The sequence below is a fragment of the Trichocoleus sp. DQ-U1 genome (assembly GCF_039961925.1).
Classification (GTDB): domain Bacteria; phylum Cyanobacteriota; class Cyanobacteriia; order Cyanobacteriales; family FACHB-T130; genus FACHB-T130.
In genome coordinates this window covers 1-115343 of the sequence record NZ_JAMPKB010000007.1, presented here as the reverse complement: position 1 = coordinate 115343, position 115343 = coordinate 1, and the positions used below count along the sequence as shown (strand labels likewise).

Below are 115343 nucleotides of genomic sequence, written 5' to 3'. Positions count from 1 at the left end.
TGTAGTTAGCCTGAGTTTTAAGAATGTCGCCCTTTGTTGACAAAACTGCTGCAATTAATTCTTTGGTAGTGGTTTTACCTACCGAGCCGGTTATACCGATTACAGGGATATCGAACTGCAAGCGCCACCAATGAGCGATCGTTTGATATGCTTTCAAGGTGTCTTCTAGGCACAAATGTGGAAGAGATCCCGACAATGGGTGGTCAGTAATGGCTGCGATCGCTCCTTTTTCTAGAGCAGTTTCCACAAACTCATGCCCATCAAACTTGTCTCCCCGTAGTGCCACAAAAATTTCTCCCGGCTTCAGGCTACGGGTGTCAGTTGTAATTCCTGCAACATATCTTGCTAATTCGGCGTCAGATAGATTGATTGGTTTCGCCCCTATGATTTGGGCTATTTGAGAGAGGAGGACGTGACAAGGCATGAGGCTTATGTTCAAACTTCAAGAAGATTCATCCTTATCATGCACTACGCAAAGCGTTAGAACAAAAGATGCATTTTGAGCAGTGATTTCTATCACATAATCCGCTATCTTGTCCCACTACTTTAGAGGTAGATGCGCGAAGTGAATAATTGATGCTCTGCGGCATCCGTATTTCTACTTCATCGAAACTTCACAATTTTGCCGCATATTTGCGGAACCATTTGAAGAATCAACCAAGATATGCTCTATTTGGGGTAATCTTTCTCCGATTATAGGAGTATAGAAAATAGCCCCCTTATCAGGGTGATATTTAGGGTGCATCGATTCAAGCGTCTACTACACGACAGTTGCAATAGAAATAAACCGAATCAACCGAACTGATATAAACTCAGCCCTAGCGTGCGTACGTAGGGGGGCATTGAAGTGACAACCTGGACAGACTGTTATCACCGACACACTAGCACTGAAGAGCAGCAGCTTTACGATCATTTGCTTTACTGGGTTCAACATGAATCACCCAGTCGGATGATCGAGCGATTTCGCCAGCTGTTCATGGATGGCGTGGGGTATTCAGAGCCAAAAATCTGGATGGCGCTGGAGAGAATTACGACTTCCAAGCAGGCTGAGCAGGAATTCCGGTTTATTCTTAATCGGTGCTGCCATATTCTGATCAATCGCTGGCAGATGCACCCCAATCTCCAAGCGTCCATCCCGGATTTGGTGGAAATATTCCAGACGCCTCCGGTCATGGGAACGGTTCGCTCTCGCGGAGCCAGACGTTTGCGGGAGCTGGTAAGGATTTTCAACCAGACGGAGCAATATCTGACCCTGCGACGGCTAGCCCAGGTGATGAGTCAAGCCGCAGAGGCAACTGGCAATGACTCTAAGCCTTTGGGAAGCTTAATTCGCCGGTATCCCTACCTATATGAACATTGCCTATTGAGTGAAGACAGCTCTTACGAGCATCAGCAAACAGTTCGGCAAATTCAATCCCGAATTCAGCGGGGATTTGAAGTCGATTTGTCTCAGTACGTAACTTACCAAGTACGGCGTGCCCAAGTGTCGCGTCAGACTTGCCCCAGTCAACGCGAACGAATTATCCAGCCGGTGACGAATCCAACGTTATTGAGCGATCGCGAACTGGGTGTTGCTCTCAAACAATTTTACGGCAAAGTAGAAGGCTCCCACACCTACCGAGATTTATCACAGCGCTTCCTCACCCACACTAGCCAAACACCTTCCTACAGAGCTTTTAAATGGGATTTATACGAATATCTGACCGCTTCCATTGACCCAGAATTTGGTAAACGTCAGTTTAACGAGCGCTTGTATGCCCAGCTAAAAAACACTCTCCCGAATAGCGATTCCCAAAGACCTAGCGAATTCTTGATTGTCCGAACTTGTAGTCAATTGTTGAACTTTTTAGTGGTAGAAAGTCCGCAGCGACCGAATCACTATGTCTTCGTCGATCTGATTACGAATTTGGGGGCGACATTCACAACCGGCTTGCTTTTGAAAATAGTGCTGCTGTGCCGCAAGGTCAAGCCCTACTTGGAAAAGCGATTTTCAATTCTTTTTAACCACTACGAGTCTTATGCCAGAGATGGTGTGCCGTGGTTAATCAAATCTCTGGAAAATCTGAATGTAGCTTTAAGCCTACACTTTGGGGATGCTGATGTTTCCTGCTTGAGCCAAATATTATGAGCTAAATATTATCAGGAATTGCCGCTGATTGCCCCAACGAAGGCAAGAGGCATTATTTTTTACTTTTCTAGTTTTTCCAATTACCACTACATTTCATCTGTCTATTGCCCCGAATTCAGCAGGGGTTCAGGAAAGCTGATGTGTAGCCTCACAAAAGTGAAATGGTAACAGTTAGCTCAAATACAATCCCTAACCCCCTAAGCCTCCTTCCCTTAGTGGAGGAATTGAGGGGGTTCGCGGGGGCGCAAGGAGGGTACACAGACGAAGAAATCCGACTTCTGCTGCTGGTGAAAAACAGTTTTCCCCTGATTTTGTACGCCTGCTTAATGAAAAGTTAGGAACGGTTCGACTCAGAAAATAAATTTTATGCTAGAATCTTGCTCGTGAATCAGGATCGGATGTAAGCTTTGTTACTCGCGCAGCAAGTTTATCTCTACTGTGTGGGCAAATAGCTCTCCGAAACTGGAGCTTGAAAATATTGAATGGTGGAGATATTTCCGTGTCGATATATGTAGGAAACCTATCCTACGAAGTTACGCAAGACGATCTCACATCTGTCTTTACAGAGTACGGAACCGTTAAACGAGTTCAGCTGCCTACAGATCGAGAAACGGGGCGGATGCGTGGCTTTGGATTTGTGGAAATGGGAACGGATGCTGAAGAGGAAGCTGCAATTGAAGCCCTCGATGGAGCAGAGTGGATGGGTCGCACCCTGAAAGTAAATAAAGCCAAACCCCGTGAAGATAGGGGTGGGAGTCGCAGTCCAGGAAGCAGGAGCGGTCAAGGAGGAGGAGGAAATTTCTCTTCCCGGCGCTATTGAGCTAGTGGCTTAATCATGTCAACTTGAGATTGGAATAACAGCAAAGATCGATTGCCTGTAATTCTCTGCTTGATTTCGGTTAGGGGCTAGCAGTGTTAGTTGGTCAAAATTGAGTAAAAATGCGCCCAGCATCTTACGACTACACCAGACCAGGTTAGTCGTAAGATGCTGGGTGGCGCATGGTACAATCAATGCTTAGGGTAGCTTAAGTGTGCTGCTCGCCCGTCGTTTGGCTGGAGTCATCTCAGGTACTCAGAGCGACTGAATAAGGTAGGGCTGCTCCTGGAAGTTCGAGACTGAGTACGTTGGTAGGCTAATCGCACTCGTCGGGAAAAACAATAAGCAAAAAGCTTTGTACAGAAGCGATATTGGGTCTGTACAACTCCAGTACGCAAATGGTCTGGAGGTGAGTAGGGCACTAGAGACTCGGCAGCCAAGTCTTTACCCGAAACACACCGAAAACGGCAGTAGGGACATGGTCATAACCCTTGCCCCTGCTCCAATCGCAGGAGGAATGAACGAAAGCTGCGATCGCTCAAGCGAAGCCATCGATCGTGGATTAAGTTCACACCCGAAAAGCAACTTAATCACCTATACAGAGGAATCATCAAGAATGACCCAAGTGGTTTTAGGCGAAAATGAGGGAATAGAATCAGCTTTGCGCCGCTTCAAACGGCAAGTATCCAAGGCTGGAATCTTAGCAGATTTTAGATATCGGCGGCATTTTGAAACTCCCATAGAAAAGCGCAAGCGCAAGGCAACTGCTGCCCGCCGCAAAAAAAGACGTTTTGGGTAACAAAAGTGAGTTGCCCTGGCGTGCTACCACTACAGCATCAGCTAGGGCGCTTCTTTAGATTCTTTATTTGCCATAACACTACGGCTATTGTAAAGACTCATAGATTTCTCAAACCCTTGTTTGAGGCTCAACTCCACCGCCTCAACCACGAGTTGCATGACATCAGACAAAGCTTTACTTTCATCAGGGGAAAACCGACCCAAGACGTGGGAAACCGTGTCCTGTTCTACTTTGGTTTTGCCGATGCCAATCCGCAATCGAGGGAAATTTTGAGTACCGAGATGAGCGATCGCAGACTTCATCCCATTATGTCCCCCAGCCGAACCAGAAAGACGCAAGCGAATCTTTCCCAGCGGCAAATCCATATCGTCATAAATTACTAGGACAGACTCTGGCGGCAATTTATACCAATCCGTCACCGCGCGAATTGCCTGTCCGGAGAGATTCATATAGGTAAGGGGTTTGAGTAACCGCACCTTGTCTCCGTGTAATCCGCGTCCCTCCCCAAACTCCCCCTGGAACTTGCGATTTTCACTCTTGGAAATTTGCCAGGAACGCGCTAAGGCATCAATCACTTCAAACCCGATATTGTGTCGCGTCTTCTCGTACTTGGGTTCTGGATTCCCCAGACCAACGATTAGCTGGGGAATCACTAGAGTAGAGGTTGCCTTTCCGTTGTCAGTGGTCATTTTTTGATTGTCCATTATCAATTGTCGATGATTAGTAACCACTAACCTGGGTCAAGCGAATTAAGAAGCGGTCTCTAACTTCGTCAGATTACTTGTTGAGCCTCTTCTTGGGGAACAGAAGCCATGAGTTTTTCTTGATCTCGCTTGCGCTTTTTCGCATAAAGCTGAATGGTCGCTGCCATCGTCACAATCAGCCCAACAACGAGCCAAGTGGTAATGTCTGTAGGCAGGCTATTCTTAAACACAGCCAGCAAAACAATCACCACTAAAAGTAACGTCGGTGCTTCATTCAAAGCGCGTAACTGCTGACTATTCCAGGTGCATCGGTCTTCGGCTAACTGTTTGATGAGACGACCACAGTAATGATGGTAGCCAATCAAAGCAGTCACCAGACCGAGTTTGATATGCAACCAACTCTCTCGTAGCACTTCAGTCTCAGTACTTACCAGACCAATTGCCATCGCTACCGTGACAATCATGCCCGGTGTAGTGATGATGTTGTAAAGGCGTTTTTCCATAATCTGATACTGATTCTTCAGAATCGTTTGGGCAGGTTCTGGCTGTTCCGACGCCTCTACGTGATAAATAAATAAACGTACTAGGTAGAACAAGCCTGCAAACCAAACCACAAAGCCGACAATGTGAAAAGCCTTAAACCAGAAATAAGCCATCAATCGTGTCCTCTACAGTCAAACTCTGTAAAATCAACAAGTTTTTGCAAGGGTAGCAGAGCAATTTCTCAAACTGAGTGCTGGAAGAGAGTTTCCAGATAGACCCGTGCTGCTTTGCGATAACTGTGCGAAGCTTCTGGGGTGCTGCCATTACCATTTTGCAGCAAGAACAGCGACAGCGCTGCGGCAAATACCCGGTCTTGATCCCAATCGGGATGAGTTTCCAGGTAATCTTTGAGAGATTCGTGTAGGTCTTCGGGAATTTCTGCCAAGATACTGATATTTGTGTTCATAGAATTCCTTTGCGTTGTCTATGGGTAAGGGCGCAACAGCCCCATGCCCTTACAAGGGTCAGTCTTGCAGTTGCCAATCACACTGACCGTCGCATCATTGTCTGCTGAGAGGGGGTAGGGTTGTCAATGCTGCGAAATATTACAGGCCGGGGTATGTCTAAAAAATATTCACGAGTTAATCAGCTTTGTAGGCGGATTTTTGTTACTTATCTTTACAAAAACTCGGTTGCTCTCGGCTGAGTTACTGTCTTTTAGAAAAATCCCCAATCGAACAGCAAAACCCGATCCGAGTGTTCAACCCTGTGGAAAAGGTCAGAGAACCTGTGGAAAAAGTTGAACGCCTTTGTGGAAAGGCTGGGGAATGGGTGGGGAAAAGTTGGGTGAAAGATAAGAATTGCAAAGTGCTAATCGAAGGACGGCTGATACTCAGTCGAGGGTTGAAATGTTGATACTTTAAAACGTTGGTCGGTTAAAATTTAACGTTTTAATCCGATCCAACATTTCAACCTTAAATGGCTATCCTACGGAATCAGGCGGCTGAAGGAGCTGGAACTGAGAGGGAATGTCCCAAAGCAGCGAAAACTTGGCGTTGCTCAAACAGGGTAACGAGGTCGCTGTTGATTTTGTTTTGGGCGGCTTCTGCTTTGAGGATTTTCAGGGCAGTTTCTACGGGCAAGCGGCGCTTATAGGGGCGATCGCTTGCTGTAAGAGCATCATAAATATCCGCAATTGTCAATATCTGAGACTGAATTGGAATCGCTTCCTGTTTCAAGCCTTGAGGGTAGCCACTCCCGTCGAGTTTTTCGTGATGCCCTGCGGCGATCGCGGGAACATCTTTGAGGTGTTTCGTCCAGGGTATCCGGTTGAGAAACTCAAAAGTGTGCGTGACGTGCGCTTGGATGATTAAACGCTCTTCGGTTGTCAGGTTGCCTTGTGGCACCATTAGCTGAGCAATCTCTGTCGGTGAGAGGAGAGGCTTGATCTGTCCATCCACATCTTGATAAGTGTAACCAGACAGCTCTTGGAGCCGTTCTGGAAGCTCTTGGGCGAGAATGTGGGGTTCGTTCGCCTCTAGTAGGAGATGCCAATATTCATTGAGTTGCGCGATCGCATCCTCTAACTGACTATCTAATTGTTGTAGCTGTTGGCAGTGGGAACAGACAATTTCCGAATCTTTATGTTGATGGCTGGGATGCTCCAGTAAATACTTAAATTTAGTCTGGGCGCATTCCATTTCCAGCGTTCGCTGCGCCACAGCAAAGCGGTTACGAATCACCTCTATCTGGGATGGGTAAAGTTTTTTCTGCTTCCCCAGAATGGCTTCGGGTGTACTGACTTTGCCAAAGTCATGTAACAGTGCGGCGTAGCGAATTTCTTGGATTTGGCGTTCGTTAAAATAAATTGACCGCAGCGATCCCGTGGTAATTGTACTGGCTTCTTGCGAGAGACGCACCACTAAGTCGGCAACTCGTTCGGAATGCCCGGATGTTGTGGGATCTCGTGTTTCAATAATTTGGACAGAAGCTCTAACAAAGCCTTCAAATAGATTTTCAATACTTTCTTGCAGCTGATTGCGTTCGATCGAGATCGCCGCCTGAGAAGCAAGCGATCGCACAACGCGCTCTTCCCAAGCAGAATAAGGTTGGGTAACATTCAGCACATTTTCAGGCGTGACAATCGCATCACGATTAACCTTGCGATTAATTAGCTGAAGCACCCCAATAATTTCCCCTTCACCGTCTTGCATGGGTAGCACTAAGACGGAGCGAGTATGGTAAGGAATCGAGCTGTCAAAACTGCGATCCAACTGATAGGGAACTTCCAGGGGTAAATTATAAGCATCCGGCAAATTTAAGCTTTCACCTGTCAGCGCCACATACCCTGCCAGACTTTTCGGAGTCAATGGCATCAAAAACTCTTGAAAGGAATCGCTGCATTGAGAATCATTTTGCGCGACCTTAAACACTAACTTGGGAGTGTCACTACTTCGCTCTACTAAATAAACACTCCCCGCATCACTACAAGTAATTTCCCGACTCTTCGATAAAATCAGATTCAGTAATTCTTTTAAATTATGACTGCTCGAAAGCGCTGTCCCGATTGCCAAAAGTTGCTCAATGAGTTCTGCTGGCTCTTTGATTTCCGGAAGCCACACTTGGTTCTTCGCTGTGATTATCTGGCAAGGGGAGACAGTCATAAGTATGCACCGTTTGATTACACGTAAGCTTGATGGTAGCTGCTTGAATATAGGTTTCTAAAAAAGCAACTCAGGCACCGCAGAGCAGGAATACCGGGTTTATCTTTGCAGCCGGTAATGCTCCTCGCTCAACCAGGAGTATTTTAATCCTAGTTTTTGGAGCGAACCTCTCTATGACTATCATCTGCTATTTCTACGCACCTCTAAACAGAGATTTTAAAGAAAAGATAAAGTTAGCAAGATTTGCGACGAAATCAGAAGCACAGTTTGTCTTGAAAGTTACTGTTGAGTCTGTTGAAAAGGCTAAAAACCGTCTTTTTAGAGTGATTACTTATTTGCATACTTCATCTATTCTTCATAATTCTTCTTGAAAAATTTACACTGGTTGCTGAGTCCTAAATTCTAATTTCCAGGTAATTTGGCGTACTAGTCATCGGCATTTTTACTGATTCTTTTTAATGACTTTCGGGAGATGCGAGCTAAGTTAGCTAGAATCAAGCTCATCTTGCCTTAAAATAGGAGTTTGTGGCGGTGATGGGCAAGAAAGCCGCATCAGAAAAAATTGCCAAGACAAGTCTTTTTGACAGTGCGAAATTGTAATGAGTATTACAATTTCCCTAGTAGTTGCTCATCTGATTAGGCATAGCAGTTCTAAATAACTCGGAAAGGTGAGATCCCAGACTTCGGGAGAGAAGTCTGGGATCTGATGGGCTGGCTCACCGGTCAAATCGGATTGCTCTAGTTCGCTAACGGCGCGGAAAATTGGGAAGCTAGCACCTACCATCGGCAAGCTTCCCCGATTCATTCCATTTGTCTCAAGATAAAAATGCCCACCCGACTTTTGGGATGCTAAAGCTCTCGACGGGTATCTCGCTTTGCCCTGAAAGTAATTAGATAAGAATTCTAATTTTGACTGGGTGGAGGCGTCCGATTCGTCAAGCGTTGAAAGGCGATTTGGATCGCTAAGGCAACTAGACCAACAGCCACTAAGGCAAAGATAGAGGTTGCCAGCGTGCTGACGCCCACCACGAGGGTGCGAACAGCGATCGCAATATTGATGGTCGTTACATTATCCGAGTGGATGGGCTTGGCAGCAAAGCTTTGAGCAATTGAATTGGTGAGGAAATAACAACCTGTTGCCATTGCTCCTGCGATCGACGCACCACTCAAACAGCGTAGAGGACTCGTGGGCGTTTGGACTGGGGCTGGTGGGTTTTGGGTAGTGTTCGGATTATTCATAGATTAATTGAGCGATTCGCAATTAGGGGGTAGTGAATATTTAGCGCAATCAATGGGCAACAACCCGAATCCCAGCGGTGGTAAACGGTGCTACCCACAAATCTAAATTGGGTTCGGGGATTGACTTTCTTACGTGCTGCTGTACTTGTTGTGCTTTGGCTTCTGATTCTGAGAGAGCAAACACGGTTGGCCCCGATCCCGACATCATTGCCCCCAAGACCCCCGCTTCATAGAACGCTTCCCGCAGTCGCAGCACTTGGGGATACTCCGGCAATACGACTTTTTCTAAGTCATTGTGCAGTAATTGACCGATTTTCACCTGATCTTTCTTGAAGATGGCGTTAACCATCGATCCAGAATGTACCCGTTGTCTGCGAGCCTCTAAACTATCAGCGTCAGAAACGTAGGTACTGATATACTTCTGCCGGTAAGTTTGATAAGCCCAGGGTGTAGATACCGCAAGGTTGCGGTATTTGCCCAATACCACCCAGGGATGCTCCAAATTAGGGAGGGGAGAGAGTTGTTCGCCTCGCCCAGTTGCCAGCGCTGTCCCCCCCGCGATGCAAAACGGGACATCTGAGCCAATTTTTGCTGCCAGTTCTTGCAATTCCGACTGAGTGAGTCCTAGATGCCACAGCAAATCGATTCCCATTAAAACAGCAGCAGCATTGCTAGATCCCCCTGCTAACCCTGCCCCCACGGGGATTCGTTTGTTGATGTTAATCTCGACACCGCCGTACTGGGCAAAAGCTTGGGGAAATTCTGCCGCCATCAACTCTGCTGCGCGGTAGGCAAGGTTGGTTTTGTCTGACGGTACTAGGGGATGATCGCAGTGAACTTGGATGGATTCAGTGCTAAGCGATCGCAAATCAATTTGGTCGGTCAGACCAACACTTTGCAGCACCATCGCCAGTTCGTGATAACCATCCGGGCGATCGCTGATAATTTCCAGATACAGATTAATTTTGGCTGGGGAAATCAGGGTATAGGAACGCAGTAGGGTTTTGTAGATATATGCCCACAGGCTCTCATACTGGGGCTACATAAACCAAGTTTGACGAGAGCAGGCTTAGTCAAACAAGCGATCTTTTCAGTCCGCGCACCATCCTGACAAGAGTTTGTGTAGCCGCAACTTTAGTCGTTAGGCTTGAGCAAATTACTCAAAGCAACCCACTGGGTAAGGCCCAAGTCTTCGGCGCGGGCTTGAGGGTTTACTTCTAATTGTTCCAGTATTTGGGTGAGGCGATCGCGCTCAACCACACTTTTCAAATTATTTCGCAACATTTTGCGCTTTTCGGCGAAGCCGAGTTTAACTAAATTCTCTAGGTGCTTAGGGTTCTGGGCGGGCGGTTCTATCAATCGCGGACGCAGCCGCACTACCGCTGAATCTACTTTGGGCGGCGGATAAAATGCTCCCGCTGGCACAATACAGATTAACTCGCACTCTGCTAAATACTGCACCCGCACGGTTAATGCCCCAAAATGTTTCGTGCCTGGTTTGGCATAAAGCCTTTGTGCGACTTCTTTTTGTACCAGCAGCACGATGGAATCAAACGGCTTAGCGGCTGGCTGGGCAATGGTACCTAACAACTTTTCCAGAATTGGGCCGGTAATGTTGTAAGGAATATTGGCAACAACTTTATTGGGATGTTGGAACGCTGGAAAAGGAGCAAGTTGAGCGTCTAAGTCGAATGAAAGGAAATCGCCTTGCAAAAGTAAAAAATGATTGACTTTACCTAATTGTTTAGCCAGCAGTTGACATAAATCGCGGTCAATTTCAACCGCAACAACAGATTGAGCTAAAGGTAATAAGCGACGAGTCAGGATGCCGGTGCCGGGGCCAATTTCTAAGACCCGTGAAGCGGAGCGATCGCCCTCAGGCGACTCGCTGCTGGATAACTCCGCTGCGGCGACAATTTGATTGAGCGCCTTGTCACTCCGCAGCCAGTGTTGAGCAAATTGTTTTCGAGGTTGAGGCGATCGCATGGAGGAAAGGATGCTGTTACAGTCTTCCTTCCAACCTACCACGCGGTCAAGTTGCTGCTTCCCCAAAGCTAAATAATGCCCTAAATCCAGAGCCAAGCCGCCTCAGTCGCCCCGGATCGACTTATTGCTTTTTCTTAAAAAAATCTGGATACCGGAAAAACTTCTGCCAGACTTGTATAGGTTTGCATCCTCCACAAGCAGGAGATTTGTCGGTGAAGTACGAAATTCGCTATAAACCAGCCTTTGCCTCTATTTTTGTCATCCTGAATCCAGGTGATAGCCTCACTGCTGAGGCGGGAGCTATGACCAGTATGGATGCCAAATTGTCGATAAAGACGGAATTTTCAGGGGGTTTAATCTCTGGATTGCTAAAGAAATTCTTTGGTGGGGAATCCCTTTTTGTGAATGTTTTTACCAACAATACACAGCAACCTCTGAATTTAATCTTGACTCAATCCACCATTGGCGATATAGCTTGTATTGACTTGCGGGGCGGACGAGAAATTTGCTTTCAACCAGGTGCTTATATTGCCCATAGTCCAGGCGTGAAAATGGGAGTTCAGTGGGCAGGTTTTAAGAGCTGGATCTCAGGAGAAGGGCTGTTTAAGCTGAAGTTAAGCGGTCAAGGTCAGGTATTTTTCGGTGCTTATGGCGGCATCATTCAAAAACGGATAACCGGGGAATTTGTGGTTGATAGCGGTCACTTAGTTGCCTACGAACCTGGCATCAAAATGAGTGTTGGACTTGCAGGTGGCTTGCTCGGTTCTGTCACGTCGGGGGAAGGTTTAGTCAACCGGCTGACGGGGCAAGGTGAAATTTATTTACAATCTCGCAGTGTTGGTGGTTTGGTTGGGTATTTACGTCCTAAATTCCGTTAATAAAGCTACTCAATAATCGTTTTTTCGCCTAATTACTGATTACATAAATCAAGAGGATTTGAAGCGATGGATGTGGAAGTTTTACATCAACCGGATAGCGCGATCGCTCGCGTTACTCTCGGTGCCGGTGAAGAATTAGTCGCAGAAGCTGGCAGGATGATTGCCATGAGCGGTTATATCAATGCTAGTACGACTTTACGGCAAGGAAAAGGCGGCGGAATTTTAGGCGGACTGAAACGTATGGTTGCCGGGGAGTCGTTGTTCTTGAGCGTTTTTCGCTCTCCCACTGCCGGAGGCGAAGTATTTTTAGCTCCCAAATTGATGGGTGATATTTTGCTTTATGAAATGACTGGATCTGGGTTAGTCGTGCAATCGGCTTCTTACCTTGCTAGCGAGTCAGATGTTGATATTGAATTAGGATTTCAAGGCTTGAAATCTTTGTTTTCTGGGGAATCAATTTTTTGGTTAAATGTCAGCGGTCATGGCTCTGTTCTGCTTTCTTCTTTTGGGGCGATTTATGAAATTCCTGTGAATGGCGAATATATCGTTGACACGGGACATATTGTGGCGTTTGAGAAAAGCCTGAAGTTTGAAATTAGAAAAGCAACTTCCAGTTTAATTGGTTCGTTTTTGGGCGGAGAAGGATTTATTTGTCGGTTTCAAGGACAAGGTCGAGTATTTTGCCAAACTCACAATCCGGGTGCCTTCGGGGTGCTAGTCGGTTCTCAGCTGCCGCCGCGATAAAGAGTGGTAATTTGTCATTAATAAATGGATTTTGAACGATTACCAATCCTTCAATTAGTAATTAGCAAAGGATAATTATGAATGAGATTGCCTACGAAATTGAGCATTCCCCAGCCTATGCTTCCCTACGCCTCGACTTACAAGCAAATCAAACTGTCTTGGTAGAATCGGGCGCAATGGCAGCAATGGATACTTGCATTAAAATGAAGTCCAAAGTCAAAGGTGGCTTAATGCAAGGTATCGGTCGGATGCTGGGCGGTGAATCTTTATTTTTGAGTGAATTTACCGCTGAAGGAAGGGCAGGACAACTCTATGTTTCGCCTGGAGTCCCTGGAGACATTCAGCATTACTACCTGAGTGGTAATGGATTGATGGTGCAATCTTCGGGTTTTGTTGCAGCTAACCCTAGTGTGGAAATTGATACTAAGTTTCAAGGTTTTAAGGGCTTCTTTAGTGGGGAGGCGTTATTTTTACTGAGAGCAACAGGTCAAGGAGATATCTGGTTTAGTTCTTATGGGGCAATTGTAGAAATTCCAGTTGCCGGTGATTATGTAGTAGATACTGGCTATATTGTGGCGTTTGAAGACTCGTTACAATACAATGTCGAAATGTTGGGAGGCTTGTCATTTAAAGGGCTGAGAACTGGAATTTTGGGCGGGGAAGGATTAGTTTGCCGCTTCCGGGGTAAGGGGCGTTTATGGATTCAGTCGCGTGAGCTTTATGCACTGGTAAATTTCTTGAATCCGTTCCGTCCCGTGAAGAGTAGTAACTAAGCTGAATCTTGCTGTAACTGCACGAAATAGAACTTTTAGACGGTCGCGTTATGTCGGTTCTTACTTAAGGGCAATATAGAAAGGAACCTCACCCCCAACCCCTCTCCGTTCGCGGAGAGGGGAGAATCTTGAACCCCTGTGGGTAAATGGGGTGGGGGTGAACTGTAAGGCATCTAAATAGAGAATTGCGATCGCGTGCAGGTAACTCACGATGCAATAGAAAGAAGGTCAATGCATTGCTATACCGGATGCAACTAGGCAATGCAGTAACAATAGCGTTTTTGGAGCAAGCCTGAAGTGTCTGGAACTGCAACATCGAGCGATCGCAACCCACCTCCCAATAACCGCCAGTTACTGATTGTCTTAGGGCTATTTATTGGATTTATCGTCGGCGTTATTTGGCTGCTGGGGTTGTTCATTAATAGCTTGGTGTGGGTAATTCCTCCCAGCGTGGAGCGACAGTTGGGTGCCGTCATTGTCCCGGCTTATGAGCGCTTGGCGAAGCCCTCACCGGCTCAAGATACGCTCAATCAGCTGCTCGATAGGCTGGAGGCAAAGTTGCCTTCCGAGCAACGCCAAGAGCGAGATTATCGGGTGCTATATGTTCCCGATAATACGGTGAATGCGCTGGCGCTACCGGGCGATCGCATTATCATCTACGCCGGTTTGCTGAAACAGACGGAATCGGAAAATGAGCTGATGATGGTGTTGGGGCATGAATTGGGGCATTTTGCCCACCGCGATCATTTACGGGCATTGGTGCGACAACTACTGTTACCCATTGCGATCGCTACTGTCTTTGGGGATGCTGCTGGGTTATCATCGGCAGCGGCGACGGGTGTTCAAGCTGTTAGCAGTTCCCGATTCTCTCAATCTCAGGAATCTGAGGCGGATGAGTTTGGCTTAACATTGTTGCAACAAACTTACGGTCATGTTGCGGGTGCAACCGACTTTTTTGCTCGAATGAGTCGCAAAAGTGGTGCAGGCTTTGATTTCTTGACCTCCCATCCTGCCCCTGGTAGGCGCGTTAAAGAATTGCAGCGCTTAATTGAGCAGGGGAATTATCCTGTAAAAGAGCGATTGGCTTTACCGGAAACACTGGCGAACCTGGAAAAATAGCCAGCGCTCCCAAACCTAACCCTCCGCCCCTTTTTTCTACCAGGAAAGGGGCGCAAGCTATCTTCAAAGCCCCTCTCCGATCCGGAGAGGGGTTTGGGGAGAGGTTTTTCCCGTTCACACGACTTGATTCGTAATCATCCACACAGTGCTATCCGAGCGGACGTAGGGAACCGAAATTTTGCTGAATCCAGTAATGAAAGGTCTGTTGTACAACTGCCAATAACTGGGACTAATCTCATCAGCGATCGCCTTGAGCGCTTGCACTTCCTGCTTCAGTTCCTCCGCCAGTTCGTTAATTCGTTCAGCGCGATCCTGAGCGCGTTGTTTTCCTTCCTCTACCTGCTCTGCGAGAGGATGTTGTGTCCGCTCATGCAATAACTGTTGCGCCAATCCTTGCGATCGCCCGATCTCCTTCAATTTAGCTTCCAAGGCAGCGATCGCATCATCGATTCCCTTGACTTCAGCAGAGATTTGTGCTGTTTCTCTAGCATGACGACGATAAGCCTCAACGATTGCTTCTGGCGTGTTATAGCTTGGCAATACTGGATCGACTTTCAGGATGGCGCGTTCTTCTTTGAGCGCCTCAATCTGAGTGCGAATCGCTTCAATTTCTACTTGAATTGGCTCCATAATTACTTTCCTAACTTAGGTGAATAGTTCCGTAAAACTTCTTGCATTTTGTAAATCAATTTACAGGGTTACGATTACTCGACATTAATTCACCCGTTTGTTGACCTAACTTATGTTGAACCGAATTAGTCTTAAAAAGACAGCAAATTCGTTTTTAGTCATTGCCACAATTTTAAGTATGAAAACGGGATTGCTAAATGAGTCAATGCCTGCTTTAGCGGATATGACTACAAGTAACTGGAGCGAATGGATTGAAATCAATGAAACCAACAGTGTCAGCCGAGTGACGAATCGGAGAGACGATACCAGCCAGAACAACTGTCTGGATAATGCGCTTGAATTCCTGAAAAGTAGTAATGCCCAAGAGACAGGAGTTATCACAGAAGCAGCTTACGGACGATTTGGGAATCTGTCAGCTTATTTAATTTGTGCGCCTGAAGGGGATAAAGTTCTCGTTTTTGTTTCAGGACCTAGAAATCAATCTCGACAAATTCAGCAGTTACGCAAAAATCTGAGTGACCAATTTAGGAAATATTAGAGGTTTTCGCCCCGTGGGTGTCAATCGAGAGCGATCGTACTTGTGCCATAATTCCCTCATCCTTCCAAGCCGCCGCCATTGCCTCCACAACTGTCGGTGCCAACGCCGCCTCTGCTAAAGCTAATAAAGTTGGTCCCGCACCACTAATTACCATCCCAAAAGCACCAGAAGCCATTGCTGCCGAGCGTACAGCATCATATCCTCGAATCAACGCTGTCCGATAAGGCTGATGGATTCGGTCTTGCATCGCAACTCGCAACCAGTCACCCCTGCCGGTTTCCAGCCCTCGCAATAATAAACCCAGATGAGCTGTATTAAAAATTGCATCGGCACGGCTGTATTGAGTTGGTAAAACTCGCCGCGCTTCTTCAGTTGAAAGTTCAAAATCCGGAATCGCGACTACTGGCACAATCTCAGAATGCCAAGGAATCTCACAAATTTCCCATTCTTCTTTGCTTTCTCCGTGTCTGTGCGGTTCGTCACTCAAACCCGTCGCTGCTAGACGACACCCCCCCATCAGTGCTGGAACCACATTATCAGGATGTCCTTCCAGAGCGATCGCAATTCTTCTCACCTCATTTTCATCTAGAGGTGCCCCAGCCAGACAGTTCGCACCCACCAAACCTCCCACAATTGCCGTCGCCGAACTCCCCAATCCTCTTGCCAGCGGCACACCCAGCTCGATCTCAATCTGCACAGGCGGTGGCGTTTTCCCGATATGCTCGTACAATTTCACAAATGACTGGTAAACCAGATTATCAGCACCCGTGTTGACTCGTGCGGCTTCTGTTCCCTCGACCGTAATGCTGAGTCGTGTTACAGCATCCGCTTCCAGGCGTGTGAACTTGAACTGGTTGTACAGCGTTAAAGCTGCGCCTATGCAATCAAAACCCGGCCCCAAGTTAGCAGTTGTGGCTGGAACGCTGACGGTAACGGTAGAAACAGGATGCATCTCAACGAATTGCGAAATAGACTATTATAGACTCTACCGTTTAACAGCCTGCTATCTATGAAGGAACATTTTTTTCCGGCATTACGCAGATGTTCAATGGCAGCATGACTGTAAAAGTAGTCCCCACTCCAACTTCACTATTTACAGCAATCTCTCCACTCTGTAAGTCTAAACATTTTTTGACAATCGTTAGTCCTAGTCCATGACCGGGAATACTACTCACATTTGTCGCTCGATGAAATGAGTCAAACAATAGTTCTCGGTCGCCTGGAGGAATGCCAATTCCGTTGTCTTTTACCTGAAAAACTGCCTCTCCATTCTCACACAAAAGTTCAAAGTAGATATTGCTGCCTTCGGGTGAATATTTGATAGCATTCCCTAACAAATTACTAAATATATGCCGCAGCAGTTTTTCATCCAAACAAGCATCAGTACACTCACCTTGATTTGTGAAAATAATTCTATGTTTTGAACCAGAGCTGAATTGCATATGGTCTACCAAATCCCGGCAAAAGCATACTAAATCCAGGGGTTTTGGCTTGCATTCTAGTTTTCCTTCGTCTGCTTTTCCAAACTCTAAAACTTCGTTTAATAAATTGTTCAGCGAATGAACCGAGGTTTGAATAAGATAGAAATACTCACGTCTTCTAAGTTCTGTTAATTCGTGGCTATAAGATTCCAGTAGTTCAGCAGAAGATAAAATTGCGGTCAGCGGGTTACGGAATTCGTGGGCAACCATGAACCAAAAGCGAGATTTAAGTTCGCTTAATTGTTTTTCTTTTTCAAGAGCTACGCGAGTTGCTGCTTCGGCTAAATGTCTGCGAAGTGCGATTTCAATCGTAGTATGTAAATCTCTTTCATCAAACGGTTTAATTATATAGCCAAATGGATCTGTGATTTTGGCTCTTTCCAGGGTTTTTTTATCGGCATAAGCAGTTAAATAAATTACTGGAATATCGAAGTTTTTATGAATTTTTTCAGTGGTTTCTATTCCATCCAATTGTCCTTTCAACATAATATCCATTAACACTAAATCGGGCTGAATTTCCAATACTTTTTGAATCGCTTCCTCTCCCGAAGCAACAGAAGCGACAACGTTATATCCTAAGCGTTGCAAGCTCTTTACGATATCCTTGGCAACAATTCTTTCATCTTCAACTACTAAAATTTTTTCCTTTGCCATTTTTTTTATTTATGTCTTCCTAATGTTGCCGATTTCTGAAAATGTGATAAAAAAGCTTGTCCCTCTACGACTATCAAGTTCGATAGTCCCGTCTAATTGTTCAGTGAGGGTGCAGACTAACTCCAACCCCAAGGATTCAGTATTCCGGAAGTCCAAGTCTTTCGGGAAACCGATTCCGTTGTCACTGACGTTCAAAATAAATTGATAATTGCCGTTTGAGTAAATATTAATACAAATTTCCTTATCGATACTGGGCGTTGGAAAAGCGTGTTTTAAGGAATTGGACATTAATTCATTGATAATTAGACCACAAGGAATCGCTGTATCAATGTTTAGGTTAATGTCATTAACGTTTGTTTTCAGCGTAATTGCCTGAGAGCTTGCTTTGTAGGAACGAAGTAAATTTCCTGCCAGGTCGCGAATATACTCAGCAAAGTCTATCCTAGATAGGTCTTTGGACTGATACAATTTTTCGTGAATCAGAGCCATCGAGCGAATGCGATTCTGACTGTCCTTGAACATTCCCAGAACCTGTTCCTCTTTGGTATAGGCAGATTGCAGCTTTAACAGACTAGAAATAATCTGTAAATTGTTTTTGACGCGGTGGTGAATTTCCTTCAGCAGCACCTCTTTTTCTTTAAGCGAAGCCTTGAGTTGCTCTTCTGCTCGTTTGCGTTCGGCGAGTTCAGCTTGTACTTGCTGATAAAGTTCAGACTGCTGAATTGCGATCGCTACTTGCGTTGACAATTGTTTGAGCAAATCAATCTCAAACTCCCGCCACCGCCTGGGTCCCGAACAGTGATAGGCGCACAGCAGACCCCACAAATGTTCTCCTTGCAGAATCGGAACCACGAGACTCGCTCGGATATCATACAAAGCCAGGATATCGATGTGACATTGGGTTAACCCGGTGGTATAAATATCTGCTGTGACTTGAATACGCCCTTTTTTGTAGGCTTGGGCATAATTCTTCCCAAAGCAATTGTCGTGAATTGTGCTACTTAGAGCAGGTTGCCAGCCCTCAGCGACCGATTCGACAACGACAGTGCCACTCATATCTGGATTAAAACGGTAGATAATCACGCGGTCAGTTTGGAGAAATTGCCGCACTTCAGCGACGGCGGTGTTCAGAATTTCGTCCAAATTGAGTGATTGATGAATGCGAAGGGCAATTGTGGTTAACAGGCGATTGCGCTCAAGCTGTTCCAAGAGTTCCGCTGGGCTTTCCTGTCCTTGAGGTTCTAGGGTTTCATTGTGCGGGGGGAGAGAGGATTCGGCTTCAAACTGCTCGATCGATTGCTGCAATTGCTCTACTGCTGTAGATATTTGTGTGAGATCGAGCGTTTGCAAAAAACTGGTTTGGGTAACAATACCTAACAGCTCCCTGGGATTCTCCGACACCACAACTCGCTGCACCTGGTGCTGCTGCATTTCCCAAAGGGCAACTAACACTGAATCTGAGGGGCTTAAAGACAACACGGATGCCCTCATTACCCTAAACGCCTGTATCTGCGATAAATCCAGGCTGAGAGCCTGAAGATCGATGATGTCCCGTTCGGTGACAATCCCTACTGGCTTCAGGAGGGTTGTTAGCGTAGCGGTAGGTCGCACGTTTTGAGTTTTGTTAGTGTAGCGATGCGTAGGAAGTTTTGAGTGTTGAACCTTTGCTTCGCTCAAGGGATCGGGTTGAAGTTTTGAGTTTTCAATAGAACTCGACTCGGAACTTTCTTCTGTAAGCACAACACAATTGACCTGGTGTTCTGCCATTAATTGAGCTAAGCTCAGCGCCGAAGCCGTCGCCGGTGCTTGAATAACTGGGGCAGTCATCACTTCTGTCAAAGGCTGCGATTTGATTAGCTCATCGAGGGGCAGTGCTTGACGAATACTTTCGAGGGTGATAGTGCCCACCACTTGCCTTTGCGCGTCTATAACAGGTAGGTGGCGAATTTGATGCTGGCGCAGGATTGACAATGCTGTGAAAATATTCTCTGTGTCAGATTCAGTCAGAGCGATGCTCGGCTGCGTCATCACCGAGGCAATCTTGACTTCTGCTAAATTGATTCCTGAGGCGATTACCTGGATAGCATCTGTGTGGGTAAACACTCCGATTAACTGCAACCCTTCTACTACAAAGACAGCGCTAGCTCGTGCTTCGCTCATTAGCACTGCTTCTGGGGGGATCTTCAAACTAGGAAGTACGCAACTGCTTTTCGCTTTGCCCATCATGGCGATCGCGTCCATCAGTGGGGTGTCAGCCGATACAGTCAGAGGACGACGATCGATGACAGATTCTAAGCTAAGCAATCCCTTTGTTGGCATGGGTCAACCTGTGTATTATTGCGGTGTATTGCAGTGGGCGATCGCATACTTGCATTTGCAATTCCTCTATTACCAAATAGATTTTGCGAAAAGCAGTTGCTCCTTCACTTAGGATTCCCGCCAGAACTGTATTCGGTATCACATCGCCGCCTCGCAACGGGATTTATTTGACACAAATTGCCTTCACACAAGTTGCCGCGCCTTTTGCGGTACAGTCAAAATTCACCAATCGCTACTACCGGCACCCTATTTGCGTGCAGGAAGGTAAATCTTTGATTTGTCTCTAGGCTTCGCGTGCTTTTGCCCTCATTCATCAAATTCATGACAGCAAGAAAACATCCCCGCAACCGTGAAATCCCATATGATTCGGATGTTTTACCAGGGCGATCGCTTTTTTACCACCTCCACCTTAGCTAGATCCTACCTAGCCAGAGAGTTAAGACAAAACCCTTTTTAGCATACCTTTTGTCAACCTCTTAAATCCTCTTGCTAAAGGAATATTTAAATGGATATTGATTTAACTAATATCTGCGCTGGCAGCATCTGACAAAAGGGTGAAATCCTAATAATTGGGAAGATATATAGTGTTTAGCTGGATTGGGGCTTAAAATCAGTTCTGCTACATCAAATCAATAAAACAAAGTGAAAAATGAACTTAATTAAGCGCATTCCAAATATCCTGTTGCACCCCAAAAGTGAGTGGCGAGCGATCGCAAAAGAAACAACCTCTAGCGCTAGATTGTATAACACCTATATTGCTCCTCTGGCAGCGATCGCTCCAATCGCCGCAGCTGTTGGTTGGGCAGTTATCGGCATCAATACCTCTAGTATCGTTACGTCTCGGTTGCCCTTAGTGCCAGCTATTTTATATGCAGGTGTTAGCTTTTTACTAACACTATTAAGCGTATTTTTCTTGTCGTTGATTATTAATGCTTTCGCTCCTCAATTTTCAGCCGAGAAAAATCAGCTACAAGCTCTTAAAGTTGCTGCTTATGCCAACACACCTGCCTGGTTAGCCGGTATCCTCCGTATCATCCCAAGTTTCACGATTTTCGCATTTCTTGCTGGGTTGTATAGCGTATATCTGCTATATCTGGGATTGCCGATTGTGATGAAATGCCCGAAAAATAAAGCAACTGCCTACACTGCGGTAACGCTTGCGGGTGCGGTTGTACTCTATGTATTGGTTATCGGGATTAGCAATCTATTTGTTACATTTCCCAAACCAGCACTCTAAAAAATGTTGGAATCGGCAGGCACTGGGAAGCTGAAAAATATCAATATTAAACGGATTTATAGCGTGCAATATAAAGGCGGAACCTCACCCCCAGCCCCTCTCCGTCCACGGAGAGGGGGAAAGATTTAACCCCTCTTTGCAAGCAAAGAGAGGCTGGGCTGGGGTGGCATTTTTGCTGTTATTGAGATGCACCCAATTGAAAAAGGGCACTCTTTTGGAGTGCCCCTATATGAACTATGAACTGGCAACTTCTTAAAAATTGTCGAAGTTAGCGATCGCGTTTTTCATCTTCTCCAACACTTCTTCTACAGGAATGACCCCCACATCGCCAGCCGCGCGGGTGCGAATACTCAGGCTATTTGATTCCAGCTCTTTCGCCCCTACCACCGCCATGACAGGGATCTTGTCCTTTTCGGCATTGCGAATCATTTTGCCCATGCGATCGCCGCTGGTATCGACTTCCACGCGAATACCGAGCGATCGCATCTTCTGTGCCACTTCCTGAGCGAAAGGCAACTGGGCATCGCTCACCGTCAGCAATCGCGCTTGGACTGGCGCTAACCACAGCGGGAAATCCCCCGCATACTCTTCAATCAAGATCCCGATCAGCCGTTCCAAGGAGCCAAAAGGAGCGCGGTGAATCATCACCGGACGCTTCCGGGAACCATCCTCCGCCACATATTCCAAATCAAACCGTTCTGGCAGGTTGTAATCCACTTGGACAGTCCCCAACTGCCACTCGCGATCTAGGGCATCGCTGAAGATAAAATCCAGTTTCGGGCCATAAAATGCGGCTTCGCCAATGCCTTCAAAGTAGTTCATGCCCAAGGTTTCCACGGCCCGGCGAATCGCACCTTGAGACTTCTCCCAAGCTTCATCGGAACCGATGTACTTATCTGAAGCCGGATCGCGGAAACTGAGTCGCGCCTTAAAGTTTTTCAGTTGCAGACTCTTGAACACCGACAGAATCAAATCCACCACTTTCAGGAATTCGCTGTCTAGCTGTTCTGGCGTCACGAATAAGTGAGAATCATCCACCGTGAAACCGCGCACCCGCGTTAAACCACCCAATTCCCCAGATTGCTCGTAACGGTAGACGGTGCCAAATTCTGCCAGACGCATCGGCAGTTCCCGATAGGAACGCAACTCGCTCTTATAGATTTGGATGTGGAAGGGGCAATTCATCGGCTTCAGGACGAATCCCTGTTCTATCGCCGCCGCCTGCTCATCTTCCGCCATCAGCGGGAACATATCCTCTTTGTATTTCTGCCAATGTCCGGAAGTTTTGAATAAATCGACTCTGGCGATGTGAGGCGTCACCACCTGCTGGTATCCCCGTTTCAGCTGTTCCTGCTTCAGGAAGTCTTCTAGAACACTTCGCAACACCGTTCCTTTCGGCGTCCACAGAGGTAACCCCGGCCCCACCGGATCTGAGAAAATAAAGAGTCCCAGTTCTTTGCCGAGTTTGCGGTGATCTCGGCGTAGCGCTTCTTCCTTGCGGCGCTTATATTCAGCCAGATGTTCTGGCGTTTCCCAAGCGGTGGCATAAATTCGCTGGAGTTGAGCTTTCGTTTCATCCCCCCGCCAATAAGCACCGGCAACACTTTCTAGTTCGATTGCCTTCGGGTTCAACTCACTGGTATTTTCCAAATGAGGGCCTGCACACAAATCCCACCATTGATCCCCCAAGTGGTAGATGGTAATTGGTTCCTCAATGTCTTCTAATATTTCTAGCTTGTAAGGCTCATTAATTGTCTTGATCCGACCTTCAGCTTCCTCGCGACTGACTTCTTCCCGAATCACTGGCAATTTCCGATTGATGATTTTGACCATCTCTTTCTGGATGGACTTCAAATCTTTTTCGGTAAATGGCTCTGGATTATCAAAGTCATAGTAAAAGCCGTTTTCTATCCAAGGGCCGATAGTCACCTGCGCTTTGGGAAACAGCTTTTGCACCGCCATTGCCATAACGTGGGAAGCGGTGTGACGGATTTTCTTCAACGATTCAGATTCGCTGGTACGGGGCAAATACATTTTTTCTGGCTGTTCTTGAGACGCTGGAGATTCTGAGACGCTCATCGGCGGTTCCATAAGGACGAAGAAACGGGCAATTAATCGGGTGTTACTGCCTCTATCATACCGAGGTTGTTTTTCCCTGGCGATGTGGTTGTTGTTTAAGAGAATCTAAAAATATTATTACGAATTGTAAACTACGTTAAGATTAAATTTAGATAGTATTCGGTTTTTGATTCATGGCTGCTTCCAACTTGCCTGAAAATGAATTGCTGAAAACGGTATTACAACCGCTCTTAGAAGATTTTCAGTATTGGTTTGCGCGATCGCGCGCTCTCTTAGAAACTGAAGAAATTACTTTTTTAAGTGCCCAACAGCAATCCGACTTACTGGATCGAGTCAAGCTTGCTCACGCGGAAGTCAGCACCGCTCAGATGCTCTTTCAAGCGACTGATGCTCAAGTTGGCATTGAAACGTCAGTTCTGATGCCGTGGCACCAGTTGGTTACTGAGTGTTGGCAGGTGTCGATGCGCTTCCACGCTGAGCAATCCACTTCCACAAACAAGTAAATCTAAGGGCGAAACATTTTTACGGAAAATCCGGGGGCAAGCATTACCGTTTCGCCACGAATGCGAAAGCCCCTATTGACGAACATCCCATTAGACTGTGCGGCTTGGAGGAAAATCGTATGTTACACCTGCTTTATTTAATTGCCTTTACTGTTCTGGCGTTTCTTGCTATAGGGAATATGCTCCGCAACTTGTTAACCATCAGTAGTATGGATTCTCAACGGCGCTACCCACCAGGGATGCAGTCCCAATTTAGAGATTCTCGCTCTCCTTATGGGTCGATCCCGCACCCGGAACTATTAGATGATGCCGGGAACCCGATTAACGAACCGCTTTTGGTGATGCGTTCCATGACCGTAGAAGACGCCCGCGAACAATTGGACGCCCTCTACAAATCTTCTCCCGGTATCAATGGGGAAACCTCTGAGGAAGCATGAAGTAGCGGGATTTTAAAAGGAAAATCAGATAATTTACTCAAAAAATTAGCAAGATTTTTTAGAGACTGGCAATCAGCTTGATAGAGCTAGGTGGGCATTCCCCACCCAGCTTCTAAATCAAGCTTCAATCACAACCCGCAAATTACCGCGTTTTTTGGCAACCCGACAGGCAGTGGTATTGCCGGAACGCTCAAATTCCAAATCCAGCAAAGTCTGCCCCACTCTCAAGTTCTGTAGCGCTAGACGATTAATCGACTCCGGCAAAGCAGGATCGATAATCCGCAAGCAGTTATTGGGAGCATCGGGGACTAAATTTACCATCATTTGCAGCAACTGGAAGATACTGCCGGTTGCCCAAGCTTGAGGAGAACAAGCGACGGGATATTTGACCGTAGTGTTATCTTCTGTGCGTTCGTAACCGCAGAAAAGTTCTGGCGGTCGTTGATAAGGTTGCTGTAAAGTCATATCCATTAAAGCTTTGGCAAGTTCCAGCGCTTGATCGATTAGACCGAGCGATCGCACCCCCATCGCAATCATGGCATTGTCGTGAGGCCACACAGAACCGACATGATAGCCCATCGGATTATAAGCCGGTGACAAACTACTGAGGGTGCGAATTCCCCAGCCGTTGAACATATCCGGTGCCCGTAGCCGTTCCGCGACGCTATAAGCTTTTTCTGGTGTCAAGATGCCCAAATACAGACAGTGACCGGGGTTAGAAGTAATACTATCAACCTGCTTGCCGTCGCCATCCAAAGCCAAGGCGCAGAAATCTTCCTCTGGCATCCAAAAATCCCGATTGAAGCGATTCTTCAAATCTCTCGCCTCATCTTGCCACCTGTCCGCTAAATCAAGGCGCTTTTTCATGCGGGCAATTTCTGCCAGACGGATTTTGGCAGCATAGACATAAGCTTGCACTTCACAAAGAGCGATCGCGCCCATCGCCATCTGCCCCTTGCGATTCACAATACAGTCGCCAGAGTCTTTCCACCCCTGATTCGCCAAACCCCGCTTCGATTGACGTTGGTAGATGAGATAACCCGTTTCCTTGCTGTTGCGGTCAATCCAATCCATTGCCGCCAAGGCATTAGGCCACAATAGCTCCAGGGTTTCCCGATCGGCTGTCCAGGCAAAGTGTTCCGCATACAGCATTAACCACAGCGGTGTCGCATCTACGGTGCCGTAATAAGGTGTATGGGGAATTTCTTCACAACGCGCCATTTCACCCAACCGCAGCTCGTGCAAAATCTTCCCTGGCTGCTCATCGCGCCACTCATTATCCGTTTTCCCTTGGTATTCAGCCAAGATCGTAAGAGTTTCGCGGGCAATTGTCGGATCGAGCATCAGCGTTTGCGACGCCGCAATAATCGAGTCGCGCCCAAACAACGTCGAAAACCAAGGCACCCCAGCCGAGAGTACCTTCCCTTTGCCGAAAGACTGGCGTAGTAAATAAGTATCCTGCTCGGCTCGCTCGATCGCTCGATTAAACGTGTTTTTGTCTGAGCGAATCCCGGTTACGTGTTGACGCCACTCCTGCTGCTCCGATAACTCTGCGGCTCTAGCCTGTACCAGCGTGGCTGGGGCAGATACCCTAGAAGTGGGACGGTTATTGGTACGCATTTGCAGCCGATAGCCCAGTTTTTGGGTTTCGTGAGGCTCCATCTCCAGCTGCCAAACTGCCGTATAACCACTGAGAGTGTCTGGCTGGCGATGAACAAACTCGATTTGCGATTCCATTACAGAGCCATCCAACCCTTGATAAGCGAGCGTCATTTCTTGCTTTTCGGGTTCTGCGGCTTGACTTTTAGGCACGGCTCGTAACAGCTGCCCCTTGTTTTTTCGACCGTACCCCCGGACTACAAATAAGTCCACAAAATCCGCATCAAAGCTGAGACTCAGTTGAAAGCGAATGGAACTGGTGCTGTAGTTGGAAACAGTTAATTCTTCAAACAGCGCTCCATTTAGGACAATTTCTCGGTTAATTCCGATGGTGTCGGCTCGAAGAGGTGCAAAGTCAAAAATTGCCCCGCCGTCAATTTGCTCATTTGGCTCTAATTTATCCCCTCCCTCTAATCGCTCTCCTCCGTCCATGCTGGGATTGGTACACAGAACTGAAAGGGCAAATCCTTTGTCAGCTGTGCTACTGAGCAAGACGGGGGAGCGTCCGTTAATTTGCAGTTCCAGGCGACTAAGGAACCGCGTATCGGCGCAGAAAAGCCCCATGCTGGCATTCATGTCATCGCCTAAACACCCGGCAATGTTGCCCAGGGTATCGGTGACTAAAAACAGGTCATTGTCTTTAATAGTAAGAGTCGGTTGGGGGCGCTCGCCAAGAACGCAAGGCCACTCTGGAATGGGCAGCTCTTGTGCGGGAACAAAGGTTTTTCCGTCCAGTTCAAGAATATCCGGTGCCATGAATCAGGTTTCTGCTCAAGAATACAGGGTCTTTGTGAGGTTTTAATGAGGGTCACAGAATCTAATTTAAAACCTTATCCATCGCTACTGATATCCAGTAGAGGAGCGAGGTTCCGACAAATGTGACCTTTTTATACTTCTACAAATCTAATCAACGATCCGCTCTATCGTTCGGAGAGAACAAAATTTCCAATTTTTTTCCAACTCTCTTACTGCGGACGGATTTTTTCTTCGCTCAACCTGGTCAATCATGCCCTTTGCGGGGATGACGGCGTTAAATGGAAATTCAACAATACACCACACCCTGCATTCTATAGTACGCTCTATTTAAGGGATTATGTTGCACAATTCTCTGGCTTAAAAGTATCTGTGATGAAGCAGCATCTCGTATAATAGATTGCTCTAGAAATTAAGGAGGTTCGCATCTGATGGGAGTAGAGGCACTGGAAATAGAAGCATTACAAATACTGGTGGATTCGCTTATCTCTTATAAAGGACGGCTGGTTGGAACTCCAGCCGCTCATACTTATAAAAAAGATAAAAATGAAATAAATATCCCCAAAAAAGTTAGTAGAGATACGCTGAATTATGACCAAGTTTTTATTCGTGATTTTGTTCCAGTAGCACTTTTATTTTTAGTCAAAGGTGAATTTTCCGTTCAACTTGATAACAAAAAAGAGGTGACAGTCAACGGCAAGGAAATTGTCAAAAATTTTCTAGAAGTAACGTTAGAACTACACCAGCAAGAAAGATCCGAAACTTTTTTGAATACGGGTCGAGTTTTAATGCCAGCTAGCTTCAAAATTATTAAGAATAAGAAGGGCAAAGAACACTTAGACCCCGATTTTGGTCAGCACGCGATCGCTAGAGTCACGCCAGTTGATTCTAGCCTCTGGTGGATTATCCTGTTGCGGGCTTATTGGAAAGCGACGGGCGACACCTCTTTAGTCCATCAAGCCGACTTCCAAGAAGGAATCAGATTAATTCTGGAACTTTGTTTTAGCGATCGCTTCGATCGAGAACCTACTCTCTTAGTTCCCGATGGAGCTTTTATGATTGACCGTCGAATGGGCATCTATGGATACCCACTAGAAATCCAAGTCCTATTCTACGCTGCCTTGCGTGCTGCTGATGAGCTACTCGACCGCAAAAATCACAACAATAAAGATATTCTCTCAGCGATAGAGAAACGATTGGGTTCTCTGGCTAACCATATTCGGACTGAGTATTGGATGGATATGGATCGTTTAAATCAAACCTATCAGTACAATGTTGAGGAATATGGGGCAACCGCTATCAACAAATACAATATCTATGCCGCATCTATTCCTTATGCTAATTTAGACGAATGGCTGCCAGAAGACGGGGGTTATTTAGTTGGAAATATTGGCCCATCGCAGATGGATTTTCGATTCTTTTCGGTTGGTAACTTGATGGCAATCGTTTGTTCCTTAGTTACCAACGATCAGTCCGAAAAAATCATGAATCTCATCGAAAAACGAGATAAAGAGCTAATTGGACAAATGCCTTTCAAAATCTGTTATCCAGCCATAGAAGACGAAGATTGGAGAATTTTGACGGGTTGCGATCCTAAAAATAGTCCTTGGTCGTATCACAATGGGGGAAGTTGGCCTGTTTTGATGTGGATGTGGGCAGCCGCCGCTCGAAAATTGGGTCAAGATTCAAAAGAAGAAGAATATATGCAGTTTGCAAAAGCAGCAATTGAAAAAGCTGGAAAACGTTTGCAAAAAGAAGATTGGCCTGAATATTATGACGGGAAAAGCGGTCACTTAATTGGTCGAGAAGCCAGAAGGCATCAAACCTGGACTTGTGCCGGGTATTTATTAGCAAAAGAATTGATGACGCCCTCTGGTTTAGATCCCTTAGAATTAATCAAATTCAAGGAAAAAACTTATGCCAAAAATTAGTAATTTGCTAGTGTTTTACTCCTTCCGGATTCCCCATTAGCGTCATTTGATAAGCTCGTTCATACTCATCCACCATCGTCTTGACGCTAAAGCGATTCAAAACGTAGTCTCGGCACGTCTGGCGGTTTAAGGTCATCGCTTGTGGAATTGCCTCAATCATTTCTTGCAGAGAGTGACAAACAAATCCACTCTTGCCATGCGCGATGACTTCTGGCACCGAACCCATCGCCATTCCAATCACCGGCGTCCCCGTTGCCATCGATTCAATCATTACCAAGCCAAATGGTTCCCGCCAGGTAATCGGGAATAGCGTCACGGTGGCACCTCCTAGTAACTGCGCCTTTTCTTCGTGAGAAACTTCACCGAGATATTGGATTTGTTCGCCATCAATCAGCGGTTTTATCTGTTCATGAAAATAAACTTTGTCTACCGGGTCAACCTTACCTGCCATTTTTAAAGGATAGCCGCTGGCACGAGCAATTTTTATTGCTCCTTCCGGACCTTTTTCTGGGGAAATACGCCCCACAAAGGCTAGATAGGGCGGTTCAATTGGTTTTTCCTGAAAGGGATATACTGCTGGGTCGATGCCGTTGTAGACCGTATGGATGTAATTTAAACCGAGTCGGGGTTCTCTCTGAGCTTCACTGATACTGATATAAGGCTCCCATGCAAATTGCCGGAATATTTTCTCATTATCTGGCGTGAAAATGCCGTGTGTGGTGTGTACGGTCGGCGTCTTCACAAAAGGCGTATAGGGCAGAGCTGCATAGCCGACGTGGGAGTGAATAATATCAAAGTGATGCGCCTGTTGATAGACCTGAGAGAGCATCATTAGCTCATAAACTCCAGGCTCTTTAATCTTTGAATCTAAGCGCAGCGCTTGGTTATGCACTGACTTCATCTGAGCTTTTGTAATCGAGTCTCCAGAGGCGAATAATGTTACCTGATGACCGCGCCGAACTAATTCATCAGTTAGTAAACTGACAATGAGTTCAATCCCGCCGTAGCGAAAAGGTGGCACTCGTTCCCACAGCGGTGCAATTTGGGCAATTCTCATAAGAAAAACTGGAAGATGACAATCTTCAAAATCTTAGCTTAGTTTGCTCTGTTTAGAAACTAGATGTTTTCACCGTTAGCGATATTTGTTGCGAATCACATTGCGGATACTCCAGTAAAAGTTACTCCACTCTTCTACGAAGGTTTTAAGCATGAGAAAAGCGAAACATATAATTCCTACTGTAATCGCAGCGACTTTTAAAAGGCTTATCTGGGCACCCGCTATTTTAAATATTCCAGCACAGACTAGAGCAATGATTCCTCCAATTATTAGGGATTTTACAGTTTTAAAAACAATAACGATAATCACCATAAATATAGATTCTAATCCTGAAAACAAGACATTTATCGCTTTAACTAACTCATTTCCATAACTTAAAAGTAACCAACTACTAATCCCTAAACCTGCACAAATTAGAATAATGTTAAGTATTATCATTATTTTGCCCTGATTAGTTCTTAACTAAAGATACTATGCTTCAACAAATCTGAGAATGAAGAAAACACTTAAAAGTTCCAGATTTTAAGCAGCCTTTAGCTAAAAATACATAGAAATTGAGCATTTACTTCACCCTATTTACCAAATCGTTGTTTTTCTCAATCTTAAACCAGAGGCGATCGCTATCTTGGTAGCGATCGCCTCTGGATGTCCTGACTTTAAAAACTGCTGAATCCTGTAGAGGCGGGGTTTTCCCGCCGCTGCTGTGAATTGCAAGAGGACATGGGAAAGAAGATTTGGTACCAAGACTTGCATATTTTAAGCCCATGACCTTTTCATTAGAAGATAGGACTGAAGACAGAAGGAATCAATAAGAGTCAGAACTGTGCAAATTTACTAGGGATTTTCACAAGCCATTTTTGCAGTGTATAGAGTCTTTTGCATATCTTCAGCCGTACCTGTTAGTTTTCCAAGCGTTTCTTGTAAATCCTGATTGGACTGGCTAAAGCTCAAACTGAATGACAATTGAGCGAACAGTTATTTATGCAGACGTAGAAAGGGGCTGATGTATTTGAGTATTCTGGGGACGCTGGCTGGTGATAAGCATCTGCATCGTTGCCGGGGGTGCTAAGGTAACGCCACGACGGACAGGTTTAACCGGACGTTGATCGGTGAGAGCTAGTTGATAACGCGAAAGCATCTTCGCCAGTACCAGCTTCATTTCAAACAAGGCAAATGCCATGCCGATACAACGACGATTGCTGCCACCAAAGGGCAAATATTCATAGGGAGAAAATTGCCGTTCCAAAAAGCGTTCAGGCTTGAAAGAATTTGCTTGGGGGTAAATATCCTCACGGTGATGAACCAGATAAATACAGGCAGCAAGCGGTGTACCGGCATCAAATTGATAGCCCATCAGTTGCACTGGCGATCGCGTAATTCGACCAAAAGTAAATATCGCCACTGGGTAAATTCGCAACGTTTCCGAGCAAACAGCGTTGAGATAGGGAAGTTTAGAAATAGCGCTGACATCGGAAACATCCCCAACACTATTGAGTTCCTGGAGAAGCTTGTCCTGTACCTCTGGTTGTTGGTGTATCCAATACAACGCCCAAGCGATCGCTGAAGCAGTGGTTTCGTGACCCGCCAACAGGAAGGTCATTAACTCATCGCGCAATTCTTCATCCGTCATTGGTTGCCCGTCCGTATCCCGCGCAGACATCAACAGCGTAAGAATATCTGTGCGATCTGGATCGAATTGCTCCCGGCGTTGCTGAATCTCATCGTAAATGAGTCGGTCAATTTGCTGCCGTCGGCGAAGAAATTTTCCCCAAGGACTCCAAGAACCCAAATCTCGTTGGAGTGATGGAAAAAAGAGGACGGCGGAGGAAAGGGGAGAACTCACAGCATCCAGCATCGAAGTAAGGAGTCCCTTGAGTTCCTGGAAACGCTGACCCTCATTGATGCCAAAGACAGCGCCTAAGATGGTTTCCAGAGAAATCTCTTGCGCGGCGGCACGAATTAGGAAGGGTTTGCCAATCGTTAGCCGATTCATGACTTCCTCGGTAATGTCACAAATCAACTTGCCGTAAGCTCGCATTCGTTCCCCGTGAAAGGGGGGAGTCAATAGCTGTCGCTGGCGCTGGTGGCGATCGCCATCTAGTAATATCAGAGATTGGTCGCCCAGCAAAGGTTGTAAAATCTTATTCCCACTACCGCTGTTAAATTGTCTGGGATCTGCCGTTAACAGCTCCTGAATTCCTTGCGGATTGCTAATGAGTACATACGGGGGAAAGCCACCCCAGCGGGCTGTGAAGCAGTCACCATAAGCTTTAACAGACGTTTCTAGGTACTGCACGGGCTGGGAAATCCATTGGAGTAGTTGCAGGAATTGCAGCGTCTGCGGCCCATCAGGCAGTGTCATGGCGTTTTTCCTTTTATTTTTTCCTTTTATCGATCGCAAAACTAAGCTAGCAGAGGCAGCGATGCGATCGCTGTAATCTGGAGCGAAAACCTTCCACTAGAAAACCTTCCACTACAGGATAATTTGGCGTCAGGGTTTAGAGGCTTTTAAGGAGTGCGATCCTCAGCCTTCAGTCGTAAAAGTGGATCGATCGCATTTTGTCTAAAATCTAGCCCGGTGATGATTTGGGGTCTTCGGCAAGTCAGTAGAGTTCAGAGGGTACTGTTTTCAACTATGCGATCGCTAAATGTATGCTCCAAGTCCTATTCCCTCCTGTATCTATCTATATTCTTGACCTGTTGGTGATTGGTCTACTCCTGCTGATGGTTACTTTGGGATCGGGCTGGATTAAACGATTACCCCTCTCCTATGCCATCATTTACCTGCTCGTGGGTATCGGATTAGGGCAATACGGGCTTAAGTTAATTCAGATACGACCAGACGCCGAATTTCTGGAACGACTAACGGAATTTGTGGTGATTGTCTCCGTCTTTAACTGCGGTCTAAAGATGAATCGCCCACTCAGATTAAGGTCGTGGAACACAACAGTGCGGTTGATTGGATTTCTGATGCCGATTTCAATTTTTGCGATCGCTGCGGTTGGTCACTGGTTTTTAAAAATGGATTGGGGTCCAGCGATTTTACTCGGTGCAATTCTCGCCCCAACCGATCCAGTCTTGGCTTCAGAAGTTCAGATGGGAGATCTAAAAGATAAAGATGAGCTGCGCTTTGGTTTAACTTCGGAAGGGGGTTTAAACGATGCGCTCGCTTTTCCGTTTGTTTATTTCGGGATTCACTCCTTAAAAGATAGCAACTGGGACAACTGGTTTAAACAATGGGTAGCGGTTGATTTACTTTGGGCGATCGCAGCTGGCATTGTCATGGGAATTATCGCGGCAAAAATGGTTGTTTTGGTTGACCAGCAACTGCAACGTTTCCGCCAGGTCGATGAGTTGATGGAGGATTTTGTTGCTCTCAGTACGATTTTAATTACCTATGCTTTGACAGAAATTGTTAATGGCTACGGCTTTTTGGCAGTTTTTGTGGCTGGAGTCGTCGTTCAGCGGAGTTACCACGATCCCGAAAAGAAAATTTCGCAATTTGAATTCACCGAACAAGTTGAGAAATTACTGGAAGTTGCAACAATTTTGATCTTAGGAACGCTATTGCGGTATGAGCCGATTCGCCAGTTTGGTGGTCAGGGTCTCTTGGTAGCAGTCTTGTTGATTTTTTTGATTCGACCTCTGGGAGTTTGGATTAGCTTTCTCGGTCGTCGCTACCCCTCTGAAACCCGCTTTTTGTTTGGCTGGTTTGGTATTCGTGGCGTTGGTTCTTTATATTATCTTTCCTATGCTTTTGGCGAAGGTTTAAAAGATACTTTGGGCGAACAAATTGCCTGGATTACTTACATCGTCATCGTGATTTCTGTATTTTTGCATGGGATTAGTGCTACTCCTTTGATGAATTGGTACGAACACAATATCAAGAGAGAAGGGAGGAAAAAGAAACAAAAGGTTACTGCTGATTCTTGATAATTCAGTAAGGACACGGCAATGCCGTGTCCTTACTGAATTATTTCTAAATCCCATGACTTTTGCCAATTACCCAATGACGGCGGAAGAAACGCGAAAGCGCTGATTCTTCTAGGGACAAATAAATTGGACGACCGTGGGGACAAGTGCGAGGATGACGAGTTCGCTGCCATTGCTCTAAGAGAGTTTGCATCTGGGGCAAGCCGAGAGGAGTCCCGTTGCGGATGGCGGTGCGGCAGGCGATCGCTACTTGAGCGGTTTGCAAATCTCCACCTAAGCTGAGTTCCACTAAGGCGTCGGCACGATCTTCTCGCTCTTGTAAGGGTGCGGGTGCCGTGCGAATCGCCCACAGTTGCTCTCCAAAAGGTTCTATATCTAAGTTGATCTGTTCGAGTTGCTGGATCTGGGCGGGAGAGAGATGATTCAAGATGACGGGGGGTTCTAGGGGGACGAGTTGCCAAGCTTGGCACAACTGCTCGTATAAAACCCGTTCATGGGCTATGTGCTGCTCCACCAACCACACCCCAGCCGGATGCTCTGCCACAATGTAGGTGTTGTGAACCTGGGCAACGGCTCGGAGTTCCATCAATCCGATCTCATCCGTTTTCTTTGCCTGACTATCGGTTGGGTGCGATTGCAGGGAACGATTGACGCTGTAGGCACTTTTCGCTTCCGCTGCTTTGATGAGGCGGCTGACTCGCTCTGGAGTTTTTTCCAGAATCGTCCCCACATTTAGACGCAAAGCTTGCTCAATGGCTGCTGTCACCTGCTCTTGCCAGTAATTGAGCTGGTTCAAGTAAATTTCTGCTTTGGCAGGATGGCGGTTCCAGTCTATTTGACTGGCACAAATGAAAAGATGGAGAAAACAAATCGGGTAGCGATCGCGCGGTAGCGTTCGCATTAAAGCCCCCAGGATCGTTTGCTCCAGTTCCGGCGACTTTACGTGCCTTCCATTCATCGCCACCCGTACCCAATCGGGACGGCGGCGATGGCATCTATCTGGCAAGCCGAGTACCACTGTCAGGGTTGAGTTTTGACGGGAATTGGATTCTCCCCGACTCCCCGGCGCGTCGGTTCCTGCTTTTTCTGGAACGGTTGGCACTTCCACCGTCAGATGCTGCAAATCACTCGGTCGGATTTCCCGGAGAATTTGAGGCAAAATCTGTTGTGCGGTTTTCCCAGGACTAATGGTGAACCATTGGCGGTCATTTTGCTGAACCTGCCAGGTGACATGAGGATGACAAAGGGCGATTTGCTGAATCGTGGCTTGCACTGATCTGAGTTGTTGGGCGACGGAAGGCATTCCCTGACGCCGCGCCAACCAATTGCCAAACAGATTAGAGACGGTGACAACAGTACCGGGCGCGATCGCTACAGTTTCCACCTGCACGAATTCCCCGACTGAGTTATAAACCACTCTCCAACCTTCACAACTTCCCGCAGAACGACTAAAAATCTCCAACTCTGCTAACGCTGCCAAACTGTGCAACGCCTCTCCCCGAAATCCCAGACTGCTAATTTTCCACAAGTCTTCTAAGTCGCGGATTTTGCTAGTGCTGTGGGCAGTTGCAGCTTCTTTCAGGTCTACCAAGTCCATTCCGCAGCCATTATCTGCGACTCGCACCCGCCACTGTTCCGGCGATAGGGAGATGCTGATGCGGGTTGCACCGGCGTCAAGGGCGTTTTCCGCTAATTCCCGCACTACAGCAGCCAAAGAGTCAATGACTTCTCCAGCGGCGATTAAATTTACTACCTCTGCCGGTAGAGTTTGAATACTAGACACCATGAGATCCAGTTTAGTTTAGGCGAGAGTTGCTGTTTATTTGCCGCAATTTTGCCGAAAATATTTGTCAATTGGGATAGGAATTCTAACACTTTACTCTGCCTAAAGAAGGATTATTTAAATGTTCTTTCTCCAGAAAGAGAAGTTAAATATCAAATTTTGATTAAATTTCCATTGAAGAGATCAATTACTTAGAGTTTTTTTATGAGTGACATTCAAAACAACATTGAAGGCGCTAAAGACAAAGCCGTAAGTGGCGTTGAAAGCGCTAGTGCCAAGGTTCAAGACACCATTTCTAAGGCAAAAGAAGCCCTTCCAGATATTACTCCCACCCCACCGGGAATGAAAACGCAGTCCAGCGTGAATGACCTGAAATCCCGTCTGGAATGGGGCGAGCCAGCTTTAACAATTCTCGATGTGCGCGAGCGCGGTGCCTTCAACGAAGGCCACATCATGGGAGCCATGTCCATGCCGATGGATGAATTAGTAGAGCGTGCGAAAACTAGCCTTCGCCCCGCCCGCGATATCTACGTTTATGGCGACAGCGACACCGAAACCTCTCGCGCAGCTTCCGAACTTCGCTCGGCTGGATTCCAGTCCGTGGCTGAACTCAAAGGCGGTTTTCCTGCATGGAAAGCGATCGCAGGTCCTACAGAAGGGGCTGCTGAATCCCAAAATCCTCCAGGAGCACCGGGATACAATCCTGTCTCTGCAACCAAGAGTCAGGTACAAAAGTAGATTTAGCGGTTTGTCAGTCGTCAGTTCTCAGTAGTGGGTTGCAATCAACCATGACGATTGACGCTTATCCAATAGTGAGCCGCGTCCCACGGGTTAAACCTCACTAGCTCGATATCACCCAAATTTATCGGCTGTTGTGGCATGGGTGGTCTGATCCCTAAGGCAGCAATAACTTGATACCCGACGGCTCTTGCCAGTTTTGGCGGCACGGCGTTTCCAATTTGTCGAAACCCGTGCCATTTTGTTGTGTGGAAGCGGAACCAGTCCGGAAAAGAGTGCAGTCGCGCCGCCTCGCGGACTGAAATCACTCTGGGATAAGTTGGATGAATCGGACGGGGAGAGGTGTAGCGACCGCCTCCAGAACCCGTACCGGCGCGTAAGGTATGAGACAGCGTATCCCAATTCAACCGTCGAAAGCGACTCACCGATTCTAGCTGTCCGGGCACTGTTTTCTCGAACCGTTCAATCGAAGCTGCCGTGTGTTGGGTTCGCAGAGAGCTAGTCAACAGATGAGGATTGACTAGCCGGGGATAGGCGAAATTATTCGATTCGGGTGCGATCCCCATTAAGTGCTGTGCATAGATGCTGGCTAATGTCTCCATCTGCTCTAGTTGTCGCTGCTGTAGCAAGACTTCATCGGTTGTCAGGAGTTCGGGAAAATCATCTAGATTGGGGAGATCGGCGATCGCATCCTTCACGGTCACTCGAAAGGATAAAGAGTGCAGGCTCAAAGGATTCTTCTTTTTGCCTCTTTTCTTTGGCAAGGAAGTCTTTGGCAAGGAAATATCGGGGAATGAAGTATCGGGGAATAAAGTATCTGGGAATGAAGTATCGGGGAAGGTTGTCTTAACGCCCTTACCTGCGACAAAACCTGCGACAACAGGATAAGACAAAGGCACCTCCCCGGCACGAGTTCCTAATAAAAATAGCCTTTTCCGATTCTGCGGTACCCCAAAATCTGCCGCGTTTAACACCTGCACGGGTTCGGTGATGTGGTAGTCAACGGATTTAAACGCACTCTTGAGTTGCTCCAGATAAATCGCGTGTTCTTTCTGAGCAATACCGGGTACGTTCTCCATCAGAAAGTAACGGGGTTGCAGTTCAATGACTAATCGACAGAAATGCAACACCAAATCGTTGCGCTCATCGTCGAGACGCCGCTTGCCCATTAAAGAGAACCCTTGGCAAGGGGGTCCCCCAATTGCTAAATCGATTTCACCATTCCAAGCGGGTGCGGGTGGGGAAACCCCGCTGCTACCCTTGTGCAATGCCCATCTCTGTAACGCTTTTCTAATCGCTTCAGCGGATAGCGTCCTCGCATCGGCACACAAAACCTCGGTATGGGGAAAGTTAAAGGCGTGAACGGCTGCGTGAACGGGGTCAACTTCAACTGCCACCGCTACATCAAACCCAGCCTGCTCAATCCCTAAAGAAAATCCACCCGCACCCGCAAATAAATCGACCGCAACCGGACGGCGATAGAAATGAACCATCCCCATACAGGTGTTCTGACTTGGTAGAGAATTTGTATTCTATCGTCAGTCTCTAAAGCGCAAAAATTTTTTTCCAGTCTCTTGACGGTATTGTATTACTTTTGTAGTATATAGAAGTATCTGATTTTGAAGCCATCTGCCAGTAGCCGTGGAAGCGAAACCGACGCTTTTAGGCGACGTGACTTTATCTCCAAGAGCAGACGGCACTTATATTTTTCTGCTCCGCGCCCAGATGAGTGAAGCATACACACCTAGGGTTCTGGTTGTCATGGGTTCAAATCCCATTCTCTCCAATTGGAGATGTAGCTCAGTGGTAGAGCACCAGAAAAAGTGAAACGGCTTTGCCGACTTGCGCGGAGCTTATAATTTCCAATTCTTCAAGCGTTCGCCCCGTATCCAAACCGAGAAAGCTTACATACTTATTTCCAAAGTAACCAAGAGCTTTCTCAACTTGTACGGGGTGACTTATATCGAGGTGATTCCTGTGCAAACAGCCGAGCGCGACTTGCGTTTAGATATGTTAAATAGTCTGCTAACCACGCCTCACCGGGAGCTAGAGAAGGTGAGTGAAGTTCACAGGACGATGGTGGAAAGCGACCCCATCTTCTACGGACATTTAGCAGTCTGGTATCAGCGCAACGGGGATGTCCGCGACCACAAAGAGGTATTTGTGGGGAGTTTGCTGAGCAGTAGCTTAGGGGAACACCGCGACGCTGGTTATGTGCTTTTGCAAGAGTTTCCGCCTTATCAAGTTGCGCGGATTGTAGACTTTTTGAAGCAACACCGGGGTAAGTTGCCGCGTTCTACTCGGACTGCGGTGCGGCGCTATCTGAAGGAACGGGAGAAAAATCCTGTATTCTTCGATCGGGCAGCGCTCCGGGCACGGAGTGCGATGAAGCACCTGTATGCTAGCTTGCATATTAAACCAAGCGATCGCGCGGATGCTGTGTTATTCAAGAACAACCCGCCAGAAGATAGCCTCGCGTTTGCACTGAAGCTGATGGCGATCGCATCTTCACCCTTAGAACAAGCGCAACTGATTGTAGAACACAAAATTCCCTACACAGTTGCCGTGGGAGCCATCAAACAGATGACCCCCACCGTGCTAGTCGCGCTAATTAACTCCATGACACCCCAAGAGGTGATTAATAACCTCAAGTCACTCCAAACTCGCGGTGCGATGGAAAACCCCCAGGTAAAAGCACTCATCGACGAGAAATTGGAGAAAGCGCAAGGAGATGTCCGAGTAGCGGCTCTCAAGGCGCGTGTGGCAGCAGATGCGGCAGAATTAGACGCCGATACCGCTGCACGGTTAGAGCGCGTCATGGACGAACAGGTGAAAAAGCGTGGCAAAATTGCCAAACCGACTGCCTTATTAGTAGATAAATCTAGCTCGATGGAGAGTGCCATCGAAGTCGGAAAGCGCATTGCCGCTTTAATTTCCGGTATGGCGGCGGCAGATTTATTCGTCTACGCTTTCGACACCATGCCTTACCCCGTCAAAGCGACTGGGAACCAGTTGAGTGACTGGGAACGGGCATTCCAGCACATCAAGGCAAACGGTGCCACCAGCATCGGTTGCGGGTTGGAAGCGATGCGCCTAAGAAAGCAGCTGGTTGAGCAAATCATCCTGGTAACGGACGGAGGAGAAAATAAAGCGCCCTACTTTGTGGAAACTTTCGACGCTTACAAGCGCGATCTCAAAGTAGAGCCAAGCGTCCTGATTGTCAAAGTCGGTTATTCCTACGATTGGCTGGAGCGCAAGTTACAAGAAAAACAGGTGCAGATAGATACTTTCACCTTTGCGGGTGATTACTACTCGCTGCCGAACTTGATGCCACTTTTATCTCGTCCTTCGCGTCTAGAGTTGCTGATGGAAATTCTGGAGACACCTTTGCCAGTCCGGGATGACAAGTAGGGGTAGGTTTTAAAAAACTTACCCTGACAAAAAAAGTTGGGTGGGCAGTGCCCACCCAACGCTGGACTGCATAGGTTTCGCTATCGGTGAAATATATCAACGATAAATGTAGATTTGCCGCTAGTGGCAAATCCTTGCCAAAAATATATTCATCCCAAAAAGATGCCATGAGCGAAATACAGACAGCGTACAAAGTGGTAGCCCTTGCCGTATGGCAAATTGCTGGCGAAGAGCATCCCGATGATTTAGCAATATTAAAACGAATTTTTCGCGTTAAAGCAAAGGGAAAAAGAATTCAGACTTATTTCAAATTTTAATAAATTTGTCATGAGCATTTTTAAAGTAGAAATAGTCAAAAATTAATAGCGCCAATCCTCACCCAAATGCAGACAGATTAGACATTTGCACGTTTGAAGGGATGGCGTATCAGGTTATTACCGCCAAGGGTAATTTCAAATATGGGGATTTGGCGTTCTACTTTCCGATTGATAGTATTATTTCCGAAAAGTTTGTAGATGAATTGAGGATTCGTCCTTATTCCTGTAAAAAACTACGGGCAGTTACGGCTATACCAAGCAAACCCTACAACTCAGGTTAGCAAGGGTTGAGCTTGAATTGGGCGGAACCCTTCTTCCCAAGGCCAGCGGTATTCTTTGTCTTGCCAAATCATCTGGATAACAGGATAGTGGAGACCTCCGTTAAACCAAGAAGCCCAGCAGGTGTATTCTGTTTTTGCCTTGTTACTACAAAGTTTAAATTGGAGCTGATAACCATCGGCAAGTACGCCATCCAAAGGAGTATCCAGAGGCGGGGCATTCCCATCGGCAATTTCCTGAGCGTATTCGTTAATCAGTCCCCCTGAAACGCGATTAGGAAGCCCCAGACATAAGATTTCTGGGTGTTGAAAGTTATACCAAAGTCCAATTGAGTATGTGAACTCTGGTTCGTCATCTTCTTCATTTGGATAAACGCCCATCAAGTGGCAATTATGTGGACTGTACAAAACATTATCGATTACAGATCCTTCGGGGGTATTTTCAATTGTTGTTATTGCTGACATCCAAACATCAGGGGCAATTTCTTTCCCTTGAGCATCGTTAAACAAGGCAGCAGCTTGAACAAATCCGTTATTAATCAAGGCATCCGCCAGGAATGATGTGGCTTTGAGCCGTTCTCCAGCGACCAGATATGTTTGTAGGGTTTCTAGCGCTTGCTCTCTACTGAGTGTCATAGTGTCTATTTTTGAAATGGAGTCACGCTGACTTGGGATGGAGGATTGCAGATTGCAGAAGTCTCAGCTCAAGTATAAGTTTAGCCGCCTTGTTTTTAGCTATTTCATCGCGTATGACACAATCTAACTTCTACAAGCAGATGCAGCTATCTTACAGAGAAATTGCTTGGTGGATAAGCCTTTGCGCGATCGCTAGAGCCAAAATTGGTACAGAAGAGCGATCGCGTCTTGTCTTGTCTCTGTTCAAAACTGCGATCGCTACCTCCTCGGCAAAGACGGTACTGAGTTGCATTAGCCAAATATCAAACTCATTGCACGGTAATGCAGTAGGGGCACACGCCTGTGCGCCCCTATGATTGGGAAAATAGAAACGATCGGGAATCTGCCACAACCATCCTGTAGTACCTTATAATACAAATATTCAATTTCCCTTTCTTCTTTCCCACTCAGGACTCAAGAGGCGATTCATCGCGTCTCTACACATTTAGCCCTCAATGCCGCTTTTTGTAAAAAGTCGCCGCACATCCCTAGATACTTTGCGTAAACGCTATGATGCAGCAACGATTCTCGACGTAACTTCTCGCAGTACCGAACCTTGGGTTCGCTTTAGCCCTTTTTATCCGCATGGTGGAATTCCCGTTCCTTTTTCCCCAGGACACTTCAGCTATACCGTTGAAGGAATTTGGCAAGGATTAAAAGTTTTTGAGTCTGCGGATGTAGATCCGGGCAAACTAGCGATCGCTAATATGAAAGGGATCAAGCGCACGACACAAACTTTCGGCAAGGTTCTAGGGCATCGTGCAGGCTTAACTGGAGACAAATTATTGTCCTATGTAGAAGCGCGTCGTGCCATCTACCTACCATCGTATAAATGGGTACTAGAGAACCGCCTTCAGAACCTACTTGCGGAACTCAAACAGCTAAGTGCAGACCAAACTGTGTTGTTATTAGATTATGAAACGAACTGCGATTTAGACGATTTATCCAGTCCTTTATCCCACGCAGGGTTGGTCAAGCGATATTTAGAAGATGACTGGTATTGTTAAGCTAAAAAGAGCGACTTAATGAATAATTCTCGCTTAGTTAAAATTAGCAAATATCTCAGCAAGCATCTTCGGCATACTCCTAAAGCAATTGGTCTTGAACTTGCGCCTGGTGGCTGGGTGGCTGTCGATGAACTTCTAAAAGCGTGTGCAGATCGCTCTTTTATTCTTACTCGTGCTGAACTTGATGAAGTTGTCGCTAAAAATGACAAAAAACGCTTTTCTTTTGACTCAACAGGTACCTTAATTCGGGCGAATCAAGGACATAGTACAGAAGTTGATTTGCAGCTAGAAGCCGTTGTTCCTCCAGATGTGTTATACCACGGTACAGGACAGGGTACAGTCGAATCAATTTTGAGTACAGGACTGTGTAAAATGTCGCGGCACCACGTTCATCTATCGAAGGATATTTCCACCGCAAAAACTGTCGGCGCACGACATGGTCGTCCAGTAGTTTTTGCTGTAGATGCGGCGGCGATGCACAAAGCAGGATATGAATTTTACTGTTCTGAAAATGGGGTTTGGTTGGTGGATCGCGTTCCAGCCGAATACTTGCAACAAATTTAATGGCAGCTTGGGGAAATAACTGAGCGCATTACTTTCTCATCATTCCATCACAAAGCAAGAAGAATTGAAACTATGGGATCGGGATATTTCGGAAACGACGAAAGCAATCCAGGCAACAAAAACCCGCAAGCTAAAGGCTTATTAGGTGCAGGTTGGCGACCCTTAACTCGGCAGATAGACTGGGGATTTCTTTGGCATTTAGTATTTAACGATTCCAAAGAGCTAAGCCAGAAAACTTTGGGTTTAGCCAGCGATATTGCTGATGCAATGGGTCGCAACGAATATACTTGGTGGGCAAATATTTTAAATGTATTTTCTGAAAGTACGCGATATGAAGTTGATGAATTCTGGAATTATATTACCCCAGATCCTCCAACTCCAGATTATCGCTTCCAAGACGTTTTAAGTGTTGATTCGCCGGTGATTCAATTTGTCAGTCGTAACAGCATTCCCATTGAACACGTCCTCAACCGGCTACAGGAAATAACGATTTTCAAAATTCTGGAATTATTGGGTCGTCCAGATATGATTACCCAGTATTATCTAGATCGATATTTTTATTTTCCGGTAGATCGATTTGTTAACTGGGAACGTCTCGATATCATTAACACAGTTTATGCCTATTGGCCTCAACAGCAAGCTTGGTTAGAAATTGAAAATTTAGATCGGGGACGGCGACGCTATACCCTAATGGCGAAGGAACTAGCGCCACTGATCAATAAAGCAACTTTCAATCTTGCAGTGATGCTGAGTGGCTACCAAAGTCGTGTAGGAAAAATTCACGGCGAATTTCCAATTCGGTCGTTTCCCGCTGACATTCAAAGTTTTACTGATACGGTACAGCAGGCAATTCTCGACCAAAGTCAGTTGGCGGTTCTCGTCCACGGAGATCCGGGTACGGGGAAAACTGCTTGGACGCAAGCTGTAGCACAAGAAATTCTCGCGCCTCTCGGATATGTGATTTTTATTCTGGATCACGATGCGGTTGAGAATTTTGTGCCGCCAAGTTACTTAGAGCGAATTTGTCTAATTATCAACGAAGCGGATAATTTAGCCAAAAATCGCGCTTCTGAAGCTGCTCAAAATAATAATAAGACGGAGCATATTTTGAGCTTACTGGATGGAACATTGTATCAAAGCGTAATTGATGATTCGGGAATTCATACGAAGCAAAAGTTAGTGGTTTTGATGACTTGCAATACAACTGAAAGATTAGATCCAGCCGTTTTACGCAAAGGAAGAGTTGATTTCACTTATGAATTTGCTCACCGATTTGTGTAAGGTTAGATAAATGAAGATACAAGGTTGTTATTTAACCACAAATAAATAGAGAAAGAAGAAGAGACATATATGTATTCTATTTAACTGGCGACATAAGCTTTGCTGAACAACGGCATACGGAAAAGGCAATAGTGTTATGTTAATTTAAACACCCATTTTGTAGGCTGGATTGAGGTAACGAAACTCAGCATCATCTTGGGAATATTGGTTTTCGCCGCTCAATCAAACCTACAGTTGCCCGCAGTCAGCCTTATCACTATTTACAAAAAAAATTAACTAAGCCAAACATCTTAATCAAGGCAATATCATGACAGATATTCGCAACCTCCTTAACCAAATTGCTGCACAGGAAGTGCAATTGCGCGATACTCAGTTTCTCGCACCATGCGTAGGTGGGGGGAAAGTACGCGCTTCTGTAGCGGGGATGGTTTATACCTTTAAACCGCAGCCACAAGACTTTGAAGGATGGGGCATTTTTCAGCCGATAAATGAGAAAAAGGCTGAAATGGTGGATGAAGCAAACTTGCCGCAGGTGGCGGAATATCTGCGACTGCTGAAGCCGTTGCGCCTGCGTTTGGCTTATGTGTTGCAAGGACAAACTTGGCTTGCGTACCCTGTTAACGAATCTGATATGCAGCAGCGCTTGGGTGCCGCTAAGCCAGTGCCGGTATATTTAGTTACTGAGGGTGCAGCATTTGAGCCAATAATTGCGCGTTGGGATGGCGGTGCTTGGTGGTTTGATGAACTGGATCGACGTGCCGATCCCCTGGTGACAGAACAACTTATAGAACAATTGAGGAATGGGAGGGAAACGGAAAATCTTCGTTTTGCCGGGATGACGCCAGAGATGCGGACTGTCTATGACTTGGCGTTGCAGCAGACGGAAGAATATCAACGTAGAAGACAGCAACAACTTGAGGAAGAACGCTTGCGCCAGATGCGGCGGGATACAAGACGCCAGCAACAGGCACAACGCCAATACAGGCACCACCAAGAGGCACGGCAAGATTCGTATCGGCAGGCGATGTCAGGCGATGAAAGGCACGTGCGCGATGCGTTACGGATGGGTGGTGGCGAACTCGAAGATGTGCGCGATCGCGGTGACTTTTGGCAAGTTGAGTGGACGACTCGCAGCGGTGAACGTCACATCTCTGCGATTGACAAGCATGATTTGACAGTGATTAGTTCTGGCATTTGCCTAAGCGGACGCGATCGCGATTTTGACTTGCAATCCCTCGTTGGCGTTATCGAAGCGCGAGATAACTGGGACTTTTGAATTAGTTATTAGCCATTAGCAAAAATGTCTATCTTCTTTCACGAACAACTCCACAGAACATCTGCACTGATGGCGAAGCTAAAAGACTTCCCGGTGACGGTGTGCGGTGCGGGGGCGCTGGGGGCGAATATTACTGAAAATCTTGCACGTTCTGGCTTTGGGAAGCTGGTGGTTATCGATCGCGATCGCATTGAGGAACGCAACCTCTCCACTCAGCCTTATTACCGCTCAGATGTTGGCGCTTACAAAGCTAAAATTCTCACCAATACCCTCTATCGTGCCTTGGGTGTTGCCGTTGATGGGCGTCCGAAAGAATTAACATCAGCAAACGCCGCCCAATTGCTCAGCGGTAGTACGCTTGTTATTGATACTTTTGATAACAGCATTAGCCGTCAAGCTGTCAAAGATTATTGCATCAATGCAAATATTCCTTGCCTGCACGTCGGCTTAGCTTCCGATTATGCAGAGATTATCTGGAATGAATTTTACCGCGTTCCTTCACCAGCAAACGATGATGTTTGCGAATACCCGTTAGCGCGGAATTTAGTAATGTTGGCTGTTGCCGTAGCGAGTGAAGTAATTATTAATTTTGTCGCCACTGGTAATCGGGAAAGTTTCACGGTGACACTGGGAGATTTTGCCGTCAAACCATTTGATAAGTTTTGAATTTTGAATTTTACAGTGCAGATATTTTACCGATGGTTGAGAAGTGAGAGGATAAGCTTGAAAAATAGCGTTAGTTAACCTCTATTAACCAGAGAAAGCGCAGCCTTTCTGATTCGGTGCGTTACTAATTTCTCAGCTCCTAGAGCAATCAGGAAACCCCCTCCAAGACAAGCAGCTTTTGAGAGATTTCCACTCTCAAGAACGAATCCAGAAATTGCTGCTACCACTCCTAAAACAACATATAACTGGAGCAGCCAAAGGGGTTGAAGCTTAAGATCCTTCAGTAACAACTCATCATGCTTGTTGAGCATATCACTTACAAATATCTGAAGTTAGGAAAATACTTAACTATCTATTCAACCACCATAAAGCCTATCTTTGCTACTACCTCTGTATTAAAAATTGACTATCTGGTAGCAAAATGGCGGTACCGAGCTTCTACGAAGTTATAAATCCCATAAGCGATTAAACCAAGCGCCACAATTCCTAACAACCAAGGGCCAAAAGGTTGTTGTGCCAGTGTTGCTAGCGCCCCACCTAGTCCCTGAACTTGGTTAGCGTCAGACTGACGCCCCGCTTGAAGCAGAAATAAGCCAGTAATGGAAAAGACAACACCACGGGCAGCAATCCCAAATCTGCCAGCAAAAGTTGCCCATTTCTGCTCTTTTTCGCTCATCTGGTTGACTTTCCACTTTTTGCGGAATTTCGCTTTATAGGCTCTGTAAAATTGATAGAAGCCCATGCCGATGACAGCGGCTCCCACAATTCCAACTAGAAATTGACCGAAGGGCTGCGCTAACAAGCGTGCTGTCCAGTCTTGGGAGGAATTACTATTACCGCCGCCTCCCGAACCCATGATCAGCTTAATCGCACTCCAGGCTAAACCAGCATAGATTAAGCCGCTGCCAACCGCTCCCAGGCGCGATGCAAGACCTTTGGCATCGGTGCCTTTGTTTTCCGGATCGGCGATCGCTTCTACGAAACGCCACAACACGTACCCAACCAAACCCAAAGCAACGATTGCCAGCAAGAATTTCCCAAACGGCTGTGTCACAATCGTCACCAGCGCACCCTCTGTATCGGTGGTTCTGCCGCCTGCACCAAAGGCTGCCTGCGCTGCCAGCACTCCCACCGTAGCGTAAACTACCCCTCTCGCCCCAAAGCCCAAACGTGCCAGTCTTTCCACCCATGTAGATGCATTGCCTGGTGTCATCGGTTGGTTTGGTCTGGTCTGCATTTTTATGTCTTCTGTGTAAAAGCAGGTAAATTGTGGTTCGCTACCACTCTTGTAGCAATATTTACTTTTATCTACATCTACCAAAGTGCTGAAAATACTGTTGTAGAGGCGGAATTCCTTGGCCATTCCTTTGCTCCTACACAGTGCTACCTTGCTGATGTGACATTAGGGTTGATATGTAACAAATGGAGGGAAAAAGGGGATTATGCGGGTTCTCCTAGTTGAAGATGAGCCAGATTTAGGGGCGGCAATTAAGCGAACGCTAAGTCAAGAAGCGTATGTGGTTGATTGGGTTTTGGATGGCACGCAAGCATGGGAATTTTTAGAAACCCAGTGGACGCAATATACGCTAGCTATTTTTGACTGGTTACTGCCAGGATTATCAGGGATTGAGTTATGTCAGCGACTGCGGGGGAAAAACAATCCTCTGCCGGTTTTGATGTTAACTGCTAAAGATCGCATGGAAGATAAGGTGGCTGGATTAGATGCTGGTGCAGATGACTATTTGGTGAAGCCGTTTGGGATGGCGGAACTGTTGGCACGATTACGCGCATTACAAAGGCGATCGCCTCAGCTTCATCCCCAACACCTACAAGTAGGAAACCTGACTTTAGATTATGGCACTCATACGGTTTGGTATCAGAATACTTTGGATGATAAACAAATCATTCCTCTGACTAGCAAGGAATTTCAGTTACTGGAATATTTGATGAAGCATCCTAACCAAATTCTTACCCGCGATCAGTTGCTAAGTCAGCTTTGGGAATTTAGCGCAGAACCGATGAGTAATGTGGTAGCAGCACAGATGCGATTGCTGCGGCGTAAGTTAGCGGTTTTTGGGTGCGATCGCTTTATCGAAACTGTCTATGGTATAGGCTATCGTTTGAATAGTCATTAGTCATTGGTTATTAGTTATTAGTTATTAGTTATTAACAAATAGATAATAGCTAATAGAATTTTCCAATTGCTAATTCCCAGTTACCAATTCCCGATTACCAATCAACGTGAATGAAAACAAACTTTTTCAACTAACTCGTTGGCGGCTGGCAGGTTGGTATGCAGGCGTCATGGGAGTGATTTTAAGCTTGTGTGGAGTTGCGGTTTATGAAGCGATCGCTCGTGCGAATTGGGTTGCCCTTGACCGAGAATTAGAATCGGTCGCCGGTACGCTGCACGACAGTATTGAGCCAATTTTGCAGCAACCGGGACGCCTGGAACCCGATGTCCAACAACTTTTGCCGGATATTTGTGTGGTTGGGGAAAAATGCGTTAGCCAGATAGAAAATCCCACTCGCCACACTTTGGGGGCAATTCACCAAGGCGACTACTACGTGCGGCTGCTAGATAGTTCGGGACGCCCAGTTGCCTTGGCAGGACTTCAGCCAGTGGGATTGGCAGCAACAGATAAAAGCGATCGCGTTTCTACATCACAATTGTGGCAAATCCTCCAGAATCGCCAAGGCACCCGCTTTCATCAAATTTCTCTATCGCTGCATACCGAAGACAATCGCCCTTGGGGATACCTTCAGGTGGGGCGAAGTCTCAAAGAACTGGACGATCATCTGACTGCCTTGAAATTTATTCTCTTACTGGGGTTGCCGGTGGCAATGATTGTTGTTGCCGGTTCCAGTTGGTGGTTGGCTGGGCTAGCCATGCAACCGATTTATCAATCCTATGGGCAAATTCAACAATTTACAGCCGATGCCGCCCATGAGTTGCGGACGCCTTTAGCGGCAATTCAAGCAACGGTTGAATCGACGTTGAGAATGAATCAACTCAGCGAACTAGAAGCGCGAGACACTCTGAAAACCATTGAACGGCAAAATTACCGCCTATCTGAATTGGTTCGGGATTTATTGCTACTCTCCCGCATGGATCGGCAGGCTTTGTCAATTAAATATCGTCCCGCCTGTCTCAACGACCTCGTTAGCGATGTTACAGAAGAATTATCAGCACTAGCGATCGCTGCCGATTTGACGCTTTCTATAGATATTCGCACGCCGGAACCTTTGCACGTCAACGGTGACGAAGAACAGCTGTATCGCCTGATTTTTAACTTAGTGGTGAATGCCATCCAATACACGCCCGCTGGGGGTCAGGTGGCGGTGATTTTAGATAGCAGCACCCAAGCACTAATTTATATCAAAGATACTGGCGTTGGGATTGCACTCCCAGAGCAGACACGGATTTTTGACCGCTTTTATCGGGTAAATAGCGATCGCTCTCGACACACAGGCGGTTCTGGATTGGGCTTGTCAATCGCCAAAGCGATCGCAATTGCCCACAACGGCAGCATCGACGTTCAGAGCGAATTGGGCAAAGGCAGCACATTTACGATTCGACTGCCTTTGCATAATTAAATGCACTGCTGCATTTCTTGGCTAATTCGATTTTGGTTTAACTTCACCGTCATTAAAGGTACTTTTGTTGGCGTTAACCTTAAGAATGCGGAAGGTGCGATCGCATCTATCTAATTAAATGCTTTAAATTTCTTCCGAATGACCTATCAGGATTTCATCCTAATTTCATTTTTTTGTAAAACACTGAGAAATACCTACTGCTTTCTTGAACTAACTTACAGATCAGGAGCGAGGATAGTTAAATAAATTGATGCCCCTATCTATGCAAATTAATTCTTTTAAAAATGGTTTTTTGGCTGTCACCCTGGTAGCGATCGCCTCCATGACTGGCGGATTTCTGACAGCTTGTTCTAGTGGCTCTCAAAACCAAGCCCAAGCCCCAACCGCCTCCCCATCAGATGCTGGCGGCATGGAACACATGGAACACAGGGGACACGGAAGCGGCATGAATCATAGCATGGCAATGGATTTAGGGCCAGCCGATGCTAACTACGAGCTGCGGTTTCTCGACGGGATGACCGTGCATCATCAAGGTGCAGTGATGATGGCAAAAGAAGCCCAACAAAAATCGAAACGTCCTGAAATTAAACAGCTAGCAGACAAGATTATCCAAGATCAAAACAAAGAAATTAATCAAATGAAACAGTGGCGGCAGGCATGGTATCCCCAAGCCAGCAAACAGCCGGTTGCTTACGGAGGTGTAGACAAATCCGTAGTTCCCATGTCAGAAAATCAACGCCAAAGCATGATGATGTCTGGGGATATGGGCGCTGCTGATGCTGAATTCGATCTGCGCTTTATCAATGGGATGATTGCTCACCATGAAGGTGCTTTAACAATGGCTCAAGATGCACTGAATAAGTCGAAGCGTCCCGAAATTAAACAATTGTCTCAACAAATTCTTGCTTCACAAAAAGCAGAAATTGAGACAATGCAGCAGTGGCGACAAGCTTGGTACAAAAAGTAATTCAGAAGTTAGTTGAAAGCAGGAAGGGGCGACAAAACAGCACCGATATCCACCTAGGGCAGGATTTCTCCCTTCCCGTGAACGGGGAGGGTTGGGGTGGGGTTCCTGATTTCATCCTAATTTCATTCTTTTGTGCAAACTTAATATCTAGATGGTGGTTTAACGCTGTTGCGGTCAGCCTCACTGGCTATTTCGGCAGTAGGTAAGTGCCCTTGCTAGAGGGCTGGAAGAAAACCTCGCTATCCCATCCAAACGCAAGGAACCCCTTAGTTATGCTTTTTTTTGCTTCCAAGCCATCTAAGGCACGCGATCGCTTATTTGGGACACTCCTGAGCCTACTCCTACTGGCTGCACCAACCTCGGTTCTCGCCCATGCTGGACATGGGGATGAGTTTCATGGAGAAACCGAAGCTAGCCAGGGAACTCCCCAAGGGATTCAAGTAGATGCCCAAACAGCAAAACGGATGGGAATCGAGGTAAAACCAGTCTCTCAACAACGGCTGGGTTTTGGCATTAAAACCACGGGTCAAATTGAAACGTTGCCCAGCCAAAAAGCGGAAGTGACAGCACCTACTCCGGGAAAAATCGTTGAGCTTCTCGTGGAACCCGGTGCAGTGGTGCAAGCAGGCAAAGTCGTCGCCGTTATCGCCGCACCCGACTTAGTAGAACTGCGCGTAGGTTCCCAGGAAAAACGAGGCGAAGCCGAAGCGGATCTGCAACAGGCGCAAGCAGATTTAAAGCTAGCTCAAGAAAATTATCAGCAATACTCGCAGATAGCCGCCTCAGACATTCAGCAAGCTCGCACTGAACTAGCAGTCGCTCAAGAACAGTATGAACGCGATCGCGAGTTGGAGCGTGCAGGAGCGTTGCCACGTCGCCAAATGCTGGAGTCTCTGGCTCACCTGGCAGAAGCCAAAACGCAATTGACCAAAGCAACCAGCCGTCGGGAAGTGCTGGAAGCCGAAGCGCAACTCAAACGCGCCCAATCAGCTGTAAAAGTGGCAAATTCCCGGATTCGCCTGAGTAATACCGCTTATCAGACGCGGCTGCAACAACTGGGAACCCGCGCCAATGACAAAGGGTTGGTGACGGTAACGGCTCCCATTTCTGGCACCGTTGCCGACCGGGAAATTACCCTCGGTCAATCGGTGGAGGAGGCGGGGGCAAAGCTGATGACCATCCTGAATAATAATCGGGTATGGGCTACGGCGAGTATCTACGAAAAAGATTTAAATAAGGTAAAAATTGGGCAACGAGTTAGGGTGAAGGTTGCCAGCTTGCCGAATCGCACCTTCACAGGCAAGATTGCGGTGATTGGCTCGGTTGTAGAAGGGGAAACGCGAGTCGTGCCAGTCAAAGCTGAACTGGATAACCCTGGCGGACAGTTGAAGCCGGGGATGTTTGCAGAATTGGAAGTGTTAACTGACCAAACTCCCGCGCCTATCTTAGTTATTCCGAGTTCAGCAGTGGTGGAAACCAATGGCAGGCAGCGAGTTTACGTGCAAAATGGTACCGCCTTTGAGCCAGTTGAAGTCACCTTGGGGCGAACCGTGGGGGATGTCGTTGAAGTCAAGGGAAGTTTGTTTGAGGGCGATCGCATTGTCACCCAAGGCGCAATTCAACTTTATGCCCAATCCTTACGCAGCGGCAGCTCAGAAGGCAAAAGCGAACAGAAACAGCCTTTAACTCAAAGCTCGGACGCAATTAATCGCGTCTCTACAATTCAAAACTCACTTCCTTGGTGGTGGGTTTTGCCATCTGGGGGAGCGATCGCATTCGTTGCCTTTTGGTTAGGACGCCGCACCAAAAAAGCCGTCAGTTTGGTAAATTTCTCAGTTCCCGAAATGCCGAAAACTCAGGATTCCGATCCTCAGCAACTAACACCAAAACGGTAGATTATGCCTACCTCTAGCCTGAACGCCTGAGCGAGCTAAGATCCAGAAACGAAGCTGCTGGAGAGCGAGCGTGGTATACAACCCACTGCAAATACCATCTGGGGACTAACTGGCTGATTCTGACGATACCCCAGTGGATATGCAAAATCTAATCCCCACCTTGCTGAGCGCAATTTTAAGTTGGTTGTGGAGCTAAAAGAATCGGAAAGAGCGATCGCACAGTTAGGGAATCTGATCCGCCTCACAAAGAGACAAAATTGTATTCAAAAATGCCTTTAATTCAGGACATACGTTGACAGCATTCATCAGATCGTTTCTCCTCAAAATACTAACAGCATCGCGTGTTTTGCTATAACTGCGGCATTTGCCCTGTTTTTGACCCTGTTCAAAGATTTCTTTAATCCGATAGGACGGTGGATTATCATGATTAACCCGCTCAGGGGAACCACTGGGTGCTGACTTATTACCTCCAGATATTTGCTGAATTGTTGACCAAAACGGTAAAAGCCAAGCCTCAAAATCATACTGCGCTGCATGGGGATAAAATCTGGGGTTATTTCCTACCCAGGATCTCATTTTTTCTTTTGCATCTTGTGCATCTACGAAATCATTAGTACCTGTGTAAACATCTGTTATTGCAATTACTGCATCATAACCATCTTTCTCCAGCAAATTCTCAACAACACGTCTAAGTTTATCCTCTTTAGGAATACGACCTTCCTGTGGGATAAACTTGAGTTTTGGCATCGGTGGCTCTAGGCGTGACTTTAGAAAATCGTGCAGCTTAGTCTTAAAGGCCATTTCAGTTGCTCCCTCAACCAAAATAGCGATTTTCATGGTCGCCCTCCGATTATATTCATTGCCCAAATCTGATCTAGGCTATAGTCTTTTAGCCAGTGGTCTAAGTCCATTGAATCAGCCCAAGTCATGGTTGTCAGACCATCTTCAGAATCGCACACTAGCACCTCTTTAGGCTCTAGAAATCGAATTAGCCTATCTGAGTGAGTTGCCACAATCAGTTGAGTACGCTCGGCAGCTTCTCTCATCACATGAGCTAATAATCGCAATAACTCTGGATGCAAACTAACTTCTGGCTCGTCAATTAGGGTGACAGCAGATAGATCGCGACTTTGCAGGAGGGTAACTAACCAGAGAAATCGCAATGTGCCCTCAGACAGCTGATCCATATAAAGGGGCTGAGAGAAATTTTTGTCCTTCCAAGTCATTGCCAAAGTTCCTGCTGCTACGGGTGGAAACCCCAATCGTTGAAAATCTGGAAAGGCAGCAGCTAGCGTATCTTCAACTAAAGCAAATCGATCCGAATCTGTTTCCCGCAGATAATAAAGACAGGAAACCAAATCCTCTCCATTGGCTCCTGGCAATGTTGCAGGGCGCATTCGTTGAGGGAGACGTATAGTGCTTTTGGGGGCAACATTCAATTCCCATGACCTGTAAAAAGTACACGAAGCTAATCTCTTTCGTAGATTCTCCGGCTGCTCATACATCTTGGGAACCTGAGAAAGGGAGGTTTCTAAAGGATTATGTTCCCAGCTAGGGCGCAATAGCTTTTCATCAACAGTATTGTAATACTTGATATCCGAGCCACGAGACTCTATGTACTTGAAAGGGTTAGGAGCAAAGGGATATCGCTGTTGGGTCAGAGTTTCTAGACCAATTTCCTCAAATTGACCCTTGAGAATAAGTCTGAGGTAATATTTCAGCGGTTCTTCATTCGGTACAGGCATTGACAAGGAGATTGCCACACTATCTGCCTTATCCCGCGTCACCATTTGACTCAGACCACTCAACTCTGAAATCTTGGACTGTAACTGACCCTTTGCGGACGCTGCCAGGAGTGAGAATATCTCCAAAAAAGAAGTTTTGCCTACACCGTTAGCACCAATCATTACGGTTAGGGGTCGCATATCCACTTGAACTTCAAACAAGCGTCGGAAGCCATCAATCCTGATGTTGTCAAATGTGTTCATACTCAATCTATCTGTAGTCGATTAATACCCTGCTGCCTAGTGTAGTGCTTCAAGCCAAGCTAAACCGACCTCCCCAGCACTACTCTTGCCGTGTCATTACTAAATATCTGGTGCCATCTAATTTCACCCTGATTTCATTTTGCTGTGTCAATTATTTAAAAAGGAGTTCTCTAAACTGACACCTGACAAATGCTCAGTGCGCTCATCAAGTGGTCTATCAAACAACGCTGGCTAGTTGTCCTCGCCGCTATGCTGGTGACAGTTTGGATATTTCGCGTGGCGTCGCAAATGCCAGTGGATGTATTTCCCAGCTTTGCTCCGCCCCAAGTCGAAATTCAAACAGAAGCCCCCGGATTAGCACCAGAAGAAGTAGAATCTCTGGTTACTTTACCGATTGAAAGTGCTATTAATGGGACTCCCGGAGTCACAACAGTACGGTCTGCTTCAGCGGTGGGGCTTTCAGTTGTGAAAGTTATCTTCAATTGGGAAACTGATATTTATCAAGCCCGACAATTGGTGACAGAGCGATTGCAGCAAGCGCAAGAAAAGCTGCCAGAAAGTGTTGATTCGCCACAAATTTCTCCAATTAGTTCTCCAATCGGCACTGTATTGCAATATGCTTTCACTGTTGAAGAAGGCAATAGGCAACAAGCATCTTCACCTAGCACTGACTTGATGGAGGTCAGGCGTATCGTAGATTGGCAGGTGACAAACCGCCTTTTAGCGGTTCCTGGCGTCTCGCAGGTAATCGCTTATGGGGGTGATATTCGCCAGTATCAAATATTAGTCGATCCAGCGAAACTAAAAGCGTTTGATGTGTCTTTACAGGACGTGACTGAAGCCGCAGAAAAAGCCAATGTTAACGCTCCGGGTGGATTTCTCATTAACCCTGACCAAGAGCTATTAATTCGGGGTGTTGGGCGGATTGAGTCCATTGAAGACTTGCGACAATCAGCGATTACCGCTCGAAATGGAACACCGATTCGATTAGGCGAGGTCGCTGATGTCAAAATTGGTGCCGCACTCAAGCGGGGCGATGGCAGTTTGAATGGCAAAAAGGCAATTGTGGTCATGATTAACAAACAGCCACAAGCCGATACTCCCACGGTCACTCGTGCCATTGAGGCGGCAATGAAAGAGGTGAAATCGAGTTTGCCTCCGGATGTAAAAATGACGGTTACTTTCCGTCAAGAAGACTTTATCGACGCCTCGATTGAAAATGTTCGGGAAGCACTCGTTGAAGGCAGTATTATTGTTGCTTTTATTCTTGTCCCGTTTTTGATGAATTGGCGCACGCTTGTCGTGAGTCTCACTGCACTTCCCTTGTCTTTGTTGTTAGGATTGCTAGCGTTAAATTGGCTGGGATATGGTCTGAATACGATGACTCTGGGAGGCTTGGCAGTTGCGATTGGTTCAGCCGTTGATGATGCCATTGTGGACGCTGAAAATGTCTACCGTAGCTTACGAGAAAATAAGCTGGCAGGGAAACCAAAGTCACCATTAGAAGTTGTCTTTGAAGGGTGTCAGGAGGTGCGCGATTCTCTATTTGGTGCCACTTTAATTACTGTAGTGGTTTTCTCGCCAGTTTTCGCCCTCGCCGGTGTGGAAGGTCGCATTTTTACACCGATGGGAGTGGCTTATTTAGTGGCAGTTCTGGCTTCTAGCGTGACCGCACTTACCATCACTCCAGCTTTGTGCGCCATCTTATTGCCTCACGGTCATTTGCCAGAAAAAGAACCGTGGGTTGCAAGATTTTTTAAAGGGCTTTATCGTCCATTTTTAATGTTTTCTTTGCGGAATTCTCATCTGATTTTGGTAGTTGCGGCTGCGAGTTTAGTGGCAGCGATCGCTCTTGTCCCCTCCTTGGGACGGGTGTTTTTGCCGGAGTTCCAAGAGCGATCGCTCGTCAATACCCTGACTCTGTATCCCGGTGTCTCCCTAGAAGCGACTAATCGCGCCGGTTTTGCCCTTCAGGATGCGCTTAAGGATGACCCGCGCTTTGATTTTATCCAGTTGCGATCGGGACGTGCACCGGGAGATGCGGATGCGGCGGGTGTCAACTTGGCGCACTTGGATGTAGAACTGAGTGAAAAGGGGATAAAAGACCGGAAAGGAAGCATTGAAAAGTTGCGAGCGGAATTTGCTAGATTACCAGGAGTTGCGCCGAATATTGGCGGATTTATCTCTCACCGGATGGATGAAGTGCTGTCTGGGGTGAGGAGCGCGATCGCTGTCAAAATTTTTGGTCCAGATTTAGAACAACTCCGCACTCTGGGTAAACAAGTCGAAGAGATTATGAAAACTGTTGGGGGTGTTGTAGACTTGCAACTCGAACCCCAACTGCCCATTAGACAAGTACAAATTCAGTTTGATCGCCAACAAGCAGCTCGTTATGGCTTAACCGTCGGAGAACTTTCCGAAACGATTGAAACTGCGCTCAATGGACGTGTAGTTTCTCAAGTTTTGGAGGAACAACAAACTTTTGACCTGGTTGTATGGTTAAAAGAAGATGCTCGGAGCAATCTAGAAACCATCCGCAATTTATTAGTGAGTACACCAACAAATCAAAAGATTCCCTTAGCTCAGTTAGCACAAATTGGCTACGGCACTGGCCCGAATACCATCAACCGCGAGAATGTTTCCCGCTTAATTGTCGTCTCGTCTAATGCTAGCGGTCGAGATTTGCGCTCTGTCGTTGATGAAATCAGAGGCAAAGTTAAACAACAAGTACAATTACCAGCTGGTTACTTTATCGAATACGGCGGTCAATTTGAGTCGGAACAACGCGCTACTCAAAACATCTTGATATTCAGTGCGATCGCATTTGTGGTGATTACGGTCTTAATCTACTTGTCTGTTAAGTCCATCCCCTCAACTGCGATGATTATGATTAATTTACCCTTGGCATTGGTGGGAGGTGTCATTTCAGTGGCATTAACGGGTGGGATTATTTCCGTCGCCTCTCTGGTTGGCTTTATTACTCTATTTGGAGTTGCCACTCGCAACGGATTGTTATTAGTTGATAATTACAACGCTAAATTTGCCACGGGAATGCCTTTTTGGGAAGTAATCATTCAAGGTTCGATGGAAAGGCTCAATGCCATTTTAATGACGGCTTTTACCTCCGCTTTGGGGTTAGCACCTCTGGTCGTGGGAGGAGGTGCAGGAAAGGAAATCTTGCAGCCGTTGGCGGTGGTTGTGTTAGGAGGGTTGTTTACTTCTACAGCGTTAACGCTGTTAGTTTTACCCGCTTTGTATGCCAAGTTTGGCAAAGTTTTGCTGCCGAAACAGGTAAATCCGGTGTCCGAGCTATAAGTTGCGAAAAGAAGAATTTAAACCACAAAGACGTAAAGGACATGAAAAGAAAATGAAATTATTGAAGGCAAATTTAATTATTTTGGGAAGTGTCGGAGTGCTTTTTTTAGGCGCTTGCACTGGCGAACAGCAGGCATCGAAACCTGATAATAGTCCCACAGAAGCGAAAACGAATGTTCCTGCTGTTTCTCCTTCAGAAACGGCAGCCAAACCTGACCATTCACAACCTTCCAAAGGGGGTAAAGTCGTCGAGACGGGAAAATATCATTTAGAGTTCGTGCCTGAAAAAGAAGCGAACGGCACTCACTTAGATTTGTATCTTCAGAAAGGCGACACCCACGAAGCAGTTTCTAATGCCAAAGTCACGGCTCAAGTTCAGTTACCCAATGGGAGTCAAAAAACCCTAGACATGAAATACGATGTTCAGGGTAAGCACTACGCTGTTTTGCTACCCGAACAAGCATCAGGCGAGTATAAGGTGGTCATCCTCTCGGAAATCAATGGCGAAAAGGCGAACGGTCGTTTTACTTTTAATCGCTAGCAATGCTAGGGGTACGAAGCTATAGCAATCCTATTTGAGTTGTGAGATCCAGTGGTTTAGATACCCGACTTCTTAGAGAAGTCGGGTATCTCGCTTTAACGAATCATTTGGGACTGCTGTTGTAGGTTGGGTTAAGGAATTAAACCCAACCTAATACTAAAAAATGACATCGTTTCATTCAGCTCTTTTACTGAAAATCCCGTACTCTTAGAATGCTAAAGATTGGATTTAGTCGTTGCCTGTGACCTTTTGAATCAAGTCTTGTGCTTTTTCGATTAAATTAGAGTCGTTATTGTTTTCTGTGGAATTGAGTACAGTCTTTTCGTTTGCCTTTTCGCTATAGTCAAAGGGTTCATTGGGGTTTGCTGATTTTTGCTGCTTATCCTCTTCAAGAAAACCTGTTGCTTCGCTATATTGATAGGCGCGGTCAACTCGGTCGTCTGATGTCAGCTTATCTCTTGAATGTAATACTGCATAACTAGGCTGTGCGGCGATGAATAAACTTGCCACACTGATTAAAGTTATTACACTTAAAACAAAAATATTTTTATGGAGTTTTTGTTTTAAAGTTACTAAAATTCGTTGCATGGAAATTTCCTCCCAATTGCTTTTTGTGAGAATTGATGATGCGCGAGTAGATAGGACTACTAACACCATTTATTAAGTACGAAATGAATCGTACTTATCTAGTTACATCTATGCCGTCTGCCGCAGGATACATTCGTTTATTTTTTTAACCATTCATGATGAATTTTTATTCCTCGGCTCTGCATAGTTTGTTCAAATAAATCGGTGGAAAGTGCCTGTTCTACAGGCCAGACGCCTGGTTTTTTGAGTTTGCCTGCTAGCAATAATTCGGCAAGGGTGCCGGTGCCATAACCGGCTGCCACGGCTGTATTTTCATGCACTAAAGTTGAGCAATAACTTGCTGGCCGATCATCTTTATAACCGTTGACTTCAGAGCGAATTGCTACACCGATGCCAGTGAAGCGATCGCTAACATCTGTCATTCGGTGGCTGACGCGAGCTAAAAATTCGATGACTTTTGGATTGTTGAGCCAGCTAGAGGGCCACCAGTGGGCAACGCTCCAAGTTAGATAATTGTAAAAATCGGGAACTGTACCAAATTTGGTAATGACGGTTTTAACAGGAAAAGTGTCGGGTAGCGTGAAGGCTTCTGGCATATCAAACCAGTAAACGCCGATGCGACCATAGGGAGCAGGAAATTCAATGGTTTCGCGATCGCTATACGGCTTGATTATCTGCCACTGACCATTTATCCAAGCTTTAAAAGGGCTTTGTAGCCCTAAAAATGTTGTTCGCATCACCGTAATGCCAGCGCCCCCCGACCCCGATACTAGATAGCTCAGATGAATGCGTTCTGTCTCATCTAGTTGCTCGACGCCCTGGCGTACCATGCTATTAGAAATACCGGGGAAAATACCCGTATTAATAATTGCTGTAACTCCAGCAGCAGCAGCTTCGTCTCGGAAATCCAATGCTTTGCGAGTAAAAGATGGGTGATCGCTGACATCCAGATAGTTGACACCCACTTCTATACAAGTTTTTAGGACTTGGGCATCTCGGTAGTGAAATGGTCCCGCACAGTGGATTACAAGATCGCAAGCAGCGATCGCATCCCTCAACACTTCTCGATCCGCTAAATCTAAAACCTGGAATTGCACTTGCGATCCCAGCTTTTCGCTGACCAACGTTGGCAAGCTTGCAACACCGTGCGCCCCGATTGGGTTTCTGCCAGTAACGGTAATTTGCGCCTGTGTGTGAGCGACGATATCCGCCGCCACATTGCTACCAATCCGTCCGCTTCCTCCCAGAATTAAAACCCGTGTCATTAATCAAGTTGTTAACGCTATCTTCAGTTCATCAGGTTTGCCTGCTTCTCTCCATCGGTACCAAGGCAGACTTTTTTTCAGTAGAACAGACAAATTTTATCGAAATCCGGAAGATCAATTTGTCGATCGGCTGACCTACATGAGATATTAGATGACTTTCACACCCAGCTTTGGGAAGTAGTATCTACCCGAAAACTTCACTTTGTTACACTATACTTAAGAAAGATGTATAAAAAAATCTTCTATGATAAACAAACAAATACCCATGAAGTACCCATAAAGCGGGCATCAATCGTTCGTGAATCAAGGAAAATAAAATCTTTTTTTTAATTGCTAAGAACTCCTAAATTCTAAAGATAACTTTAGGTTGGCATCATTGAGTTGCGAATGAAGGGAGTAATTAGCTGGATTTGGTATAACTTCTCAATGGAAGTGTCCAGCGGTGAAAAAGGAAATTTTCGAGCAGCAGATTGAGGCGACCTCACAACGCCGGAAAGAGCTTTGGCAACGAACTGAGGAATTTCCCACCCAGGACAAGCAACTACTGGTGGAAAGTTTGCAAGAACACGACCAAACTCTAGAAGAATTGCAAGTAACTTTAGAGGAACTGCGATCGCAGAATGAAGAGCTAATCGCCAGCCGTCAGACTGTGGAAATCCAGCGACAGCGCTACCAAGATTTATTCGAGCTGGCTCCAGACGCTTACTTGGCGACGAATCTTGATGCCGTGATTCTAGAAGCCAACCAAGCGGTAGCGCACTTGCTGAATATTTCTCAGGAACACTTGCTCGGCAAACCGTTAGTTATTTTTGTAACGGGTAAGGCTTTGCAAAACTTTTATACAAACTTAAGCCAATTCCTCGCAACTGACCAAGTAAGCAAATGGGAGGTTGAGATTCAAACCCGGCAGGGTACGCGCTTTCCCGCCACCTTCAAAGTTAAAGCAGTGCGCGACTCAAGCGGTCGGGTGGTAGAACTGCTCTGGCTGTTACAAGACATTACCGAGCGCAAGCAGCACGAAGCGGCTTTTCAGAGCGATCGCCATCTTCTCGAAACCCAGGTCGAACAACGAACGGCTGAGCTTCTGGAAACCAACGAGCGGCTCAAACAGGAGATCGCTAAACGTCAGCGGGCTGAAAAAGCGCTGTGGCAGCGGGCGGAAGGGGAATGGGCGATCCGGGTGATTACCGAACGCATCCGCCAGTCGCTCAACCTAGAGGAAATTCTCAACACGACGGTGGCAGAAATTCGACAAGTTCTAGGGAGCGATCGCGTACTGATTTTCCGCACAGAGCCGAATGGGGATGGCGTCGTGGTGGCTGAATCAGTAGATGCAGCTTGGCTCTCATTCATCGGCATTACCGCACCCGCAGCCATGTTTAGAGAATGTATGCCCCTCTATCGGCAGGGGAACGCCAGAGTAATTGATGACATTCAACAAGCAGGGTTTCCAGCAGATATCACTGAGTTTTTCCACTCGTCGCAAGTCAAAGCCGCCTTAGGCGTTCCCATCATGCATGGGGAGAGGTTTTGGGGGTTACTTGCAGCTCATCAATGTTCGGCACCGCGTCACTGGGAACCGCTGGAGATCGATCTGCTAAAGCAATTGGCAATCCAAGTATCTATTGGCATTCAGCAATCAGAACTGTATCGGCAAGTCCAGCAACTGAATACGAACCTGGAACGCCAGGTACGCGATCGCACTGCCCAATTGCAACAAGCGCTCGACTTTGAAGCACTGCTCAAACGCATCACCGACGATGTCCGCGATCGCCTTGATGAAAACCAGATTTTACAAGTTGTCGTCTGGGAATTAGGCGTCGGGCTGAATATTGATGGCTGCGATACAGGTTTATACGATGCCGACCAGACCACGTCTACCATCAGCTACGAATACACCCTAGGAATCCCTTCTGCTCAGGGACAGGTAGTGCAGATGGCAGACTTCTGGGAGGGTTATTCTCAGCTGCTGCAAGGCAAATATTTCCAATTTTGTCAGATGGTGCCCGATAGTCGAGGTGCGCTGACCAGACTCGCTTGCCCCATTGTTGATGACCAAGGGGTATTGGGGGATTTATGGTTATTTAAGCCCCAGCAAGACGTCTTCAGCGAGCTAGAAATTCGACTGGTGCAACAGGTCGCGAATCAGTGCGCGATCGCCCTTCGGCAAGCCCGGCTGCATCAAGCAGCGCGATCGCAAGTCGAGGAACTGGAAAAACTCAATCGCCTCAAAGATGACTTTCTCAATACCGTTCCCCACGAGTTACGCACACCAGTCTCTAACATGAAAATGGCGATTCAGATGTTGTCCATTGCTTTGAATCGTGACTATGCCTTATTTGCCGAAATGGGCAAGCCGAGGGAACAACAAAGCAAAGTCGCTCGCTACTTTCAGATTTTACAGAACGAGTGCGAACGAGAAATTCGCCTGATTGATGACCTGCTGGATTTACAAAAACTCTATGCAGGCGCTCACCCTTTATTACTGAGTGCGATTCAGCTCCAGGAATGGCTGCCGCCCATTGTAGAACCTTTTCAAGAGCGAGCCAGAAACCACCAGCAAACCTTGCTCCTTGACCTCCCTGCCGACCTCCCTCGCTTCATCTGCGACCCCACGACGCTAGGCAGGATTTTGAGCGAGTTACTAGAAAACGCCTGCAAGTACACCCCCGCATCAGAAACGATCGCATTCAAAGTCCAGAGTCAGCCAGGGAGCGTTCAGTTTAGCGTCAGCAATTCCGGCGTGGAGATTCCGGAACGCGAACTTCCGCATATCTTTGACAAGTTTTACCGCATTCCCAGTAATGACCCGTGGAAGCAAGGGGGAACGGGATTAGGGTTGACGATCGTGAAAAGATTAATCGCCCATTTGAAAGGGACTCTGCGAGTGGAAAGTAAGGATCGTCAGACCTGCTTTATCCTCGATTTACCGAGCGATCGCTCAGCTCAAATTATCTCCTAATCCTTCCATTCGTAGGGGCACGGGCAATGCCGTGCCCCGATTTATCGCTACGAAATTTTAAACACAGACTCAACCGTAGATTTGAGAGAATTTCCCGCATCCTTCAGCTTTTGGGCAATTGGCTGCTGAGTATGCAGGAACACACGAGCGCAGTTGCGTCCCGGCATCCCGGAAATAGAACCGCCTGGATGAGTACCCGCACCGCTGAGAAATAACCCTTCAATCGGAGTTTTGTAGTTCGCCAATTCCGGCAACGGACGGAAAAAGACCATTTGGTCGAGGGTCATATCAACGTGGTAGTAGTTCCCTTTGTAAGCGCCCAAGCGATCGCCGAGTTCCGCTGGACTTTCAACAGCACGAGCGATAATGGAGTGCTTGAGATTCGGTGAATAATCGGCTAGCTTATCTAACACGCGGTCTGCGACTTTGTTTTTCAGTTCATCTGTCCAGCCAGTACCATGCAAACCCGTACCTTCTGCACCGGCAATCTGATAAGGCGCGAAAAACTCAATCCACAGCGTATGCTTGCCTTCCGGAGCCATCGACGGATCGAGTACCGTGGGTACGACCACATACATTGAGGGATCGGAATCGGGAATGTTGCCGATAGAAGCCTCGCTGTGAGCAATTTCCACATGGCGCACCGAGTCAGCAATCAAAACTGAGCCAATCAGGTACTCATCCTGGTGGTTGTGGTGTTCAAAGCGCAAAGGCTCCGAGAGGGCGCAATCGATCTTGAGAATCGTTTCGTTGTTGTTGACAATTCTGCGCTCTAAGCGCTCCCTTAAATTCGGGTCGGCTGAATCAACATCGCTCTCATCCATGTGGCGTAGGAACAAGCGCTTGGCATCAATGTTGGAGATCACCCCAGTTTTAGCGCGGTATTCGGTGCCACCTGCCACCCGCACGCCCACTGCACGACCGTCATCGATTAATACTTTTTCAACGGTCTGGTCGCACAGGACGACACCGCCTTTACTTTTCACTAGCTTCAGCAAAGCATCAACCAGTGCGCCGCTACCACCTTTAGGTCGCGCCATTCCGGGGTCATGGCGCATCGCCATCATGATTGAACCGACAGAAATGGTTTTTTGGGACGGAGGTGCGCCAAGCTCTGCGGAGAGTCGAGCCAAGGGCGCTTTCAGAAACTCGGAATCAAACCACTCGTTGAGGATATCTTCCGGGCTGGTGAGCATGGTACGAATCAGATCCAACGTCTTATTTGGCCCACCCAAGACGGAGAATAAATCTTGCAGCTTTTTGAGGTCGTAATTGCCAGCAATGTCAACGATCGATTTTGGCGGTGCGTTGAACACCGGGATCATTGCACCCAGTACGCGCTGCCAGTACTCGGTATATTCGGCATATTTTTTGGCATCGCGATCGCTATAACGTGCAATCTCTGCACAAGTTTTTTCAACGGATTTGTGACCTAAAAAGTATTTGCCATCAGGATGGGGGCAAAAAGCGACTGGGTCGCAATATAAATATTCCAAGCCATATTTAGTGAGTTCTAACTCTTCGACTACCGGACCCAAGTGAATGAACTCGTGGTCAATCGAGCAGAGGTTGAACTTAAAACCCGGTGCCTCTTTCGGTAAGATTTCTTCGGTTGTTGCGCCGCCGCCCGGAATGGAGCGCTTTTCTAGTAACAGAACGCTATAGCCTGCTTTGAGCAGATATGCGGCACAGACAAGTCCGTTGTGACCGGCACCAATAATGACAACATCGTACTCTTGCATGGACAATACTCTCAGACCCGTGTATATCCCCGATTCTAAGAAAGTTAAGAACTTTAAAGGGTCTATCACTCGAAGGATATCCTACGCCCGGAGCCGTCAGCTAGACGCGGGAGAAAACGCCTTTAGGGCTGTTTGTGATGAGGCGCGAATATCAGGCCAAGCACAGGGCAAGCAGCCGCTAAGGGCATGGCGTCTACTCGGAGAGGCGTAGGGCAAAGCGGACAGAATCGTGAGAGGTGGTGAGAGATGGTAAGAGGCGCGATCGCGCTCATGCCAAGCGAGGCGTTAGCCTAGCGCAGAAAAAGTCAGTTCGCTGATTTTCTTCGTTAACCGCGGCTAAACTCTAGCCCAAAGCAATTCTCGCAGTTATACTGGCTAGGTCTACATCGTCTTGGAACGGGTCAGCACTACAGAATATGAATCCTGTTGTCAAAATTGTTCAACCCTCTGGCATTTTAGACGGTATGAAGGCGACTCAGTTTCGTCAAGAAATTAGCGATATTGTTGAAAACGGAGGCAATATGGTGTTAATTGACTTTAAGGACGTTACCTTTATGGATAGTTCTGGGTTGGGGGCGCTAGTGCTTGCACTCAAAACTGTTCGCGCCGCCGGTGGTAAACTCTTTATTTGCTCGATTAATGAGCAAGTAAGAATGTTATTTGAACTGACCAGTATGGATCGCGTCTTTGAAATCTTTCCGAATCGTGAAGAATTCAATAACGCGATTAGTCAATAGCTAATGGCTAATCGCTAATGGCTAATCGCGATCGACAATTAGCACTTAGCAATTAGCACTTAGCACTTGACTAATCAAAGTTGATTTGCAGCAACGATAAATCATCGTCAAAATAGTCTTTTGGATTCCTATCTTGAACAGAATTCACGATCCGATCTAGATTATTCTGATGATTTTTCGGAAATTCCGTCAGCAGATCGATGAATGCATCAAGACCCCAAATCGTGCCGTCTGGTTGGTTAATTTCATAAATTCCATCACTGAAAATGTATAGGGTACTGGATTTTTCCACCTCGCAGCTACCATCCATAAATTCAGCATCAGGAAACATCCCAACTGGCAACCCTGGGGTTTTTAAGCGTTTGACTTGGGTTACTAAATTCGAGTTTGCAGAGATTAAAACTGCCGGTGGATGCCCAGCACTGGCGTAAACTAGGGTGCGCTTAACTCGGTTATAGACTCCGTACCAGATAGTGAAATATTTATCATTTCGCTGAGTCATCTGGAACGTTTCATTCAACGCCTTCAGGACATCACTAGGCTCATAGTAATTAATTTTCGGAAGGGCTTGGCTTTTGAGTAAGTTCATTACAGAAAGAGACGGTAAAGCAGCCCGCAATCCATGTCCGGCGACATCTAGCAGATAAATCGCTAAATGATCTGGATCTAGCCAGTAATAATCAAAGCCATCCCCTCCTAATTGGCGGGAAGGAACAAAACGAGAATCAATGGTTACAGGAGGTGAGGTCAGCGGAGAAGGAAGGATGGAACACACATACTCGGCTGCTTCTGCTAATTCCGCCTCCAACAGCAGTTTTTGGTGCTGCAAGTCGTGGCTGAGTTGGTGTAACCTCAAGCCTGCCCGCACTCGCGCCTTCAACTCATACATATCGATGGGCTTGCACAAAAAATCATCTGCCCCAGCATCCAGCCCTTTCACCCGATCCTCGACGGAACCCATCGATGTCAGCAAAATAAAGAAAGTTGTTGAAAGTTCTGCGGTTGCCTTGACCTGACGGCACACTTCCAGTCCGTTCATGCGCGGCATGATCCAATCGCAAATTACCAGTGCGGGTCGTAACTTTTGCGCTAGGGTCAAACCGGCTTCGCCATCGCTGGCGACGGTTAACTCATAACCCTCGCTTTTTAGCGTTCTTTTGAGCAATAGCTGAATCGCCGGGTCATCATCAATAATCAGAACTTGAACCATGAGATAGAGGGACTACAGGTCGCTTAAGATGGAAGGCAGTTAAAACTGAAGGATGACACCTGAGGCAAGTGTGAAGATCGCTAAACTTCACCGAAAATATGCACAATCATAAACAAGTATAGTCATCGGTTGCTCGAAGTTATCTAGGCTTTCCACTCGTTACTGACTCGCATTATGATGATCAACATTGTTACTGCGATCGAAAATGCTCATGTAGATATTTTGAGAGCCGTCATCACCAAATCTAGCAAGTTCTACGCCCAAAGCTATCAATACTTCCAGTCTAAGCACCTCCGACTTCTTCACTCATGCCACCCATTCATGAGGCTAATGAGAAAGTGGCACGCTGCCCACTAACCAGAAAATTCATTGCGATCGCAACGATTACCTATAGGCTAGACTGGATTCTCTCTAATTTGTGCCGATGTTTAATACAAAGTTTCAGTGTCGTTGATTAAAAAGGCTTTGAACAGTTGAAACTCATCAAAAAAATCTCTGTACAAGTTTCCAGCGACCTCAAGGCGTTAGATGGTGTTTTGTCATGGTTTGAAGGTTTAAATCAACCTGAGATTCCTAAAAAAGTTTGGCTACAGTGCCAATTAGCTCTGGCTGAAGGCTTTACTAACGCAGTTCGTCATGCCCACAAAGGCAAAACTTCAGATGTTCCAATTGATATTGAAGTTAATTTGTTTTCGGAATGTTTAGAAATCCGAATTTGGGATCAAGGACCGCCTTTTAATTTAGAAGCCCGCCTTAAAAAACCAGAGGAGATCAGCAAGAATGCCACGGGGGGGCGGGGTATCGCCATTTTACAAAAAATCGCGGACTATCTGAGTTATACCCGCACTGACAACCGGAATTGCCTGTTAGTTGTAAAAAATTATTCTAATTTGTTAGCCTCTGATTGAATTTCACACAAAGATAAGTAGAAGTTTAATTTCTAATAAGATTTTAATCTTCACAACTGGAGAAAGAAAAGAGATTTATAGACCTAGAAGGCTGTAGGATCGAGGGTTAAGAGGCTAGGAGTTGGCTGAAGGACGGACTTCTTAGCGTCTGGAGTACGAATGTCTTCAGGAAAACGGTTTTTGGGTTGATGAGCGCCTACCGGCTGAAATAACCATACAACAGAGCGAGCAATGGGATGGGTGCGAGTAGCGATCGCGCAATCCTAGCACTGCTGACGAACCTACCCTACGGGAAGCCAACGCCATTTTACGTTTTTAGCTTCTCGCGCACTTAATTTACAAGAGGAATCTGAGATTATGACCGCACCGACTCAAGAGGCGATGTTAGCGACGCCTGCTTTTTGCGATGGAATTCAATATTTTGGCGAGAATTTGCCAGGATTTGAGACGGCTGGAAAATCTCCTGCCATAGAAGAAGGTAAGCCAAGCATCGCATCTCCCACCGATCCGGCTGCTGTCTTCCAAACTTTATTGTATGCAGATGCTTTACGCTATTTGACCCTGCAAGTCACTGCAAGTAAGGCGTCTGGGCACCCTGGCGGTTTTGCGAGTCAAGCGGAAGCGTATGCCGCATTGGTTATGCTCGGTTACAAGAATATCATCACCGAAGTCGGGCATCACGCCCCCGGATTTTATAGTGCCATGTTCTTGGATCGGTCGCTAGAGGACATGGGAATCACGACCGTGCAGCAATTGCGCGATCGCTTCCGGGAAAAACACGGACTCTTAGGACACCTCTCCGGCTACATTCCGGGCATTCTCGCACCCGCTGGTCCCTTAGGACAAGGGCAACACTTCGCAATGGCAGCAGCAAAGCTGCACCGCGACAAGCTTTTCCCCTTCACCCTCGGTGACGGAGGTTTAGGCGAACCCTACATTATGAGTGGGATGGGACATTTCCACACCGCTTATCCCGAAGTCACGAATTTCTTGCCCGTTCTAGTTTGGAACGGCTACAGCCAGGAACACCATAGCATGGTGTCCACTAAGTCCAACGAGCAGATGATCGGTTACTGGCGTGGCAATGGGTTTGAAGAAGTTGTCTTAATTAACGCCAAAGACTTCGACGATCAAAACCAGCCAGGAGATTATGTTGATAGCACAGCCTTTTCCTTCGAGAAGCGACTGGAATTCACCAAAGCGGTGCTACTGGCAGTAGATAAAGCAGCGAAATCTGCACTTGGCGGCAAACTCACCGTATTGATTATTAAACAGCTCAAGGGTGCGGGTGTCCACGCCAAAGGCGCAAAATCCCACAACCTCTATCCCAAAGACACCCTGGATAGTCCCCACATCTCCAACGCCTTGAAAGCACGCGCCTTATCCTCTGCGGCGTGGGAATTGGTGCGGACGAATTGCGAACGTGCTGGTGGTGGTCCTGCTTCTAAGACTGTTGTGACAGAATTTGAGTTACCGTTGCCAGACTTGGGTGAATTGCCCTTGGAAGAATATTCTGTGGGTGGCGAGGCAAAGGTGTCAACGACAGCGATGGGGCGTTTGGTGGGGAAAGTCGGAGAAAGCGATCGCAATTTCCTCGTTACCAACGCTGACGGCAACGAAGCCTCTGGGATTGCCAATATTAACCAAGCCCTGAAGATTATCCACCCCACAGTGGACGATCTCTACAATCAAACACCCCAAGGACAAGTTTACGAACCCCTCAGTGAAGACGCTTGTGCCGGGTTAGCGGTTGGCTTGTCCCTTATGGGTGCTAGAACTCTCTGGTGTTCCTACGAATCCTTTGCCATCAACGGCTTACCGATTTGGCAAACCGTAACGCAAGCGATGGCGGAATTGCGCCGTCCCACTCCCTCTACGATTACCTTATACACTGCTGGAGCCTTGGAACAAGGGCGTAACGGTTGGACGCACCAACGCCCGGAAATTGAAGCGTATTTCGCCGCCATGATGCGGAATGGCAATGTTTTCCCCCTATTCCCTCCTGATGCCAATAGTATCCAAGTCTGCTACGACTGGGCGCTGACAACGAAGAATAAGGGAATTGTGATTACTGCTAGTAAGTCGCCGCTACCGATTCGCACTACCTTTGAACAAACTCGCCAAGGGTTGCACGACGGTGCCATTGTGCTGCATGAAATCCCCGGTGACAAGATGGTGGTGTTTGCCGTGATTGGCGATATGACGCTGATGCCAGTCTTTGAAGCCGCTGCGTTTTTAGAAACCGAAGGAATTGGGGCGCGGATTGTCTCGATTGTTAATCCCCGCCGCTTGTATCGTCCCCATGATGTCTCCTGGGATACCTGTTCCGAATCCGATGGCGACTTCTTGGACGATGCTGGCTTTGCCAAGCTATTTAATGGTGATGCTTTAGTTGGTGTCACAGGTGGCGCTTCTGGGATGCTAGAACCCATCATGCTGCGGAGTAACTGCAAGCGCGATACTTTCGCCTGGAAGCGTGGTGAAACGACTGCTAGTGCGGGTGAATTGATGGCATTTAATGGTTTGACGGCTGAAGCATTAACGAAACGCGCGATTGAGTTAGTGCATTAAGTTTAGTTAGCTTATAAAGTTTTATCGCTCTCTTGTTTCTTCAGGAGAGCGATATCACTACTTGTTGTATTATTTAGAGGTAGTAGCAGCTAAAATACAAACTTATAACTAATATTTTGACTGCAACAAGCACAATTGTTGCTTATTTTCTTTTAAGTTTAATCAGGGCTTACGAAAAGAGAAATAAAATTACTTAAATTAGAGATACTTTAGATTGTTTTTATGGTTTACTTCAATTAAGTAAGTATTTAATATTGCATGGTTCTAAAAATCAAGTTTGATTCAAAAACAAACCTAAAGTTTGAAGCAGTTATAAAAATAAAAAAGTGATTTTATACTTTGATTTAAACAAATTATTGCAGGCGATCGCCTATACTAATAAATTAAAATTTTCTGTCACGAATTTGAAGCATTGGAGATTGGAGTCAGCGTGCAGAAAGAGATGAGAAAATTATAGGGGCAGCGTTCGGATTTAGCATGACAACCAAACCAAAAATTATTGTCCTCGATGATGACCCTACTGGTTCTCAGACGGTTCACGGCTGCCTGCTGCTGACGCGCTGGGATGTAGATACCTTGCGGTTAGGGTTGGCGGATGAATCACCGATTTTCTTTGTGCTGACGAACACGAGGGCGCTGACTCCAGAGGAAGCGGCAAAGGTTACTAGAGAAGCTTGCCGTAACTTGAAGGAAGCCATTACCCAATCAAACATCCATGACTTTCTAATTGTCAGTCGTTCTGACTCCACCCTGCGCGGACATTATCCAGTGGAAACGGATGTGATTGCCGAAGAATTGGGTTCCTTTGATGCCCATTTCCTGGTTCCTGCCTTCTTTGAGGGGGGACGAGTGACCCGCGACAGCGTACATTATCTGATAATTGACGGCGTTCCTACACCCGTTCACGAAACTGAGTTTGCCCGCGATTCCGTCTTTGGCTACCACCATAGTTATTTGCCTGATTATGTGGAAGAGAAGACAAAAGGTGGAATTCCAGCTAACAAGGTAGAACGATTTCTACTAGCAGATATTCGCGCTGGAAGTTTGGAACGGCTGATGAACCTCAGTGGCAATCGGTGCGGCGTCGTAGATGGGGAAATTCAAGCAGATTTAAACCGCTTTGCAGAAGATATTCTAGCAGCAGCCAGTCAGGGAAAACGCTTCCTATTTCGCAGTGCTGCCAGTATCTTAACCGCCTTGGCTGCTTTGCCTCCGCAACCTGTAGCCGCAGAAGATATGGCGCAATATGTGCGGGAAGGCAAACCGGGCGCAGTGATTGTCGGTTCTCATGTCAAAAAGACGACACAACAGCTAGAACAACTGCTAAAAGAACCAGGTACGGTTGGCATTGAAGTAGAGATTGAACGTTTACTTGATGATTCTGTCACTGCGTTAGAAAGTCTCCTCAATGAAACACTGGAAAAGGTTCACGCAGCGTACAATTCGGGGAAAACGCCTGTAGTTTACACTAGCCGCAAAGAACTTACTTTTAAGGATGTGCAAACGCGGTTACTGTTTGGGGAAGATGTTTCTGCTTTGTTGATGGATATCGTACAGGGTTTACCTGCAAATATTGGGTTTCTCATCAGCAAAGGCGGCATTACTTCTAATGATGTTCTGAGTACAGGTTTGGCGTTAACCTCAGCGCGGTTACTCGGTCAAATTTTGGCCGGATGTTCGATGGTACGGACTCCAGAGAATCATCCCCAATTTCCGAATTTGCCCGTGGTATTGTTTCCCGGCAATGTGGGGGATACGGATGGATTAGCCACGGTTTATCGGCGTCTGAGTTAGCATCGTTAGTCATTAGAAAGGTTGAAGGTTGAGGGATAAGAAGTTCTCCAGTTGCCCTCTTGTCTCCTTGCCCTGATGCCGCTTGCCTATATCATGGATAATTAGTCAATCCACCCAGGTCAGGCTTTTCGTCCATGACTTCTGATTCGTCCGTTCCGATAGCTGTTTCAGTTGTTCCCGAAAATACAGGGGAAGTAAATTGCCACGAACAAGTCCGCATCAAAAGCGACCAGAGGTGGCTGACATTAATTTTGCCCCCGGAAGCGGAGACACCCACCACGGCTAGCTGGTCTGACCTTTGGCAACAGCTTAAGCAGCGCCTCAATGCCGGTGAACGCTTCTGGCAGCCGAATACAGAGGTGCATTTGGTGGCAAAAGATCGCCTGTTAGATGGACGCCAGCTACAAGCGATCGCAGATGCCCTTGCCGAAGATCGGCTGCAACTCAAGCGTGTCTACACCAGTCGCCGTCAAACCGCTGTTGCTGCTGCTGCTGCCGGTTACTCGGTGGAACAGGCACCTCCGGTTTCTCCCCTCAATCAACCGCCTTCGCCGCCAACGACTGTATTAGCTGAACCCCTATATGTGCAAACGACCGTGCGTTCGGGAGTGGAAATTCGTCATCCCGGTACTGTCATTATCCTGGGAGAAGTGAATCCGGGCGGCAGCATCATCGCATCCGGCGATATCTTAGTGTGGGGACGTCTGCGCGGGATTGCTCATGCTGGTGCCGAGGGCAATCAAGAGTGTTTAATTATGGCGCTACAGATGGAACCCACCCAACTGCGAATCGCTGATTATCTGGCGAGGGCACCGGAAAATCCACCCGCTCAATTTTATCCGGAAGTTGCCTACGTAACGCCGGAAGGAATTCGGATCGCAAGAACAACTGAGTTTTCTAAAACTCAGTCTTTATCGATGGGGGTTGGACGTTAAAAAGGCAATCTAGAGGGAGCGATAAGTTCTGTAGGGGTTTGAGGGGCGATGTCTACTCTCTGTCTGCCCTAAGTTTGGCCTTAGCTTTCAGTGAAGGACTTATTATTTTTGAGTAGTAAGTATATACTGAACTCAAAACTAAAAAACTCAAAAATAATTGATTGACCTAATTTAAAACGGGAAAATTCAAACTCTCTCAAGGGCGAATTTACTAGGCATAGCTGTGGGAGAATAGACAATTCGATTAAACTCGCCCCTATACATTCACGCACTAAAACGAAGCTAAGAACTTTTCAACATGAGTCGCATTATTGTGATTTCCTCCGGCAAAGGAGGGGTGGGGAAAACCACCGTAACGGCAAATTTAGGTATGGCTTTAGCTAGGGCGGGGCGTCAAGTTGCTCTAGTCGATGCGGATTTTGGCTTGAGAAATTTGGATTTGCTGCTGGGGCTGGAAAATCGGATTGTCTACACGGCGGTTGAAGTCCTGGCAGGCGAATGTCGGTTAGATCAAGCGTTGGTGAAAGATAAGCGGCAACCGGGACTGGTATTATTACCCGCTGCCCAAACCCGAACCAAGGAGTCAATTAGCCCAGATCAGATGAAACAGCTGGTTAATGAATTAGCTGCGAAGTACGAATATGTCTTGATTGACTCTCCGGCGGGGATTGAGATGGGCTTCAAGAATGCGATCGCTGCCGCCCAGGAAGCCTTGATTGTGACAACGCCAGAAATTGCCGCGGTGCGGGATGCTGACCGGGTTGTCGGCTTACTAGAAGCCCAAAACATTAAGCGTGCCCACCTGATCGTCAACCGCATTCGACCGGCAATGGTGCAAGCCAATGACATGATGTCGGTAGAAGATGTGCAGGAACTTCTCGCCATTCCTTTAATTGGTGTGATTCCTGACGATGAGCGGGTCATTGTCTCCACCAATCGGGGCGAACCTCTGGTACTGGCTGAAAATCCCACCCTACCGGGAACGGCATTTTTCAACATTGCCCGCCGCCTAGAAGGGGAGCCAATTGAGTTTCTGAATTTGGATGCTGGGAATGACAACTTCTTTTCTCGCATCCGAAAATTATTGTGGTCTAAGATTATCTAACCTTCACATCTGCCCGATCCATGATTAGCGAACTTTTAGAACGACTTTTTCCTCGCATTAGTGCTGACAACAGCCGCGCGGAAGTCAAGCGCCGCCTGCAACTGGTCATTGCCCACGATCGAGCTGATTTAACACCAGAGATGGTGGAGTCAATGCGGAAGGAAATCCTGGAAGTCGTCTCTCGCTATGTCGAAATCGAGGCAGAGGGGTTGGAGTTTTCTCTAGAAAGTAACCAACGGGCAACGGCATTGATTGCCAATTTGCCCATCCGGCGGGTCAAAGCAGATGCGGAGCCTGGGGATACATAATAGCGATCGCTCCTGAATGCGCTCAATGCGATCGCGCTCATGCGAAGCGAGGCCTTAGCCTCGCGCTGAAAGAGTCAGTTTGCTACTCTGCATAGGAACTTCCTGACATCTGCCGGAGGGCGGCACTCATCCTATTAAAGCCTTCACCAAGTTTTTAATCCTATTTTTATTTCTTGAAACTAAAATAAATCGGCTTCTTTCTCAGGCTTTTATGCTCTCCTGTCTCCTAAGAGCGAACTAAGTTTTCATGCAAACTTAGGGCGAATTGGTCTAATTTGTCATCTAACTTAATCCTCTCTCTAAAGCCAAACTTAAACGGATTGGCTGTTTTTACTGCTGTGGGTGGATAGGAAATTTATGGGTTGCCTTTAACAATAAAAAGAGAATCACTCCAGCATTTAAAACTCTTTTTCCACAAAAAAAGAGCTTTTCAGGAGTCCGATCGGGGCATCGATAAAACCCGTTGCAGCATTAATAATATCTACTTTTGAGGAGGAGCCGGTTCAATGACTACCTCTTTGTGGAAACATCTATCAGCCGGTGTCGCGACCACCTGTATCGCTTTGGGAACAGCCGCCCCCTCCCTAGCAACCACTCTCTCCGGTTATGCAACTACCGGAAACATGATGAGTGGGATGCAGATTACAGTTGGTTTCCTGGATGGAACTTCCCAAATGGCAACTTGGGGGGTCACAGATTCTATTTCGGGAGGAGCATTTGGAAATGGCTGGTCTCTCACCCAAGCGGGTAATACATACGGTTACGATCCAGCCTATGGTGCATACGGCTGGAGATTGACCCACTCCGGCGTCAGCCCCATTGCCTCGCTGCTAATCAATGCAATTCCTGGAAATGCCGTTTTTGATACTTATCCTTATTTAGATGGTCCCCAGAATACGTCTGGGTCAGCAGAGGGTTGGGAGTTCCAGGTACTATCAGGGCAATCTCCCTCTGCCTATGCCTACTCAGTTCCGATTGACATTTCAAGAGGCGACTTATTTGGGGCACTGTCGATGTCCTGGAACGGCGGATTTAACGGGACAATGCGATTTATCGCCGATACGGATAGCGGCACCACCGCCGATCCAGTGAAGCCCTTAGAACCACCACCACCGCCACCACCACCGCCACCACCACCGCCACCACCGCCGCCACCGCCACCGCCACCTCCAAACATCGCGCCGGTTCTAAGTTTCGACAATTACACAATTTATGAGGGTCAATCGGTATGGCCGATACTGTATGCGACCGATCCCGATCCCGACTCGATCGCCTTCTTGCTAAATGGGAATGTCGTTGGTAGCGATCCAAATACTTCAGGAGTCCGTGCATTGTCCGTACCCTTAGGGACTTATGCAGATGAGGGAAGTTTTGCCTTGACGGCGCAAGCACAGGATAGTCGAGGTGAGAATAGTGTGCCCGTCACTCGAACGCTGACAGTTCTGAATGTTGCCCCCACTATCACTAACCTGACCCCAAATTTAACCATTAAAGAAGGCGATCGCTTTAATTTTGATGGCACCGCAACCGATCCGGGAATCTATGATGTTCTCACCTACAATTGGGACTTAGATAACAACGGTCTGTTTGATAACTTCACTGGACCCAACGGGCAATCTTCCTTTGCCGATGAAGGTTTCAACCCCATCGGGTTGCAAGTCTCAGATGGCGATGGCGGGTATGCTTACGGTGGTTTTAACGTGACGGTTGAGAACGTTGCCCCCACCATTACTAGCATCACTTCGGCGCTCACGGTTTTAGAAAACCAGAAGTTTGATTTTGCGGCTACTGCAACCGATCCGGGCATCCTGGATCTGCTCAGCTTTGACTGGGACATCAATAATGATGGCATTTTTGATGACTTCACCGGCGCGGCGGGGCAGTGGGCTTTTAGCAATAGCGGGACTTATACCGTTGGCTTGAGAGTCTCTGATGGCGATGGTGGATTTGCTTTCAGTGCTTTTGATGTGACGGTTGAACACGTCCCCGAACCTTCGAGTGCGATCGCTCTATTGGCGTTTGGTGCTGTTGGTGCGGGTGCTATCCGCAAGCGCAAACATCCCTAAAAAATTAGCTTCTTTGTTAGGCAGGTTGGCATAGCCCAACCTGTCGATTTCGCCTATCTAGATAAAAATTTTGTCAAAAAGCGAATGCTAGGAGCATATTGCTTCTCCCCAATTTATAAACGGGAAATTCCATATAAGTTTATGTAGGACTAAAAAAGGGAAAAATTTCAGTTACAAATCGTACAGTAGCTTTTCAAATGGCTAGGTAGCAACCATGTGGGAAAGTCATATATTTGGTGCGACCCTTGTATGGTTTGAATCTCTGAAACTGCCTATCAAGCGGCATTTCCAAATCAATAATCCCAAATCTAAAGTTCAAAATGGGATGACGTGGAATCCACAGGTTTAGGAAGTGTCTGGAGAACCAGATTCTGCATTCAGGGGATGGGTGATTAGTGCTAATAATCACAATGAAATGCTGAAGCGAAAATGGGAACAGAAAGCTAGGGATAAACATCCTTAACTAACTGCAAGGAAAAATTAGCAATTGCCGGATCTTCCTTGGAAGGCATCGCAATTGTTACCAGAGATGAGAGGTGTATTGGGCAATACTATTTGCTACTTCACGTTACATCCAACACGCTAGCTGCAAAGCAGCTACTTTGCAGTTAGCCTATGCCGCAATGATTTGGCTGCTCTCCCCAAACCTCTTTTTCAAAGGAGAAAATTTCGTCAAAGCCTCTTATTTAAGGGGGGGTGGGGGATATCCAATAACGACTTTGCGTAGTTTATGGCGGATTGGGGAGTATCTGCACGGCGCGAGCCGAAAAAGCGCCAAATCAGCGCCAAATCAGCGTTCTGCATCCCTAAAACCCGATGCGATCGCCTCTAGAAAGTGAAGTTGCAGGGCGATCGCGCTGAAAGGCTATTAAACTCCTATTCTCAATAGCGATCCTTTATTAAAAATTCATGAAGCCTTCGTATAATTTTTTACGAACTAGCATTAACCGAGTCATATAAATTCAGTCTGAGGGCTGATTTCGGCTGCCGATTTTGATTCAAATTAGCGATTTTAATATATTGTTTCAATAAAGATTATCGAAAGGTACTGGTAATCTATTCAAAAAATATGCCAGACTTTGCACAGAAATATGTACAACAAAATTTTGATTTTTAAAAGTATACAAAGACACAAGGAGATTTGTAGGTTTTATTGAAACAACAGTGATATTGGCACGTCAGAGAATATACGGTTATCAACATTTAACTGTATAGGCACGAAGTTGTAAAAAGTTATATCCAGAGCGGCTTTGACGAACGGTTGACACAAAACCTTCAAAATTCTTCTGTAGCGATTGATTCTATCTGAGAGTAACCGAAATCCTCATTAGTCATCCTTGCCGGTGCTTGGGCTTGCGATCGCCACGAAATCCTCAAGATTCCCTCAATCCGAACGGGCAACCTATACAGTCAATATTCACTTTTTTAGAAAAAAGTTTTATGAGTGCCTTGAGTTTTATGAAAAAACTATCTATGACTGCTGCTGGAGTAGCCTGTTTCTCCGTGGGAGGGATGTGCGCGAATGCACCCCCCCTCAAAGCGGCAATTCTCGCAGTGGATGATTCAGCGTCATGGGCAACAGGGTCAAATGCCCTATCTAAGCTGGGTTTCAATATGGTTCAGGTAGAAAATAGTTCCCTACCAGAGTTTTCGATTCTCTCGACTCTCTCGTCGCCGTTGGGCAATTTGACCTTCAGCCCCCAGGTTCAGAAAATAAATATTAATTCCGGTTGGACAACCTGGAGTCATGGCTACACCGGGGAGGTATATTTTAGCGGCTGGAATGTCTTAACCACGACGATTACACTGCCTGACGGTATTAGTGCATTTGATTTATATGTGGAGCCAAACCTCTTTGGCTTATTCGACATCGCAGTAACGGGTATAAATGGTACCTCGACCACCCTGTTGCAGAAAGTCAGTGGTTTGTCAGGTGCTAAGTATTTTGGCTTCTACGCCACTGAGGGAGATTTCCTTTCCACCATCAAAATTACTGATCTCTCGAACGGTGCTGCTCATGGATTTGGCATGGCTGAGTTCCGGCTCGCATCCCGTACAGTTGCTGTTGTTCCTGAATCCTCTTTTGGATTGGGTCTGTTAGCGTTTGGTGCGTTAGGTTCCATTTCGTGGCTATTGCGGAAACAACAGTAAAACAAAGTTTAGGAAAACAGGCCCAAGTGAATCTAAAACCAATATTGAGAACTGCTGTGTCTTCCATCCGGAGGCACGGCAGTTTTTTTGATAAGGGATGTTGAATTCGAGTCTCCCTACCAGAGCGATCGCTTCTTCTGCGTGCATGAACTAGGTGCGAACTGACTCTTTCAGCGCAACGCTCTGGCGTACACTATCTTCAGCAACTTGCGCTCTCCAACACAAAACCCTTTCTAAGCTTCACACAGCCTCAGCATCTTTTTCTACGTTTTAGTACAGCTAAAAACCTTGTACAGTCTGCCAAGTTTGCATACTTGTACTGGTATTCAGTCAGACTTTATCCATCTAAAGATATATATTTCTGGTGAAGATTCGGGAAAAGCACTGTAGTTGCTAGGAAAGGTGTGCCCGACTATTTCTAGATGAAGGCAGGGTTCTGGCGATCGCGCTTCGGGATACTACCATCAGTATCCACCACTCAATTGAAAGCGATCGCCAGTTGGCGAGACGAATTCATAATCAGGGCATTCTAAGAATTTCTACCGATCTATAAGAGCTTTGGCGATCGCACTTTGGGGTATTCATCGCATTACCCTTCAGATTTCATGCGATCGCACGGGCTGGGTATTCAGACCGCAACATTCACCTTTTTGGAGTCAAAAGTTTAATGGCTATTTCTACCCTGGTTAAGAAATTTATTCCTCATGCTGTCATAGTAGCAACCGTAGCCCTCGCAGCAATCGCCGCGGTTGCTCCAGCCCAAGCTTTAACCTTCTACTCGGATCGTGCCGCCTTCAATGCTGGATCAAAAAATCTCCTGAATATTGACTTTGAAGATTTGTACACAGACGATAACAACTACTGGGGATCGACATACTACGGATACAGCACCATTACGGAGAAAGGTGTCCAGTTCACAGATTCTTACAAGCTTGGGATGGGGGGTTCCAGCTACTATGGCAACTACTATGGCTTAGGGTCAGGTGATGTGCTATATAGCAGTGGCTATAGCAGCTCGTACTCAGAGTCATACGGTGGCAATTCCTACTCCGGTTCCTATAGCAAGCACCTCAGTATTCTTCTCCCATCGAATACGACAGCGATCGCATTCGATTTCAAAAACTTCTCCTACGGTTCTGTCTTTAAGATGAGTATCAATGACCAGATATTTGATTTCAATCCCTCAATTAATTTTGTTGGATTCACATCTGATACGGCAATCAGCTCAATCAAGTTTCTGGGAACTCCCAACGACTACTCCTACAACTACGACGGTCTCTGGGACATAAACTACGACGGTGTGATTGACAGCAACGACACCTACTCTGGCTCCGGAACTGGCTTCAATTCCCAAGCCAGTCTCGATAACTTCACTTTCGGGGAAGCGGCTAAATCAGCGTCCGAACCCGCTTCAGTCCCCGAACCCGCTTCAGTGCTAGGTTTGCTAGCAGTGGGCGCTTTGGGTGCAGGTTCACAGAGCAAGCGCAAACAGCAAAGCAAAGCTTAAGATAACAGCCGATTTGCCTCGCGCCAGATTAACTGCGTGACTGCCATGCCTTCCTTGTCGAAGGCATGGCAGTTTTTTTGCGGAATCATTCAGCCGAGGGTTTCCCTGGGTGCGAACTGACTCTTTCAGCGCTTCGCTATCGCGCTGGTGAATGAGGAGGATGCAGTGTCTTGCCTAAGAATGCCCGGAATGCGATCGCCCGAAGATAAAGCGAATGTATTTCGGGCAAATTCCTGGCAATCGTCGAAACAAGCAAAAAGCACTAAAAGCTTAATCCGGCTGGGATGGCAAAGATAGTTTAGGTGGTTGAGTGCCTATCTTAGGCCTAAGAGTACGACCTTTAACGCAAAACCCAATTTTGACTGCTAGCTAGCTGTGTCTTTTAGGAGGCACGGCTTTTTTTATGGCTACTCACTGGCTCTTGGTGCTGTTATCTCGTTACTAATTCAACGATTAGGGCGATCTCCGCTGCTGGCAGGAACCCAAAGGTGAGACGGCATTCTCTCTCGATTGAGTATACAAGAGAGCGATCGCTCAGAATTCACTTGCCTCACATAAAGGTGCGAACTGACAAGTCAGCGCTTCGCTATCGTGTCCTGCCTAAGATGCCTTACAAGCGATCGCTCGGCGATGAACCAAAGTCTTGTCAGCAGGTTGTAACCAATTAGACCCTTTCTTCTACGTAATAACCTTACGTAGTTTCACAAGATTAGTCATTTGAAGCTTTATAGAATTTTCATTGAGATTTTAGTTTTAATTTAGTTTGAAAGCTTTGTGGGACAGGTCACTTGGTAAATATTTTTCTTTCCACTTGATTCTATCATTGTAAATTTTTTGTAAAACCGCGAATAGATATTGAGCGCTCAATGCTATACGTGAAAACGGTTTCGCTTTTTAATGATTGGCGAATGAAAGTAAGAGAGCAGGCTAAGTAATTTCTCTAGGTCATCTCTTTTTCAATTTTATGTAAAATTACTTATTGACATTTAGAGCAAAAAAAATACGGGTCTTGGTTCTGAAGAATTATCAGAATCAAGGACTAGCTTTTCCGTAATACCTATACTTTGACCTGTAATCAAAATAAGCCTAACGAACGAAGATTTTAAGTATTTACCGCTACTGTTAATCGAAAAACTGCGATCGCACTAGCTGGATATTCATAGACCCAGCAGAGATTTTGCATGTTCGCACGGCTGGGTATTCAGACCGCAACGTTCACCTTTTTGGAGTCAAAAGTTTAATGGCTATTTCTACCCTGGTTAAGAAATTTATTCCTCATGCTGTCATAGTAGCAACCGCAGCCCTTGCAGCAATCGCCGCTGTTGCTCCTGCCCAAGCTTTAACCTTCTACTCGGATCGTGCAGCCTTCAATGCTGGATCAAAAAATCTCCAGAATATTGACTTTGAAGATTTGCACACAGCTGATAACGACCCCTACGGCGACGGGTCCACATACTACGGAGGCAGCACCACCACCCTTACGGAGAAAGGTGTCCAATTTAAAGGTGGTGATTCCAAGGCGGTGGTTGGGGGTTTTCCTTACGGCTACGACTATAGTGACTCAGTCCCCATTTTAGGTTCAGGTGATGCGCTATATACCTATGGCTTTAGCTACTCGGAGTCACGGTCATACGGTGGCGAATCCTCTTCCGATTCTGTTAGCAAGCACCTCAGTATTCTTCTCCCATCGAATACGACAGCGATCGCATTCGATTTCAAGAACTTGATCGACCAAAGTTCTGGCGACTTTAAGATCAGTATCAATGACCAGGTATTTGATTTCGATCCCTCAATTAATTTTGTTGGATTCACATCTGATACGGCAATCAGCTCAATCAAGTTGCTGGGAGTTCCCCACCACTTCTCCTGGAACCAGGACGGTCTCAGAGACACCAACAACGATGGCGTCATCGACAGCAACGACACCGACTCCTTCACCCAAACTGGCTTCGTGTCCCGCGCAACTCTCGATAACTTCACTTTCGGGCAAGCAGCTACGTCAGTCCCCGAACCCGCTTCAGTGCTTGGTTTGCTAGCAGTAGGTGCTTTTGGGGCAACTTCACAGATCAAGCGCAAACAGCAAGGCAAAGCTTAAGATAAAAGCCAATCCACCTCGCGCCAGATTAACTGCGTGACTACCATGCCTTCCTTGTCGAAGGCATGGCAGTTTTTTTGCGGAATGATTCAATTGAGGCTTTCCCTAGATGCGATGGTGAATCAGGAGAACGCGATCGCGAAGCGCTGACTTGTCAGTTCGCGTCTTGCCTAAGATGCCTTACAAGCGATCGCCCGACGATGAAGCCAAGCTCTTGCAGGCAGATTGCAGCTAATAAAAACCTGTTCTACGTAATACTTCTTAAGTAAATTTACGTATCTGTCAACTTAGAGCTTCATAGAATCTTCATTTATTTTTCAGCAGCAAATTACTATTAAAGCTTTATTGGATAGGAAATTCCGCAACTATTCTTCCCTTGTAAGTTATTTTATAATTGTAAGTTTTCTGTAAAGCTGCGGATAAATATTGATGAGCAGATACCTTACCTGAAAAGGCTTTCATGCCTTGATAGCTGGTAAGCAAAAACAACATTAAAGCCTAAGTAATTTCTACAGTTCGTCTTTCTCCAACTTTATAAGATTCACTTATTGACATTTTGAGCCGAATATACATTTGTATAAGTGCTGAAGAATTATCAAAATTAATCAGTAGCTTTTACGAAATACGCATACTTGTACCTGTAGTAAAAGTAAGCCTAAGGAACAAACTTTCTAAGTAGTTACAGCTTCTGTTTATAAAAAAGCTGCGAACACCTAGGCATTTTCACTGCCAGCATCTATCTTGTATGAGACGAACCATGAATCTTATTAGTAAAATCTCTGCTTCAGCCGCTATTGGTGTTACTGCTGCCCTGACGATGTTTGGGAATTCAGCAATGGCATTCACGGTAACTCCAAACAACAATACGAATGCTTTGCTGAATGCTCTGTTGGGCGATACGACTGGATTGAGTAACTTTTCGGTCAATGCCACAGGCAATACTGATGCTTTTGGTCTTTTCAGTGACGACCCCTTCGGTTTGAAAGACGGCATCGTCTTGAGTACCGGGAATGTCACCGATGTAGTCGGTCCTAATGATTCTGAAGGTACTTCAGGTTCTGGAACATTGGCTCAGCTCGATATTAGCTTTGATGCTGGCGCGACCGTAGAGAAGCTGTTCTTCCAATATGTCTTCGGCTCGGAAGAGTTCGTAGAGTGGGGTGGTTCTGCGTACAACGACTCTTTTGAACTGTTGCTCAATGGCGTCAACCTAGCGAAGTTGACCGATGGCAAAACCGTCACGATTAACAACCTTGTTCCCAATGCGGCTGGTCCTTATCATGCCGACTACATTAACAATCCCCTAGGGAGTCTTGGTACTGAGTTAGATGGTTACACCAAAACCTTGACGTTTGAAGGTTTGCTCAACAAAAACGCCAAGAACACTCTTAGCATCAAGATTAAGGATGTAGGAGATACTTCATTCGATTCCGCTGTGTTCATTAAAGGTAAGTCTGTGGGAGTCGTAGCGCCTCCGAAGGATGTTCCGGAACCCAGCTTAATGCTCGGCTTGCTGAGTGTCGGTGGTATGACTTTGATGAGCCGTCGCCACAAGCAAAAAGCACTAAAAGCTTAATTTGGCTGGGATGGCAAAGATAGTTTAGGTGGTTTGCCTATCTCAGGCACAAGAGTAAGAGCTTAGATCCGAAGCATAATTTTTGATAGTGCTGTGTCTTTCAGGAGGCACAGCCATTTTTTTATAGCTACTAACTTGCTCTTGGTGCCGTCGTCTGGTTACTGATTCAACAATTAGAGCAATCTCCGCCACTGGCAGAAACCCAAAGATGATACGGCACTGTCTCGATTCAGAACACGAAAGAGCGAACTGACTTTTTCTGCGCTAGGCTAACGCCTCGCTTCGCATGAGCGCGATCGCATCCTATATTCCTATATGGGGATCAACTCAAGCCGCCAGACAGATTCGGCATCCTTTCAGTGGTACTCTGGAAAATGGCATTGCTAAATGTTAAGACTGTTTTCCCGTATCTATACAGATAGATTCACAACATAGGCACAAGCATGGTAGCCACCACAGACAAGACAAACGTAGGGCGTATTACCCAAATCATCGGTCCCGTTATCGATGCGGAGTTTCCCAGCGGCAAAATGCCGCAGATTTACAATGCCTTAAAAGTTGAAGGCAAAAACGAAGCCGGACAGGACGTGTCCGTAACCTGCGAAGTGCAGCAACTTTTGGGTGACAACCAAGTGCGTGCTGTTTCCATGAGTTCCACCGATGGTTTGGTGCGCGGCATGGAAGTAGTAGACACCGGCGCTGCCATTACCGTCCCCGTTGGCCCTGCCACTCTGGGTCGGATTTTCAACGTTCTTGGCGAACCCGTAGACAATAAAGGGCCAGTCAATACTGAAGAAACCTTCCCCATCCACCGTCCGGCTCCCAAGTTCACTGACTTGGAAACGAAGCCATCGGTGTTTGAAACCGGAATCAAGGTGTTAGACCTGCTGGCTCCTTATCGCCGTGGTGGCAAGATTGGTTTATTCGGCGGTGCTGGTGTTGGTAAAACCGTCATTATGATGGAACTGATCAACAACATCGCGATCAATCACGGTGGTGTGTCTGTGTTCGGCGGTGTGGGAGAGCGTACCCGCGAGGGAAATGACCTCTACAACGAAATGAAAGAATCTGGGGTTATCAAAGAAGATAACCTCAGCGAATCGAAAATCGCCCTGGTCTACGGTCAGATGAACGAGCCACCCGGAGCGAGAATGCGCGTTGGGTTAGCCGCACTGACAATGGCTGAGTATTTCCGCGATGTCAGTAAGCAAGACGTGCTGCTGTTTATCGACAACATCTTCCGGTTTGTGCAAGCGGGTTCGGAAGTATCAGCGCTACTGGGACGGATGCCTTCTGCTGTGGGATATCAGCCGACTCTGGCAACAGATATGGGCGACCTGCAAGAGCGAATCACCTCCACCACCGAAGGTTCGATTACCTCAATTCAGGCCGTCTACGTACCAGCCGACGACTTGACCGACCCCGCGCCAGCAACCACCTTTGCTCACTTGGACGGAACCACTGTGTTGTCTCGTGGCTTAGCAGCGAAGGGAATTTATCCCGCTGTTGACCCGCTAGATTCCACTTCCACCATGTTGCAACCCAGTGTTGTTGGTGAGGAACACTACGCGATTGCTCGTGAAGTTCAGGCAACGCTACAGCGCTACAAAGAGCTGCAAGACATCATCGCCATTCTGGGTCTGGATGAATTGTCTGAAGATGACCGCTTGACGGTGGCTCGTGCGCGTAAAATTGAGCGTTTCTTGTCTCAGCCATTCTTCGTGGCAGAAGTCTTCACCGGATCTCCAGGGAAATACGTGAATCTGCAAGAAACAATCAACGGTTTCAAGAAGATTCTGTCTGGAGAGCTGGATTCATTGCCAGAGCAGGCTTTCTACATGGTCGGCAATATTGAAGAAGCGATCGCTAAAGCTGAAAAAATCAAAAGCTAGTCCATAGGCATTTGCCATTAGTCATTAGCCTTTTTTCACTGGCTAATGACTAATGACCAATGACCAATGACCAACTAACAACTGACAACTCACAAATTATGGCTTTAACTGTTCGCGTTGTTTCTCCCGACAGAACTGTCTGGGATTCTAGTGCTGAAGAAGTAATTCTGCCTAGCACTACAGGTCAACTCGGTATCCTCAGCGGTCATGCTCCTTTATTGACCGCACTGGATATCGGTGTCATGCGTGTCCGTTCTGGTAAAGATTGGGTGTCCATCGCCCTCATGGGTGGCTTTGCAGAAGTGGATGAGAATGAAGTAACCATTCTGGTTAACGGTGCCGAGCGCGGCGACAAAATCGATCGGGAACAAGCCCGTGCTGCTTATACCGAAGCTGAGGCGAGGCTTAATCAGGTTGAGGGTGGTGGTTCCCGTCAAGAGCAAATTCAAGCAACTCAAGCCCTCAGACGCGCCCGCGCTCGTTTTCAAGCTGCTGGTGGCATGGTTCAAGCCTAAAATCTGTCAACACTCAAGTCTTCTGAAAAGCTTCTCCTGTAACTCAACGGGAGAAGTTTTTCGTTTGGGAGAGGTTAACAATCATGAGTATTGCACTCAGCGAAGCGATCGCTTGCTTGAGAAATTTAGAGCGTTTGTCAGTTGGGTGGAATATAGTGCAGCTCTAACGTTCGGTAGGGACTTTTTGACTGTCATGTCTTTACAGATGTATCCCACTTCTCAATTCATCTGCAACTAATTTGGGACAGCTAATGGCAAGATTGCTAATCAATGAACAATTAGCCATAAAAAACAATATTTATAAAATATTCCCATACCTGAGAATCTTTCCATCTGTTCACGCTTAAATGATCGAGCCAATTCATAATGTATATTTCGGCTAAAAAATACTATAAATAAATACACAAATATTTTTACTAATTAATAATTATTTTTACACTTCCACATCTGCTTTTGACGAAAAATGATTAACCACTAGCCTGCTTTGTCTAAAAAATCAGGTTTGCTGCTGAATGGTCGAATATTAATCCTGCTACCTGTCGAAAGTTAAAAAATGCAAAGTTGAGGCAGGTCTCAAAAAGGCTTCAGTTGCAATGAATTCAACAAGCAGCCTATAAAAACCAAAGCAAAAATAGCCAGCTTTATGAAAATTTCCTAAAGCAAAATACCCATCTTTATCAACTCTTTAAAGTATTCAATATCTAATTAATCATTCCTTCATCAAAGCTGTGATATTACGGAGTGACCCAGAAAAATTGGGGACTGTAGAGTTGCCGCAAATTTTTCATCACCCCTAAGGAAGAGATTGATGTCAGTATTTACCAGCAGAATCGGTGCCCTGTTAGCCCTGTTGTTGTATGGGGGTTCTGTAGGTGCCACATCCACCTCAGCACAGTCAATCATTCCGGCTCCCAATGACACGAATACTCTGGTTAACCAGAATGGAAACCAGATTGACATTAGTGGCGGCACCCTTTCTAGTAATGGCTCGAATCTCTTCCACAGCTTCACTCAGTTTGGGCTGAATCAAAACGAGATAGGCAACTTCCTCTCAAACCCATCCATTCAAAACATCCTGGGTCGTGTCAATGGGGGAAATGCCTCAGTAATTAACGGTCTCATCCAGGTTACGGGTGGGAATTCAAACCTGTTCTTGATGAACCCCGCAGGCATTATCTTTGGCGCAGGAGCCAGCCTAAATGTGCCTGCCTCCTTCACCGCCACCACTGCTAACGGCATTGGCTTTGGGAGCAATTGGTTCAGCGCCACAGGTGCCAACGACTATAACGCTTTAGTGGGTACGCCCAACGGCTTTGCCTTCGCAATGAGTCAGCCGGGAGCGATCGCAAATGCTGGAAACTTGGCAGTCAACGCCGGACAGAATTTAACCTTACTCGGTGGCACCGTAGTCAGTACCGGGCAATTGTCAGCACCGGGAGGTAATATCACGGTGGCAGCAGTGCCTGGTGAGAGCGTAGTACGCATTTCTCAGGCAGGAAGTTTACTGAGTGTAGAAATTCAACCCCTAGCAGCAGCAGGCAATCAACCGAATGACTGGAAGCTTCCGATTGCCTCCTTACCTCAGCTGTTGACAGGTGCTGGGGATGTGGGAGCCACGAAAATGACTGTCGCCGCTGACGGCACGGTTTATTTAACAGGTTCCGGTACTGCAATACCCACAGATACAGGTACTGTAATTGCTTCTGGTTCCCTGAATACCTCAAACACTGCCCCAGGACAAACCGGAGGCACCGTCCAAATTGTCGGCAATAAAGTGGGATTGGTGGGTGCCAACATTAATGCTTCCGGAACCCTCGGCGGCGGCACAGTGCGAATTGGCGGCGATTATCAAGGGAAGGGCACACTACCAAATGCATCGCGCACCTACGTCAGTAGCGACTCTCTGATTGCCGCAGATGCTCTCCTCAACGGCAACGGCGGTAAAGTAATTGTTTGGGCAGATGAGACAACCCGCTTCTACGGCAATATTACAGCTCGTGGCGGCACTCAAGGTGGAAATGGTGGCTTTGTCGAAGTGTCAGGCAAACAAAACTTGGACTTTGACGGTTTAGTAGATGTGGGTGCGCCCCTAGGAAAGGGCGGTCAGTTGCTATTAGACCCGAAAAGCGTTGTCATTGATACCGCAGACGATGACAACAATCAGCTTGATGACAAGACAATCCTGGCTGATGATGGCAAGGACAACGATACATTCAAGATTTCCGCTGGCAAGGTGAAAACCATGCTTAACAGTGGCAATGTATCAATTGCAGCCACGGAAAACATTGATGTAAAAAGTGCTATCAATGCCAGCAGCAATACCAATACTTACAATCTTGCGTTGGACGCTGCGACCGTCAACTTGAACGCTCCGATAAAGCTCAAGGGCGGTCTGACAATTAATAGCACGCAGCTGCTGAAGATAGATGCTAATGCCAATCTAAACTTAGGCGGAGCCTTCAACCAAACCGGAAGTGGAACAGTCTCCATTGGTAGCGACATTACCACTAGCAAGGATGAAATCAGCTTCAAAAGTGCTGTTACCCTCACGGGAAATGTCAAGCTGGATACCGGAACTGGTGGCGGCGATATTTTCACCGGAGCCATTACAGGTGGTGGCAAAAACTTAGAGCTGGTCGCAGGCACGGGTAACATTAAGCTTGATGGTGCAGTGGGTAGTGATACCCCGATAGGCAACCTCACTTTCACCAGCGCCACCAACATAGACACAAAAGCGATCGTCGCCGCTAGCGTCACCCAAAAAGCAGGTACGGGTACCACCACCTTTGATGGAGCGCTGAAAACTAGTAGTGAGGGTGGTATTCAGCTAACTACAAATACTATTGATTTCAAAAATAAACCTGTAGATGCCGGAGCGAAACCGATTGTTCTGACGGCTGACACGATTAAACTGGGTTCCTCAACCATTAAAGGTTCAGATGTCATCCTAAGACCCAAGAAAGCAACGACAAAGATTGGGATTGACAATACCGATCAAAACTTGAACTTTACAGCAACTCAGCTGAATAACATCACGGCTGATAATTTGATCGTTGGGGTAAGCACCAATACCGGCGGAATTGCCATCGGTACAAATGGATCGACCCTTTTCCAGAACAAGAATTTAACCTTTATTACTGGCGGTCAAATCACACTGAATGGTGACATTACCAACAACAAGAATATCCACTTCAACGGTGACGTCACGCTCGCAAAGGATATCAAACTTAACACCGGAACTGGCAACGGTGACATTATTTTCAGTCAAGCGATCGCAGGCGGTGGCAAAGCCTTAGAACTGAGTGCAGGCACGGGTAACATTAAGCTTGATGGTGCAGTGGGTAGTAGCACCAAGCCACTCGGCAAGCTCACTATCAATAACAGCGGTACTCTAACCATTGCCGCAGACATCGAACTGAATGCAGCGTTTGAACAAACAGGCAATAGCTCAGTTTCTCTCTCAGGCGACATTACCACTAGCAATGACAACATCAGCTTCAGCAGTCCCGTTACCCTGAAGGGAGATGTCAAGCTGGATACCGGAACGGGTAGCGGTGATATTACTTTCAGCGGAGCCATTATAGGCGGTGGCAAAGACTTAGAACTGAGTGCTGGTACAGGAACTATTAAACTGGGCAGCACGACCGGACTGGACGCTCTGATAATTGACAGTGCTGGCGACGTAACATCTGGAGCAATTACCGCCACCAGCATCACTCAAACGTTAGGTACAGGCACCACTAGCTTTAAGGGAGCGCTGAATACCAGCGGTGGAAGTGGTATCAAGCTAACCGCAAACGAAATTAAATTTGGGAGTACTGTTGATGCCAAGGCTAACCCCATTGTCCTGACTGCTGACAAGTTCGACCTAGGTTTATCAACAATTGCGGGTTCAGAAGTTACTCTGGCACCCAAATTTTCAGGGCAAAGCATCGGCGTAGGAATTAGTGTCGAAGGAATTAACTTCACTCTCGATCAACTGAAAAATATTACAGCCAGTAATTTGATTATCGGGGATGCTACCAACACCACCAGCATCCAGATCGGGACACTTCTCAACCCGCTTACCGAGAATCTCACCTTTATTAGTAAAGGGACTGTAGATGTCACTGCACCACTATCGCTACCGTTATCTGTAATCAAGAATTTGACGATTACCAACGGTGGCAAGCTGACGATTGCCCCTAATGCAGACATAAATTTAGGGGGAGCCTTCGTGCAAAACGGCTCCGGATCGGTCGTTACTGCAAGCAATATTACCGCCGAAAACGGTATCAACTTTAAAAGTGCAGTCACTCTTACTGGAGCGGACATCGCTTTCAAAACAGGTACAGGGACGGGTAATATCACCTTTAATAACACCCTAAACGGGACAAACCCCAGCGGTCAAAACCTGACTTTAGAGGCAGGCAAGGGCACTATCCAATTCAACAATGCTGTTGGTAACAGTATCTCTCTCGGCAACCTGAAAATTGACAGCGGCAATGTCAACGCCAATGCTGCTATCAACGTCACTAGCCTTACTCAAAATGCTGGCAGCGGTACTTACAGTGCGATAACTGCCAGCGACATTCAGCTAACTGGTAATATTTTTAACCTCAAGGGTGCCATCAATACCACCAGTGGCGGCATCACTATCAATAACAGCGGGAAACTGACGATTGCTCCTGACGCAGACATGAACTTAGGAGAAGCCTTCCTGCAAACAGGGTTGGGAACCGTTTCCACTGCGGGTAATATTCAAGCTGAAACCGGCATCAGCTTTAGTGGAAATGTCACTCTCACCGGAAATATCAAACTCGATACCGGAACGGGTAGCGGTGACATTGCTTTCACCGGAGAGATCGCAGGCAGTGGCAAGAACATGGAACTGAGCGTAGGCACGGGTAACATTAAGCTTGATGGTGCAGTGGGTAGTAGTGATACCCCGATAGGCAACCTCACTTTCACCAGCGCCAAAGATGTAGACACAAAAGCGATCGCTGCTGCCAGCATTACCCAAACAGCAGGCACAGGCACCACCACCTTTAATGGAGAATTGAAGACAAATACCGCCACTGGGATTAACTTGAGTGGCACTGAATTTATCTTCAACAGCCCTGTCACAACTACCTCCAATGGCACTGTCACCATCAACAACAGTGGCAATTTGACCATTGCTGCAAACGCAGACATGAATCTTGCCGGAGGCTTCAGCCAAACTGGGACGGGGGCAGTCTCCACAGCAGGTGACATTACCACTAGCAACGACAAAATTAGCTTCAGCAGTCCCGTTACTCTGACGGGACTGCTGAAGCTGGATACCGGAACTGGTGGCGGCGATATTTTCACCGGAGCCATTACAGGTGATGGCAAAGACTTAGAACTGAGCGCAGGTACGGGAAATATTACACTGAGCAATGCTTCCGGACTGGGCAATTTTAAAATTCACAGTGCTAGCAACGTACAAGCTGGGGCAATTTCAGCAACTAGCATTACTCAGGGAGCCGTCACCCCCACAACTGGCACCACCACCTACAGTACGCTGAACGCTGCGGGTGATATTAACCTGAAGGGCAGCATTTTCAAGCTCAACGGTGCCATCAATACCACGGGTGGCGGCGTCACTATCAATAACAGTGGACAACTAACAATTGCCCCTGCCACAGACATGACTCTGGTTGGAGCCTTCTTACAAAACGGTACGGGTAAAGTTTCTACAGGTGGAAATATCACCGCTAGCGGCATTAAGTTTAACCAAGGCGTTAGCTTAAGTGAGGATGTCAATTTTGATACTAGCGCTAGCAATGGCGCGATCGCTTTCAACAGTACAGTTGATGGTCAGAAAAATTTAACTGTGAACGCTGGTATCGGTGATATCACCTTCAACAGCACTGTCAATACTGCTAGCCTAGCTACCACTGGAGTTGGTGGGACAACCAAGCTCAACGGTAATGTGACCACTGCTAATAGTCAAAGCTATGGGAATAATGTTCTGTTGACCGGGGATATCATCCTAAAGGGGGATGAAATTAACTTTTCGGGCGGAACGGATTCGGTTGCTGGCACGGGAAATCTGACACTTCAGACAGCAACGGTGGGGAAAGCGATCGCAATTGGATTCGATAAAGATGCTTCCCATCTAAATATCAACGATACTGACCTGGCAGCGTTGAAAGACGGATTTAGCAGCATCACCATTGGGAATGCTAGCGAAGGCCAAAACATCGTTGTAGATTCGGCAACCTTCAAAGATGCTGTAACGATTCAAGCTGGCAAAGGGACGCTGACGGTGCAGGGAACATCGCCGGGAATTACCACTAATGCATCGATTCATCTCATCGGCGGTGCAACGACTCTTAATTCAGGCATTGATACCACAGATGGAGGCAATCTTACCCTCACCAATAGCGATGTGCTGACGATTGCTTCTGGTGTAAAGATGGACTTAAGCGGAGCCTTTGTGCAAAATGGCACGGGTAGCGTTTCCACAGCAGGCAATATCACCGCTAGCAGCATTCAATTTAACCAAGGCGTAAATCTTACAGGTTCTATTCTCCTGGAAACGGGTGCAGGCGATATTAGCTTTGGCAACACCTTGAATGGCAATCACGACCTAACTTTGACTGCCGGTACTAGCAACATCAATTTTACAGATGCGGTCGGGGGTAGCAGCAAACTTGGTTCTGTAACCATTAACAGTGCCCAAAACGTACAAGCACAAGCAATTACAGCCGCCAGTATTACTCAGAAAGCAGGTAGTGGCACCACCACATTCAACGGCGCACTGAATACGAATAGCGCCAACGGCATTCACTTAAACGGCAACAACTTTGTTTTCAAAAGCCCAGTTACCACGACAAATAGTGGTGGCGTCAGTATCAACAATACTGGAACGCTGACAATTGATGCTGCCGCAGATATGAACCTCGATGGAGCCTTCAGTCAAGGTGGGACGGGAGGAGTCATTACCGCTGGAGATATTACTACCACCAACGACACTATCAGCTTCAGCGGTGCGGTGAACCTAACCGGCGCAGTCTCTCTCAACACGGGTGCGGGAGTAGGCGATATCAGCTTTAGCAATACTGTCAATGGAACTCAGAACCTGAATCTAGCAGCAGGTACTGGCAACGTTATCTTTAATAATCCGGTGGGAAAAAGCGCTGCACTCAGCAATTTGACTGTGAGTAATGCAGCATTGGTCGCATTTAAAAGCACTGCCAATCTGACCGGAAATCTCAATTTGACGGCTGCTGAAATTAACTTTGACGGGGGAGACAATACAATCGTTGGCGGCGGTACCGTTCAGCTTCAGCCTGCAACACCCGATCAAGCGATCGCAATTGGCGGATTTGAAGAAACACCAGCGCTGGATATCACCCAAAAAGATATTAATGCTTTGGGTGGCTTTAAGCCCATCATCATTGGTAGTGACAGCGGAACTGGGACGATTGATGTCAATGCTGTCACCTTCGACGATCCGGTGAAAATTCAGTCTCCGAATGGCACGATTAACGTCAACGGGACAATTCAGGGAGTGGATGATGCTGCGATCGCTCTCAACGGTGCGACAACCAAATTGGGAGCAAATATTACTACCAATGGGCAAAACATTAGCCTAGGTCAACTCGGCAAAACTGTATGGCTGACGACTGATATCGCACTCGCAAGCGGCGGCGGTGACATTATCTTTGAAGGCAATGTTAGCGCTCAACAACCACCTAATAACCAGCAGGGACAGGGACTGACGCTCAATCCGGGTGCAGGTCAAGCGATTTTTAAAGGGAACGTCGGTAGTCCGAATCTCCTGAAGTATTTAACTATCAATAATGACTTGGGTGTTGTCATTATCGGTGGCGAGAATGCAACCTTAAAAGGCAACAGCGCCGATGTATACCAACAATTGACTGTCAACGCCAAGCAGACACTCTTATCAGGCATCATCACGACTTTGGATGGCAACATCATTTTTAATGGTGATGTCACTCTGACGGATGATACTTTCCTCAATACAGGTTTCTTGGGTGCGGGTAACATTTCTTTCAATGGCACCCTGGATAGCGAAAAGGGCGAATACAACGATCTAAAGATGATCGCAGGCACCGGCAACATCTTCTTCGGCAAAACGGTGGGTGCGGGAGAAAGTAAAGGGTTAGGCGCAATCTTAATCGAGAATGCTACCGATGTGACCGCCCTTTCAACAATTGTTGCAGGCAGTCTGACGCAGTTATCTGGTAGCACTACGACGCTGGCAGGTGACATTACGACAACTAAACCAGCTGGTATAAATATTACCGCCAATAATATTCAGGCGGGAGGTAGTCTCAACACCAATGGTGGCAAGGTAAATCTAAATGGGAATGGTGGAGTTAGCGCAGCCAATATTACTTCCAAAGGTGGGGAAATTGCTCTAAATAGTAGCCAAGGTGCGATCGCTAGTAATGGCATTTTAGATTCATCCGGCGGTAAGGTTAATCTAAATGGGAATCAAGGCGTCACCGCAGCCAATATTACTTCCAAAGGTGGGGAAATTGCTCTAAATAGTAGCCAAGGTGCGATCGCTAGTAATGGCATTTTAGATTCATCCGGCGGTAAGGTTAATCTCACCGCCAATCAAGGCGTCACCGCTAGCAATATCACTTCCAAAGGTGGGGAAATTGCCCTCAATAGCACTCAAGGTGCGATCGCTAGTAATGGCATTTTAGATTCATCCGGTGGCAACGTTAGTCTAAATGGGAATGGCGGAGTCAGCGCTAGCAATATCACTTCCAAAGGTGGGGAAATTGCCCTCAATAGCACTCAAGGTGCAATCGCTAGTAATGGCACTTTAGATTCATCCGGTGGCAAGGTTAATCTCACCGCCAATCAAAAAATCACTACCAACAATATCACCTCTAAGGGTGGGGGAATTAGCCTTACCAGTGACACGGAAGCCATTAATACCGCAGCCTTAGACTCCTCTTCTGCAACGGGTGCTGGCGGTGCGATCGCTCTCAACAGCAAACAAGGCGCGATACAAACGGGAAGTTTGATATCCAAAGGCGATACGGATGCTGGGGGAATTACAGTTATCGCCAATGACAGCATCACGACGCTGGATCTAGACGCAACAGCGACTAAAGGTGCTGGAAATGCGATCGCCCTTACCAGCCAAAACGGAACCGTACAGACTGGAAATGTGAAAACTTCCGGTTCTCCCATCACTGTCTCTGCTCAAGACAATATCACTGCTGCCAATATTGATTCTGCTTCCGAAAAAGGCACCGGGGGAGCGATCGCACTTACCAGCCAAAAAGGAGCCATTACCGCTGCAAATGTGACCTCCAAAGGTACAACCGGCGGGGGTGCAGTCACCGTTGCGGCTCCAGGTAGCATCACCACGGCAAATATTGACACATCTTCTACCAATGGCACCGGCGGCGCGATTCGCCTAACGGCGATAGCTCCGCTTCACGCTCTCCTAAGCGATGCAGCAGCCATTCAAAGCGGCAATTTGCTCTCTCAAGGAACAGCAGGCGGTGGGGATATTGAAGTTTCCGCTCAAGGCATCATCACTGCTGGAGTTATCGACTCTAGTTCCAGCTTCGGGAAAGGTGGAAATGTCACCTTGGCGAACCCGCTGATTGAACTCAACAAAAAGCCAATGGATGACATTCAAGTTGTCTCCATCAATGCCCAAAGTGGAGGGAGCGCCTTCGGAGGCGTTGTTAAAATTACAACCGATCGGTTCTTCCGCGCTACAGGCACCTTCACCGATTCCAAAAACCCATTTGCGACCAGCATTTCCACGATTGGAGGCGCTGGGGACGGCGCGATTATGATTTCCCACGGAGGCGGTTCCTCCTTTACTCCCTTCGTGGTAGGAGATGCGACAGAAAACGGTACGGCTGGCGCTCTCACCACCGGAACTGGGTTCCTCAGTACGATTTTGCCATCTAAAGAATTTCCTGGCCCTTACCGCCAAGGCAATATTCAAATTACTCCCCGCCGTCCGGGAGACAACCTGCTTCCCTACTTCGGCGCGATGCCTCTGAATACGCCTACTAGCGTCTCTGACGTAACGGTTGATACTACGAGCGACCTGGATAGCACAATCACCTCTAAATTTGACCAACATCTGGGGCAAACGGGAAATATCACCAATCCGAAAGCAGCCGCCAACCTATTGAGCCAAATCGAGAAGCAGACGAGCATCAAATCAGCATTTGTTTATGCAGTCTTTGCACCGGATCAAGTCTCTAGTAGCCAAAAAACTCAAATTAACAAAGACGATGAGCGACTAGAGCTAATTCTGGTAACAGGAGAGGGGAAAACGAAACGGGTGCGTGTAGCAGGTAGCAAGCGAGGAGCGCTGGGCGCATCCGCTTCGCGATCGCAAATCCTGAAAGTCGCTGGAAAGTTGCGGAACGCCATTACCAATAAAAATAAACTGAATGACGACTACCGTGCCCCCGCCGAACAACTGTATCAGTGGCTAATTGCACCCATCAAGGACGAGTTAGAAGCCCAAGGTATCCAGAATTTAGTCTTCATTATGGATGCAGGCTTGCGATCGCTTCCTATCGCCGCCCTCCATGACGGTCAACAGTTTTTAATCGAGAAATATAGTATCGGTCTCATGCCTAGCCTCAGCCTCACCGATACCCGCTACGCTAACATTAAAAACGCTAAAGTCTTGGCAATGGGTGCCGACCGCTTTACCAACAAAACGCAAAATCCATTGCCTGCTGTGCCGGTAGAATTGTCGATGATTACTTCTAAACTATGGCAGGGTAAATCCTTCCTCAACGAAGCTTTCACTCTCAAGAATTTAAAAGCACAACGCACTTCTACACCCTACGAAATTATCCACCTCGCAACTCATGCAGAATTTAAGTCAGGGGCACTCGGCAACTCCTATATTCAGCTGTGGGACACTCAATTGAGATTGGATCAAGTGCGTCAGTTGGGCTGGAATAAACCAGCGGTGGAATTATTAGTGCTGAGTGCCTGTCGTTCCGCACTGGGAAATGAAGAAGCCGAGTTGGGCTTTGCCGGGTTTGCCGTGCAAGCAGGCGTGAAGTCAGCGCTGGCAAGTCTTTGGTACGTCAGCGATGAAGGCACATTGGGGCTAATGACAGATTTCTACAAAGAATTGAAAAAAGCCCCGATTAAGGCGGAAGCTTTGCGACAGGCACAGCTAGCAATGTTAAAGGGAAAGGTGCGATTAGAAGGGGGAAAACTGCATACTTCTGATGGCAATATGCCTCTACCCTCCTCTCTTGCATCAATCGGAGATAAAGACCTAAAGCATCCTTATTTCTGGTCAGCTTTCACAATGATTGGGAGTCCTTGGTAGAAAGTTAATGCATGAAAAACCCGCTGACTACAAATACTTCTTCAACAGCAACTCCATTTTCTCCTTTGTTGCTGCCGGAACGTTCTCTAGTCGCGTGAGGATTGCATATTTTAAAGCCGAGTGAGCATCAGAAACTGGCGGATTTTCACTCAGACGCCGAACAGTTTCTTGAATTACTTTTTGAGCATTGGTTGCATTGCGTTGCAGATTGGCAATGACCATTTCTACCGTTACGCTGTCGTGATCGGGGTGCCAACAGTCGTAATCTGTTACTAATGCTAAGGTTGCATAAGCAATTTCTGCTTCTCTGGCTAACTTCGCCTCTGGTAAATTAGTCATGCCAATGATTGTGGCACCCCAACTGCGGTAAAGATGCGATTCAGCTTTTGTAGAAAATGCGGGTCCTTCCATACAAACATAAGTACCACCGCGATGGAGCGTGACATCGGGTAAGTTTAAAGATGCGATCGCATCTGCCACAACTCCAGCCAATTGATTGCACACGGGATCGGCAAACCCAATATGAGCCACAATCCCTTCCCCAAAAAAGGTAGAAACTCGATTCTTGGTGCGGTCAATAAATTGATCCGGCACTACCATATCTAAAGGTTTCGCTTCTTCTTTGAGAGAACCTACCGCCGATGCAGAGATTAGGTACTCGACGCCTAGTTGCTTCATGGCGTAGATGTTGGCTCGAAACGGCAACTCAGAAGGCAACAGCGTGTGATTGCGACCGTGACGTGCCAGAAAAGCCACTCGCGTTCCTTCCAAAGTTCCCAATATCAAAGCATCAGAGGGGAAGCCAAAAGGCGTGGAGATTTGCATCTCTTCTACATCTTTGAGCGCCTCCATCTTGTAGAGACCGCTGCCACCGATAATCCCAATCCGAGCCTGAGTCATTTTTTTGCCTTCTTGCTACAACGCCAAGCTATTTTACGGGAAATTAGGGAGTGTTTTGATAGACAATCTGATTTGAATCTGATTTGTCAATGATGAGAATCACCAAATTATGAAGGAATTGTTACATTCTCTTGAAGATGGCGAGCGCACAGGATTGTAAAGAAATATTACAATATTTTTATATGTCCTCAGAATCTCGTTCTGCGGGATTCGCAGCAGTATTACATAAAGTTGCTAGAGAACTATGCCAGCTTCAGCTAGTTTACCCACAATCTCCGTTCAACAAATTGTTGAGCGAATCTTTGTCTTTCGCCAAATTTCTCGTACCGATCAACGTCTATTGATGTCAACATTCCTATCGCAGGAAACCCTAAGTGAAGCAGAACACCTGCTAATTAATCGCGTGTTTGATGCACTGAAGCAGGGATTGCTAAAAGTAGTGGATTAATTAAGAAGAGTTGACTTTTAACTTTATTTATGTCAGCTCGCTTAAAGTAGCAAGCTTGAGGGATTGATAGCCTTTTAACAATTTAAATAAATATCAAAAAATATATTATTTGGAAGTAAGTCAGTTAAGGTGAGACTGAATTTACATCAGTGCAGATGCACTTAATCCATAAAGATGAGCAATTCGAGAAACTCTCTGACAGCGATCGCACTGCTATGTTTCTATACCACTGGCTTGCAGCTAATCGCCCAAACAAAGGCAAATGCAGCTACACCAATTTTACAGGCTCAATCGAGACCTGCACAAAACCAAGGCGTATGTTCATTTATTAATGGAAATAACGTCAATATCCGTAGTGCCCCCAGTACTCAATCCAATGTAGTCGCTAAACTCAATAGAGGCGATACAGTTCGGGCAGTGCGAAAACAGGGTAACTGGGTTCAAATCTCTGGAAGAGTAACCTCACAACCCGGAGTGACTCCGGAAGTGGTTAAACCTCTGAAAGGTTGGGTACTCAATACTTACATCAATGGATGCTCTGAAGATCAATTCGATCGGTGGCGGACATAAAAAATACCACTTAATTCTCCGTTCCATTGAATTAAGCCAATATTGGGTAGTGCTAAAAAATTAATGATGCATTAATTTTTTAGCACTACTCCATACACTACTATTCTTTAGCGTTGGCAAAACTTTTCGATCTACTGTAAATAGTTTAATTTAAACCTTGGAGATAGGTTTTTTCTTGTGGAAGCGAATTTCTCAATTTAAAGCGCACTGGCATTTTATCAGACGGATAAATTAACAGGTTTTGCTGTAATTGTTCTAGAGAAGAACGACCCTTGACTAACTCCCAGTCGAAGTTGCGGAGCAATAATGCTAGCATCATCGTTCCTTCCAGCATTGATAAATGCTCCCCCAAGCAACGATGAGGTCCTGAGCCAAAGTCTATCATTGGCAGCGAACTATTTTCCTTGCTCTTCTCTAACCAACGTTCTGGCAGAAATTCCTCTGGATTAGCATAGACTTCTGGATCTCTTCCCGCAGCAAGCATTGACCAAGCTATTCTTGTACCGCGAGGAATCGCTTTACCATCAATGAGGGTGTCGCGTTGAGCCTCCAATGAAGTCGAGCCTGAGGCTACTGAATAAAGGCGCAAGGTCTCCTTGATAATTGCACTAATATAAGCTAATTCCTTCAGGCTTTCGGTATTTATCAAGCCTTTGCTTTGCCAAACTTGGTCAACGATGTCTCGTGCTTGCTGAAAAACCCTTTGATTGAAGCTCAACTCTCCTACTGCAAAAGATAAAGTATGGGCTGTTGTATCAGTACCAGCGATTAAGAGTTCAACACATTCTGCTATTAATGTGTCGCGATTGTATTTTGGTTCTTTGGCAGCGATCTTGACTAACATTGATTCGGAGAACCAAGAACTTACCTGTGGCAACTCGGTCTTATTTTGTTCTCTGAACCGTAAAGCTAAGTCTACACGAGGAGTTAAAAATTCCTCTAAATATCGCCTTGCTGCCCAATAATCTTGTGAATTTTTAGAGGGCAAATATTTCATCCATATCTTCTCGCCAGTAGCTTGTCGTAGGAACCGATAGCCTACAACAGACATCGCTTCGTACACCTTGGAAACTTCCAGGGGCGGCCCTTCAGGACTCGCGAGCTTTCTATCCACAGGAATGCCCAGTACGAGGCAAGAAATCACTCTCATTGTTAGTTCTACAAACAGAGGATCTACCTGAACTTCTTTTGGTGGTGGTGCTTCCTTCAATGTTGCAATTACTTGTTCGCAAGCTTCGCTAATAATTGCTGCATATTTCGTGAGGCTGCTAGAACTGAATTCGGGATTCCAAGCTTTGCGTCGCCACTGCCACTCAGCTCCAGTTTCTCCTAATAGAATCGGACCACTGACATCGTTCCAAGCTTTGCGTAATTGCTCCGACCTGATTAAGCTACCATCTTTCATCCCATTGACAATAGTATCTTCGATAACTTTTGCTTTACTTAAAATAACACCAGGCCTGTTGCCATTCCATATAACATACATCGGGCCTAGCTCTTGACTCCAATCAAACATTTGCTGGAATAATTTTTTCTGTTTCACTGCTGCTAATAGTTGAGGAAGATTTCCTAACAGCCAGTGTTTAGGAGGCGAAGGGAGCGATCGCAGCGATTTGTATGTATTATTTTGTTTCCACCAGCGCCACCCAATTATTCCCGCTATGCTAGTAACGCCTAAGACTGTGGCTAAATATGGAAGTGAGTCGAAATAAGCAATCTCAGTAGTAATGTTTTGAAGCATGAATCCGCCTTTATCCACAAAAAAACTACAGATTACCCAGATACTAACTGAACGTGAGTTCGATCGCTAGAGAAAGGCAAAAAGTTTGACAGATATGAAGCGCGAGAAACTGGGCAGGTATCGGCGAGCGCGCTCGATTGATTGATTGGGGACTTCCAAACAATCAATTAATCAACAAAAGCCAAGAATCCATGCTTAAACAATAGCGATCGCTCAAAACAGAGAGTTATAAAGGACAAATAGCACTGTAGTCCTATTAAATCCCAAACCATCACAAGATAGGCGTGGCATGGAGCGAATTATATTGGGCTAACAAAGTAACTATGCCAGGTTTGCACCAGTTTCTCAGCCGCTATCGTTCCTTCCAGAGGGAAACATGAAAGAAATTCTTTATCAGTAGTGGAATCGTAAGGCCCTTCTTTAACTTCAAAAATTACAGTATTTGGCAATAAAGCAATTAGTGTATGGTAAGTTCCTTCCAGTAATTCAATCCCAGAAGTTTTTCCATCAGCACTAATCTGTTCTTGGTGAATAATTGCGCCTTGCTCGTTAAATAGAAGCATTCCTACGGCTCCCTGCAAAATCAGGCACAGCTCGAATCCATTGAGACCTACCCGTTTATGGCGATGGGGGCGCACATAAGTCCCTGGTTGCAGACAAATAAGCGATCGCTGAACTTTTTCTTCTAAGGTGTGGAAGTTGTAGCTTTGTCGTAAGCGATCGCTACTGGATGCCTGTTGAGCAACTGTATCTATTAAATTTTGGTCGAGACGTTTAAACATTTTTCTCCAAGGAAGTTTCTGACCAGACTTAGAAGTCTGGTCAGAAGGTAGGGTAAAAATACTTCCGAGCAACTAGACACTTAATACTACTGAAGATGGAATATTGCCCACCATTGAAGGTGATAAATACTCCAGATACCACTCAATTGTTTCAGCTAGTCCTTTATCAAAAGAATATCGGGGACTCCACCCAAGCATTTTTTGCGCCTTTTCTGCCGATACCTGCTGGTGCCAAATTTCCCCGTGGCTTTGATTCATAATTACCGGCTCTATGTGTTCGCAATTCATCAGTTGCTGGAGCTTTTGCACGACTTCTAGCACCGTCCAACTACCACCCATTGCGAAGTTGAAAGCCTCTCCATGAACTTCTGGACGAGCTAGCCCTTCAAACATTGCAATATAGGCATGGGCTGCATCTTTGACATATAAAAAGTCCCGCATAAAATTACCTTTATCGGGCATACGAATGAGAGGACTTTCATTGCTCAGTAGCCTTCGGATCGTATTTGGGATCAGTCGGCTCCAGTTTAAATCTCCACCGCCGTAGATATTACCAAATCGCCCTACAGCCACAGGCAACCCGTAGCTGTGATAGTAGCTTCGAGCAATTAGGTCAGCGCAGCTTTTAGAGACATCGTAAGGATGTCTGCCCAGCGTTGGCATATCTTCTGTATAGGGTAAGACGGGACTATCACCGTAGGCTTTATCACTTGATGCCACGATTACCCGCCGCACCAAATCCGAACGGACGCGACAGGCTTCCAATATGTTGTATGTGCCACGAATGTTTATCTCAAATGCCAATCGAGGTTTCTCAAACGCCAAACCTTCTACCGACACTGCTGCTAAGTGAAACACCGTATCAATGCCGCGATCGCCAATCACCTTTTCAAGTAAATCGTAATCCTCGATTGACCCAACAACATTGTTGACACGATGAACGATTCCACTACGCACAAAATGACTGTCTGGGTTCCAGTCAGCCAGTATCGTCGTCACCGTCGCGCCCTGCTCTAATAAGCACTCAGTCAACCAAGAACCCATAAAACCGGAAGCTCCGGTTACTAACACTCGATGACCGCGCAGAATATCAATCACTGATGCACCTAAATTTAGAACTAACCCTGCACTAATATACAGTTTGCACATCTATCCAGAGTGTGATGCACACTACTTTTTTGTGAGAGAATTAGTTTTTTATGGATTTTGCGATCGCACTGATGAGATGAGCCATCGGCGAACCAAAACTCTAACCAGAGATTGCAGAAACTCTTTAAAGTTGCTTGAAATCTTAGTCTTGGAAGGCTTCGGAGTTTCCATCTTCCCCTCAAAACAGCCAAAAGCCGCTCTAAGTCATCCCACCATCAATCAGGTTACACAAGTAAAAAATGCAATCCTGACCCTGCTGCTGGCGCTGTTCATATAAGCTTGAGCCTTTGCACAAAACCAAGGCGTCTGTTCATTTATTAACGCTAATAATCTCAATATCCAAAAAAGTTCCAGCCCTAAATCACAAGCGATCGCTAAACTCAATAGAAGCGATCGTGTCCAGGCGGTGCGAAGACAAGGTAACTGGGTTTAAATCTCTCAAAGAGTAACATCACAACCTGGAGCGACACCGGAGGTGGTTAAACCTCTCAAGGGTTGGGTACTCAAATACTGATATTAATAGATACTCAGAAGATAAATTTAATTGATGGCGGAAATAGGGAAGCCGCTCGTTTTAAATCTATTAGACTTCCCCAATTCTCCGTAAAATTCTAAGTGCTAATTAGCGCCATCTAGTCCCAACGAGGAATATCGGCATCTTCCCCACCAATACCGATTCCGGTGTTAAATATTTCAGCATCGGTAAGAGTCAGGTCATCCATTGATGCCCCATACACATTAGCGTCATAAATTTTAGCGTTCGTAAAATTTACGGCGTTGAGATTGGCTTCCTGAAAATTGGCATTCGTTACAAAAGCTGATGTTAAATTAGCTGCTGTCAAGTTTGCCTTCGTCAGATCGGCACCTTCGAGGTTCGCATTCGTCAGGTTAGCGCCTTGCAAATTGGCTTCTCTCAAGTCAGCACCAATCAAATGTGCGCCGCTGAGATCGGCTCCTGATAAATCGCAGCGAACACATTCCCTCGTTGACAATAGCTGTTTTACGTGTAGCGGATTCTCCGCTTTCACTGGCATAGTTAAAAATAGTGGAGCGAGTAATGTTAGGGTCGCGAATAGCTTGAGTTTCATAATACTCCCCTTTATCAAAAAGGTTGTTCCGTTTTCTTCCTCACCCCTTTATTATCTCACTAAGATTCTGTGGTAGACATTGATTGATGCCACATATAACTTGTGATAGAGAACATAGGATTTAATCACTCGTTAGCAGGATTGCGACACTGCTTAATTGGGATAAAATGCGATGAAATTCTCCCGCTCTTGCATCTTCAATGTGGGTTGAGCGTACCGGGTGCAAGGCGCGATCGCATCAAATCGCATCGATCTGCTTTTAATCTATCTTTTGGTAGAGAAAGAACCTCAATCCTCTCCTCGCAACAGCCAAAAGCCGCTATAAGTTATCCCCGACTCATCTGGTTGCACCAGCAAAAAGTGCAATCCCCGACTCTGCTGCTGGCGCTGTTGATAAGCTTGAGCTGCTGCCGTAACTTCTTTATCCTCAAAAGTAGCAACAATCCAGCGGTCAACCAATCCCGCTTCTAATACCAACCCATCCGGCGCACCCGCAATGTAATTAAGAGACACGGGTCGCGCTTCTTGTAGCCAACGCGCCAAACGCATCGATTGCCGCCCACCGTAAATTACCACACCGGGGACTGGCACCGTAGACGCTAAACCCAGATTGATCGGCAAGAGAAATTCTGGCATCTCCAGAATCGGAATCGGGCGTTCTGCAAAAGCTTCCACCACAGCAACCGCCGGAAGCGTGGCAAATCGCCATTGTTCTCCCCAGAGGTTTTCTGGCAATGGGACTGGCGGCGGCTTGTCCAGAGATGAGAGTTCGCCAGTGTAAGTATAGTTATCGAGATGGGGGTATTGTTGCGCCTTTTCTTGCAAATATTCCTTCAGTGCCCTAGTGCGTCGAGTTGCTTCCACCTGAATACCCAGTTGTTGCGCCGCTGCCTGAATCAAACTCAACGACTGGGGACGAAATACTTGGATGAGATTCGGCAGATTTCCACCCGCTGCTTGCTGTAACTGAGAAACCAACCAACTAGCATTCGCTTCAGATTGAGGACAAAAGGCGTCATAACGAAAGCTGCGTGTGGCATCGCAAAGCAACAACTCCCACAACACCTGCCCTTTTTCATCTTTGAGAGGACGCCGATAAAAATCAGCTTGCCAAACCCGATTCATCTGTTCTCTCTTCCTTTGCTTCTTTGCGGTTCAAAAAAAAGCAGGTGGGCACTGCCCACCCTACTTTTAGCTCAAAATCGAGTCAATTCATACCTAATGTAGGGGCGTGCCGTTTGCCCCTACAAATTTGCTACGCCAGCGCGCTTGCCAGAATTGGTTCAGTACCGACTGAAGTTCCCGGCGCGTACACCTGAGTCACATAGTCCGCAATCATCCGGTCGGTGTTGAATAGCGGCGAATTTGTCTTAATCGACGCCTTCATCATTTGAATCCAGCGATGAGGAACTCCCTTCTCATCTTGGTCATAGTAGAGAGGAACGATTTCCTCTTCTAGTAGGTGGTAGAGAGATTCCGAATCAATCCGGTCTTGCAACTCTTGGTCGCTGGTGTGGGCATCTTCACCGATTGCCCAGCCATTGCTTCCCTTACCATCTTGTCCTTCTTGATAGCCTTCGCACCACCAGCCATCGAGGACACTGCAATTAATGCCGCCGTTGAAGCAGACTTTTTGCCCACTCGTACCGGAGGCTTCTAGAGGGCGACGGGGGTTGTTCAGCCAGACATCAACACCTTGCACCAAATGTTGACCCGTGTAGATGTCGTAATCTTCAACTAAGGCAACTCGGTTGAGAATGTCTGGGTGCTTGCACCACTCCATCAACCGCTGGATAATCCGCTTGCCTTCTTCGTCATGGGGGTGCGCTTTACCGGCAAAGACAATTTGCACGGGTCGTTGGGAATTCCCAAATATCCTCAAGGCGCGTTCGGCTTCCCGCAGCAGCAAGTCACCCCGCTTGTAAGGACTGAAGCGTCGTGCAAATCCAATCGTCAGCACGTTGGGGTCTAGTAGCTGGTCGGCGGCATCAATGCGGAATTGCTCTTCACCGCGACCAATCCTTGCCAATTTCACCTTAGAACGGGTATGAGCAATCAGGCACTCTTTGAGAACTTGGTGCCGCCACCAGATTTCCTCATCGGGAATTCCGTCCACCTTTGCCCACATCTGTTTGTCAGCCATGCGGGTTGACCAATCTTCACCCAGGTACTGGGAATATAGGTCGCCCATCAGGGGTGCTGTCCAGGTACGCGCATGGACGCCATTGGTAATGTGACCAATAGGCACTTTCTCTTCGCTACGGTCGGGATAGAGAATGTTCCACATCTTGCGGGAAACTTGACCGTGCAGTTCGCTGACACCGTTGGCAGTGCGACACATCCGCAAAGCTAAGACGGTCATGCCGAAGGGTTCCCAAGGGTCGCCCAGGCGGCGTGCCCCTAAGGCGAGGAATTGCTCGCGCGACAGACCCAATGTAGGCCAGTAGTGAGCAAAGTAGGAATCCATCAGGTCTGAGGAGAAGACATCGTGACCTGCGGGAACGGGAGTGTGGGTGGTGAAGACGCAGCGATCGCGCACCAATCCCTCTATATCATAGAAAGACTTGCCGGTACGCTGAATTTCTTGTCGCGCAATCTCTAGGGTGCAGAATGCCGCGTGACCTTCGTTCAGATGACAAACCGATGGATCGATCCCCAGTGCTGCCAGTGCCCGAACGCCGCCAATCCCCAGCACGACTTCCTGGGCGATGCGGGTTTCTTGGTTGCCGCCGTACAGGTGCCCTGTCAACCAGCGGTCAATTGGATCGTTGTCGTGTCGGTCGGTATCTAGGAGGTAAAGATTGACGCGACCGACTCGCGCCAGCCAAATTTGGGCTTTGACAATCCGTTGCCGGATTTCCATCTCAATGGTGATGGGTTCCCCTTGCTGGTTTTTGAGCAACTCCAGGGGCATCTGGTCAAAGGGATTGTTAACGTAGTTTTCTTCCTGCCAACCGCCACTATTCAACCGTTGACGGAAATAACCTTGGCGATAACAAAGCCCTACCGCGACCATCGGCACGCCTAAATCAGAGGCGGACTTCAGGTGATCTCCGGCTAAAATTCCCAAACCGCCGGAGTAGATAGGGAGGGATTCGTGGATGCCAAATTCCGCACAAAAATAGGCGACAGGTCGCTGTGGGGAAATTTGCGGCGCGACGCGCGACGCCCAAGCATTTTTTTCGTTCATGTACTTGTCAAATTGCTCGACAAGTGAATTCACCCGTTTGATGTAAGCAGGGTCTTGAGCGAGCTGGGTGAGGCGCACTAAAGAAGCTGATTCCAGGATGGCGACAGCGTTATGTCCGCAGCGGTGCCATTCATCAGGATTAATGTTCTGAAATAGAGAAGTGCGATCGCTCGTCCAACTCCACCAATAGTTATATGCCAGGTCTGCCAATCGCTTGAGAGGAAACGGTAGCTTCGCACGCAGCGTTTCAATTGTTGTCATAAATTCCGTTGCACTACACTTGACAGGCTTGCTCTTGACGTTCGTCTGGATAGGGAGCGTGTTATCTTCTACGGGTTGTTTGGCTTTTAGCTAAAAAAAGTAGAGGCGCTAAGAGCCAGAAAACCTCCGGCTATCCAGCCCGACTTATAGCTTTACAGGATTTCCTATATAAACTGTGTTTTTTTACACTCTTTACATTTTTCACCCAAAAATTAGTCAAGTAATCTAAGGAAGATTATGGTTTTGTTAAGTTTTATCAGACAACGCCCAAACCGTGCCTAATCTAAACAGTGCCTTCCGCGACTTTCTCAACCCCAGACTCAGCAATTCTCATTTTGACGAATAGCTAGCCAAACCCCGGAAATGCAGATACTGTATGGACGTATCAGCAAACGATGTAGGCGATCGCACCGTTTGAGATTTAGGCGCGATCGCCCGTAATATGCAGGCGATCGAGAGGTTGATCATGTGCTGAGCCGGTCAGCAAGGGAATGGTTACAGACTGAAAACTTATGGAACGGGAGTCAGGATAAAGTCGCACTCGTTGGGTGTACAGGTGTTGTAGGCACCGTTTCCAGCAACGTTCAAGGCATTGCCGCCATGTTTCAAACCTTGAGATGCTGAGCCAGCGATCACAGCAGCAATGAGTTGGTGAGATCTGCCACTTCTGATCATGATTCGATAAGTGTTCGATTTACCAGCAAGGGGCACAATCATAAACTCACAGCGATACTTAAGATTACAGTCTGCTGCGGTGGTATTCATTTTCAAGGGGTGACCCAAGTGACTTACGCCCTCGTGGGAACCCCATGCCGCGATCGATCCCTTTTGTCCTTTGGCATTCACCATTTCGAGCGAATAGGTGCTTTCTCTCTGATTCCAATCCGCAATCGGATTGATCGTAAAGATACACTCCTCCTTACAATCTTCAGCCTTACCCATAAACACTTGCAAGGGATTCCCTCCACTGACTAAGCCACCATTTGCCCCCCATGCAGCAATCAATCCTTTTTCGCCCTTGGAATTGGCAACCTCAATCCGATAGCGACCTTTGAGGGGTGGCACAGCGGCAGGCGGTGGCCCATAAACTTCAAATTCGTTGATTGCTACCTCAGCCGTCTTGCCCGGTTTGGGTTTTAGCTCTAGCGTGTCCGCTTTGACTCCCGGCGGGAGACTAATGACCAAAATCCGGCGATCGTCGGCAATGTAGGAGGCAGCATCCCAAAGTGGAATTGCTGGAATTGCATCTTTGCCGTTGAGATAAACATGCAGTTCTAGCTGTTGGACATTCTGTCGCGCCTCTTTTGTTAACCGATTCCAGAGAATCAGGGTGCGAATCTCCTGCGGTTTCTTGTAAGACAGCCGCCACCATTCGTTTGCCCCTTTATTAGTGATGGCAAGACCTTCAGCGTCCGGCAGCAGAACGGCATCACCATCGATTCCTCTCCAGGCAGCATACTTATCATATTGACTGGACATGGAAGTAGAACCCCCAGTCAAGTAAGCAGATCCAAACCGCACCAGCTTGTTGGGCTTGAGAAATTCTTCACTCAGATCCTCCAAGTCGGCGTAGTAGCTTGCCTGAGGGGTAGACGGTGCGACTGCCACAGATGCAGCATCAGGCACCAAGGGGTTGGGGTCTTTCTGGTTGCCCTCACCCTCAGCCAGTTTGTCACCATCCGTATCCGCAGAGTTCGGATCGGTTTGTTTTGCCATTTCGGTTTTGTCGTTCCAGCCGTCGTTATCGGCATCCGCCAGCGAAGGAGCCGAAAAGACTTGGGCTTTATTGGCAGTGCCCAGTTGCCAGCCAGTCCGGGCTTCATCAAAGTCGGTGATGCCGTCACCATCAAAGTCCTTGGGATCTTTACAGCCTGCTGCGGCGGTGCAGTCTTTCAGGTCATCCACTGTTTTGTAGCGCACTTCATCATTGCGAGGCAAGCCATCTTTGTCTCGGTCTTCGATGAACGCCAGCAGCACGGTGTCGCCCGCTCGCAGTACGGTCGCTTCAAATTTGCCTTCCGGCGCGATCTCCACCTGCTCACTACGATTGTTCTTCGGAAACCTGCCGCCCCAATGCATACCTTGCGCCTCATCTGTTTTCAGCAAATCGCTAGCAGGACAGTCCTTGCTGCCCCGGATTTTGCAGAGGGCGATCAACCGATCGCCATCGGTCGCGTATTTCAGCTTCAGGATTTTCATCACTTCGGCAAAGGTGTTCCCTTTCTCTCTATCTACCGCGACATAATAAGCCCTGGTATAGCCCCTACCGTAGTCGATGTTGATTTGAACTGTCTTCTTCTGCACCGCCGTGATTCTGTTAGCAAAGCTCCTTTGTAATGCGGCTTCTGTACCATCGCTAGGGAGATTGAGTTCCGGACGAATCACCTCAAAGTAAAGGCTTTCCGGTGCCGCCAGCAAGTCTTCGATCAGGGCAATGTTTTCGATTTTGGCAGACACCTGGACATTCATTTTTTCGCCGGGTGCCAGGTCACGCTTGAAGCTTCCTGTCGCTGTCGGAGGAGCCAACGTCGCCACATCCTTAAACTGGTTCGCGCCGCTGCCGGTGCGCCGACGGGCTGCTACCCGAAAATCACCAACGCCAATCTGCGCTGTCCCCTCATTCTTGATCTCCACTGAAATGGCAATGCTGCCACCCTTAATTACGGCATTCTGCGAAGCCGTTTTTTCCTGCACATCTTCATATTTATCGCGGCTTTCTTTGATATCCGTGTTGGCGTAGCTGTTTTCCCAGGTATGGCTATAGCCGACCGAAGCCTCAACCCCAAAGTCCAGAGGGCTAAAGGATGCAGTCGTCGAAGCCGAGATTTGGTTCGTGTAGGTGCTGGTGTTCGTTTTTTCTGAAGTCGATGCCGACTCCCGCCCCAAGCTCACAGTGTTTTTGGTGTCGGTAGCACTGCCTTTCTCCGCCAGGTCATAGGTGATCACAGTCTCGCCAATGATGCCATAGCTCAAAAACGGTAGATTCGCAACCAGCTTCTCATCTTCCGGTTCATCTTTATCAGGATCGCCATCACCATCTGAGTCCGCAGTTGGGTCGGCGGCAGCGGTGGCAGTGGTGGGGGCAGTGGGCTGAGTTGTGCCGCCACTCACAGCAGTTATACTGCCGCTTGCAGCAGCCTTACCAACACTCGCAGAAAGCTGTTGAGCAGCATCCTTACAGTCATCCTCCTCTAAATCTTTCTTCTTCCACATTTTGTATAATGTCTGAAGCAGATCGCTGTCAGCCGTCGGGTAATTACCAACTTCACAGTTGTTGCCAAGTTTCAGTCCGAGCGATTTGTCAGCAGTGACAAGAATGGGTGAAGTGATGCCAACTACCAGCGCACTTAGCCATAAGGCACTCATCCGAGTCATCGATGGCTTAGACTTGTTACGTTTCATAGCCTGAAATCTCCAAGAATTCTATGGGTGACAGAGGGACTGATCCGGTCAATAGAAGAGCGTTAGAACGTCTTAGGTGCTTTAGAAAAATCCGTAACTCCGGTTTTGACGTTTGCCCACCAGCGCACTTTCAGCGAGGTGTTGTCCACGTCGATCGGCTCAATCACCATATAGAAAAACTTGCCATCCTTCTCCTGCGTCTCTTGCCGAATCACTAACAGCCCGGTGTAGCAACCAGACTCTTTATCACCCACTAAGATCGATTTCGTCGTGGTATAGGTGAGCTTGCTGATATCATTGATTTCTGCGATCGACTGAAACCCCTTATAGCCCGCTTTACCCGCACCACAAGCCGACGGTTGCACCAGATTCGCGAAGTAGGTTTCAGGAAATTCAGGGTCTTGGTAGGAACCGTAAAAATAGCCTGTTGCCCCTACCCGTGCCACCGAATATTGCAGAACGCCGCTGCGGGCAGAGTCATCCAACGTGGCAGTGCCCCAGATCAGCCCATCTTGCGCCCCCAAAATGTCCATGTCGGACTTCGCTGCCGGACTTGGCGTTGCCTGACTAACCAGTTGGGCTGAAGCAGACAATATGCCGTCTTTGAAATAAACAATGCTGCCACCAATAGCGATTAACCCTAAGACTGCCGTGGTAGCAGCCACTTTCCATGTCGCCAACTTAAATCGATTCATAGGGAATTCATCCTTACCTGAAGTAAAAAAGTCAGGGCTTAAGCAACTGTCACCCGCGATCGCGGGTGAACATCATGAAATTTCTCATGATTCTACTACCTAAACACTAGAATTTACTTATAAAGAAAATGTAAAGATTAATACCATAACTGCTCCTTGAAATACCAACGATAAAGTTCGCAACTTGGCAACACATCATTCCCTCTGACAGCAATTCTCATTTTGACGAATAGCTAGCCAAACCCCTGAAATGCATATACTGTATTGACATCTGGAAGACCCAAGAAAGTCAGAGTCGTTGAAACAGCCAGGGTCGTTTGACATGGTGGTAGGTTACATTCGCTAAGTGATGGAATCGCTACCAGTAAGCGCGCTCATGACAAGCAGCATTTGTCCTCGTTTCTCGCTACGCTCAACGTCCTGTGCCTGCTGTTTCATACCTTGCTGGAGTTATTGGATGCAAAGTACCGACTGCTGCGAGCGCAGTTGCCGACTCGTAAGACCTTCTTTGATGACTTGCGAACCTTAACCCGTTATCTCTATTTTCATAGTTGGGATCACCTGCTCACTTTTATGATCCAGGGGCTAGAGCTAGACCTCCCGCCCAACACCAATTGAAATTCCATAATTAGAATTGTTGCCCCAAGCTGGCTGTACTTTTGCCAATTAGTTATGAAAATTACAGTTAAATTGGTTAGAGTACCAACGATTCATTAAATTAACTAAGGGGGAAAAAGCCTCAACTGACTCGGCACCCCGGTTGTTAAACTCTCAATTTTCAAAGTCGCTTTAGCTTATGAATCCTGCCCTGACTCAATTTGGCGATTGTATGTCCCACCTCACTGGGGTGCGGGCAATTATGAAGGATATTAAGGAAACTCTGCAAGCAGGTATTGGACAGGAATATATTAATTTAAGTCCTGGGAATCCAGTGATTTTGCCAGAAGTAGAGCAGTTATGGCGGGATTACACCGAAGAATTGCTCGCTAGCTCAAATTACGGGAATGTAGTTTGTCGCTATGGTGACTCTCAAGGCTATGAGCCATTAATCGAAGCGGTAGAAAAGGATTTCAATCGCCGCTACGGGCTAAATCTGACTCATCGCAATATTCTGATTACCCCAGGCAGTCAAACGCTTTATTTCTTTGCAGCGAATGCCTTTGGGGGGTACACCACAAGCGGTAAATTAAAGCAAATTATCCTGCCCCTGAGTCCAGATTACACGGGGTATGGGGGTCTGACTTTAACCCCAGAGGCATTATTTGCCTATAAACCCGCTTTAGACATTGATGCCGCTGCCCACAGGTTCAAATATCGTCCAGATTTCAGCAAACTGAAGATTACAGAAGATACGGGTTGCGTGTTATTCTCCCGTCCTTGTAACCCAACTGGCAACGTCCTCACGGATGACGAAGTGAAAAAAATTGCCGATTTGGCTGCGCCTTATGATGTGCCAATCTTAATCGATTCTGCGTATGCACCTCCGTTCCCGGCGTTAAATTTTACCGAGATGACGCCAGTATTTGGAGAGAACATCCTGCACTGCATGAGCTTATCGAAAGCGGGGCTACCCGGAGAACGGATTGGGATTGCAATTGGGGATGAAAAGTGGATTCAGGCGCTGGAGTGTTTCCAGACAAATATGTGTATCCATTCATCTCGGTATGGACAAGCGATCGCTGCCCGTGCGATTGAAACGGGAACGCTGGCAGAAATCGCTACCACGGTGATTCGCCCCTACTACCAGAAAAAGTTTGATGTTGTGGAAAGCAGCATCGAACAGGCAATGCCCAAAGATTTGCCTTGGTTCCTGCATCGCGGCGAAGGAGCAATCTTTGCATGGCTGTGGTTACAAGATTTACCCATTACAGACTGGGAACTGTACCAGCAGTTAAAGCAAGTCGGTGTCATTGTCGTACCAGGTAGCTCTTTCTTCCCCGGATTGCGCGAAGAATGGGCGCACAAGCAACAATGTATTCGTATTAGCCTGACTGCTACGGACCAGGAGATTGAAATCGGGATACAGCGCTTAGCGAAGGTGGTAGAGCAAGTATATTCAGTTGTTAAATGTTAGAAAGCCCTGCCGGACAGAATTCGCGGCTATGCAAACTAAGTCGGAAAAGCGCGGACTTTTAGAAGTCTCTGTGTCGCCGCCCCTTCCAGTTATCAAAGCATTCACTACCGTGTACACATATCTTTGATTAAGTGGCAAAACGTTGATTGCTCCCCCAATTTATCGGGGGGTTAGGGGGATCAAAACCGGACTGGCAAGTACAAGAAGATTTGTGCGTACACGGTAGGGCATGAAAAAGAATACGGAATACGGAATACAGAAAGCTGATGACCAATGACCAGTGGTTAGAAATTGGCACAATTGTTGCCGCTCAAGGGATGAAAGGGGAGTTGCGGGTGTATCCGGAATCCCAATTCCCAGAACGCTTTGAGGAACCGGGAGAGCGTTGGATGTTGCGACCGGGCGAGACAGAACCGCAGCCAGTGAAATTGGTGAAAGGGCGGTATATAGATGGTAAAAATCTATACGTTGTACAGCTTGCTGAGGTAGAAAATCGGGATCGAGCGGAGGCGCTAGCGGGAACCAAGTTAATGGTGAAAGCTTCCGATCGCCCGATCTTGGAAGAAGATGAATACCACGTTCTAGACTTAATTGGTTTGGAAGTTTTCGTTCAAGAATCGGGAGAAAACTTGGGCGTGGTGGTGAATGTAATTCCGGCTGGCAACGATTTACTGGAAGTCCAGTTGCACCAGCAACCTGTAGCTGTAGCGCCAGAGGATGAGCCGGAAACACCCCAGAAAGGGGAAGTGAATCGAACCAGCAAAAAACGGAAAGTTCTTAGACCCAAGCCACCGAAGCCGTCTACCATTTTGATTCCTTTTGTGAAAGCGATCGCGCCCGTGGTAGACCTGGAGAATCGGAGAATTGAAATTACGCCACCGCCTGGATTGCTAGAAATGAATCAGGACGTTTGAATTTGTTCAGAATCCTAGCGCGATCGCAACCAAGCATCTATCTCGGAATCTATCTCGGAAAATTATTTCCTAAAATAACCATGCCGTCCTTTTGGGGACGGCATGGCTAGATTAACGATTCTTTGTTAATTGCTCAAGAATGCTGGTGAAGTCATTACCAAAGCGCTGGTACTGGCGCTGCCTCAGTCGTCTGCGGTTCGGTTTGAACTGTATCTGGAGTGCTTGTGGTCTCTCCAGTGGTTGTTGTCGGACCAGGAGACGGTGTTGTCTGCACCGTTCTTCGCTGAATCGTTGTCTCTTCCACTCGACGGGTTCTGTTGAGGCGAGTAGTATCTGTCGCATCGGCTGCTTCAACCATACTCACATTGCTAGCCATATTCTGGTCATCCAATGTGGCGCTAATCTCCATTCCTGGCATGAGGTTCAACCGAGTTAGATCCTCTGGTGAGAGCATCATACTTCTGGTTGTACCGTCTGGCAGTCTTAGCGTGACTACATTGCCTCTAACGCTGCTGACGGTGCCTCTAACTACTTGATTCGTATCGGTTGAGTTAGGAGTAGTTGTGTTGGTGTTGGTTGGATTGGCAGTAGGTGTGTCGGTGTTTGTTTGGCTAATGAGCTGCCTTGATTCACCTTCAGATACTGGGCGAGCGATCGCTGGCAACACTGATACTGCCGAGAGTAACAGTGTTAGCATCGTACCTGTCAATACTTTGGTTTTTTGTAAACGCATTACACCCTCACTTTTAAAATATTTGGGTAATAAACTTGACTATCGGCAACAGTTGTACTTAGCAACGGATGAAAATGCCTGGATTATTGCCCAAATCCTATCTAGCTCTACTGAAGATTCAATCTACCGGACTATATAAGCCCTTAGGAGGAGAGCTGGGAATAAAATCTGACTTTGTGAGACTTGACAAGACTAGGGCGTGTCATCAATTAGATAAGCTAGAGCAAGAGAGAGAAGAAAAGGCTGAGCAATGACACGACGGTATGCCCTGCGCGATGACCAATGGGAGCGGCTCAAAGACTTGTT

At 46.9% G+C, this 115343-nt stretch carries 91 protein-coding genes and 1 pseudogene (1 of these 92 running past the window's edge); 53 read left to right on the top strand and 39 right to left on the bottom strand.

The window, feature by feature from the left end:
- Positions 1-424, bottom strand: the 5' portion of a protein-coding gene (gene murF / locus NDI34_RS05025; RefSeq protein WP_348232041.1) for a UDP-N-acetylmuramoyl-tripeptide--D-alanyl-D-alanine ligase. Its footprint begins 929 nt before the window's first position; only the first 424 of its 1353 coding nucleotides appear in the window; its start codon is at positions 422-424; its stop codon lies off the left edge, out of view.
- 423 nt (positions 425-847) lie between these two features.
- Between murF and NDI34_RS05020 the strand changes: the two genes are divergently transcribed.
- The 3 genes from NDI34_RS05020 (at position 848) to rpsU (ending at position 3744) form a co-directional block, all read left to right on the top strand.
- Positions 848-2128 (top strand): hypothetical protein, encoded by a 1281-nt coding sequence (locus tag NDI34_RS05020; RefSeq protein ID WP_190429145.1) that lies wholly within the window; start codon positions 848-850, stop codon positions 2126-2128.
- A gap of 499 nt (positions 2129-2627) precedes the next feature.
- Entirely contained in the window at positions 2628-2948 is a 321-nt protein-coding gene (locus NDI34_RS05015) for an RNA-binding protein (RefSeq protein ID WP_190411592.1), read from the top strand.
- A gap of 613 nt (positions 2949-3561) precedes the next feature.
- The gene (gene rpsU, locus NDI34_RS05010; protein WP_190411722.1) at positions 3562-3744 is read left to right on the top strand and encodes a 30S ribosomal protein S21; all 183 of its coding nucleotides are present in this window, start codon (positions 3562-3564) and stop codon (positions 3742-3744) included.
- A 41-nt stretch (positions 3745-3785) separates the two neighbouring features.
- Here the strand turns inward: rpsU and pth are convergent, their stop codons facing one another.
- The 7 genes from pth to rsmA all read right to left on the bottom strand — a co-directional run bounded on the left by pth (position 3786) and on the right by rsmA (position 10819).
- Positions 3786-4433 (bottom strand): aminoacyl-tRNA hydrolase, encoded by a 648-nt coding sequence (pth, locus tag NDI34_RS05005; protein WP_348232040.1) that lies wholly within the window; start codon positions 4431-4433, stop codon positions 3786-3788.
- Positions 4434-4516: 83 nt separating this feature from the next.
- Positions 4517-5104, bottom strand: a complete 588-nt coding sequence (hemJ, locus tag NDI34_RS05000; RefSeq protein ID WP_190524058.1) for a protoporphyrinogen oxidase HemJ — start codon at positions 5102-5104, stop codon at positions 4517-4519.
- A gap of 68 nt (positions 5105-5172) precedes the next feature.
- The gene (locus tag NDI34_RS04995) at positions 5173-5397 is read right to left on the bottom strand and encodes a DUF2811 domain-containing protein (protein WP_190411595.1); all 225 of its coding nucleotides are present in this window, start codon (positions 5395-5397) and stop codon (positions 5173-5175) included.
- A 529-nt stretch (positions 5398-5926) separates the two neighbouring features.
- Positions 5927-7594: an HD family phosphohydrolase gene (locus NDI34_RS04990; RefSeq protein WP_190411596.1), complete on the bottom strand. Its 1668-nt coding sequence runs from the start codon at positions 7592-7594 to the stop codon at positions 5927-5929.
- Positions 7595-8497: 903 nt separating this feature from the next.
- Entirely contained in the window at positions 8498-8833 is a 336-nt protein-coding gene (locus NDI34_RS04985) for a DUF3082 domain-containing protein (RefSeq protein ID WP_348232039.1), read from the bottom strand.
- Positions 8834-8882: 49 nt separating this feature from the next.
- On the bottom strand, positions 8883-9830 hold the full coding sequence (ispE, locus tag NDI34_RS04980) for a 4-(cytidine 5'-diphospho)-2-C-methyl-D-erythritol kinase (protein WP_190432523.1): 948 nt from the start codon (positions 9828-9830) through the stop codon (positions 8883-8885).
- A gap of 137 nt (positions 9831-9967) precedes the next feature.
- The gene (rsmA, locus tag NDI34_RS04975) at positions 9968-10819 is read right to left on the bottom strand and encodes a 16S rRNA (adenine(1518)-N(6)/adenine(1519)-N(6))-dimethyltransferase RsmA (protein ID WP_348232052.1); all 852 of its coding nucleotides are present in this window, start codon (positions 10817-10819) and stop codon (positions 9968-9970) included.
- Between the two features lie 212 nt (positions 10820-11031).
- Between rsmA and NDI34_RS04970 the strand changes: the two genes are divergently transcribed.
- The 4 genes from NDI34_RS04970 (at position 11032) to NDI34_RS04955 (ending at position 14333) form a co-directional block, all read left to right on the top strand.
- On the top strand, positions 11032-11697 hold the full coding sequence (locus tag NDI34_RS04970) for a TIGR00266 family protein (protein ID WP_348232038.1): 666 nt from the start codon (positions 11032-11034) through the stop codon (positions 11695-11697).
- Positions 11698-11763: 66 nt separating this feature from the next.
- Positions 11764-12441: a TIGR00266 family protein gene (locus tag NDI34_RS04965; protein ID WP_348232037.1), complete on the top strand. Its 678-nt coding sequence runs from the start codon at positions 11764-11766 to the stop codon at positions 12439-12441.
- A 74-nt stretch (positions 12442-12515) separates the two neighbouring features.
- Positions 12516-13214, top strand: a complete 699-nt coding sequence (locus NDI34_RS04960; RefSeq protein ID WP_347276029.1) for a TIGR00266 family protein — start codon at positions 12516-12518, stop codon at positions 13212-13214.
- 297 nt (positions 13215-13511) lie between these two features.
- The gene (locus NDI34_RS04955; protein WP_348232036.1) at positions 13512-14333 is read left to right on the top strand and encodes a M48 family metallopeptidase; all 822 of its coding nucleotides are present in this window, start codon (positions 13512-13514) and stop codon (positions 14331-14333) included.
- A 114-nt stretch (positions 14334-14447) separates the two neighbouring features.
- Here the strand turns inward: NDI34_RS04955 and NDI34_RS04950 are convergent, their stop codons facing one another.
- Positions 14448-14963, bottom strand: a complete 516-nt coding sequence (locus NDI34_RS04950) for a hypothetical protein (RefSeq protein WP_190429154.1) — start codon at positions 14961-14963, stop codon at positions 14448-14450.
- Positions 14964-15075: 112 nt separating this feature from the next.
- On the opposite strand from NDI34_RS04950, the gene NDI34_RS04945 reads away from it, so the two are divergent.
- The gene (locus NDI34_RS04945) at positions 15076-15501 is read left to right on the top strand and encodes a hypothetical protein (RefSeq protein ID WP_348232035.1); all 426 of its coding nucleotides are present in this window, start codon (positions 15076-15078) and stop codon (positions 15499-15501) included.
- On the opposite strand, the gene thrB is transcribed toward NDI34_RS04945, so the two are convergent.
- From thrB to NDI34_RS04930, 3 genes are read right to left on the bottom strand one after another with little or no spacing between them, the layout of a single operon-like run.
- Positions 15488-16453, bottom strand: a complete 966-nt coding sequence (gene thrB, locus NDI34_RS04940; protein ID WP_348232034.1) for a homoserine kinase — start codon at positions 16451-16453, stop codon at positions 15488-15490. The genes NDI34_RS04945 and thrB overlap by 14 nt on opposite strands.
- A 55-nt stretch (positions 16454-16508) precedes the next feature.
- Complete coding sequence (locus tag NDI34_RS04935; protein WP_190411606.1) at positions 16509-17636, bottom strand: ATP-binding protein; 1128 nt, start codon at positions 17634-17636, stop codon at positions 16509-16511.
- 9 nt (positions 17637-17645) lie between these two features.
- Positions 17646-19955, bottom strand: a complete 2310-nt coding sequence (locus NDI34_RS04930) for a CBS domain-containing protein (RefSeq protein ID WP_348232033.1) — start codon at positions 19953-19955, stop codon at positions 17646-17648.
- Positions 19956-20604: 649 nt separating this feature from the next.
- On the opposite strand from NDI34_RS04930, the gene NDI34_RS04925 reads away from it, so the two are divergent.
- Complete coding sequence (locus NDI34_RS04925) at positions 20605-21192, top strand: Yip1 family protein (RefSeq protein ID WP_348232032.1); 588 nt, start codon at positions 20605-20607, stop codon at positions 21190-21192.
- A 252-nt stretch (positions 21193-21444) separates the two neighbouring features.
- On the opposite strand, the gene thrS is transcribed toward NDI34_RS04925, so the two are convergent.
- Positions 21445-23271, bottom strand: a complete 1827-nt coding sequence (thrS, locus tag NDI34_RS04920; RefSeq protein ID WP_348232031.1) for a threonine--tRNA ligase — start codon at positions 23269-23271, stop codon at positions 21445-21447.
- A gap of 173 nt (positions 23272-23444) precedes the next feature.
- On the opposite strand from thrS, the gene NDI34_RS04915 reads away from it, so the two are divergent.
- Complete coding sequence (locus NDI34_RS04915) at positions 23445-23774, top strand: DUF2605 domain-containing protein (RefSeq protein WP_190411610.1); 330 nt, start codon at positions 23445-23447, stop codon at positions 23772-23774.
- A gap of 119 nt (positions 23775-23893) precedes the next feature.
- A complete protein-coding gene (locus tag NDI34_RS04910) occupies positions 23894-24211 on the top strand; it encodes a DUF2973 domain-containing protein (RefSeq protein WP_190432497.1) in 318 nt (105 codons plus the stop codon).
- A gap of 117 nt (positions 24212-24328) precedes the next feature.
- Here the strand turns inward: NDI34_RS04910 and NDI34_RS04905 are convergent, their stop codons facing one another.
- Entirely contained in the window at positions 24329-26626 is a 2298-nt protein-coding gene (locus NDI34_RS04905) for an amylo-alpha-1,6-glucosidase (protein WP_348232030.1), read from the bottom strand.
- Between the two features lie 428 nt (positions 26627-27054).
- On the opposite strand from NDI34_RS04905, the gene NDI34_RS04900 reads away from it, so the two are divergent.
- Positions 27055-28554 (top strand): glycoside hydrolase 100 family protein, encoded by a 1500-nt coding sequence (locus NDI34_RS04900; protein ID WP_190432495.1) that lies wholly within the window; start codon positions 27055-27057, stop codon positions 28552-28554.
- Positions 28555-28561: 7 nt separating this feature from the next.
- On the opposite strand, the gene NDI34_RS04895 is transcribed toward NDI34_RS04900, so the two are convergent.
- The 4 genes from NDI34_RS04895 to NDI34_RS04880 all read right to left on the bottom strand — a co-directional run bounded on the left by NDI34_RS04895 (position 28562) and on the right by NDI34_RS04880 (position 31973).
- A complete protein-coding gene (locus tag NDI34_RS04895; RefSeq protein ID WP_348232029.1) occupies positions 28562-29611 on the bottom strand; it encodes a glycosyltransferase family 4 protein in 1050 nt (349 codons plus the stop codon).
- A gap of 75 nt (positions 29612-29686) precedes the next feature.
- Positions 29687-30049 (bottom strand): hypothetical protein, encoded by a 363-nt coding sequence (locus tag NDI34_RS04890; RefSeq protein WP_348232028.1) that lies wholly within the window; start codon positions 30047-30049, stop codon positions 29687-29689.
- Between the two features lie 138 nt (positions 30050-30187).
- Positions 30188-30364: a hypothetical protein gene (locus tag NDI34_RS04885; protein ID WP_190986194.1), complete on the bottom strand. Its 177-nt coding sequence runs from the start codon at positions 30362-30364 to the stop codon at positions 30188-30190.
- Between the two features lie 226 nt (positions 30365-30590).
- Positions 30591-31973 (bottom strand): cytochrome P450, encoded by a 1383-nt coding sequence (locus NDI34_RS04880; protein ID WP_348232027.1) that lies wholly within the window; start codon positions 31971-31973, stop codon positions 30591-30593.
- 290 nt (positions 31974-32263) lie between these two features.
- On the opposite strand from NDI34_RS04880, the gene NDI34_RS04875 reads away from it, so the two are divergent.
- Positions 32264-33544, top strand: a complete 1281-nt coding sequence (locus NDI34_RS04875; RefSeq protein ID WP_190427775.1) for a sodium:proton antiporter — start codon at positions 32264-32266, stop codon at positions 33542-33544.
- A gap of 46 nt (positions 33545-33590) precedes the next feature.
- On the opposite strand, the gene mutL is transcribed toward NDI34_RS04875, so the two are convergent.
- Complete coding sequence (mutL, locus tag NDI34_RS04870; protein ID WP_190524017.1) at positions 33591-35330, bottom strand: DNA mismatch repair endonuclease MutL; 1740 nt, start codon at positions 35328-35330, stop codon at positions 33591-33593.
- Positions 35331-35531: 201 nt separating this feature from the next.
- Between mutL and NDI34_RS04865 the strand changes: the two genes are divergently transcribed.
- A complete protein-coding gene (locus NDI34_RS04865) occupies positions 35532-36065 on the top strand; it encodes a rhodanese-like domain-containing protein (RefSeq protein ID WP_190411620.1) in 534 nt (177 codons plus the stop codon).
- A 44-nt stretch (positions 36066-36109) separates the two neighbouring features.
- Here the strand turns inward: NDI34_RS04865 and NDI34_RS04860 are convergent, their stop codons facing one another.
- A complete protein-coding gene (locus NDI34_RS04860) occupies positions 36110-37558 on the bottom strand; it encodes a DNA cytosine methyltransferase (protein ID WP_348232026.1) in 1449 nt (482 codons plus the stop codon).
- 484 nt (positions 37559-38042) lie between these two features.
- On the opposite strand from NDI34_RS04860, the gene NDI34_RS04855 reads away from it, so the two are divergent.
- The 3 genes from NDI34_RS04855 (at position 38043) to NDI34_RS04845 (ending at position 40074) form a co-directional block, all read left to right on the top strand.
- Positions 38043-39476 (top strand): hypothetical protein, encoded by a 1434-nt coding sequence (locus NDI34_RS04855; RefSeq protein WP_348232051.1) that lies wholly within the window; start codon positions 38043-38045, stop codon positions 39474-39476.
- A gap of 86 nt (positions 39477-39562) precedes the next feature.
- Entirely contained in the window at positions 39563-39793 is a 231-nt protein-coding gene (locus tag NDI34_RS04850) for a hypothetical protein (protein ID WP_190429772.1), read from the top strand.
- Between the two features lie 41 nt (positions 39794-39834).
- Positions 39835-40074, top strand: coding sequence for a hypothetical protein (locus NDI34_RS04845; protein WP_348232050.1), 240 nt, complete (start codon positions 39835-39837; stop codon positions 40072-40074).
- Here the strand turns inward: NDI34_RS04845 and NDI34_RS04840 are convergent.
- Positions 40066-40707 carry a DUF4262 domain-containing protein gene (locus tag NDI34_RS04840; protein WP_348232025.1) on the bottom strand — a complete coding sequence of 214 codons (642 nt, stop codon included), beginning with the start codon at positions 40705-40707 and terminating at the stop codon, positions 40066-40068. The two genes, NDI34_RS04845 and NDI34_RS04840, sit on opposite strands and share 9 nt — an antisense overlap.
- 113 nt (positions 40708-40820) lie before the next feature.
- Here NDI34_RS04840 and NDI34_RS04835 point away from each other — a divergent pair, with 113 nt between their 5' ends.
- From NDI34_RS04835 to NDI34_RS04810, 6 genes are all read left to right on the top strand, one after another.
- On the top strand, positions 40821-41063 hold the full coding sequence (locus tag NDI34_RS04835) for a hypothetical protein (protein WP_348232024.1): 243 nt from the start codon (positions 40821-40823) through the stop codon (positions 41061-41063).
- Positions 41064-41201: 138 nt separating this feature from the next.
- Positions 41202-41753, top strand: a complete 552-nt coding sequence (locus NDI34_RS04830; protein ID WP_190411623.1) for a hypothetical protein — start codon at positions 41202-41204, stop codon at positions 41751-41753.
- A gap of 18 nt (positions 41754-41771) precedes the next feature.
- Positions 41772-42317 (top strand): RNA 2'-phosphotransferase, encoded by a 546-nt coding sequence (locus NDI34_RS04825; protein ID WP_348232023.1) that lies wholly within the window; start codon positions 41772-41774, stop codon positions 42315-42317.
- A 72-nt stretch (positions 42318-42389) separates the two neighbouring features.
- The gene (locus tag NDI34_RS04820) at positions 42390-43598 is read left to right on the top strand and encodes an AAA family ATPase (RefSeq protein WP_190432469.1); all 1209 of its coding nucleotides are present in this window, start codon (positions 42390-42392) and stop codon (positions 43596-43598) included.
- A gap of 307 nt (positions 43599-43905) precedes the next feature.
- A complete protein-coding gene (locus NDI34_RS04815; RefSeq protein ID WP_348232022.1) occupies positions 43906-44874 on the top strand; it encodes a hypothetical protein in 969 nt (322 codons plus the stop codon).
- Between the two features lie 24 nt (positions 44875-44898).
- Positions 44899-45540 (top strand): ThiF family adenylyltransferase, encoded by a 642-nt coding sequence (locus NDI34_RS04810; protein WP_348232021.1) that lies wholly within the window; start codon positions 44899-44901, stop codon positions 45538-45540.
- A gap of 406 nt (positions 45541-45946) precedes the next feature.
- On the opposite strand, the gene NDI34_RS04805 is transcribed toward NDI34_RS04810, so the two are convergent.
- Positions 45947-46753, bottom strand: coding sequence for a DUF1206 domain-containing protein (locus NDI34_RS04805; protein ID WP_348232049.1), 807 nt, complete (start codon positions 46751-46753; stop codon positions 45947-45949).
- A 229-nt stretch (positions 46754-46982) separates the two neighbouring features.
- Here NDI34_RS04805 and rppA point away from each other — a divergent pair, with 229 nt between their 5' ends.
- The 4 genes from rppA (at position 46983) to NDI34_RS04785 (ending at position 51999) form a co-directional block, all read left to right on the top strand.
- A complete protein-coding gene (gene rppA / locus NDI34_RS04800) occupies positions 46983-47675 on the top strand; it encodes a two-component system response regulator RppA (RefSeq protein ID WP_348232020.1) in 693 nt (230 codons plus the stop codon).
- A gap of 106 nt (positions 47676-47781) precedes the next feature.
- Positions 47782-49137, top strand: coding sequence for a two-component system sensor histidine kinase RppB (gene rppB / locus NDI34_RS04795; RefSeq protein ID WP_348232019.1), 1356 nt, complete (start codon positions 47782-47784; stop codon positions 49135-49137).
- Between the two features lie 262 nt (positions 49138-49399).
- Positions 49400-50104, top strand: a complete 705-nt coding sequence (locus NDI34_RS04790; RefSeq protein WP_348232018.1) for a DUF305 domain-containing protein — start codon at positions 49400-49402, stop codon at positions 50102-50104.
- Between the two features lie 272 nt (positions 50105-50376).
- Positions 50377-51999, top strand: coding sequence for an efflux RND transporter periplasmic adaptor subunit (locus NDI34_RS04785; RefSeq protein ID WP_348232017.1), 1623 nt, complete (start codon positions 50377-50379; stop codon positions 51997-51999).
- A gap of 222 nt (positions 52000-52221) precedes the next feature.
- On the opposite strand, the gene NDI34_RS04780 is transcribed toward NDI34_RS04785, so the two are convergent.
- Positions 52222-52836, bottom strand: a complete 615-nt coding sequence (locus NDI34_RS04780; RefSeq protein WP_348232016.1) for a DUF4276 family protein — start codon at positions 52834-52836, stop codon at positions 52222-52224.
- The gene (locus NDI34_RS04775) at positions 52833-53987 is read right to left on the bottom strand and encodes an AAA family ATPase (RefSeq protein ID WP_190532202.1); all 1155 of its coding nucleotides are present in this window, start codon (positions 53985-53987) and stop codon (positions 52833-52835) included. The genes NDI34_RS04780 and NDI34_RS04775 overlap by 4 nt, the downstream gene beginning before the upstream one ends.
- Positions 53988-54176: 189 nt before the next feature.
- On the opposite strand from NDI34_RS04775, the gene NDI34_RS04770 reads away from it, so the two are divergent.
- Positions 54177-57302 (top strand): efflux RND transporter permease subunit, encoded by a 3126-nt coding sequence (locus tag NDI34_RS04770; protein WP_348232015.1) that lies wholly within the window; start codon positions 54177-54179, stop codon positions 57300-57302.
- 52 nt (positions 57303-57354) lie between these two features.
- Complete coding sequence (locus NDI34_RS04765; protein ID WP_190432455.1) at positions 57355-57843, top strand: hypothetical protein; 489 nt, start codon at positions 57355-57357, stop codon at positions 57841-57843.
- A gap of 228 nt (positions 57844-58071) precedes the next feature.
- Here the strand turns inward: NDI34_RS04765 and NDI34_RS04760 are convergent, their stop codons facing one another.
- A complete protein-coding gene (locus NDI34_RS04760) occupies positions 58072-58431 on the bottom strand; it encodes a hypothetical protein (RefSeq protein WP_190986233.1) in 360 nt (119 codons plus the stop codon).
- A gap of 137 nt (positions 58432-58568) precedes the next feature.
- On the bottom strand, positions 58569-59696 hold the full coding sequence (locus NDI34_RS04755; protein ID WP_190432453.1) for a saccharopine dehydrogenase NADP-binding domain-containing protein: 1128 nt from the start codon (positions 59694-59696) through the stop codon (positions 58569-58571).
- Between the two features lie 442 nt (positions 59697-60138).
- Here NDI34_RS04755 and NDI34_RS04750 point away from each other — a divergent pair, with 442 nt between their 5' ends.
- Complete coding sequence (locus NDI34_RS04750) at positions 60139-62658, top strand: GAF domain-containing protein (RefSeq protein WP_348232014.1); 2520 nt, start codon at positions 60139-60141, stop codon at positions 62656-62658.
- 47 nt (positions 62659-62705) lie between these two features.
- On the opposite strand, the gene crtO is transcribed toward NDI34_RS04750, so the two are convergent.
- Positions 62706-64400 carry a beta-carotene ketolase CrtO gene (crtO, locus tag NDI34_RS04745; RefSeq protein WP_190411638.1) on the bottom strand — a complete coding sequence of 565 codons (1695 nt, stop codon included), beginning with the start codon at positions 64398-64400 and terminating at the stop codon, positions 62706-62708.
- A 416-nt stretch (positions 64401-64816) separates the two neighbouring features.
- Here crtO and NDI34_RS04740 point away from each other — a divergent pair, with 416 nt between their 5' ends.
- Entirely contained in the window at positions 64817-65137 is a 321-nt protein-coding gene (locus tag NDI34_RS04740) for an STAS domain-containing protein (protein ID WP_190411640.1), read from the top strand.
- A 70-nt stretch (positions 65138-65207) separates the two neighbouring features.
- Here NDI34_RS04740 and NDI34_RS04735 read toward each other — a convergent pair whose 3' ends face one another.
- Complete coding sequence (locus NDI34_RS04735) at positions 65208-66347, bottom strand: SpoIIE family protein phosphatase (RefSeq protein ID WP_190411641.1); 1140 nt, start codon at positions 66345-66347, stop codon at positions 65208-65210.
- 473 nt (positions 66348-66820) lie between these two features.
- Between NDI34_RS04735 and NDI34_RS04730 the strand changes: the two genes are divergently transcribed.
- The 17 genes from NDI34_RS04730 to NDI34_RS04650 all read left to right on the top strand — a co-directional run bounded on the left by NDI34_RS04730 (position 66821) and on the right by NDI34_RS04650 (position 97090).
- Positions 66821-67255 carry an ATP-binding protein gene (locus tag NDI34_RS04730; RefSeq protein ID WP_190411642.1) on the top strand — a complete coding sequence of 145 codons (435 nt, stop codon included), beginning with the start codon at positions 66821-66823 and terminating at the stop codon, positions 67253-67255.
- Between the two features lie 357 nt (positions 67256-67612).
- Positions 67613-69826: a phosphoketolase gene (locus NDI34_RS04725; RefSeq protein WP_190411643.1), complete on the top strand. Its 2214-nt coding sequence runs from the start codon at positions 67613-67615 to the stop codon at positions 69824-69826.
- A gap of 477 nt (positions 69827-70303) precedes the next feature.
- Positions 70304-71620 carry a four-carbon acid sugar kinase family protein gene (locus tag NDI34_RS04720; protein ID WP_348232013.1) on the top strand — a complete coding sequence of 439 codons (1317 nt, stop codon included), beginning with the start codon at positions 70304-70306 and terminating at the stop codon, positions 71618-71620.
- 134 nt (positions 71621-71754) lie between these two features.
- Positions 71755-72555 carry a septum site-determining protein MinC gene (gene minC, locus NDI34_RS04715; protein WP_190432437.1) on the top strand — a complete coding sequence of 267 codons (801 nt, stop codon included), beginning with the start codon at positions 71755-71757 and terminating at the stop codon, positions 72553-72555.
- A gap of 298 nt (positions 72556-72853) precedes the next feature.
- Positions 72854-73660: a septum site-determining protein MinD gene (gene minD / locus NDI34_RS04710; RefSeq protein WP_190411646.1), complete on the top strand. Its 807-nt coding sequence runs from the start codon at positions 72854-72856 to the stop codon at positions 73658-73660.
- 20 nt (positions 73661-73680) lie between these two features.
- The gene (gene minE, locus NDI34_RS04705; protein WP_190426276.1) at positions 73681-73968 is read left to right on the top strand and encodes a cell division topological specificity factor MinE; all 288 of its coding nucleotides are present in this window, start codon (positions 73681-73683) and stop codon (positions 73966-73968) included.
- A gap of 506 nt (positions 73969-74474) precedes the next feature.
- On the top strand, positions 74475-76034 hold the full coding sequence (locus NDI34_RS04700; protein ID WP_348232012.1) for a PKD domain-containing protein: 1560 nt from the start codon (positions 74475-74477) through the stop codon (positions 76032-76034).
- 536 nt (positions 76035-76570) lie between these two features.
- Positions 76571-76873 (top strand): hypothetical protein, encoded by a 303-nt coding sequence (locus NDI34_RS04695; RefSeq protein WP_348232011.1) that lies wholly within the window; start codon positions 76571-76573, stop codon positions 76871-76873.
- Between the two features lie 619 nt (positions 76874-77492).
- Positions 77493-78185, top strand: coding sequence for a PEP-CTERM sorting domain-containing protein (locus NDI34_RS04690; protein WP_348232010.1), 693 nt, complete (start codon positions 77493-77495; stop codon positions 78183-78185).
- Between the two features lie 667 nt (positions 78186-78852).
- Positions 78853-79692, top strand: coding sequence for a PEP-CTERM sorting domain-containing protein (locus tag NDI34_RS04685; RefSeq protein ID WP_348232009.1), 840 nt, complete (start codon positions 78853-78855; stop codon positions 79690-79692).
- 165 nt (positions 79693-79857) lie between these two features.
- Positions 79858-79989: a hypothetical protein gene (locus NDI34_RS04680; RefSeq protein WP_348232008.1), complete on the top strand. Its 132-nt coding sequence runs from the start codon at positions 79858-79860 to the stop codon at positions 79987-79989.
- A gap of 191 nt (positions 79990-80180) precedes the next feature.
- Positions 80181-80360 (top strand): hypothetical protein, encoded by a 180-nt coding sequence (locus tag NDI34_RS04675; protein WP_348232007.1) that lies wholly within the window; start codon positions 80181-80183, stop codon positions 80358-80360.
- A 572-nt stretch (positions 80361-80932) separates the two neighbouring features.
- Positions 80933-81787 carry a PEP-CTERM sorting domain-containing protein gene (locus NDI34_RS04670; protein ID WP_348232006.1) on the top strand — a complete coding sequence of 285 codons (855 nt, stop codon included), beginning with the start codon at positions 80933-80935 and terminating at the stop codon, positions 81785-81787.
- 757 nt (positions 81788-82544) lie between these two features.
- On the top strand, positions 82545-83363 hold the full coding sequence (locus NDI34_RS04665; RefSeq protein ID WP_348232005.1) for a choice-of-anchor L domain-containing protein: 819 nt from the start codon (positions 82545-82547) through the stop codon (positions 83361-83363).
- A gap of 443 nt (positions 83364-83806) precedes the next feature.
- Positions 83807-85255: a F0F1 ATP synthase subunit beta gene (atpD, locus tag NDI34_RS04660; protein ID WP_190411654.1), complete on the top strand. Its 1449-nt coding sequence runs from the start codon at positions 83807-83809 to the stop codon at positions 85253-85255.
- Positions 85256-85353: 98 nt separating this feature from the next.
- Positions 85354-85770, top strand: coding sequence for an ATP synthase F1 subunit epsilon (gene atpC / locus NDI34_RS04655; RefSeq protein WP_348232048.1), 417 nt, complete (start codon positions 85354-85356; stop codon positions 85768-85770).
- 808 nt (positions 85771-86578) lie between these two features.
- Positions 86579-97090, top strand: a complete 10512-nt coding sequence (locus NDI34_RS04650) for a CHAT domain-containing protein (RefSeq protein WP_348232004.1) — start codon at positions 86579-86581, stop codon at positions 97088-97090.
- 27 nt (positions 97091-97117) lie between these two features.
- Here NDI34_RS04650 and NDI34_RS04645 read toward each other — a convergent pair whose 3' ends face one another.
- A complete protein-coding gene (locus NDI34_RS04645; RefSeq protein ID WP_190411657.1) occupies positions 97118-97990 on the bottom strand; it encodes an S-methyl-5'-thioadenosine phosphorylase in 873 nt (290 codons plus the stop codon).
- Positions 97991-98234: 244 nt separating this feature from the next.
- Here NDI34_RS04645 and NDI34_RS04640 point away from each other — a divergent pair, with 244 nt between their 5' ends.
- Both NDI34_RS04640 and NDI34_RS04635 read left to right on the top strand, forming a co-directional pair.
- Positions 98235-98438, top strand: coding sequence for a hypothetical protein (locus tag NDI34_RS04640; RefSeq protein ID WP_190430461.1), 204 nt, complete (start codon positions 98235-98237; stop codon positions 98436-98438).
- 174 nt (positions 98439-98612) lie between these two features.
- On the top strand, positions 98613-99008 hold the full coding sequence (locus NDI34_RS04635) for an SH3 domain-containing protein (RefSeq protein WP_348232003.1): 396 nt from the start codon (positions 98613-98615) through the stop codon (positions 99006-99008).
- A gap of 145 nt (positions 99009-99153) precedes the next feature.
- Here NDI34_RS04635 and NDI34_RS04630 read toward each other — a convergent pair whose 3' ends face one another.
- The 9 genes from NDI34_RS04630 to NDI34_RS04590 all read right to left on the bottom strand — a co-directional run bounded on the left by NDI34_RS04630 (position 99154) and on the right by NDI34_RS04590 (position 111316).
- Positions 99154-100749, bottom strand: coding sequence for a cytochrome P450 (locus NDI34_RS04630; protein WP_348232002.1), 1596 nt, complete (start codon positions 100747-100749; stop codon positions 99154-99156).
- Between the two features lie 299 nt (positions 100750-101048).
- Positions 101049-101531, bottom strand: a complete 483-nt coding sequence (locus NDI34_RS04625) for a WbuC family cupin fold metalloprotein (protein ID WP_348232001.1) — start codon at positions 101529-101531, stop codon at positions 101049-101051.
- A 72-nt stretch (positions 101532-101603) separates the two neighbouring features.
- The gene (locus tag NDI34_RS04620; RefSeq protein WP_190679278.1) at positions 101604-102680 is read right to left on the bottom strand and encodes a GDP-mannose 4,6-dehydratase; all 1077 of its coding nucleotides are present in this window, start codon (positions 102678-102680) and stop codon (positions 101604-101606) included.
- Positions 102681-103312: 632 nt separating this feature from the next.
- Complete coding sequence (locus tag NDI34_RS04615) at positions 103313-103768, bottom strand: pentapeptide repeat-containing protein (RefSeq protein ID WP_190679280.1); 456 nt, start codon at positions 103766-103768, stop codon at positions 103313-103315.
- A 288-nt stretch (positions 103769-104056) separates the two neighbouring features.
- Positions 104057-104893, bottom strand: coding sequence for a Tab2/Atab2 family RNA-binding protein (locus NDI34_RS04610; RefSeq protein ID WP_348232000.1), 837 nt, complete (start codon positions 104891-104893; stop codon positions 104057-104059).
- Positions 104894-105023: 130 nt separating this feature from the next.
- Complete coding sequence (glgP, locus tag NDI34_RS04605) at positions 105024-107219, bottom strand: alpha-glucan family phosphorylase (RefSeq protein WP_348231999.1); 2196 nt, start codon at positions 107217-107219, stop codon at positions 105024-105026.
- Positions 107220-107549: 330 nt separating this feature from the next.
- The gene (locus NDI34_RS04600; protein WP_348231998.1) at positions 107550-107687 is read right to left on the bottom strand and encodes a hypothetical protein; all 138 of its coding nucleotides are present in this window, start codon (positions 107685-107687) and stop codon (positions 107550-107552) included.
- 42 nt (positions 107688-107729) lie between these two features.
- Positions 107730-110621: a hypothetical protein gene (locus tag NDI34_RS04595; protein WP_348231997.1), complete on the bottom strand. Its 2892-nt coding sequence runs from the start codon at positions 110619-110621 to the stop codon at positions 107730-107732.
- Between the two features lie 62 nt (positions 110622-110683).
- A complete protein-coding gene (locus NDI34_RS04590) occupies positions 110684-111316 on the bottom strand; it encodes a hypothetical protein (RefSeq protein ID WP_348231996.1) in 633 nt (210 codons plus the stop codon).
- A 381-nt stretch (positions 111317-111697) separates the two neighbouring features.
- Between NDI34_RS04590 and NDI34_RS04585 the strand changes: the two are divergent.
- The 3 genes and pseudogenes from NDI34_RS04585 to rimM form a co-directional block, all read left to right on the top strand.
- Positions 111698-111934 (top strand): annotated as a pseudogene (locus NDI34_RS04585) (ISNCY family transposase); the annotation flags it as partial.
- A 178-nt stretch (positions 111935-112112) separates the two neighbouring features.
- Complete coding sequence (locus NDI34_RS04580; protein WP_348231995.1) at positions 112113-113390, top strand: valine--pyruvate transaminase; 1278 nt, start codon at positions 112113-112115, stop codon at positions 113388-113390.
- Between the two features lie 266 nt (positions 113391-113656).
- Positions 113657-114304 carry a ribosome maturation factor RimM gene (gene rimM, locus NDI34_RS04575; protein WP_190432397.1) on the top strand — a complete coding sequence of 216 codons (648 nt, stop codon included), beginning with the start codon at positions 113657-113659 and terminating at the stop codon, positions 114302-114304.
- Between the two features lie 154 nt (positions 114305-114458).
- Here rimM and NDI34_RS04570 read toward each other — a convergent pair whose 3' ends face one another.
- Positions 114459-115037 carry a hypothetical protein gene (locus NDI34_RS04570; protein ID WP_190432393.1) on the bottom strand — a complete coding sequence of 193 codons (579 nt, stop codon included), beginning with the start codon at positions 115035-115037 and terminating at the stop codon, positions 114459-114461.
- Between the last annotated feature and the right edge of the window lie 306 nt (positions 115038-115343).

Excerpts from the sequence above, each read along its gene's own strand:
- NDI34_RS04785 (WP_348232017.1), top strand. The coding sequence starts at position 50,377 with ATGCTTTTTTTTGCTTCCAAGCCATCTAAGGCACGCGATCGCTTATTT.
- NDI34_RS04830 (WP_190411623.1), top strand. The coding sequence starts at position 41,202 with ATGCCGCTTTTTGTAAAAAGTCGCCGCACATCCCTAGATACTTTGCGT.
- NDI34_RS04620 (WP_190679278.1), bottom strand. The coding sequence starts at position 102,680 with ATGTGCAAACTGTATATTAGTGCAGGGTTAGTTCTAAATTTAGGTGCA.
- NDI34_RS04895 (WP_348232029.1), bottom strand. The coding sequence starts at position 29,611 with ATGAGAATTGCCCAAATTGCACCGCTGTGGGAACGAGTGCCACCTTTT.
- atpD (WP_190411654.1), top strand. The coding sequence starts at position 83,807 with ATGGTAGCCACCACAGACAAGACAAACGTAGGGCGTATTACCCAAATC.
- rsmA (WP_348232052.1), bottom strand. The coding sequence starts at position 10,819 with ATGCGATCGCCTCAACCTCGAAAACAATTTGCTCAACACTGGCTGCGG.
- NDI34_RS04790 (WP_348232018.1), top strand. The coding sequence starts at position 49,400 with ATGCAAATTAATTCTTTTAAAAATGGTTTTTTGGCTGTCACCCTGGTA.
- NDI34_RS04755 (WP_190432453.1), bottom strand. The coding sequence starts at position 59,696 with ATGACACGGGTTTTAATTCTGGGAGGAAGCGGACGGATTGGTAGCAAT.
- crtO (WP_190411638.1), bottom strand. The coding sequence starts at position 64,400 with ATGCAAGAGTACGATGTTGTCATTATTGGTGCCGGTCACAACGGACTT.
- NDI34_RS04640 (WP_190430461.1), top strand. The coding sequence starts at position 98,235 with ATGCCAGCTTCAGCTAGTTTACCCACAATCTCCGTTCAACAAATTGTT.
- NDI34_RS04635 (WP_348232003.1), top strand. The coding sequence starts at position 98,613 with ATGAGCAATTCGAGAAACTCTCTGACAGCGATCGCACTGCTATGTTTC.
- NDI34_RS04615 (WP_190679280.1), bottom strand. The coding sequence starts at position 103,768 with ATGAAACTCAAGCTATTCGCGACCCTAACATTACTCGCTCCACTATTT.
- NDI34_RS04700 (WP_348232012.1), top strand. The coding sequence starts at position 74,475 with ATGACTACCTCTTTGTGGAAACATCTATCAGCCGGTGTCGCGACCACC.
- minD (WP_190411646.1), top strand. The coding sequence starts at position 72,854 with ATGAGTCGCATTATTGTGATTTCCTCCGGCAAAGGAGGGGTGGGGAAA.
- NDI34_RS04875 (WP_190427775.1), top strand. The coding sequence starts at position 32,264 with ATGCTCCAAGTCCTATTCCCTCCTGTATCTATCTATATTCTTGACCTG.
- mutL (WP_190524017.1), bottom strand. The coding sequence starts at position 35,330 with ATGGTGTCTAGTATTCAAACTCTACCGGCAGAGGTAGTAAATTTAATC.
- NDI34_RS04725 (WP_190411643.1), top strand. The coding sequence starts at position 67,613 with ATGACCGCACCGACTCAAGAGGCGATGTTAGCGACGCCTGCTTTTTGC.
- NDI34_RS04775 (WP_190532202.1), bottom strand. The coding sequence starts at position 53,987 with ATGAACACATTTGACAACATCAGGATTGATGGCTTCCGACGCTTGTTT.
- pth (WP_348232040.1), bottom strand. The coding sequence starts at position 4,433 with ATGACCACTGACAACGGAAAGGCAACCTCTACTCTAGTGATTCCCCAG.
- NDI34_RS04720 (WP_348232013.1), top strand. The coding sequence starts at position 70,304 with ATGACAACCAAACCAAAAATTATTGTCCTCGATGATGACCCTACTGGT.
- NDI34_RS04840 (WP_348232025.1), bottom strand. The coding sequence starts at position 40,707 with ATGACACTCAGTAGAGAGCAAGCGCTAGAAACCCTACAAACATATCTG.
- NDI34_RS04995 (WP_190411595.1), bottom strand. The coding sequence starts at position 5,397 with ATGAACACAAATATCAGTATCTTGGCAGAAATTCCCGAAGACCTACAC.
- NDI34_RS04645 (WP_190411657.1), bottom strand. The coding sequence starts at position 97,990 with ATGACTCAGGCTCGGATTGGGATTATCGGTGGCAGCGGTCTCTACAAG.
- NDI34_RS04665 (WP_348232005.1), top strand. The coding sequence starts at position 82,545 with ATGAATCTTATTAGTAAAATCTCTGCTTCAGCCGCTATTGGTGTTACT.
- rpsU (WP_190411722.1), top strand. The coding sequence starts at position 3,562 with ATGACCCAAGTGGTTTTAGGCGAAAATGAGGGAATAGAATCAGCTTTG.
- rppA (WP_348232020.1), top strand. The coding sequence starts at position 46,983 with ATGCGGGTTCTCCTAGTTGAAGATGAGCCAGATTTAGGGGCGGCAATT.
- NDI34_RS04625 (WP_348232001.1), bottom strand. The coding sequence starts at position 101,531 with ATGTTTAAACGTCTCGACCAAAATTTAATAGATACAGTTGCTCAACAG.
- NDI34_RS04600 (WP_348231998.1), bottom strand. The coding sequence starts at position 107,687 with ATGATCAACCTCTCGATCGCCTGCATATTACGGGCGATCGCGCCTAAA.
- minC (WP_190432437.1), top strand. The coding sequence starts at position 71,755 with ATGACTTCTGATTCGTCCGTTCCGATAGCTGTTTCAGTTGTTCCCGAA.
- NDI34_RS04990 (WP_190411596.1), bottom strand. The coding sequence starts at position 7,594 with ATGACTGTCTCCCCTTGCCAGATAATCACAGCGAAGAACCAAGTGTGG.
- NDI34_RS04805 (WP_348232049.1), bottom strand. The coding sequence starts at position 46,753 with ATGACACCAGGCAATGCATCTACATGGGTGGAAAGACTGGCACGTTTG.
- rimM (WP_190432397.1), top strand. The coding sequence starts at position 113,657 with ATGACCAATGACCAGTGGTTAGAAATTGGCACAATTGTTGCCGCTCAA.
- NDI34_RS04945 (WP_348232035.1), top strand. The coding sequence starts at position 15,076 with ATGTTGAACCGAATTAGTCTTAAAAAGACAGCAAATTCGTTTTTAGTC.
- NDI34_RS04835 (WP_348232024.1), top strand. The coding sequence starts at position 40,821 with ATGACACAATCTAACTTCTACAAGCAGATGCAGCTATCTTACAGAGAA.
- atpC (WP_348232048.1), top strand. The coding sequence starts at position 85,354 with ATGGCTTTAACTGTTCGCGTTGTTTCTCCCGACAGAACTGTCTGGGAT.
- NDI34_RS04670 (WP_348232006.1), top strand. The coding sequence starts at position 80,933 with ATGGCTATTTCTACCCTGGTTAAGAAATTTATTCCTCATGCTGTCATA.
- NDI34_RS04740 (WP_190411640.1), top strand. The coding sequence starts at position 64,817 with ATGAATCCTGTTGTCAAAATTGTTCAACCCTCTGGCATTTTAGACGGT.
- NDI34_RS04810 (WP_348232021.1), top strand. The coding sequence starts at position 44,899 with ATGTCTATCTTCTTTCACGAACAACTCCACAGAACATCTGCACTGATG.
- NDI34_RS04820 (WP_190432469.1), top strand. The coding sequence starts at position 42,390 with ATGGGATCGGGATATTTCGGAAACGACGAAAGCAATCCAGGCAACAAA.
- NDI34_RS04610 (WP_348232000.1), bottom strand. The coding sequence starts at position 104,893 with ATGAATCGGGTTTGGCAAGCTGATTTTTATCGGCGTCCTCTCAAAGAT.
- NDI34_RS04905 (WP_348232030.1), bottom strand. The coding sequence starts at position 26,626 with ATGGCACCGGATATTCTTGAACTGGACGGAAAAACCTTTGTTCCCGCA.
- NDI34_RS04735 (WP_190411641.1), bottom strand. The coding sequence starts at position 66,347 with ATGGTTCAAGTTCTGATTATTGATGATGACCCGGCGATTCAGCTATTG.
- NDI34_RS04890 (WP_348232028.1), bottom strand. The coding sequence starts at position 30,049 with ATGATAATACTTAACATTATTCTAATTTGTGCAGGTTTAGGGATTAGT.
- NDI34_RS04900 (WP_190432495.1), top strand. The coding sequence starts at position 27,055 with ATGGGAGTAGAGGCACTGGAAATAGAAGCATTACAAATACTGGTGGAT.
- NDI34_RS04770 (WP_348232015.1), top strand. The coding sequence starts at position 54,177 with ATGCTCAGTGCGCTCATCAAGTGGTCTATCAAACAACGCTGGCTAGTT.
- NDI34_RS04910 (WP_190432497.1), top strand. The coding sequence starts at position 23,894 with ATGTTACACCTGCTTTATTTAATTGCCTTTACTGTTCTGGCGTTTCTT.
- minE (WP_190426276.1), top strand. The coding sequence starts at position 73,681 with ATGATTAGCGAACTTTTAGAACGACTTTTTCCTCGCATTAGTGCTGAC.
- NDI34_RS04965 (WP_348232037.1), top strand. The coding sequence starts at position 11,764 with ATGGATGTGGAAGTTTTACATCAACCGGATAGCGCGATCGCTCGCGTT.
- NDI34_RS04860 (WP_348232026.1), bottom strand. The coding sequence starts at position 37,558 with ATGGTTCATTTCTATCGCCGTCCGGTTGCGGTCGATTTATTTGCGGGT.
- NDI34_RS04690 (WP_348232010.1), top strand. The coding sequence starts at position 77,493 with ATGAAAAAACTATCTATGACTGCTGCTGGAGTAGCCTGTTTCTCCGTG.
- NDI34_RS04815 (WP_348232022.1), top strand. The coding sequence starts at position 43,906 with ATGACAGATATTCGCAACCTCCTTAACCAAATTGCTGCACAGGAAGTG.
- NDI34_RS04685 (WP_348232009.1), top strand. The coding sequence starts at position 78,853 with ATGGCTATTTCTACCCTGGTTAAGAAATTTATTCCTCATGCTGTCATA.
- glgP (WP_348231999.1), bottom strand. The coding sequence starts at position 107,219 with ATGACAACAATTGAAACGCTGCGTGCGAAGCTACCGTTTCCTCTCAAG.
- NDI34_RS04915 (WP_190411610.1), top strand. The coding sequence starts at position 23,445 with ATGGCTGCTTCCAACTTGCCTGAAAATGAATTGCTGAAAACGGTATTA.
- NDI34_RS04570 (WP_190432393.1), bottom strand. The coding sequence starts at position 115,037 with ATGCGTTTACAAAAAACCAAAGTATTGACAGGTACGATGCTAACACTG.
- NDI34_RS04760 (WP_190986233.1), bottom strand. The coding sequence starts at position 58,431 with ATGCAACGAATTTTAGTAACTTTAAAACAAAAACTCCATAAAAATATT.
- NDI34_RS04880 (WP_348232027.1), bottom strand. The coding sequence starts at position 31,973 with ATGACACTGCCTGATGGGCCGCAGACGCTGCAATTCCTGCAACTACTC.
- NDI34_RS04885 (WP_190986194.1), bottom strand. The coding sequence starts at position 30,364 with ATGCAAGTCTTGGTACCAAATCTTCTTTCCCATGTCCTCTTGCAATTC.
- NDI34_RS04595 (WP_348231997.1), bottom strand. The coding sequence starts at position 110,621 with ATGAAACGTAACAAGTCTAAGCCATCGATGACTCGGATGAGTGCCTTA.
- NDI34_RS04630 (WP_348232002.1), bottom strand. The coding sequence starts at position 100,749 with ATGCTTCAAAACATTACTACTGAGATTGCTTATTTCGACTCACTTCCA.
- NDI34_RS04580 (WP_348231995.1), top strand. The coding sequence starts at position 112,113 with ATGAATCCTGCCCTGACTCAATTTGGCGATTGTATGTCCCACCTCACT.
- NDI34_RS04985 (WP_348232039.1), bottom strand. The coding sequence starts at position 8,833 with ATGAATAATCCGAACACTACCCAAAACCCACCAGCCCCAGTCCAAACG.
- hemJ (WP_190524058.1), bottom strand. The coding sequence starts at position 5,104 with ATGGCTTATTTCTGGTTTAAGGCTTTTCACATTGTCGGCTTTGTGGTT.
- NDI34_RS04925 (WP_348232032.1), top strand. The coding sequence starts at position 20,605 with ATGAACTTAATTAAGCGCATTCCAAATATCCTGTTGCACCCCAAAAGT.
- NDI34_RS04780 (WP_348232016.1), bottom strand. The coding sequence starts at position 52,836 with ATGAAAATCGCTATTTTGGTTGAGGGAGCAACTGAAATGGCCTTTAAG.
- thrB (WP_348232034.1), bottom strand. The coding sequence starts at position 16,453 with ATGCATCCTGTTTCTACCGTTACCGTCAGCGTTCCAGCCACAACTGCT.
- NDI34_RS04765 (WP_190432455.1), top strand. The coding sequence starts at position 57,355 with ATGAAATTATTGAAGGCAAATTTAATTATTTTGGGAAGTGTCGGAGTG.
- NDI34_RS04650 (WP_348232004.1), top strand. The coding sequence starts at position 86,579 with ATGTCAGTATTTACCAGCAGAATCGGTGCCCTGTTAGCCCTGTTGTTG.
- NDI34_RS04825 (WP_348232023.1), top strand. The coding sequence starts at position 41,772 with ATGAATAATTCTCGCTTAGTTAAAATTAGCAAATATCTCAGCAAGCAT.
- NDI34_RS04590 (WP_348231996.1), bottom strand. The coding sequence starts at position 111,316 with ATGAATCGATTTAAGTTGGCGACATGGAAAGTGGCTGCTACCACGGCA.
- NDI34_RS04865 (WP_190411620.1), top strand. The coding sequence starts at position 35,532 with ATGAGTGACATTCAAAACAACATTGAAGGCGCTAAAGACAAAGCCGTA.
- NDI34_RS04935 (WP_190411606.1), bottom strand. The coding sequence starts at position 17,636 with ATGGCAAAGGAAAAAATTTTAGTAGTTGAAGATGAAAGAATTGTTGCC.
- NDI34_RS04950 (WP_190429154.1), bottom strand. The coding sequence starts at position 14,963 with ATGGAGCCAATTCAAGTAGAAATTGAAGCGATTCGCACTCAGATTGAG.
- thrS (WP_348232031.1), bottom strand. The coding sequence starts at position 23,271 with ATGAGCGTCTCAGAATCTCCAGCGTCTCAAGAACAGCCAGAAAAAATG.
- NDI34_RS04930 (WP_348232033.1), bottom strand. The coding sequence starts at position 19,955 with ATGCCAACAAAGGGATTGCTTAGCTTAGAATCTGTCATCGATCGTCGT.